We start from the raw sequence: 115,343 nt of genomic DNA on the forward strand, positions 1-115,343 counted from the left end.
TCACATCTCGAAGTCGATACGGAACTGTGGCCGGACCTCAAGGGCTTTATTGCCGATCAGCATGCGAAGGACCGCAAGGTCATCCTGTGGGTATCTCCATGGAGCTACTGCAAGTCGGCAAAAGGCTCAGCGCTTCCGGTCGAGGAAAGCATGATGGTTCATGAAGATGAACTTTATTCGCTCGAGTTGGATACAGATGTCTTCTACAAAGCATGCAAGCGTGATGTCAAAAAGGTGACTCGCTATCATCCGCTGCCGGAACCGACCCTTACCGATCCCAACTGGAAGTATGTTGCTGACCCGCAAAACCCGGCATACATTAAACGCATTAAAGACCGCATCAAGTATCTGCTGTCTGAGGACGGGCTGAATGCGGACGGGTTTGAGTTTGACTACACCCATTTCATTCCGCGTTTCCGGGCAACGAAGCCGGTTGGGTGTGAGCATGAGGTCAAGTGGGGCAACGAGGCGCTTCATAACATGATCGAGCTTTATTATTATGGTGCGAAGGAAGCGAAGGAAGATGCATTGGTTATCTCGCATACCTTTAATCCATATTTCAACGATGTGATCGACATGCTGCGCCTGCAGGATATCTACACGGATATGAAAAGCATTGTTCCGCAGATGGATCATCGTGCAAAGATTGCTCAGAAGGTTGCGCCTGCGTGTGAGATTCATACCGATCAGCATCCGATGCCGAGTTTAGAAGCGTGGGAAGAATATGCTCAGTACCAACCGGGAATCGGGAATCCGTGCCTCTACTATGTTACTGGTATGGAAACGACCAAGGAAAAGATCACGGATGAGCAGTGGAAACTGCTGGGCGACGTCTGGAAGAAATACAACGACTCCCTGTAAGGGTTGAGAGCGGCAAAAAGGTGAAGAATATGAGAAAAGTGATTAAATGGTTTGTGCTGCTTCTTGTTGCCCAGAACCTTTTTGCCGCTCCTGCGGTGCTGGAGGCGGGACGGTTTAAGCTGCGCTTCGCCGCAGACGGGAAGCCGGCATCGTTTGCGTTGCCGGATGGAACGGAACTGCTGAATGTAGGCGATCCCGGGCGGGGTTTTTATCTAAAGAATGCCAGTAAAGCAGTCATCGATCTGCCGGTGGTCTGGGTTCGGGATTCGAATCAACTGATCGTTGAATCCGAGAACCGCACCCAGCAGATCATCTTCGATCTGACGGAAGGCGATCAGTATGTGGGGTTGCAGATCAGGCAACTGAAAGGGATTCCGAAGTCCAGCGCGCTGACGCTGCACTTTGAGATGAATGCAGGCGGGAATGTGAAAGCACTCGCGCTCGACTTCATGACCCCGCACCTAGATCATCTGAAGGGTCGGATTCAGGTGGATTGGCCCTTCCTCTATCACCGCTATAAGGACGATCCGCTCGGCGGGTTTGCGCTCTACTGTCCAACGGATAAAACGGATGAAGACGATACCTTGCTGCATATGTGGGGTGAATTGGACCTTCCGCATCCGGCGGTGAATGGCGAGTGGGATTACGCGGCCGCCAAAAAGTGGATGAAACAATGGCTGGCGGAGTTTTCGGATCAAAGCCGCATGATGTTCGAAGCCGAGTCGCTGGAGGACCTGTATGAGGGCTCCAAATACGCCGAGGCCGCCGGGCTGAAGGGGATCTACCTGATGCCGTGGGTATGGCGCGGATCCTATTGGCCGACCGATATGACGAATGACGGGATTAATCTGGATGTATTCCCTGACGGCCGGAAGGATGTGGCGGAATTTTCTGCCTACCTGAAGGAAAGGGGCATGCGGCTGCTCTTTCATTATGTCAGCGGCGGAATCGGCTATAATGACCCCGTCTATATCGGCACCAAACCGGACCGCCGCTTGGCGAGCTGGGGCGGCGGGAAACTTGTGGGGCAGATTGATGCTGCCCAGACCACTATCCAGTTTCGGCCGGATAACGGAGTGGAGCTGCCGTACCGGATTCCCCGCGCCAATGTGCACAATTTTAATGGGCTGCCCCCGGCGATGCATTTTTTCCACAACTTCCAGATGATGCGTATCGGGGACGAGATCATTAAAGTCGGCTCCTTCGAGAATACGGATCAGGAAGTCTGGACGCTGAAGAACTGCGAGCGCGGGAAATTCACGACCCAGGCTGCTGCTCATGTTGAAGGGACTGATGCTTCCGGGCTGATCGATACCTATGACCAGAATTTCCTGCCGGACAATAATTCGACGCTGCTCGATGAAATTGCCGGTAATTTTGCCGGTCTGCTGAATGAATGCGGTGTGATGAACACCGAGTATGACGGCGGTGAGATCCATTGTTATGAAGGGCCGTCGAAATCGATCGGCTGGGGCTATAACAAATTTGCATGCAAGGTATATACCCAACTGGATCATCCGGTCATGGCAGACAGCAGCGCGGAACGCCCGCCGGAATGTAATTTTGAGTATAAGTTCAATGCCGTGAAAAAGCTGGTGGGGCCGATTAAAGGCCATCAATACTATGTGGCGTTGATGCCGGAGCATCCGTCGCGACCGGCCACGACCATGCTGGACGCGAACTTCCAGCTTAGTCAGGTTGCGGCCACCCGCAGCGCCTGCTTCGGGATTAAGACACAGGATCGTGGCGTAAGAATTTCAGATCTCAAGGCGCACGGCCTCGCTGCCGATATCTGCAAGCTGGTTGCGCAGTGGAAAAAGGCCAGTGACCTTATGACGGATGAACAGCGTCAGGCCATCCTCAGGAAAGGCGTTCGCTGGAACGACAATATCTGGCTGGGAGACCGGCATACCGAAGATGACCTGGTGCAGGTTCTGAAAGAAGAGGACCATGCTTTCCTCATTGTTCCGGTTAAGGTGCTGACGCGGAACAATGAACGCGATGTCAAATGGTGTGTCGGCCAGGAGCACGGCAGCATCGCTCCCAAGCAGTTTATCAGGCCGGGCGATGAACTGAAACTGCATAACCCCAATGACGAACAGGAGATGAAGTTTGTCCTGCGCGTGCTTTGGGAAACGGATTATGAGGATGAAGCCAATGTGGCTTTGGCGCCGGCCGCAACGAACCTGCAGGATCTGAATGATACTCAGGCGTCGGATGAGGGTAACGCATTGCGCCTGAAATACCGGAATGACCGGGCGGAAGCGGTCTGGAACGGAGATAAACTTCCGGAGTGGGAGCAGACGGTCGATCTCAGCGCCAACCGCGCCATGGGCCTGTGGGTTGAGGGGGATGGTTCCGGCGCGTTGCTGCTGGTTCAGCTTCCTAAACGCGATTATGTGATTCCCGTTGATTTCAAAGGACGGCGCTACATCGAGATTCCCCATGGGCAGGCCGCCTGGGCGGAAGGATTGTGGGGGTGGCGTATGGCCACCTGGAAGCATGCGGATTACAATAATATTCATAAACTGAACATCGGCTTCGGCAAGGTTCCGGCATCAACGCATGCAGATATTTCTGTTGAGGGAATCAAAGCCCTGCGCGAAAAGGATGCTGAACTCGTTAACCCGGTTATTACCTGTGGAAAAGGCCGGATCAGAATCATGGGTACGATTGCAACCGGTCAGTATCTCGACTACAAGGGCGGCGATACCGCCACGGTCTACGACCGGAACTGGAATAAAGTGGAAGAGCTGAACGTACAAAAACAAAACTATTCCTGCGGGAACGGTCCCGTAACGGTTTCGGTTTCCGCCGACAATGCCGCGCGCCCATGGATGGAGATTCAGTGCACGACCGAAGGCAGCCTCATCCGGGTTCCAAAAAAATAGTTTTGAACGGATTGATACATCAACATTCGGGAAAGGGACCACTATGGCGGGAACCTGTTTGATGAGGATGGTCGTTGTGGCAGGTTTAATTACCGCAGTGGCTTATTCGGAGGGCAAACCACAGGCGACGAATGTGAGGTCGCCCAATGTGGTTATCGTGATTACCGATGACCAGGGCTATGGCGACCTGGCGTGTCATGGAAATCCGTACATCAGTACTCCCCATCTTGACCGGCTGGCCGGACAAAGTGTCCGGCTGGATAATTACCATGTCGACACCACGTGTGCACCGACCCGGGCGGCTCTGCTGACCGGTCGGCACTCCAATCGCGTCGGGGTTTGGCATACCATTCAGGGCCGCAATATGATTCGCCGTCGTGAAATCACCATGGCGGATATTTTTGCGGACAATGGCTATGCGACCGGCCTGTTTGGAAAGTGGCACCTTGGGGATGTTTATCCCTATCGCCCGGAAGACAACGGTTTTCAGCACTGCGTCTACCATCCGGCCGGTGGGGTCGGGCAGGCGCCGGACTACTGGGGTAACGATTACTTCGACGATACCTACATCAAAAACGGAACGTTTACGCGGTTCGAAGGGTTCTGCACCGATGTCTGGTTTGAAGAAGGCATTGAATTTATCGAGGCCAACGCCAAAGCCGATACACCGTTTCTGGCCTATATTGCACCCAACGCACCGCATGGCCCGTTTTACTGCCCGAAGGAATATGCCGACCGGTATACTGGAAAACCCGGTGTGCCGCAGGCTGAGTTCTACGGTATGATTACACACATCGATGACAACATGGCGCGGCTTTTCCAGACATTGGAAACCTGCGGTGTTGCCGATAATACCATCCTCATTTTTACGACGGATAACGGCACGGCCGCCGGAACATGGAATGATGGAGGATTCAATGCCGGCATGCGCGGAACCAAAGGCTCGCAGTATGACGGTGGACACCGTGTTCCCTTTTTCCTGCGCTGGCCCGACGGCGGCCTCAGCACGGAACAACGCATTTCAGATCTTACTGCCCATCTAGACATCCTGCCGACGCTGATCGATCTGTGCGGATTGACCGCTCCGGAAATTCAGTTTGATGGATTCAGTCTTCACGACCTTCTTTATAACGATGGAAACAACAGGCAGGAGCGTTCCATTGTGGTGGAAACACAACGGGTAGTGGATCCCGTCAAGTGGCGCAGTTGCAGCGTCATGACCGAGGACTGGCGGCTGATTGACGGCAAAGAACTCTATGACATGAGAACCGATCCCGGCCAGCAAACTGATGTCAGCGGGGATCATCCTGAAGTTGTTCAACGTCTGCGCGGAGAATATGAACAATTCTGGACCGATGTTTCGAAGGACCACGATCTGACCAGTTACATGCTGATCGGCTCCGATGAGTCTCCGGTTGTTACGTTGTCATCGCATGACTGGCTGGTTGAAGATGTCGCCTGGAATCAACCGCATGTACTGCAGGGTCGCTGTGCCAAGCCGGCGTATTGGGCCATAGAGATCGACCATGACGGTATCTATGAATTTTCGCTGCGGCGTTGGCCGGTTGAAGCTGATAAGGCCATTAATGATCCCAACGGCGGAAAAGGGTTTTCTTTTGATACGGCCCGTTTGTCCATAGGTGCTTTCAACGAGTCGAAATCGATTCCGGAAGGGGCGAAAGAGATCACCTTTCGGGTGCCGCTTAAGAAGGGTGTTGCGAAACTGGCGCCGCTGTTTTCCGGCGGAGGCGAGCAGGTCGCTCCGTATTATGTGTATGTGACGCACAACCCTGTTTCCGGCTGGAAGACCCCGCAGGGCATGGGAATCCCGGTGTATGATCCGGCTTATGGCCGGAGCCCCCCGCAGTTGAAAGATTAACGAGTAGCGCAGGGTAGATGCGGACCACCAATGTGCCGATTTCGGCCCTACTGCGCCGCCTACCTCAAACTGTGGATGTGCAGCTTAGAGCGGTGCGGTAGTATTTCACCATAATTTTAGCAGTATATTTGTATTTGGAGAGGGTATCAGAAGATGTGTAAGCGCGTGATGGGATTATTAGCGACTGTCGGAGTACTGTTGGGTTCGGCTTGTGCTGAGAGCAGTAAGATGGACTGGTGGCAGCAGGATAAATTCGGGATGTTTATTCACTGGGGACCCTCCAGTGTAGCTGGGGTGGAGATCAGCTGGGCGCGTGAAAGCCACCCCTTTGATCATCTGGGCGAATTGAATAATGTGCCGGATGAGGTCTACGATGCACTTCATAAAGAATTTAACCCTGTTGAATTTGATGCTGACGAAATTGTGCGTACGGCTAAAGAAGCGGGGATGAAATACCTGGTTTTTACCGCCAAGCATCATGACGGCTTTTCCATGTGGCCGACAGAATTGTCTGGTTACAACATTATGAACACGCCTTATAAGCGCGATATTTGCAGGGAATTTGCAGCGGCCTGTCGTAAATATGGCTTGAAGCTAGGTTGGTATTATTCCACTCGGGACTGGTACCATCCGGATTACCTGGTCGATGACAACAGCAAGTATAACGATTTTTACCATGGGCAAATCCGTGAACTGCTGACGAACTACGGCGAGGTTTCTGTGCTTTGGTTTGATCATGTGGCCGGTGCCTGGAATGATTACCGCTTCAAGGAGCTGTTCGACATGATTTATGAGCTTCAGCCCGGAATTATTGTCAATGATCGCGCAGCCAAGTTTGTGCACGGGCATCTGGCCGGAACACCGGACCCGGAACTCGTTGAGTTGACTAAAGGTGATTTTCATACGCCGGAAGGTAAGGTCGGTGTTTTTCATAAAGATTTCCCCTGGGAAACCTGTATGCCGATGTCCAAGGGGCCGGATGGGCATGGTGGCTGGTCCTACCGACCGGAAGCAATTACGGCGAGTTTTGACAAATGTGCCGAGATGCTGGCGGCCTGTGTGACCGGCTGTGGCAACATGCTGCTGAACATCGGGCCGATGGCTGACGGCTCACTTCGTACGTCTGAATTCGAGAACCTCAAAGAATTCAAGCCCTGGATCGAAACGTATGGTGAAAGCATCTATGGAACTGAAGGTGGGCCCTTTATCAGTGGTCAGTGGGGCGGTTCCTGCATGAAAGACGATACGCTTTACCTACATATTTTCCGATGGGAGAATGGCACTCTGGAGCTTCCCGCTCTGCCGCGCACCGTTCTGACATGTGAAGAACTGGGTGGCGAGACCATTACTTTTCTGCAGTCCGATGATTCCCTCTCTCTTCGCATCAAAGACGGAAAAAAACGGAGCCTGCACAGCGTGGTTAAGTTGCAATTGGAACCCGGGTTGGAGCTTGCTCTGATGCCCGTTGAGGGTCGCGCTCCGCGCAAGCAGCATGGATCGCTTGTCGATCCATTAGCCAGCAACAAGAAATCAGGTGAGTGAATCTCCACGCTTTGGTGGTTTGGCTTACCTGATGAATGAACGCTGAGGGATTAAACACGGCCCCGCCCCTTTTATTCATGATGACTGGAGAACTTGGGGTAGATCTACACGAACCGACACTGGTTGCAGCCTAAAGATCCATCGTCGTCTGCATCGCATTCTGTTTAGTAATTCGAATCGTCACAGGGGGGTTCTTTTGTTTTCGATTCGATGGATAGGGGGGCGTGATTTTCCTGATAACTATTCTTCAGGGTCCATTGGCAGGATGCCGGATTGGTACGCTTTGGAGATGGCGGCGGGGGCATTGATGACGTTCAGTTTTTCATAAATGTTTCGGACATGGGTGGCCACGGTGCCGTAGGTGATGTCGAGTTTGTCGCCGATTTCTTTTTTAACAAACCCTTCACCCAGCAGGGTCAGGATTTCGAGTTCCCTCGGAGAAAGTTCCCGTTCCGGCCGCTCCTTGATGGGTTTGGCCTTCAGCGCTTTCATGATGTGGGTGGCAACGCCGGCATCCAGCGGGGCGTCCCCGTCCATTACATCGCGAATCCCTTGTTTGATCTGCTTAATGGTGGATGACTTGAGGATATACCCTGAAGCACCCTGCCTGATGGCGGTAACGACATCAGCTTCTTTATCGGACTGGGTCAGGATGATGACTTTTGCATCGGGAATGGATCTTCTGAAAAAGGGGAGTGCCTCCAGGCCCGACATGGCCGGCAGGTTCAGGTCAAGGAGGACGATGTCCGGTTCAATCCGCAAATCCCGATCCTGCAGGCTGTTCAGGGCCACCTCGGCGGCTCCGTATTTTCCGGTGAGTTCCATGCCGGCGGTTTTGTTAATGGCCATTTCAATGACTTCCCGGTAGTCGGGGTTGTCTTCCACCAGCATGATACGCATTGCTCTTTTCATACTAACCTCTGAACTTCTTAAGTTGAAAACGTCGAATGTGCAGGTTCAGGGTGATGCAAGATCCCCCTGCTGCGGGATGTTCGACAGAAATTTGCGCTCCGAGCAGTTTGGCCCGGCGTTTTAGTGAAGAAGGTATATTAGCGCCATCGGGCTTCGTTATTCCTCGACCGTTGTCTTCAACCGACAATATTACGTGTGGCGGTTTGGCGATCAGACGGGTGTATACGTGGGTGGCATTTGCATGCTTGTGTGCATTCACCAGGCATTCTTTGTAAAAGAGAAACAGGTCATTCTGTTTACGGGGCGGAATATGGGCCAGGTATTCCTGTCCCTCGATGGATATTTCGTGATCCAGGTTAGCCAGAATACGGGTGGCGGCACGCTGCATATCGTTCTCGAGGCCCGTGAACAGCCCCTTGGCTTCCTGCATGTTGATGATATGCCGCACAGCTGAACCGGTGCGCTCCGTGACACTACGGATGCGTTGAAGAAAAAGTGTCAGATCTTCCGGTTCCTCGCGGGCTTCATCGGCCATATCACTCAGCAGGCCGATGGTGTGGAGGTTGGCGCCGAGTTCGTCGTGGAGATCGGCGGCAAACCGCTCTTTCAGTCTTGTCAACTGGTGCATGTGGATCATCCGTTCAACGAGGACGGCAATAATGATCCCGGCCACCAACAATACTGCCAGCCAGCTCATGATACGAAGATGAGTTTTTTGACGCGCATACCGCCTGTTCAGTTCCTGAATGATTAATGGACGTTCGTTTTCCAGTTTATGACGGCGGGCGAGTTCGTTCATCCACTGGCGGGTCGGCAGGATGTCTCCGTAAAGGTTCCGGCCATCGGTCAGTGTTCTGAAAGAACGCGTGGCATTACCCAGCTGGAAGCTGGCGCCCACCGGTTGGCCGAGCGCAACGTTACGGCCTTCGGAGAACAGTTCGACTTCCGCAAAGCCGATGCGGGAGCCTGATTCGGTAAGGCTCGTGTAGATATAGGGTTCAACGGCACTGAGCCGAATATACCTGCAGCTGGACGCCGGGAACCGGCGTGTGATGATGGGGCCGATGTCAAAAATGGAACGCGTATGAAATTCTAACAGGATTCGGGGATCTGAAAAATCTTCCCGAGTAGAGCCCTCCAAGATGAGCCGGGTAGGAATACCGAAGTTGGATGGGGTGGACTGGGGAACCGTGTCGCTCAAATCGACTGCATGAAGATGGATACGGTTGACGGGATAGGTGTCGCCGAGATCAAAGGTCAAGGAAGGATGGTCGCCTATGCCGGTACGACTTACCATCGCGATACTCTGCTCACCCGATGCCGCATCCATGAGGTAGGGGACGAAGCCGTCTACAAGATAGTTTTTGTGCCGTGCACTGCCTTCTTCCGCATCCGGATGGGGTGTATGAACGGTTTGGTGAAGCGCGACATTTTCCTCTCCGGAAAAAACCATGATTTCGGCCAGTTCCAGATCAAAAGCCCCGTCGAATGCGCGCGGCGAGAGACGGGTGGCTTCCAGGCGTATCCAGGATGCGGTTACGGAGCAGGGAATCAGCAGCGGGGCAATCCGCGGAAGGATTTGATCGGCGCTACTGTATTCTGCAATCACGTTGGTGGTCTGGTCGGTTCCGGCGAGGATTCGAAACTTTTCGGGAAAACCATCGGCTTTGAAGCCCCTTTTGGTATCCCTCCAAATGACCGGCACCAATATGACCTGGTCAATCGGAGTTTCCCCCGCCAGATCAATCTGAACCCATTCCGGATTTTCTGCTGTATCATGGCTGTAGGAACGATACCCGATAGAACCGATTCCCGTTCGCATACTGTAGTGTGCCAGCTGTTGCAGCTCTGTATCGATCTTGTAGAGTTTATCCTCAAGTTGAGTAAGCGATAATTCTTTGAAAATATGGCCAGGGGTATTGGCGAACGCCATCGTGATGAACACGGCGGCTGCCAGCAGGGTAAGGTACTTCTTTAATCCTGGTTTTGATTTGCTCATAGTTTTTGGGAATCTGTCCTACAGTGGCCGTTTGATCACGTTTGGTTTCAAGTACATTGGATGAAAATCGGTAAAATGTCATCTACCAAACTGTGGATGGGAATGTGGGGGTATTTAAGTAGCGTATAGGTACCTCGGGGAACAGGAATAGGTATAATGTGCGTTCTCCGGGGTGCCGATAACTTCAAAAGGATGTATGGATGAGCAAGGGAAAGACTTTTTTGACAAAACATGCCAAATCCAGTGCGGCGCTCGTCAGCCTGGGCATTCATGCCGTCTTGGTTATTGTGGCACTTTCCTTTGTCGCGGTTACCGTAATTACCAAGAGCGATAATAAATTTGAAGCTAAACCGGTCAAGCGGCCCAAAATGCAGCTGAAAAAACTGCAGGTGCCGGTGAATATTAAAAAGAAAAAGATGCAGAAGCCCAGGCTTCGGAAACGTATCGTCGTTCAGCCGAAAGTAGCCTCGATGCCGGACATCAAGATGCCGGAGATTACCGGGGTCAAAGGCGGAATGGGCTCCGCAGGTGCCGGTGGGCTGGGCGGGGCGGGAAGTCTTGGGTTCACTATGCCCGAGGTCGAACTGTTTGGCATTAAAGGTAAGGGGGAGAAAGTATTCATCATTCTGGATTCAACGCCATGGATGATGTACGACGAACTGGGCGGTATTCCGGCCTACACCCTCATTAAAGAGGAGCTGGTGCGGATTCTGGGCGAATTAAAGCCGACTGTGCTGTTTAATGTCGCCGTATATGGACAGGGATCCGGCACACACGTTCTCTTTCCGGGGCTGGCTCCTGCAAATGCCGCAAATATCGCAAAGGTTGATGAATGGCTGAAGCCGCTCAATGCCGTGGCGGCCGGCGGTTATGGCACCCACACGCTGGGAGCGGGGAGCGATAGGTTGGAAGAGAACCTTGCGGTCGAGCCGCTGGCGAACCTGAATCATTGGAGCGAACCATTGATGTATGCCATGAAACACCGGGCGGACACCGTATTCCTGCTTTCGAACGGATGGGGTCATATTTTCACCGAAAAAGCCCCGGCCGAGGCCTGGAGTGCATCAAAAATGGCCAAATACAAAGAAATTGAGAAAAAGGCTATGGAAAAGCTGGCCGAAGAAAACAAGGAACGGAAAGCGAATGGTCAGCCGGAGCGCGTGCTGGTTGGCGGATCGGTTATCAATACATATTTTCCGGGAACGGAACATCCTCCACAAGCCGAACTCTATTGGTATACACCCAAAGAAATTGCCCAGTCCTGTGTCAACCTGCGCAAGGTGAACAGCACCGATTTGCCGAAGAAAAGCGGGTTGAGTTCTCGAAACAGGAAGATACGTGATTTATTTGCATTTAACGTGATTCAGTTTGTTCCTGAGTCCGGGGGACAGGAGGAAGCCCGGTTCAAGGAGCTCAGCGGGATGCTCGACGGCGAATACCGTTCCCTGCCGGGTTTGAAAGCGATTGAGAGTTATTTGAAGACTGAATCCGGAAAATCCACAAAATAAGAAATCTGTACGACCTCTACCGAACTGTGGATACACACGCTCGTATTTTCCGTTACCTTAATGAGCGTCGTGAAATGGGCGGATTCAATTTTGTTTAGGATGAGATAGAAGAGCAATTTTTACAGGAGTTTTAGGATGAAAATAAGATGGAAGGTCTATTTGGCCATTATGATTTCAGTGTCCGCTGCGCACGCGGCAACCTGGGATGGCAGCGAATTAGACGGCTTATGGACGAATGAACTGAACTGGGCCGGAGACGCGTTGCCGACTGACGGCGAAACAATTGATATTTCCACTGGGGATACGGTTTCCGGGGAGGGGCTTTCGGGCCAGGTTCTTCCGAATGGAAGCACGGTTAACCTGAGCGGGAATTCCACCCTGACCCAGCCGGGCGGAGCTATCCGGATGAATGGATCCACCCTGAATGTGGCTTCCGGCTCGGGCCTGACCGGCAATGGGTTCTGGGATCTGTCTGGAGCGACCCTCAATTTTGAGGATGGGGCCATCGCGACCATGGCCGACTGGGAACAAAAGGGAAACAATACGTTCAAGTTTGAACTGAGCGCATCGGGATTTACAAAACTTGAGCCGGGTAATCTTCGACTGGGCGGCGGCGCCACCATGGCCAATGCTACGTATATTGCCGATTTGCAGAACTATTCGGGCGGAACGGGAACCGTCACGCTGGTTGATTTCGCCAACGATTTTGCGGGAGTGACAGCAGAATCCTTTTCGGATTCAACCCGGTACGTTACGAATTCGGGGGTGTTTACCAATTCGACCATCACGTTCGATGTGCTAAACGACGCGATCGTGTTGAATATTCTGGATGTGCTGCCGCCGGTGATTCCCCCGGTAACCTGGGATAATGAAAGTGGCGACGGTTCCTGGACGACAGCATCCAACTGGGATCCGGACGGTTTGCCGACCCTGGCTGACGATGTACTGGTCGGAACGGGTGGTGTGGTGACCAACGGACGGAAAGAATTTGCCTTCCTGGAGATCAAAAACGGGGCCTCGGTTACCTTCAGCGAAAACCTGGAACCGGGAAATGTGATTTCCAATGCAGGAACAGTCGATGTTGATGGCGTATGGCGCCTGCAGGGCAGCGAGGTTAACCTGGCCGGAACCGGCACTCTGGGAGCTAATTTGACCTTTCTCGATACCAGTGACGGAACCCTCAATTTTGAGGATGGGGCCTCCTTTAATAATACCGGCATGGCGGTTGAGCTGAAGGCTTCCCCGACCTTTGGCTTTAAATTGTCGGAGACCGGCTTTGCTACCGTGCAAGCTGGAGAACTTCTGAATGCTGGATCCGGCTCCACGACTACCACATGGGAAAACGTGACGTTTGAAATCGATGCAACGGACTATGATCTTTCTAACGGAAAAACGCTGGTGCTGATGGACTTCACCAACGTGGCATGGAAAGGCTCCGACGAAATCTTTGATCCGACTGTAACGGTTGAAGGCGGCGTCGGAACAATGGCGTTTGATGAGGTTGAACATCAGGTGGTTCTCAGCCTGTTTGATGTCGTGGTTTGGGATGACGGCGGTTCCGGAAGCAGTTTCAGCACCGCCGAAAACTGGGTCGGCGATGTTGCCCCGGTCAGCGGATCCCAATCGGTTGCCTTCAAGAGTTCCATCAGTTCGGTTACGGCCTATTTCCTGTCGGAGTTCACCATCGGTTCGAATCAGGTGATGCTCTCAGAAGGGAACTTTGTTCCCATGCGGATTGGTGACGGGGCCGACCTGACTATTCAGTCGGGCGGTGTGCTGGACTTTACTTCCGGCGGTAACGGCATTCTGGCCCAGTCCGGGGCCGGCGATGTTGCAAATGTATCGCTGGAGGGCCAGGCCGCGGCATCCGTTCACTTCTATTATCCCCAGACGAACTGGACGCATACGTTTACTCCGAATGCATCCGGTATAGGAACCTTTGAAGTGAAACAGCAACTTGTTCTCGAGGGAAATCTGGTGGTAGACGTAAGTAATTATGATCCGGCCAACGGAACCGACCTGGTGCTCTTCGATTATGGCACACTGACCGGAAGCGGCTCGTTTGCCGATGTTACGGTGATCGGTGAGGACGATTATACACTGGTATATGATTACGATATCGACGGCAACGGTGATCTGGGCATTGCCCTGATTGTACCGCCGGCTCTCACAGCTCAAGGCACCCCATACACATGGCTGGAAGACTATGATCTGGTCGTCAGCAATGAATATGAGCAGGCCGATCTTGAAGATACCGATCTCGATGGCTTGCTCAACTGGCAGGAATACCGGGCCGGAACCAATCCGACCAACAGCGCATCCGTTCTTGAGGTGAACAGTGTGACGGAAGTGGGGATAGATCAATATGACGTGGCCTGGCAGTCAGTGGCCGGCAAGACCTACAACGTGGTATCGGTCAATAACCTTCAATACGGTTCGCCGGTCACCAATGCCTCGAATGTCGTCGGAGTAGAGACGGAAACGGTCACTACGGTGACGGTCAGTTCGGATGCGACATTCTTTACGGTCGAATTGGCAGAATAGCAGAAGTTTTGCCGGAGGCCTGCTCCCGGAGAGCAATGCCACCGCATAAAAATAAAGGAGAACGAAATGAAAAAAGCAGGAATAGTGGCAGGAATGCTTGTGCTGGCCGGGGTGGCGAATGCGGAAATTGTATACAGCGGTGATGATGGCGCTGCCTGGAGCGTTGGTGCCAACTGGGTAGGAAATATAGCACCAGGTAATGGCAGTGCGGTCCAAATTGACAGCACTAAAGAAGTGAATTGGGATTTCGGCGGCGGATGGCACTCGCCAGGAAATCCAGCGTCGGTCAATCTCGATGGCACGCTAACCACAGTTGGCGCCTTGCGTAATTGGAGCACCGACTGGGATATTAGCTCAACAGGCACGATCGATCTCGGCGGTAACTGGTTGGTGCTCTGGGGTGGTGGTTCGTCATTTACTTTTGATTCTGGCGCAACGCTCAACCAAACCTCCGGACGTATAGAGTTTGGTGATAGCGCAGCCACTACCCTCGGGTTTAACCTTGAGGCAACTGGCTTTCAAACCATGTCCGCGGGCTTGCTTCAGTTCAACAACCATGTCGGCCAGGGAATCGATGTAAACATGGCCAATTATACCGGAGGTGCTGGCACGATAGTGCTGATGGACTTCACCGGCAATAACGGCATGACTGATACGATCTTCAAGAATGACCTCAATGCCACAGTCAGCGATGCCGGTGCATACGCTGGCTCCACTCTGCAATGGAACGAAACGACTTCGGCTATTGAACTGAATGTCATTCCGGAACCAGCGACGCTTGGGCTGGTTTGCGGATTCAGCACCCTGGTGTTCTTTGTTCGCCGAATCTTTATTATGTAGCCTTTAAAGTGATGCCGCCCGTCGATCAGGCGGGCGGTTTTTTTGTGCCTGAAATGAGTGAAAAAAGGCGTTTTTTGCGTGATCCAGGTACTCAATGATTGAATTTTAGCGCCATTTGTGAAACGATATTGGGTTGATTTATGAGTGGAAATTACACAGTCTTATTACTACTTTTCCTCAGTTTCGGGGTGAGCCGTGCGGCTACTGTTCAATGGGATGGCGGTGGAGCAGATAACCTTTGGTCGACCCCTGAAAACTGGAGCAGCGATGCCGTGCCCCTGGCCGGGGATGAAATCGTCATTGCCAATGGGGATACCGTTCAGCTGGCTGCTATTGAGTACCTGCCGAATGGGTCTGATTTAACCCTCAGCGGAGGATCGGTGCTTCATAAGGATTCCGGGGCGATCCGGCTGAGCGGCTGTACGTTGAATTTAGCCTCAGATGGGGCACTCTCCGGCGATTTCTGGGATCTGGATAATGCGGCCATATATTTTGAAGACGGAGCCTCAGTAAATATCGATGACTGGGAAAACAAAGGGTCCAACTATTTCAGCTTTGAACTGAGTTCGACCGGTTTTGCAAAGCTGAATGCCGATAAATTCTGGATTGGTGGCGGCACCTCTATTGCTGATGCAACCTACCGGGTTGATCTGGCCGACTATAGCGGCCCATTGCACGATATTATACTGGTCGATTATACCGAAAATAAAAGCAGTGTAACATCGAGCAATTTCCAGGATGCAACGATCATAATTGAGAATGCGGGAGCCCGTCCGTATCATCTTGAGTTTGACGAAATCAATCATGACATTGTGTTGGCCGTAACCGGCACCGTCGCTGCTACGCATGGACTGGCTGTTGTGTTTGATGAGAGTGCGGTGCCGGTTTCTCTGATCAATCCTGAGGGCGATGAATTGCTCAGCAATACCTCTTCAAAAGGTTTTTATTTACAGGAATTGGATTATTCCGAACGCCGGTTTGACACCCTAATCGACCTAGGTGGGGGGGGCTATCGTTTCGGGATTTCTGGCTCAACCGAACAGTTTGACCTTTTTATCGGCGGCACCAATGATTACATGACCATGCGCTTTTTGGATCTGAGCGGATTTGCCCTAGCGGGGGAGCGGTTCTATTTCAGCCTGAACGGGCAGAGTCAGAACCTGCAGGAGCTCGAGCTCGACTGCATGGTCAAGGCCAATGCCAACCGTAGCGTTTTCCGAGTGGAGCGCCAGAACCTCTGGGAAACCTCGAACAGCAACAAACTCGGTGCATTTGCACTGTATGAATTCAAGGATACCGTTCAGGAGGATGAAACTCTGTTGGATCTTTGGGTGAACGAAGGTCTGCCGCACCCTGCAGTAACGGGCGTGTGGGACCGGGCAACTGCGGAGGCCTGGTTGGACGACTGGGTCGAGATGGCGTACGACACCAGTTACCTGAATATCGTGCCCGACACCGTTGAAGAGCACGATGATTTTATTCCTTATGCCGCATCGATGGATGCCAAGGCCATCTACATGTGGAATTCGATCTGGCGGGGGGAATACTGGCTGCATTACCGGCAGAACGACGAAGTCAATCCGGATATGTATCCCGCCGGGCAGACCAACCTGCAGGCCTTCAGCGATGGGCTGGCCGAAAACGGCATGAGCCTGATGCTGCACTATCTGTGCGGCACGATAGGCGAGGAAGATGTGGAATTCACTGCCGGAGCGGTACATCCCGACTTGCAGAGCTGGGGAACGGTGACGCTGACTCAATCCATCTCGGCTGCATCCACCTCCTTTACGGTCGTGCCCGATCCGGGGGTGGCCCTGCCGGTTAAAAGCTCTTCTGCCTATCCGGTGGAAGCGCCTCCGGTGATTCCTTCTTTCTTTGAATTTAAAACCTTCCGACTTGGCGACGAATGGATCAGCGCTTCATCTGTAACCGACCACGGCAACGGGACCTGGCAGTTGGACGGAGTCGAGCGTGGGAAATGGAATACCGTTGCGGACAGTTATTCCCCCGGCGAAGGTTTGCGCGGCTATCTTCGACCCTATAACCAGGATTTTGTACCGGATCCGAATGCTGCCCTGTTCGATACCATCGCTACCCGCTGGGCCGAGCTGAATAATGCCCTCGGCACCACCAAATCGGAATTTGACGGCTTTGAAAATCACCGAGCTACCGGTTCGTGGGGGGCGGAAAAGTTTGCCGCTACGGTGTACGAAAATCTGGATCATCCTTCTACAGCCAATACCAGCGAAGGCCGGCCGCCAAACGCGTGGATCGAGTACCGCTTTAACCGGGTCAAGGACGCTTTGGGCGGCACCTTCCAGACCCGGCAGCATGCGGCACTTTTCCTTGGCGATAAATCGCGGATCACGCCCGGTCTTGAAGAGATTGAGCACGAGATGAACAAGTTCATGAATCTGAACAATCGCGGATTTTCACTGGGTTCCTATGATGTCAAGGGCATGTCGCTCAATACCCTGCAGACGCATGGTCAGATGGATGCCGTGCTTGATCTTGTTCGCGACTGGAAAGATGCATCGTTTGCCCTCACACCTGCTGAGAGGGCGTCGATGGAAAATTTCAGGGGATACGATGGGGCGCGCTCGTCAATCAACGGAAATCATCCCTGGGCGGAATCCCACTGGCGTCTGGACGGCTCCGATTTCAGGAAATGGCATGCGCTGGGTACCGACCAATATACACATGAATGGCATTTCGGGCAGGAACACGGCACTATTACGCCTAGGTTTTATGTGCAGAATGGGCAGAGCCAATCCCTGGAAGTTCCGGTGGAATTTGATTCAGGTGCAGACCAAACCCGAATTGTGGGTAGGGTACTGCCGCGTTTTGATCCGGCGTCAGTCGGCAATATTGATTTAATGCCCTATATCGGCACCAATGCACTGACGGTTGCGGCAACAAACTCGACCGGTTCCGGGATCTGGAAAGATACGGATTTTAATGTTTATTCGATCTGGCCCAGAGTGGATTTTCTCAATCATCGGGGGATTGGATGCTGGGTGACGGGCGACGGCAGCGGTGCTGTACTGGTCATCCGTGTGAAGCGCAATGACAATGCCCGCGATTATGCTGTGCCGATTGATTTCACCGGCACACGCTGGATTGAAATTCCGACCGCTGAACAGGCCTGGCGCCTGAGGAACTGGGGCTGGGCGGTGGCGACACGGAAGTTCATGGACTACGCGGGCGTGAGTTCGGTTGAGGTCGGGATCGGTCATCTTCCGGCAAATACCACCTGCAGTGTTTTGATCGAAGACCTTCAGGGTTTGGAGGAAAATTCGGAGACCTTGGTTAATCCATCGTTTTCGCTGGGCGAACAGACGCTCAATATTACCGGAAGTATTCCGGTCGAACATCATTTCATCCTGGAGCCCAACGGAGATTTCACGGTCTACGACGAAGACTGGAATACGGTTTCTTTCCAGGCATTGGAAAGCCCGTTTGTTCCGACCAATCTCACTACGTTCAGCATGAGCTCGGCAACGGCCTCTTCCAATGTCTGGATCGAAGTCGGCGTGCAGACCTCCAGTGAATCGCTGCACAATCCGGCCTACACGACCAACGGAACGCCCTGGCGCTGGCTGGGTGAATACGGTTTAGATACCGACCTGATCGACGAAGATGTTGATGGTCACTGGACCTGGCAGGAATACATTGCCGGAACCAATCCAACCAACCTGTCGTCGGTTTTGAAACTGAGCGGTGTCGCTTCGAGCGGAAACAGCCATGTGCTCAGTTGGCAGGCGGTTATGGGAAAATCCTATTCCATTCATTTCGCAACGAACCTGGTTGCTCCCATCTGGGTTGAACAGGATTCAGGCATTCCAGGCATTGAACCCGATTGCACCCATACCGCAATAGTGCATGGTGCTACAGGGTTCTTCCGGGTTGAAGTCGAATAAAGGTGTGAAAAGCGCATCCACCAAACGGTGGATAGTCAAATTTGGGCCGCTGTCATATCTTGGTTACGGTATCAATAGGAAACTCTAATTTTAAAGCAGGAGACGGGAAATGGTAAAAAAAAATTCAATGATCGGAATGTGGATGGCTCTCGCCGTTGCAGCCCAGGCCGCATCGGTCAGTTGGGACGGAGAAGCAGCCGACAATAACTGGACGAGTGTAACCAACTGGTCGGACAATCTTGCCCCGAATTATGGTGATGATGTGACCATCGATAGCGCATCGGTGAATTATGATGCCACAGCAGGCGCTGGCAGTTTTCTCGGGGACTCGCTGACTCTTTCCGGCACGGCAACACTCACGGCAAATACGGTGATCCGCTTTAACGGGGCTGATGTCAATGTGGGCTCGAATGCGTCGCTGGCCGGTTCCTCTTATTATGATTTCAACAGTTCAACGGTAACGTTTGACGCGGGAGCGACCGCGACGATCGGTAACTGGGAGCAGAAAGGCTCTCCTACATTTCAGTTTAATCTCAATGCCGATGGATTTCCCGCGCTGACACCCGTCAACCTGCTTCGCAGTACCGGCATGGAGAATGTCACCTACATCGTTGATCTAGCCGCCTACACTGCTCCGGCTTCCAATATGACTCTGGTTGCTTTTAATAACGCCGTCGGTCTGACCGATGCCGCGTTCCAGACGGCAACACTGATGGTTACAAACGCCGGCAGCTACGATGCCAGTCTGGTTTGGGTGGATGAAATCGATTCGATCGTTCTCGATATGGGCGTTATCGAATACGACGTTGCATGGGTCGGCGGCGGTGCCGATAACAACTGGCTGACGACGAACAACTGGGATAATGGCTCCGGAACCGCTAATGGCGACGTGGTAGGGATCGGCAGTGAATATACAGTGAATTGGAATTTCGGTGGCGGTTGGCACTCACCGGGTAATCCTGCCGCGGTCTATCTTGACGGCACGCTGACTTCAAGTGATGCCCTGCGTTCCTGGAGTACCGTATGGAATATCGGTTCAACCGCCAACCTCGATCTTGGAACCAGCTGGTTGGTATTTTGGGGAGGAGGTTCCTCCTTTATTTTTGATGCCGGTGCAACGCTCAATACTTCCGGTAACCTGCAGTTTGCGAACCATTCAGAAATCACTCTTGGGTTTAATCTAGATGCCGATGGTTTCCAGGCGTTGAGCGCAGGAGGATGGTTGATTGATGGTTTTGCCGGCCAGACGATTAGCGTGGATATGGCCGATTTTACCGGACCGCCCCAGAATATTACCCTCATTGATTTTGTCGCTGGCGGTGCCATGACGGCTGACACATTCACCAACTTCAACCTGGTTGTCGCCAACAACAGCGGTTACCCCGCCAATCTGATCTGGGATGAGGCTACCGCTTCGATCGTTCTCGATATGGGCGTGATTGATTATGATGCCATCTGGGATGACGGCGCCTCCGACAGTGATTGGATGAGTGCCACCAACTGGAATACGGATACGGTGCCCGGCAGTGGCGATACGGTCCTGATTGGAGCCGGAGAGGTCGTCACCAACGTCCCGAACGTTTTTGCCAAACTGTATATCGGAACAGGTGCAGACGTAACCTTCGGCACTCAGTTTCCGGTTACGGCGAATGAAATTATATCGGACGGTCAACTTGATTTTCCCGGCGGCGTTGTGCACCTGAACGGTGCCACCTTAACGCTCGGCACTAACGGAAGCTTGAAATCAAGTATGGGCTGGCTGGACCTGCTCAACGGTTCGATTTATTTCGAGAACGGTGCGTCCTTTGGAAACACCGGAATCAGTATCGAGCACAAAGGAAACAACACGATCGGTTTCAAACTCTCTGAAACCGGGTTCACCACTGTGCAGGCCGGTGCGCTGTATGCCGGGAACAACGGTCAGTTTGTGGCTGGTTGGTCGAATGCCACCTATAACATCGATATTTCCGAATATAACCACACGAACGGTCTCTCCATCGTATTGGCGGACTACACGTCCGTCTTCGGCGGAACCTTTGATCCCACGGTGAACATTGAAGCGGGCGACAGCGGCCTCGATGCGGATCTTTCCCTGAACACGACGGATTCCAGCCTGGTGCTGACCATCGACCCGCCCGGAAATGACGCGCCGACGGCGTACGACCAGACCGTTACACTGGGGGGTACCTCCTCGGTCGCCATTGTGCTGATCGCAACCGATCCGGAAGATGATGCGCTTACGTACAATGTGGTTGACCTGCCGACGAACGGCGTCCTGTCCGGAACCGCGCCGAATCTGACCTATACCCCGAATGTCGGTTCCAGTGGATATGATACCTTTACATTCACTGCGCAGGACTGGCAGAAGGTATCCAACACCGGAACGGTGTCGATCCTGCCCATCCCGCAGACGGCTGCTGAGCTTTGGGACACCTATCATAATTCCATCCTGAATGATCCGCTCAATGTCGAGTGGCTCAAGTCCTGGACGGAAGACGATATCACCATCCATTTCATCCGCTACGAGCTGGGTGCATGGAGCGGAACCCAGACCAACGCAACGCCGAAAATCGCCGCTTACTATGCGTATCCTACCGGTGGAACCAATCTGCCCGGGGCGGTTATGATTCATGGCGGCGGACAGCGGGCAATGGCCTCATACACTAAATACTGGGCGGAGCAGGGCTATGCTTCCATAAGTATCAACTGGGGCGGGCTTCCGCAGGAAGAGGGTTATCCGAATACCGACTGGGATGGACTCGCCTCCGGCTTTACCCGCGAGGGCGTAACCGATGCGATCTTCCATAACTGGACCGATCCCGCTGTCTACAGCGATGGCAGTACGCTTTTTGATGTGCCGCACCCGCTCAACAGCAGCTGGATGCATAACTCCTATGCCACCCGCCGTGCGCTGACCTTCCTGCAGAGTCAGTCGATCGTGGACGGTACGAAGCTGGGCCTGACGGGCCACAGCATGGGCGGACACACCACGGTGCTGTCGTCGACCGATCCGCGCCTTACCTGCGTAACGCCCTCGGTCGGCGGTTCCGGATTCCTCTATGAGGACTGGTGGGGCGTGCCGAACAGCGGCCGGTCCACCAACGGCGTGCAAAGCCTGGACCTTCACATGAATACCGTTGAAGCGAGCCTCTATTGGCCGGACATCACCTGCCCGATGCTCTTCCTCGAGGCGGCCAACGACTTTAATGCGCCGTTCGACCTAGTGACCCGTGCGATGGCGCTGCAACCGACCGATGTGCCGCAGCAGCTGGCCTTTGCGCCGCACTATAACCACCGCTTCGATACGGCTTCATTCGCGGCCCGTGTCCTGTGGCATAAAACCTGGCTGACCAGCGGGTTTGATTTTCCGGAGCGTTCCTCGGCGGAACTGGATCTGACCACCGTGGACGGTGTGCCGGTATTCCGGGTGTGGCCGGATGAAAGCACCTCGAATACGGTGGTTTCAGTAGACATCTATTATGGTACGGAACGCGATATTCTGAACCGCTTCTATCGTGATGCGCCGGTGACTCAGGTCGGTGACCATTGGGAAGCACAATGTCCGGTATACAGCCTCAACGAACCGCTGGTGGCCTTGGCGGTCATTACCTATGACTGCGGATTCGATCTGGCGATGCCTCCGGGATATCATAATCCGAACCGTAACTTCAGCATAGCCTCCGAGGTCTATACCGTTTATCCGGACGAACTCGTAAGCAACGGTGTGGTGCCGACAGCTGAAAGAAACCGTCTCATCGACGACTTCTCCCGCGGGTTCAAAGACTGGTACACCCTCAGCGAAGACAATCCGCATCACTGGATGTTCTACACCCGTAAAATGAATGATGCAGCCTGGAAGGGCCCGGTTGATGGTGAGCTGTCGTTTGACATTACGACCACCGAGGCGAATAACCTGCTGACGATTAAGCTCATGGATGAGTGGGGTGAGCATATCTGGAGTTCCTTCGCCGCAACCATCAATCTTCCGGTGGCTGGAACGAATACCGTTTCGCTTGCCCTGGATGACTTTGTTCTGTTGGGCGACGGAACCTCTACACTGAGCAGTTGGGAGGATGTGCGCTATATGGGCATTGCTTCCGCCAATAAGTTTGATTCAAGCACCTATCCGACCTGGTGGCAGGGCGATGTTCCCGTGTTGGAAAACCTGCAATGGGTCGGCGGGGAATGGACGTTTACCAATAACGTTACCTCGACCTATCTCGAGTCGTATGACCTCCCGCTCAATGACGGTGCCGTGATAAACGACATCGATAGCGATGGTCTGTCGACCTGGGAAGAGGAATTTGCCGGAACCGACCCGACCAACAGCGCTTCCGTGCTTCGAGTCAATGAAGTCTCCGTGGTCGGTGGCGACCGGGTCGTCAACTGGCAGGCCGTTGCAGGCAAAAACTATACGGTCTGGTTTAAGACCAACATGACCGATGCGGTGTGGATTGAACAGGCCACAGGTGTTCCCGGAGTCGAGCCGTCCTGCACGCATACCGTGGCGGTGGACAGCGCGACCGGATTCGTGCTCATCGAAGTTGAATAAGAGCGCATTCCAGACCTTGGAAATGGATGGGAGCAGGTATTTCCTGCTCCCGCTATTTAGAAGATCTAACAGAGAAGATTGAATATGAAGAAAATCATTCAGTTGGGCGGAGTTGTGGCGTTTGTATGCATTTCCATGGCCGAGGAAACCCCGCAGGCGCTTCGGGCGGAGCGCCCCGGCGAATGGTGGATGCAACGGCATGATGAAAAGGTGGCTGCGGCCGCGCAGGGCGGAGTGGACCTGATTCATATCGGCGACTCGATTACACACTATGGCGAACGGGAAGCGCTCTATGACACCTATTTCGGACATCGCAACACGCTGAATCTCGGCTTCGGTGGCGACGGCACTCAGAATGTGCTGTGGCGCCTGCAGAACGGGGAGGTTGACGGGCTGACTCCGAAGCTGGTGGTGGTCATGATCGGTACCAACAATGCCGGGCGCGATGATCCCGCAGATATTGTTCTGGGCATTCAGGCGATCGTTACTGAGCTGCGCACGCGTGTGCCGGCTTCGGAAATCCTGCTCTTTTCCATTTTTCCCCGTGCAGCCGGTGCGGAGCACGATTGTAATGTGGCGGTCAATGCGCAGCTGGCATCGCTTGCGGACGGCGTGCATGTGTTCCACATGGATATTAATTCACATTTTGTCAACGGAGACGGATCACTCAAAGAAGAACTTTATTACACCGATCTACTGCACTTGAGTTCGCAGGGTTATCAGCTCTGGTGGGAGCAGATGGAGCCCGCCGTCAGCCAGGCGCTGGGTGATGATCCGGTGGAGCCGGCTGAGTAAAAGGATTTTATGATGAAACCTGTTTTGAACAAAGTGTTGATTGCCGGAGCGGCGCTGAGTATTTCAACCGCGTTTGGTGATCAACCCCGTACCGTTACGCCGGAGCGGCAGAATGAGTGGTGGCACGCCCGGCACGAGGAAAAACTGGCCGAAATCAGCAATCGCGGCGACCAGATCGATCTGGTGTTTATCGGTGATTCCATAACCCATTTTATAGATAGCTATGCGCCGGGGCTGGTCCAACAGGTTTTTCCGGGGATCCAGCACCTCAATCTGGGCTACAGTGCGGATAAAACCGAAAATGTGTTGTGGCGATTGCGCAACGGGGAGCTTGCAGGAATTTCTCCGCAGGTGGTCGTCATTATGATCGGCACCAACAACACTGGGCACCGCCAGGATTCGGCGGCGGTAACCGGCGAAGCGATCGGCCTGATTGTTCAGGAAGTTCGGCAGCAACTGCCTGATGCGCAGGTGATTCTCCATTCCATCTTCCCCCGAGGCGAAGGGCCGACCGATGGACTGCGCATGCTGAATGAAGAAATCAACGCCTTGCTGCCGGCCATCGCAGCAGGGGATGAAAAAATCATCCACATGGATATCAACAGCGAGTTTCTGGATCAGGACGGAATCCTTTCAACGTCCATCATGCCGGATCTGTTACACCCCAATGCAGCCGGGTATGACATCTGGATGACCGCCATCGAACCCGTGGCCGATCAATATCTGATTCCGTCGTTTGAACCTACCATTAGCTGGGACGGCGAAGCGGGTGATGGCCTGTGGTCGAGTGTGACCAACTGGACAGGCGACCGATTGCCCGGAGCCACTGATATTGTCGGGATTGGCGACGTCACGGTGAATTATGATGTGACCGATGGGGGTGGAAATCTTCCGAGCGCATGCATCATCCAGTTAAGCAATGCAACGCTGAATGCAACAACGGTGTTGCGCATGACCAGCTCCTCCATTCATGTCGGGTCCAATTCAACTGTGACCGGCTCCGGTTGGTGGGATTTGAACGGCGGTTCATTTGTATTTGAGGACGGTGCTGCGGTGACCATGAACAACTGGGAGCAGAAGGGGCTCAATACCTTCACCTTTAACCTGAGTGCATCCGGATTCACTACGCTGACGCCCGGCGCGCTGCGGATCGGCAATGACGGCGTCCACGGCGCATCCATTTCCAATGCAACCTATGTGGTGGACATGACGAACTATACAGGCGGTGCCGGTACCATCACACTGATGGACTTCGGCACCGACGGCGCCAATATGGATAATGCCACTTTCCAGAGTGCAACCATGATCGTGACCAACGCGGGTGCGTATCAGGCCTCTATTCAATGGAACGATTCAACCGAAGCCATCGAGCTCAGCATTGCGGGAACGCCCCCGCCGGACCCGGATGCAGTTTCATGGGATGGCGAAGCCGGTGACGGCCTGTGGACGAGCGCGACCAACTGGTTGGGTGATGTTGAACCGACCTATGGCGATGATGTGGTGATAAATAATGCTGCGGTAAACTGGGATGTAACCACCAATGCCGGAAGCTTCCTGCCTGACTCCCTGACCCTTACAGGATCGGCAACGCTGACGGCCAATACAGTAACTCGATTTAACGGTACTGAAGTTAATGTGGGGCCCCAGGCAGCATTGGCGGGAACTTCTTTCTATGATTTTAACAGTTCCACCGCACGCTTTGAGGCCGGTGCAACGGCGACAATGACCTGGTGGGAGCAGAAAGGCTCCCCGACGTTTGTTTTCAACCTCAATGCGGCCGGCTTCACTGTGCTGACCCCCGGCAACCTTTTGTCCAGCACCGGCATGAGCAACGTGACCTATGTGGTCGACATGGCGAACTATACCGGCGTGGCTCAGGACATTACACTGGTGGATTTCACGAATGGCGGTTCCCTGACGGCTGCCGGTTTCCAGACAGCGAATCTGGTGGTGCAGAATGCGGGCAGCTACACGGCCAATCTCGTCTGGGACGATGCCAGCGATTCGATTGTTCTGGAGATGGATGGTTCGAACCCCGGAATTGACTATGATGTCTCCTGGGACGGCGGTGGCGGTGCCGATAGCAACTGGCTGACAGCAGCCAACTGGGACAACGACTCCGGGACTGGAAATGGTGATGTGGTGCATATTGGCAGCAGTTACACTGCGAACTGGAACTTCGGCGGGGGATGGCACTCGCCGGGTAATCCCGCGGTGGTTGATCTCGACGGCTCGCTGACCGCCAGTGATGCCGTACGTTCCTGGAGTACGGTCTGGAATATCAGCTCTCAAGCATCACTTGATCTCGGAGCCAATTGGTTAGTGCTCTGGGGGGGCGGATCCGCGTTTATTTTTGATGCCGGTGCAACGCTTAGCACCTCCGGAAACATACAGTTTGGTAATCATGCAGATTGTACGCTCGGGTTTAATCTTGATGCCGATGGGTTCGATGCTTTGAATGCCTATGGGTTGGTGGTTGACGGGTTTGCCGGCCAGACCATTTCTGTCGATATGGCGGATTATACCGGTTCGGATTCGGTCATCACGCTGGTCGATTTTTCCAGCGGCGGGGCCATGACCGCTGCCGACTTCCAGAACTTTAGCCTGATTGTGACCAACACTGGAAGCTATCAGGCATCCCTCCAGTGGAATGAAACAACCGCTGACATTGAGCTCGCTATTGAGGGCGACGATTCCGGCGGTGGAGGAGATGATCCGGGGTATGTGCCGACGAATGGGGTTGCGGTCTTGGTTGTGCAGAGCGCGAGCGGTGGTGCCGGATCGACTCCTGTTGACCTTTCCGCGGATGGTGATCTGGACTGGGGTGCCTGGGATGGAGAGCTCACAGTTCCCGGTGAAACGATGGCCGGTGGTGCCGGATTCGCCAGTCTCAGTGCGATTGGTGCAACCACGTTTGACGGTGGATTCTTTAACAGCCAGAACAGTTACAGTTGGACGAACGGGACACCAACCGCAACGGGAAGCACCACGCTGGCCGGCAATGCAACCATCACCTCCGTTGGGGATGGTGTTCAGCTGGCAATTGATGTTGCTGCTGCGGGGGCCTACCAACTGAAGTTTTACACCACGACCTACGACGTCAATCTCGATGCCACCGTGACCTTGGCCTCCGGCGGGGTTTCTGATATGGCTCCTGGCACCTACGCGACGAACAGTACGATAAAATATGAATACACGGTTGATTTCTCGACCGACGGCTCGGATACACTGACGCTGGATCTGGTTAAAAGCGGCGGGGCCAATTCCATTTTTGCCTACGAAGCGTTTTCTCTTAAATCGGTAGCGTATGTTCCGGATATGGTGGATGATCTCGGCAAGATTCTGTGCATCGGAGATTCCATCACTGAAGCGGATGCCCTGCGTGCAGCAGGCGATGGTAACTGGTCCTGGCGTTACCCGTTCTGGAAAAAGCTCGTTGATGCCGGGATATCACATGAGTTTGTAGGAACGCGTACGGCAAATTATCAGGGAACATCTGTTTACCCTGATTATAACGGCCAATCTTTTACGAATCGTCATGAAGCGATCTGGGGCTTAACCGCCCAGGAGCGTGCCGGCAGTGCGCCTACTTATCTGGGCGCGCTGAAGAGTCAGGGCGATACGCCGGACACGGCGGTCATTTTCTGTGGCGGTAATGACGTTTCCGTGGATGCCAATGTGGCCGCCGAGACGGTGCGTGACCGGATAAAAACCATCGTCGACCATCTTCAGGGCGACGTCGGCACCAGCGGTAATTCCGATATCCGAATTTTGCTCGTGTCCATCCTTCCGCGTTTTTCCGGTACTACACCGCTGGCGCAGAATACACGGCACGAGGAAATTAATGATCTTCTGGGGTCGCTGGCGACCAACGAAACCACGGCGACTTCGTATGTAACTTATCTCGATATTTCGGATCTATTTAATACTCCTCCCGGCCTGCTCTATGACGGTGTTCATCCCAATGGTGCCGGGGAAGAGGTTGAGGCGGATGAGATATTTGATGCGCTGGTTCTGGATACCGGAACGGGTACAGGTACGACCTACGAGATTACCTTCATCAATGTCGATCGGTCGGAAACCGTCGAAATAGCCGGTGTAGGTGAGGTTGCTGTTCCGCCACCGGGTGTTGATACCGCCTACAAAATGTTCACCGGCTGGCCGACTGTTTTACCCGCCACGGCAAATACGACGTATCAGGCCCTGTTTGATATTAAGCCTGCTCCCAATGGAGAATATGTCGACGTTTTCATTGCGACTGGTCAGTCCAATGCCTATTACCCGCTCAATCCGGATAACAGCGGTCAATATGCGTTCGGGCAGGGCATTCAGGCGGCTCTTTCCGCATCCGGATATTTCTCGAACCCGACGGTGGTGATCGCAGCGGAACCCGGTGTTCCGATTGCCTATTGGTGGGCAGAGTTTATCAATCCTCCGGGACCCAATACCCGTTATAATATGCACTTCTTTGATACCACGGGCACCGGCCCTGAAGGGCAGCTGGAAGCGAAAATCAATGAGATTATCGCCAATGGTGATACGCCGCGCTTCATGGGCGTCTTCTGGTGGCAGGGTGAAAGCGACGGAATCGGAGACTACGCTTCCGCCGATACTTCGCAGGCCGATTATGAATTGCGCTGGAACGGGATTCTTAATCAACTGACAGCCGACCTTGGTGCCGCAGGTGTAAACAGCAATGATTTTTCATTTGTCGTGAATACTGTTTCTGAGTCGGGCGACAAGATTAACAACATATTAACCGGGATCGCAAATGCGGACTCGCGTGGAGCCGTCTTTGATACGCAGGTGGCGCCGTATTTCGATCAGGATATTATCGTGGAACCTCAGTATGGAAACCTGCATGACTACGATCACTATGCGGTCGGGCAGGCGAATGCCCAGCTGTTTATTGCCAGCTTCGGGGGAACGGTCGATCCGTCAGCGAATCAGGCACCCTCCGCACAGGACCAGACGGTTGCGATGGGAGATGCTTCATCGATTTCCATTACGCTGTCCGCTACCGATCCGGAAGATGATCCGCTCAGCTATTCGATAATTGATCAACCGACGAACGGAACGCTTTCGGGAACCGCGCCGAATCTGACCTACACCCCGAATGCCGGCTGGAACGGACGCGATACGTTTACGTTCACGGCGCAGGACGTGTTTAACACATCCAGCGTGGCAACCATAACGATCACCGACGGTAAAGTGGTCGATCTCTTTATAGCCACCGGGCAGTCCAACGCGTATTGGCCGCTCGGCACCAACAGCACCGGCACGTACCAGTTCGGGTATGGGGTACAGGATGCCCTGGATGCCTCCGGCCTGTTTTTGAATCCAGCGGTGGTGATCGATGGCGCTCCCGGGCAGGAGATTGCCGCCTGGCATACCGGTACGGCACCCAACGGCCTCTACAATCAGCAGTTCTTTGATACCACCGGCGTGAGCACCGGAAAGCTGGAGGCGGCAATCCTTCAGATTATTACCAACGGCGATGTACCAAGATTCCGCGGCCTTTTCTGGTTCCAGGGCGAAACCGACGGACAGAATGGAAGCGAAGCTCAATATGCAAATCGATGGAACGGGTTGCTCGGCCAACTGGCTTCGGACCTGAACGCCCTGGATATCGCGACAAATGAGTTTCAGTTTGTCATGAACACCGTTGGCAACTCCGGCGCGCTGATCAACAGCACCCTGACGACCATCACGGATGCGGATGCAAGAGGGGCGTTGTTTAATACACAGGTCACTCCGTATCGAACCAACTTTAATGATATCCACGGCTACGGCCACTATGCGGTCGGCGAGGCCAATGTTCAGCTCTATATCAACAGCTTTGGTGGATCGATCCGCCCGGTCGATATTTTTATTGTGGCCGGACAGTCGAACGCCAACGGGCAGGGGCTGGTCAGCGAACTGACCGCTCAGCAGGCGGGTCCCCACGATGCGAGGTTCTATTGTTCATGGCACTATCAGGCCTATAATGCGGAAACCGATCAGTATTTTTCAGGCTGGCAGAATCAGACTGTAGCCGGTCAAACCCGATCATCATTCCACACCAGCAGCACCTTTGGTGGTAGCTCGTGGTTTGGTCCGGAGATCGGTTTCGCGGCCCGGGCCCATGCGATCAATCTTACCGGTAATCAGATGGCGGTACTCAAGTATCCGGTCGATGGGTCCTCTCTCAATACCGCAACGGATCAATTCGGTGAATCGGATTGGGATCTGGCGGCGGCCGGTAATCGGGATGGCGACTGTTGGCGTGGATTCCAGGCGGCGCTCTCGAATGCGGTCGCTGGTCTGGAACAACAGGGTCTGACGCCGAACTTTAAAGGCATGATATGGTGGCAGGGTGAAAACGGTACCAGTGCTGCAGGCCTGAATACCTTCATTGCAGGCGTTCGTAATCACCTGGCCAATACCTACGGTTTACAGAATGCAACAGAGTTTCCGGTGGTGATTACCGGTAATGATCGCTGGGGCACCGGTTTGAAATCGGGCGTCGCGGCTCCGGATGACTATGTCGGTTTTGTGAATTCCGATGCGTTCGGTCAGGCCGGTAATGTTCACGTAGGCAGCGATGAAGGACCCTCGGACTGGGATAGCAACGGCACCAACGACATGTTTGAAATCGGTGCCGCCTATGCCGATGAAATGGCGCAGGTTCTGGCCGGGAATAACGGGGGTGGAACGGATCCTGTTGATGTGGTTGTCTGGGATGGCGAGGCCGGTGACGGCCTCTGGAACTCGGCCGCCAACTGGAGCGGCGATGCGTTACCTGTGTTAGGGGACACGATTGCGATCACGAATGGCGACACCGTGAATATGCCCGGTAACGACTGGAGCCTTCCCGCGGATATCACCGTCAATGTGTCCGGCAGCTCTCAGATCGGGAATACCGTTGCGGCGGCCCGGCTTTACGGAAGTATGACGTTTAACTTTGCTGCCGGAAGCGGCATGTCCGGTGCCTACATTGATTTGTATGACGGTACATTGAATTTTGAAAACGGGGCCACCTTTACGCCTGGTTTCATTCAGCACCGCGGAAGTACGACCTATGGAATCACCTTCGGGGAAACCGGGTTTTCCTCCCTCACTCCGGGTACGTTGACGACAGGAGATCTTGGCGAAAACTGGTCGAACGTTACCTTCAATATCGATTTCTCAAACTACGATATTGCCAATGGGAACACCGTCGATCTGATCGACTACTCGGGGCACTCTGCGATATACAGCGGAACCTTTAATCCGACCGTTAATACCGATGAAGGAAGCTCCGGGCTGACCGGTACACTCTCGTTTGATACAGCGACCTCGAAAGTCATTTATACCTTCGAAGCGCCTGTCACTGCACCGGTCCTTACGCTGAACAGCGGCTTCCCGCCGGTGGTCGAGTGGTCCGCCGTCTCCGGACAAACCTACAACGTGTGGTTTAAAACCAACTTAACCGATTCGGTATGGATCGACCTCGGTCCCGCCACGGACCGTTTTACCATGCCGACCAACGATGCGTCCGGCTTCATCCGCATCGAGGCAGGGCCGTAAGTACTTTGCAGTATTAAGGAAGATCTATGGGTTGTGGCATTATGGGTACAGTGGGGAAAGTGATCGCAGTGGCGGTCTTGTACGGTGCGTTCTCGGCCGGCGCGAAACCAAAGCCGAACATCGTTCATATCATGGTCGACGATCTGGGCTGGCAGGATATTGCCAGCCATAAGCTCGACGGCAACCCGGTCTATGAGACCCCGCATCTCGACCGCATGACGCGTGAAGGCCGCCGTTTTACACAGGCCTATTCCCCGGCACCGAGCTGTGCGCCGTCGCGGGTGGCCTTCCTGCGAGGACAGCATCCGGTCAATACCGAGGTCTATCATGTTTCGGGCGGGCGTATTCCGCGGGCCTGGCATAAAAACAGCGACCGGATCTGCCCATACTATTCCTACGGACTGCCTGTCGAAGAGCCGATGATTCCGGAAGCCCTTACCAGAGCTGGATACATCACTGCACATGTGGGTAAATGGCATGCAGGTGGAAAATCCGCCGGATATCCATTCCCGTTGGATCAGGGATTTGATTTCGGGTTCACGGAGCGCGATGGCCGGCATAAATATTATAACGACGAGGATCTCTGGAATCCTGAAGAGCAGAATCGTAATACCTTTTTCGGAGCCTGGGCCAGCCCGGGCATGGAGAAGCGCCTCAGTGTTTTTGCAACGGATGATCCGAATGATCCCTATCAAGTGAATGAAAAAGGGCGGCCGTTCGATAAGCCGCTCGATCTGGTACTGGGCTTCATGGAAAAGTACAAGGGTCAACCGTTCTTTATGAACTATTGCCCCTACGAAGTACATGGTCCGATTCAGACGCGCGATAAAAAGCGTTTTGATAATTATGTAAACAAGTTGGGCATGGAATACCCTACGGATCCGAAGAAGACCTATTATGATCTCCCGGGGCACAGCGATCCATACTATGCCTCGATGGTGGATACCGTGGACTACTACATCGGCCAGGTGATCAGCTATCTGGAGCAGACCGACGATCCGCGCAACCCCGGCCATAAACTGATCGATAATACCTATGTGATTGTCGACTCCGACAATGGCGGTGTTCATCGGTTTACAGACAATGCCCCGCTGAAGGGCGGCAAGCAGAATACCTGGGAGGGCGGTGTACGCATACCGTTCCTGGTTCGCGGCCCCGGAGTGCAGGCGGGTTCAATCTGCGATACACCGATCAATCTTATCGACCTGTTTCCTACATTCATGACCATGGCCGGACTGCCGCGGGATGAAGCGCTGGAGCTTGACGGATGCGATATTCTTCCACTGATCCATGGTGAATCCGACACAGCTTTTTATGCTGATGGACGGGAACGCGAATCCCTCTTCTGGTTCTTTCCATGGGATGCCCATATGTCATCTGCTCTTCGAAAGGGTCCGTGGAAGCTGGTTCGGCACTACGGCGCCGCTAAGCGCAAGCCGGATGTGCGGCTGTTCCGCCTGTATGCAGGTGAGCGGACCGATGACCTGAGTGAAGCGCGGGATGTCGGCGACCAGTTTCCTGAAGTCCGCAGGGGGCTTTTGGAAGAACTTGATCAGTTGATCGCTGTGGCGGGTGCACCGGTGCCGTTCGACAATCCGACCGCAAAGAATGCCGATCAGGCCGCCGTTGCGGCTATGCCGAACGTCCTGGATCTTGGATCCGAAGAAGATCGTGTCTGGGTGATGTTGGAATCCGGCAACGGCAAAGCCGAGATCGAAAATGCCCGGCTGCTGTATACTCTGAATCCACCTCCAATGGATACCATTGGCGGAAACCGTGAAGAGTGGCTTTCAGCACCGGCGACAATCTCTCAAGGCCGTGTGGAAGCGGTCATGCCTCCGGGTGCCACGCATGCGGTTTTCTCGATGGTGGATGCCAACGGTTTTCTGATCAGTTCCGAGGCGATGCCGGCCGTTTGTGATGTGGGGCATCATGCGAAGGATTCGGAACTTCTTGCGAACGGTTTCGCTTATAAGCCGGGATTATATGCCCTGATCAAGCTGGGGGAACAGGCATTTGCCACAACCGGCGACAAGGAACTCAAAGCAGTCTTAAAGGCCGCCAAGGCCAAGTATGCTGCGGAACAGATTGATAAAAAAATAATGTGTGATGCCATCCGCTCTCTTAGGACGGCTATCCGCAGTCAGCAAGGAACGCCTGAGGCGGCTCACCCTCTGCTGAACCGTTTTCCGACGGAGCCACTTTTTTAGATAGGAATTTTATGAAACTTAGTTTGTATCGCTTTTCAGGTTTGATGATGACCGCCGTTTATATGCTCGCAGCCGGTGTAACAGCTGCTGCCGGTGAACCGTGGAAGACCGCCATTCCGGTGCCGGTTTACGAAGATGAACCCGGCTATGTTGAACTGTACTGGAAAGCCTGGGAACAGGCGCGCGATCATATCAAAGAGCAGCCCGGCCTGCCGCAGTCCCCCTATGTGGATGAAGCGTTCAGTGATGACTCAATTTGGATCTGGGATACCTGCTTCATGGTGCTGTTCTGCAAGTATGCGCCAGACCTGTTCCCCGGGGTGGAGACATTAAACAATTTTTATGTGCCGCTTCACGATAAGTCGGTTCCGGCGGGAACCTATCCACTGAATGTACGGCATCCGGATAATCCGCCGCTTTTTGCCTGGGTGGAATATGACAACTTTGCCTTCACGGGCGACAAAGCGCATGTTCGCGAACTGCTCACGGACACGCAGTATCTTCAAAAGCACTTTAAGTGGTTTGATACGGTTCAGCCCGGTTGGACCTTCAAATCGGCCAAAGCCGAGAGCGCCAAAGTTGAGCTCAAAAGACTGGAGCACGGCTATCTCTGGTCCGGTTGCTCGAGCGGAATGGATAACACCGCGCGGCATCGGGGACTCTGGGTGGATGCCATTTCACAGCAGGCGCTTTCCGCGCTGTACATCAGCCGCATGGCCGACAGCATCGGGCAGCAGGATGTTGCCGCCGAATGGAAGGCGAAATACGACGAGCTTAAAAAGACGATCAATCAATACTATTGGGATGAAGACGACGGCATTTATTATGATGTGGATCCGAAAACGATGAAGCATCTCAAGGTGAAAACGCCGGCCTCGTACTGGCCGATGCTGGCGGAGGTCTGCAGCCCCGAACAGGCCGCACGAATGGTTAAACACATCACCGATCCCAACACCTTCGGCGGAAAACGCCCGTGGGTGACCGTGGCGCGAAATGATCCGGCATTTGCCATGCCGGATGGGGATTACTGGCGAGGAGGCATCTGGCTTCCGACCGCTTATATGGGTACCAAAGCACTGGAAAAATATGGATTTTATGCCGAGGCCGACGCGGCGGCCGAAAATCTGTTGGATCATATGCTGCGCACGTTTAAGGCCTACGAACCGAATACCATCTGGGAATGCTACAGCCCTACAAGAGATCATCCGGTCGTCCGGAGAAATGGTCACATTGTTCGACCCGATTTCTGTGGTTGGTCCGCCCTGGGTCCCATTTCCATGTTCATCGAAAATATCCTCGGCTTCCATAAAGTGGACGCGCTCGATAAGCGGGTCGAGTGGCGCCTCTACCGTCCGGGAAAGCACGGTATCAAAAAACTGAAGTTCGCGGATGTCCAGACGGATATTCTCTATGACGGTGAGGGCAGCGTAACCATTGAAAGCAGCGCACCCTACACACTCGTGATCAACGGAGCCGCGCATTCAATCCCCGAAGGCCACTCGGCTCTCACGGTTGAAGCGCCCCCGCAAAAGGAAGATACCGAATCGCTTCCGTCGCTGACGGCCAGCGAGGTTCCACAGTCGGTTGATGAACTGTGGGCCGGTTACGACCCGGACCGCGAACCTCTGGATATAGAAGTGATTCGCGAGTGGAACGAAGACGGCTGTGTTATCCAATACCTCACCTATACGATCGGAACCTTTAAAGGTGAAAAATCGACCATGGCGGCATTTTATGCGGTTCCGGAAAATACAAAGGGAAAAATCCCGGCCCTGATCCAAATGCACGGCGGCGGCCAGCGTGCCATGATTGCCAGTGCGAAGTACGGCGCGGAGAATGGCTATGCCTGTTTGTCGATCAACTGGGGCGGTCGCGAAATGGAGAACGCACAGCCCGGTGATCCCAACACGGATTGGGGAGCAATCGATGCAACGCAAACGGGACACAACAGCCATTACGGAAGCCTGGCTCCCGATCACCTGACGATCGATCCCTTTGAGTCACCGCGAAACAACAACTGGTTTTTGATTACCCTCGGTGCAAAACGGGGGGTCTCTTTTCTTCAGCAGCAGCCGGAAGTCGATGCCGACCGGATCGGTGCGTTCGGGCACTCCATGGGCGGTTTTCTCACGGTCATGCTGACGGGGGCCGACCCGCGCATCAAAGCGGCGGCTCCGTCCTGCGGTGGAAGCGGCTCTGCGCCGGAGCTGATCCGAAACCGTTTGAATTCGGGTGCGGCCCGGAAGCACTCCGAGCTGTATTACAAAACGATCGACGACGCCCAGTATATCAAACGCATTCAGGCTCCAATCCTGTATGTCGGGCCGCACAACGACTTCTGCGGTAATCTCGACAACATGTATGCGAACTGGAGCGGAATGCCGTCCGAACGTATTGGATACACCGTCACCCCTCACATGAACCATCGCGCAACACCGGAGCATGCCTTCGCGAATATGCTGTGGTTTGATCACCATCTCAAAGGAACCTTCGATTTCCCCGAAACGCCGCAGCTGACGGTGAACCTTAAAGACAGCCAAGGTGTGCCGATGGCCACCCTGAGTCCGGATCAGATCGATAAGGTAGCCAAGGTCGACTTCTATTATTCGGTCGATAATCACACGCTGACCCGTTTCTGGCGCAGTACCCCGGCGAAGAGGTTGGGCGATCAATGGCAGGCACAACTCCCGGTCAGCAGTGCAGATCAGTCCCTGTATGTTGTGGCCAATGTGTATTACCACATCGATCATAACGTGGTTGGTTATCCCTGGCTTCGGGACATGCCCGAAACCTTCGGCGTCAGCTCGGAAATGAAAAGCTTTATGCCTGCTGAACTGCAGACTGCCGGTGTGCGCGGCGACGAAAAACGTGAGCGGATGATTCAGGCGGAGTTCGACTATCAGGACTGGTATACACTGAGCTGGGAAAATTCGCATCACTGGTGTGCCTATACCCGGAAAATCAAAGACCCCCGCTATGCCGGCCCCGATGGCGCGGAGCTGGCTCTGGACATTCAGGTCGACCACGATCTCTCCTTTATCATTCATGCGCGCAACAACAGCTGGGATGCATTTTCCGGCGAATCGAAAGGCGACTACTATGCGCTGGTTTCGGTGAGCGGGTCTCCCGACTGGCAGACCGTTAAAGTGAAACCGAGCGACTTTAAACCCGAGAACAGCCGGACCACCGCGCCGTTAATCCAGTGGCAGCATGTTACCGAACTGGGGCTGTGCGCACGCATCAGGGTCGATCAGGATGGTGGAGCCGTCGTGGTTCCGGAAGGAAAAGAAATCGCATTTCGCGAACCCCGTAAATTCAGAAACCTGCGCTGGGAGGGAGGGAGTTATGCAAACTTTCCGGCGTTCGGTGAAGTCGGCGGCGGAAAAATTTCCGCAACAGCCGGGCTGGGGGATGATGAATTCCAGAAGGCCATTGACGATTCTATTGCACTTGAAAAACAGGATGAAGCGGCCGCTGAAGGCGGTAAAGTTTATCTGCGCAAAGAGATGGCTTCCTCGGTCGACAGTCATTGGCAGGTGCTGAATGACAAGGGGGTTGAAGGCAAGCCGATCCGTGTAGGTGGAAAAAAATACCTGCGCGGTTTGGGCGTCCATGCGGAGTCAAAAATCACCTTCCCGCTGAGCGGCCGGTTTTCCTCGTTTCATGTAGTTCCGGGGCCGGATGATGCGCACCACGGGCAGCTGGAAATGAAAATCTTGGTGGACGGGAAAGAAGTGTTCGCCACTGGAAAAGTACGAAGTCCCACATTTGAATCACAGCCGGTAACGGTTCCGGTGAAGGGCGCTGGCGAGTTGACTCTGATCGTCACCGATGGTGGCGAAGACATCGGCGGCGATCACGCCAGCTGGGCCGATGCTTATCTCACGAAGTAAGCCGGATCAGGTTGAAGGGGAATGATGAAGTTATTTGTTCTTTTGATTGTGACGGCATCTTCGCTTTCTCTCTTTGCGGAGCGCTGGCCCCCGTCAAAGGTGGAGGTTAAGAGAAGGACGACGGAAGTCTTTCGCCATGGCTCCAAAGATGAATGGGGCTATTCCAGACCCCAGGATGATACGTTTTTTGTGGTTCATCCCCGGGGCGCGAAAACGAATGCGCCGCTCTATGTCGTGCTGCATTCTGCCGGCCACGATGTGTGGTCCGCCGTGCAATGTACTGCACAGGCCGGCAATCACGATATCTACCATTCGCCCGACAACTTTTATGCACTTTATCTCGATTGCCGCGCGAATCCAGGCGACTGGTGGTGGGGTGGTACGAATCCGCGCGATTCCGGCGATAAAAAAAAGAATTCCGGCGACGAGCTGCAACCGGTGGAGAACCGGGTGGTTGGTACCGTGAAGTGGGTGATGGAGACCTATGATATCGACCCGAACCGCGTTTATCTTTGCGGAAACTCGATGGGCGGCAGTGGCGCGCTGGGAATCGGGCTGCGCCATGGGGATCTTTTTGCGGCGGTTAAGGCCAACGTTCCGGCGGGGATCGAACATGTGTCCAATCGGTTGTATTTCCCGCCGGCTTCGGTTCCGGCGGGGCTAAAACTTCCTGATCCGCCGGTGGTGGTCGATTACTCCGCACAGAATGATCAATGGTCTATCGGACATGGGCGATTCGTGAAGGCCATGAATGACCGGAAGTATCCGCTGTTCTTCTATTGGGGTCCGTTCGGCCATGCCAATAATCATGCCCGGATTCTCGGGGTCAATGATCTGATCAACTCGTTTGACTGGCTGAATGTGAAGAAGAACGAAGCGTACGCCGTTTTCTCCAACGCATCGTGCAACGACCCGTTGCCATGGCCGGATAACCTAAGCTCCACCGCTGCCGGGCAGGTGAATGCATTCTTCCGCTGGAAAACTATGGCCGATACGGAAAGCCGGTTTGAGATGCAGCTGTATCTGGTTTCTGAGAAGGATTTAACCACGACGTTTACGATCCCGAAGGCCGCAACAGCAGATGTTTCTTTGCGCAGGCTGCAACGACTTGAGATCGAACCCGGGCAGATGGTTCAATGGCAATACGGCAAGACGGGAGGCGAGATCTCGGCGGATGCCGATGGTCTGATTACGATTCCGGATCTGACGATCACTGAATCCCCCTCATTATTAATGATCAGCATGTAGAGGAGCGCGGAGATAGGATGTGTAGATACTTATATTCAGGTGCCGTTTTTTTGTTTGCATTCGCGGCTCTGGCGGCCCCGGTTCACTGGGATGGCGAAGCGAATGACGGGTTGTGGTCAAATCCTCGCAATTGGTCTAATGATATGCTTCCGAAGGTTGGAGATTCCGTAGTTATTGAGCGGGAGCGCGTTGTTTATGATGTGGATACGGATAACGGTAATTTGCCGGAAGGGCTGAGCATTTGGCTGAAGCAGGAGGCCGAACTGTCTGTGGCCAAGGTGATCCGTCTGTATGATGCCTATCTGTCAGTTGAATCCGGCTGCCGTTTGTCCGGCGGCTCATGGTGGGATCTGGACGGGGGCACCCTTGAGTTTGAAGACGGGGCGATAGTTGATGTTAACGAGTGGGAACAGAAAGATTCAAATCATTTTAAATTCAAACTTGGGCCACAAGGATTCAGGCCCTTGACTCCGCACCGAGTGAACCTGGGGCATGGGTCCCTTGCTGCCTCCATGAAAAATATCACATTCACGGTCGATATGGCCGCCTATAAGGGGGGATCGCAAACCATTGTGCTGTTTGATTTTTTCCGTAATGACTGTGGTATTGATGCTAGAAATTTCGAGGCTGTATCCGTGAATATAGTCAATGCGGGCGAGTACCAGGTATCGTTGCAGTGGAACGATAAAACGGACTCCGTCGAGTTGGTGGTCCTGGGTGTAGCCCAGACCGAGACACTGGGACTTTTGGTTCTGTAGCTCCGGCTTCGGGAAGAATGGTTCAGGCGTATGACGACGTCCTGATTTTGATGCCGGGACTGATGATCGCGACCGTTGATGGTCAGGAAGGTATAAAAAGGAAAAATTGATGATTAAATTTTTGATCGCGGTATTGGCCATTTCTGTTCTGGTTGTATCCGGAGATCCCGGAAGGCCGATGGCGGCGAAGTCCGAACGCCCCTCTGAATGGTGGCACCAGCGTCATCTTGAAAAAGTGGCGGAGGCGGAAAAGGGCGATGTGGATGTCATTCTGATTGGTGACTCAATTACCCAGTACGGTGAGCGGGACGGTTGGTATGGCTATTATTTCGGCAACCGGAAGGTACTGAACCTGGGGTTCGGGGGCGACTGCACCCAGCAGGTGCTGTGGCGTCTGCAGAACGGCGAAATCGACGGGCTTAATCCAAAGCTGGTTTCGGTCATGATCGGTACGAACAATGCCCGCCGTAATACGCCTGAAGCTATTGTTCGCGGCATTCAGGACATTCTTAAAGAACTGCGCCAGCGGTTGCCGGAATCGAAAATTGTTCTGTTTTCCATTTTTCCCCGTGCAGTCGGTACAGAGTACGACACGGTACAGGCGGTGAACAAACGCTTGCCGGAACTGGCGGACGGTCGGACGGTACTTCATGTGGATATAAATGATCAGTTTTTAAATCCGGACGGATTGATCAACGAAGAGCTCTATTACAAGGATCTGCTTCATCTCAGCGACAAGGGTTATCAGCTGTGGTGGTCGCAGCTGGAGCCATATGTCAGCCAAGCACTCGGTGAAAAGCCATTAGTTTCGAATCCGCCGCGCGCGATTCGGTCTGAATTGCGGGGCGGCCCGCGGCATCAGGAGAAAGTGGCGGAATGTGCGGAGGGCGGCCATGAGCTGGTTTTTGTCGGTGACTCCATTACGCATTTCTGGGAGCGCGAGGGCGATTGGGGTATTGAAGTCTGGAATAAATACTACAGGCATCGCAAGCCCTTGAATCTGGGCTTCGGCGGCGACCGGACGGAGTGGGTGAACTGGCGCCTTCAGAACGGTGAGGTCGACGGGCTGAGCCCGAAGGTGGTGGTGCTGATGATCGGCACCAACAATTCCGGGGTGAAGAACGACCGCCCCGAGGATACCCTGGCGGGGATTGAGAGCAACCTGCGGACGATCCGCTATCACCTGCCGGAGAGCAAAATTCTCCTATTATCGATTTTTCCGCGCGGAGAAATGCCGGACGATCCGCTGCGTAGGCGCAATGAGCAGGTCAATCTTAGGCTCCCGGCCTTGGCGGAGCGTATCCCGGGTGTGGTTCATTTGAATATTAATGAGGCATTCCTGGATGAGAACGGCGTACTGTCGCGTGAGCTGATGCCGGATCTGCTGCACCCAAATACCAGGGGTTATCAGGTTTGGGCCGAGGCGATGGAGCCAACGCTGAGTGAACTGTTTGGTGATGAGCCGGTTAAATAAAGGATTTCGTGCTGTGAAGAAACATACTGTAAATTATTCGATTATACTGGTCGCATTGCTCGGTCAGATGACCTTTGGAGAGGCTTTGCCTGAGACCGTTGTTCCGGAACCTCGAGACAACTGGTGGATGCAGCGCCATGAGGAAAAGCTTCGGGAAGTTGAACAGAAGAAAAATGAAATCGATCTGGTTTTGATCGGGGACTCGATTACCCATTTCATGGATGACCGCGCTCCGGGAATTATTCAGCAGACGTTTCCCGGTGTGACATACCTCAATCTGGGGTTCAGTGCCGACCGGACCGAGAATGTTCTCTGGCGTCTGCAGAACGGGGAAATTGAGGGATTATCGCCCAGGCTGACCATGATCATGATCGGCACCAACAATACCGGCCACCGCAACGATCCGGCGGAGGCGACGGTTGAGGGTATCCGGCTGATTGTTGAGGAGGTCTGCCGGCGGATGCCGCAGACCAAAGTACTGTTGCTCTCGGTCTTCCCGCGTGGCGCAACGCCGGACGATGGTCACCGAAAGCGGAATGAGGAAATCAACGATCTGCTTCCAACGCTGGCCGATAACCATACGGTGTTTCATCTGAGCATCAATGATGCATTTCTGGATGCGGAGGGCGGATTGTCCAACGAGATCATGCCCGATCTGCTGCATCCGAATGCCGCCGGTTATAAAGTCTGGATGGATGCGGTAAAACCGACGGTTGAGATGCTTCTTGCCGGTCAACCGAAGGTTCCGACTCCGCCCGAAATCTGGGCGGACTATAATCCGGACAAGGGGGACTTTAAGGAGGAGATCGTTTCCGAGAAAACACGGGATGGAATTTATACCCGCGAGTCGTATATCAGCGCATACGTCAATGGTGAGGAGATCCGCGTTTATTGTAAATATGCAGTGAAAGAGGGTGCTCGGAATGCGCCGGGTCTGATGGATGTGCACGGATGGATGGGCGCACCGAATCCGGATATGAGTTTTGTGAATGATGGATGGGCGGTGCTATCGCACGGGTACTGCGGCAAAGTGAAAGGCAGGCCCCATTACACGAAATATCCTAAGAAACTTCTGCAAGGGAACATGGACCGGGCTGAAGGGCCGCCCGTCTGGTCATACACCGAGGGCCGGGAGCCGATTACAGATTATCGCCAGACCTCCGATTATCTCTGGTATGCCATTCAGCGGCGTGCGCTCAGTTATCTGCTGTCGCAGAAAGAGGTGGATGCTTCCCGTATCGGTTCCAAAGGGTACTCCTATGGCGGGACGATTATGTGGAACCTGGGCATGGATCCGCGCGTGAAAGCGACGGTGGCTTACTTCGGAATTGGCTGGAACGAATATTACCGCAGCAAACAGGTGTGGATGTACAACCAGCCATACCAGACTCCGAAAATGGATGAGGGAGAAAAAATTTATCTGCCGACCATGGCGCCGCAGGCGCATGCGCCGTATATCACGGCGGCTACTCTTTGGCTGAACGGCTCGAACGATCATCACGGCGGGCACGAACGCAGTGAGTTAATGTTTAATCGTTTCAGCCCCGACGTGCCGTGGGATTTTGCGGTTCAGGCGCGCGGGCATCACAATACAGAAAAGCTGGGCGACGGCTGCAAACTCTGGCTGGAAAAGCATGTGCTTGGCCGCGATCACTTCTGGCCGGAACGGCCGGAATCAGAAATCAGGCTGGGTGCAGGCGGTGTGCCCGAACTCCACCTAACCCCGTCAAATCCGGACCGGATCAAGGAACTTCAGATTGTTCAGTGCCTGAAGATGGCCAATAACATTGAGCGCTACTGGCGTGATGTGAAGCCGGTGCGTAAAGGCAATACCTGGATTGCCAAGCTGCCGGTGATGAATGTGGATGAATATGTATTCTCGTATGCCAGCATCCGCTACGACAATGAATGTGTTGTTTCATCCGACTTTGAAGCCGTGATCCCGTCACAAATAGGGGATGCCTTGGCCACAGATAAAAAAGCGGATGAACTTCCCGGCGGAGCTGATCGGTGGAGCCATGCTGCTCCCGCTGAAGGAATCGGCGGGATCACAGGGTTTCGCCCCATCGATAATCGGAGAGGCACGAAAAGCGAGCAGTTTTCTGATCCGAAATGGAGAGCCCCGGCCGATGCGGATTTGTCATTTAAGTTCTACTGTACGCAACCGCAAACACTGATTCTTACTGCAAACGGCCGGTTTGCGATGGATGTTGAAATTACCGCATCGGACGAGTGGCAGAGCATGACGATCCATGCCGGACAGTTGATGAACCCGGAGGGGGTTGTGCTGGGAAATTGGTCGGACGTCAAAAATGTCGGGTTTAAACCCAAAGCCGGCTCGGATATCACCAAGGTGGTCTTTGCTGATTTTCAATGGAAGGCCTCTTCGGGAAAAGTGCCGGAAGTGAATGCAGACGGCAGGGCCTACCTGGACCAGGCGGCCGCTGTTTACTGTGAAAGCCACTGGCGCGTCATGGATGACAAGGGGGTTGAAGGGAAACCTCTCAGCATATCCGGTACGACCTATGAACGTGGTTTAGGCGTTCACTCCAATTCAGAAATCAAATATTCATTAAACGGATTATTTTCCACCTTTTATGTGATTCCGGGGCCGGACGATGCCCATCATGGCCTGCTTGAGATGACAATCCTCGTCGATGGAAGAGCGCTTTATTCCTCCGGAAAAGTGCGCTCCACCACCTTCGAAGCAAAGCCGTTGGAGATTCCGGTGCAAGGCGCCGGAGAACTGACCTTGGTGGTCACAGACGGCGGCGATGGTCAGGGCGGTGATCATGCAAGCTGGGCGGATGCATATCTCATGAAATGAGTCAGACTGGTGCGGTCATGGACATGCGAAGTATCCAGGTTTCCTGAAGTCAGCCCGTAAAACCATGTTTGCATGTGTCAGTCAATACAATGCGAAATCCTGCCTGCGAAAACTCGGACAACCACATGCCCTCTACCGAACTGTGGATATACACAGTCGCATTTTTCAGTACATTGATGAGCATCATGAAGTGGGAAGGTTCGAAAGCTGGACCTGACCGGGACAGCAATGCTTAAGCATGAAAACAAGGAGAGTAAAATGAGGAGAACAGGAATACTGGCCGGAGCGCTTTTATTGGCCGTTGTAGCCAATGCGGCAACCGTTACCTTCATCGGGACCAATGGCGCTGCATGGAATGTTGATGGTAATTGGTCGGATGGTGTTGTGCCGGATGCTTCTGACACCGCTCAAATTAACAGCGGTTCAATTGTGAATTTTGATTACGGCAGCGGATGGCCCGCTGCCAATGCAATAGCTGTCAATGTCGACGGCACGGTGACGGCAGCTAATCCCGTGCGCTCCTGGGCGACGGTATGGAACTTTGGCTCAACAGCTACGCTCGACGGCGCTACCTGGTTGACGCTCCAGGGCGGTGGTTCGGCATTTTTGTTTGATTCCGGTGCGACCTTGACGAACATCACCGGATCGATGGAACTTAATGGTAACGCAGACGTAACCCTCGGGTTCAATCTCGATGCCGGAGGTTTTCAGCAGTTGACTGCCTCAACGCTGCAAATTAACGGTTATGTCGGTCAGACCATTCTGGTGGATATGGCCGCGTATACCGGTCCGACTCAAAACATACCACTGATCGAGTTTACCAATCCCGGAGGCTCCCCGACGGTTACGGCTGCTCAATTTCAGACCTTAAACCTGATCGTTACTAATAACGGTGGTTATCCCGCCAGTCTGGTTTGGGATGAAGAGGATGACTCGATTGTTCTTGATATGGGTGTCATTGATTACGATATCACCTGGGACGGCGAAGCCGGTGATAGTCTTTGGGCCAGCGCATCCAACTGGACGGGCAATACGCTGCCTTCAAATGGAGATATAATCGGTATCGATGACGCAACGGTTGAGGCCATCGAGTTTCTCCCAGGCCAGAGCATGATTTATTTGAACGGAACATCGACGCTGACCGGTGGGCTGGTGCGCGCACAGGGCTCAACCTTCTATGTTGGTTCTCAGGCCGTGCTGACGGGCGGATTCTGGGACTTTGACAACGGTTCCGCGGTTTTCGAAGACGGTGCATCCGTTACCATGAGCCAATGGGAATTTAAAAACGACAACCACTTAAACTTTAACTTGAGTGCGTCTGGATTCAGCACGCTGACCCCGGGCAGTCTTGTGGGTTCCGGTACCATTAACAGCAATGATGCTTTCATGGTCGATATGGCCGACTTTACCGGCCCTGCCCAGAACCTGACACTGGTCGACTTTTCGAACGGCGGCGGGTTGACTGATGTTCAGTTCCAGACGGCAAACCTGATCGTTACCAATGAGGGTAGTTATGAAGCTAACCTGATCTGGGATGAATCAACCGCTTCAATCAAGCTCGATATGGGCGTTGTTGAATACGATGTCACCTGGGACGGCGAAGCCGGTGACGACCTCTGGTCGAATGCAACCAACTGGACCGGCGATACACTCCCTACAGCCGGAGAGGTTATCGGGATTGATGGATCGAACGTAACCTGGGATGTATTAGCCGCCAGTGGCAACCTGCCCGCCAGCTGTGAACTTCATCTGACCGGTGCAGCAATCCTGAATTTGACCACGACGCTGCGAGCAAACAATTCAACGGTTTATGTCGGGTCATCCGCATCCCTGACCGGTTCGGGCGCATTTGTTGCGGAGTCCGGAAATTTCATATTTGAAGCCGGTTCTACAGTGAATCTGTCCGGGAACAGTTTTATGGGCAGCGGAGCCGGATTAACTTTCAATCTAAACATCGGCGGCTTCACAACCCTTCAGGCGGGAAATCTGTTTTTGAACGGTTCCGCAGCGAATATCAGCAACTCCACCTTTATTGTCGATATGGAAGACTTCGACGGGGCCCCGCAAAATATTTCGCTGATCGATTTCAGTGCGGGCGCTGAAGGCGGCAGCCTTACGGATGCCCAGTTCCAGACCGCTGCGCTGATGGTCACTAACGACAGCGGCTATGGCGCCAGCCTGGTTTGGGATGAAGCAGAGGATCGGATCATCCTCGATATGAATGCGGTTGCGTATGACGTTGCATGGGACGGCGAAGGCATCGGAGACTTCTGGTCGAACCCGACCAACTGGACGGGCGATACCCTGCCGGGCAGCGGTGACGTTATCGGCATTCATAACGCATCCGTTGACTGGGATTCTAATGCCGGTAGCGATAACCTGCCTTTCGCCTGCGAGATTCATTTGACCGGAACCTCGGAGTTGGAATCAACGGCAACCCTTCGTATGGCCAATTCGACGATTAATGTGGGCGCAAATGCAACGATCACCGGCTCAGGGTTCTGGGACTGCGATGACGGGACATTCGTGTTTGAAGACGGTGCGGCCGCCACGATGAACTTCTTTGAATTCAAGGATGCCAACAGCCTCACCTTCAATCTGGGGGCATCCGGCTTTACGACGCTGACGCCGGGCAATCTGTTTGGAGCCGCGAACATTGGCGGCGATGATACCTTCACGGTTGACATGGCTGACTATACCGGCGGAACCCAAGCCATCACATTGATGGACTTTTCCAACGGTGGAGGTCTGACGGACACCCAGTTCCAGACTGCGAACCTGGTGATAACGAATGAAGGCAGCTATACTGCCGACCTTGAGTGGGATGCGGGGACGGCTTCCATTATACTGGAGGTGTTAGACGGTGATCCGGCTCCGGTTGCTGATGATCAGACGGTCTATATCTCCGGCTCTTCAGTGGCCATTACGCTGACGGCGACCGATCCCGAAGGCGATCCGCTGTCGTGGGCCATCGTAGATGCTCCGGCCTTCGGAAGTCTTTCGGGTACGGCCCCGGATCTGACTTACACACCGACCGGCGCGACGGTGGCGGACAGCTTTACCTTTACGGCATTTGATGGCTCCAGCCTGTCCAACACCGGAACGGTAACGATTCTGCCTACGGTACAATTTATAGAGAGTGGTTCTGCTCCGAATACAGATGTACTGGTCAGCGTGCTGCCCGGTTCGCCCGGAGTAAATCCGGAAGCTCCGTTGCTCTGGAGTACCGGAGATGCCGGCTTGGGTCAATCCTTCCGCTTCGCATCTGACACGACGTTGAATGCCATCACCATTCAGAAATTTGGAGATGCCTCCTTTGACAGCGATGAGCATGTGCTGAAACTGTGGATCGGTGAATATGATACGGATGATTCAATCGATGAGGGCTACCCGGCCACGACGCATTCGGTGGGTGCAACCCTGCATACCCAATATATCGACCTGTCGGGGCAGAACTTTACCAGTAACAACTATTACACCATCACATTGTCCTCGGGCGTCAGCCTGAGTGCCGATGTGGAATATGGGTTCGAGCTAGCCTTTACTGCACAGGATACGGACAACCGTTTTGATCTGGTTAAATACTATGACCCGGCGGGCACCGGTGACGGTATATACGCGGGCGGTATGACGCTGTACCAGGCCAACATTACCGGAACACTCCCGTTTGTATCGTTGATTGATGAAGCGTGGAATGATCTGGCGTTTGTGTTGCAGGGGACCTCTGCCGGCGGAGCGGATCCGATCGGTGATATTTCGCTGGGCGGACTTGTTGCAGGCGATCTGGTCTTCTCATGGGCCACGTCCCTTGGCCAAACGTATAACGTCGAAACCAATGCCGACCTGACCACCTCGAACTGGGGCATACTGGAAACGGTTATCGGCGATGGTGGAACGGTTACGGTGACCAATACCCCCGGACTGTCTGAGTTGTTCTATAAAATAACGTCTCCGTAAGCAGAATTTACTGACCGGATACATGCAGGCGTGCCCGTGTTAAATGCGCGGGCACGTTTTTCTTGTGCGACAACAGCAGGAGGGTAACCCGCTTTTAGGCCTCCCTCAAATGTGGGATGGCGCAGCACGGAATCCCATCTATGATGATCTAAATTCTGAAAAGTTTCCGGCCGCTGTTACTGGAGTTAGATATGAAGAAAAAAACGGGTAAAATAAACAAAGGCGCACCAAGCGGATTTGTAATCCGTTGGTCGTCAGTTCGACTCTGACCGCCGGCTCCATCTTAAAGGCCTCGTAATTAGCAAGTTACGAGGCCTTTCTTTTTGTCTGTGTCGAGCCGCAGTTAGTGCAATAACGGCATGAAATGCAACCAAAAGACGGTAGTACGTTGCATTTGAGGTTGCATTTGGATTTCCTTATTCTGGTTCGCTGATCCTCCGATTTGTGGTAACGGTATGAGATCAAGGGAGAGCGTCTGTGTCTGAAAACTATATTCGGAAATGTGCTGCAAGAGTTCTTACGTACAAGGATCTTGCGGCAAAATATGCCAGTGAGGATCTGGTTCTGAGCCCGGGCAAAAAGACAATCGATCAGGTCTTCAGGGAGATTGAGATATCGTTGACGAAGCCCCGCCTTCCGTGGGATGCCGACGAGGTATTCGAAGAACTGGAACAATTGCTTCAGTATTCTTCGTATGACTGGAACAAAGAGGTCGAAATCTATGTCAGGAGCATTTTCCCCTCTGTCCTGCCAGCGTGTCCCGAAGGTGATGAGGAAGGTGTTCAGGCCGCACTCTCAGTCGGTGTAGACAGGGCTTTTACTCTGGCGAAGCAAATGGTCCAGCTTGACTACATCTTCAAGAAGTCTCCGAAGAAGTGGAGGGAGTGGAATTTGTTGACGCCCACGGCCTATAATACAGCCGCCACAGAGAACGCGGTCCGGTCTCTCATAGAAGGCCATGGTGAATACCTTCTGCCGTTTTGTGATGGAAAGGGAAATCTCTTTGCACCTTCGTACAATGAGTTGCTTGGTTATATGGATTTCGAGTTGTCGGAAAATGCTTCCGATGTACATCTGAAGAAAGAGGCGTTGTCCAAGGCGGTCTCTGTTTTTCAGGAATACGGACTGTATAGCATCCGGCTGGGAGAAAATCCGGGATGGGATCGGGACTTTTTCAGATTTGAGCGCCCTGATCTTATTGATGGCCGTTCTGTTGTTGGAGTAACCGGGACTGTGCGGATTGTTATGCCATCAGGATACGCCGGGGTCGGATTGAAGAATCATTTTCCGCATGAAGCCTACAGGGTCGTATGTGCCCAGGTGAATGCAGTGACCGGCATCGAAAAGGCCGCGACAAAACCCGGGAAGCTTTCAGACGAGCAGTTGCTAGAAGTTGTTAGTATTGCTTTCCGTTCTTTGGAGGGAGCTGGCAGCAAGCTTCGGAAATCACAGGTAATAAAAGAACTGGACGCTGTGTCCAACGCAAAGTGGCGGAAGACGGTGTCTTCATCGTCTATCCCCGAGGTCAGGACGAGACAGTATTGCGTACGGTTAAGGCGGATCGATGTTCGGTATGAGCAGGCTTTCAGAGCCTGGTTATCCCAGCTTAAGCATGGCTGATACATCTGTGATGGTGTCTATTCCGTTGTGCGCTAAAATATGCATAACAGTGCCGGTATAGTGTGAATCTGCATGTAATTGAAATGCCGGTCACAGCCCCTATTGTCCTTCATCAGTTGAACACGGTGTTCAACGTAACCCAGAAAGGACAAAGGAATGAAAATAGAACCCAAGTATCTAAAAACGGCATCGCTCGCAAAGATGTTGAATTTATCCCCCAGGTACATTCGGAAACTCGTAGCGGATGGGAGGCTTCCCTATACTCCTGATATTTCTCATTAACGGGATAAAAGAGGTCTGGTGGGGTTAAAACTGCCGAATTTATCGGAATAAATAATAGATGGGGACGGTTGGTCAAACAACTGTCCTGAACAGGTCGCCTGATGCCATCGGGCGGCCTTTTTTATGAAATAACCACGAAGGAGAATTACAATGCTTACTTTGAATATATCACACTCTAAAAAGGTGCCCGCTGATGTCGACTTCAGCAGTAAAAGTTATTCCGTAGCCCTCTCTGTTGAGCTTCCGAACAATATGTCGGCGCAAGAACTAAAGGCTGAAATGCACCGGCGTTATGCCGAACTTGAAATAGCTGTTGATGAACAGATCACGGGCAAAGTAACCCGCAGAACGCAAGAGAGAAGACCTCAATCCAAAAAGGATTCCGCCAGCGAAAAACAATTAGTCTATTTAATGGATCTAGCGAAGGCTCGTAACGTGTCTCCGCAGCAACTTGACGCCCTAATTCAACAACGGGTCGGAGTAGAGTCAGCGTTGATGTTAGACCGCAAAAGTTGCAGTTTGATGATAGACCAAATGCAGCAATATAAGGCTGCATAGAACACTTGTGATAACAGCCTCAATGCCTACAGGACGAGAGGCTCTTGTCACATAATCCATGCACATATTGAATATGCTAAAGTTGGTTCTCGAGGAACAAGAATTCTGGATTTGAAAAAATCCAAGTCCACGAATCTCTGTTTTTTTCGGGCACGAGTGGGCTTTTTTTGTAACGAGGGACCGCGAATGCAATTGATTTGGAGCCGTTTATTGTCTCAATGGTCTCTGAATTGTCCTGAAAGTCCATCGGTTGACCGTCATTTTAACCAATGGGAATGGGGCTAAACTCGAGTTTCTTAGGGAATTGGTGTTTAGCCCCCTTTCAGGTCATCCTCCGGAATCCGAAAATCAGAACCCGAACTCAGAATCTGAAAATGGGTTTATGCTAAAAGTTAGCATGCTGGCCATGTAATTTGCCTTACACATCATCACGATTCACTCCTGTGATCAGGCTATCTCCACACCGATTTCATTAAACACATAAAGGAGATTCATATGATCATGCAATTAACGACGGAATTAGCCGTAAAAGAGGATCGAGAACCGGGGCCGAAGATCACTAAGCCTGCTGATGCGGCGGAATATCTGAAAGATCTTCGCCTCAGCCTGCTCCAGCAGGAAACATTTATTTGCGTAACATTGGATTGTAAAAGCCAGATCATCGATCGCCATATTATTTCGATCGGGGTTCTGGACAGCACGCTGGTGTCACCGAGAGAATTATACCGGGTGGCAATCAACGATTCGGCCAAGAGTATTCTGGTGGCCCATAATCATCCAAGTGGCGACTTAGCCCCTTCAGCCCAGGACCTTCAGGTGACGAAGAAGCTGATCGAGGCGGGGAGGATTATGGAAATCGCACTGCTAGATCACCTTATAATTGCAGCGGGAGATGACCACCTAAGCCTGAAGGAATCTGGTCTGGTCAAGTTCTAGTTCAGCTTTGGAACACTGTTCCAAAACAAGTCAGACTTTTGGAACGCGTTCCAAAGTTTGTCACACTGCAAGGGTCGTCCATCCGGGCGGCCCTTTACCCTTTTCCGCCAAGCGCCAGACGCTGGAGGCAGACGCCAGGCGTCAGGAAACACGAAGACGGCACGCCCTGTGTGGGGCGGTCGGAGACTAACAACGAACCAGCAACAAGCCACCTCCCCGTTGTGGGAGGTGGCTTGTTGCGTATGGAGATAAGTAAGTATGAATGGAAGAGATAAAATTAATCAGCTCATCACACAACGGATGATAGATCGCATAACCGAGATCGGTGAGCTGCCATGGCACAAGCCGTGGACCTCGGTGTCGATGATGCCGCGAAATCTGGTCAGCAAAAAGAACTACCGTGGCGTGAACGTCTTCCTTCTCCATATGATGGGGTTCACTTCGCAATGGTGGCTAACGCTCAAGCAGGTAAACGCCCTTGGCGGAAAAATCAGAACGGGGGAGAAGGGCTCGCCTGTGGTTTTTTTTAAGATCGTGGAGCCGAGGGGTGATGCCGTTGGCAGTGACGGCAAGTCTAAGTCTTTCGCGATGCTGCGCTATTATCGAGTATGGAACACTGACCAGTGCGAAGGGCTTGATGGCAAGGTGCCAGTGGTGGAAGTGCCGAAGCGGGTGCATACACCCATTGAGAACGCCGAAGCCGTTATCCGCAACATGCCGTGCCCGCCGCGTGTTGCACATGGCCGGAGGCAGGCATCGTACTGCCCGCCGACCGACACGGTCAGTATGCCGTCACCGGAAACATTCGTCAGTGGAGAGAGTTATTTTTCAGCCCTCCTTCACGAATGTGTTCATGCCACCGGGGCAGCGAAGAGATTGGCCCGTAAAGCCATCATGGAGCCTAACCGGTTCGGAAGTGACCCGTATGCCAAAGAAGAGCTTGTTGCTGAACTTGGCGCAGCTTTCCTCTGCGGGCACTGCGGTATCTTGCCGAAGACCGAGGAGAACTCTGCTGCCTATCTGAAAGGTTGGTTAGCGAGGTTGAAGGCTGAGCCTTCGATGCTGATCACCGCCGGTAGTCAGGCTCAAAAAGCCTATGACTATGTATTGGGTAACCTAGAAATCAAAGCACCCGCTGCTGAACCGGTTGCTGAGGGCGTAGTGGCTGAGAAGCTTGCCGCGTGAAGGCCTGATCACCACACCGCGAACCTCCGCACCCTGAACACAGGCCATTGCCGTATTCGGGGTGCCCTTATTCATTTCCGCCAAGCGCCTGACTGTGCGCCTACCCCCAATCTTAAACCACGGATCGGTGAACTTAAGGTGGAACCTGCGGTTCCCTGTTCCGTGTTCTGGCGGCCAACGAGCCGCCCTTCCATGATGCCGTCGCGGAGCGGAGCCCGTCCCCGAAGGGGCGGCCCGGAGGGCCGAGGGCGGAGCGCAGCGACGGCATCACTTGCGATCATGTTCTGACTGCTCCTTCCATGAATACCTCGGCGGGGGTGCGTTTGTCCAGAGCGCTGTGCTTCCTCTCGTGGTTGTAATATTTAAAATAGCTGTCAAGGCCCCGATGCAACGCATGCCCGTCGGCATAGCATGCGGGATAGATTTTCTCATACTTCACCGACCACCACAGTCGTTCGATGAATACGTTGTCCAACGCCCGGCCTCGCCCGTCCATGCTGATGGTGATGTTCTCGTTTAACAGGACACCGGTGAAGGCGTTCGAGGTGAACTGGCTTCCTTGGTCGGTGTTGAATATCTCCGGATTCCCCTGCGTCAGCGCACGCTCCAGCGCATCAACGCAGAACGTGCTCTCCATGGTGCTTGAGAGCTCCCAGGCGAGCACATAGCGGCTGTACCAGTCGATTACGGCGGTCAGGTACATGTATCCATGCCGCATCGGGATGTAGGTGATGTCCGTACTCCAAACCTGGTTCACCCGTTCGATGTCCACATTGCGCAGCAAATAAGGGTAGATCTTGTGCCTCGGGGCGGGCTTGCTCGTGTGCGGACCGGGCGTGATGGCCTGAATCCCCATCAGCTGCATGAGGCGGGCGACCCGCTTGTGATTGACATCATAGTCTTGATCACGCAACCAGTCCGTCATGCGTGGATAGCCGAACTCCGGATGCCGGAGATACTGCTCGTCGATCAAACGCATCAGAAGCAGGTTCTCCGGCGTTTCCGGGGCGGGGTCGTAGTAGAAGCCCGATCTGGGGACGCCTGCGAGCCTACACTGCCGCCGAACCGAATAATCGGTGCCGGGCTCCACCCAGCTGCGGCGCGTTGAAAGCGGCAGGCTCATAGCTTTTTTTCGAGCCACTTCACGTCCATCTTCAGACGCCCGATCTCTTCGTAAAGTGGAGCCGTAAGCTCTTCTTCCGTTTGAGCCTGCTTCTTTTTCCCCGATGCAAAAAGATCCGGCGCATTCGAAAGCAACTGCTTCTTCCAATCCGAAATCTGGTTCGGATGGACCTGATATTCCGATGCCAGCTCCGCCAATGTCTTCACGCCCTTGATGGCCTCAATCGCCACCTTGGCCTTGAACTTGTCCGTGAATGTTCTTCGTTTTCTTCCCATTTCCATGCGTCCTTTTGTACCATGTTGAGGACGCAGGTTCCACTTAAGCCGGTGGTCCGAAAATCGGGGTTAAGCGCACTGGCACGAAGAAGCTGGGGCCGTCCTGCATACAGCAGGGCGGCCCCTTTTAATTTAACAACTAAACAAACAAGGAGAATAACAATGAGTGAAGCAACCATAGAACAAAGCCCATCCAGTGGCATGCGAGCCTTCTGCATGGGTAAAATCGTGTCGACACCGGGTGCGTTGGCGGCTCTTGAATCTGCAGGACATAACGCCAGTGAATTCCTTGTCCGCCATGCTTTGGGCGACTGGGGAGACTTGGTCGAAGAGGACAAGGTCAGCAATGACGAAGCCGTGGCAGATGATCTCCGCATTCTGTCGGCATACCGTCTGCAGGATGGAGTTCGTATCTGGGTAATAACGGAAGCGGACCGGTCTGCAACGACCATCTTGCTTCCGAGCGAATACTGAGGAGAGAGTCATGTATGAAGAAGATGAATTCGGAGAATATGATGACTATCCCCCGCAGCAACATCGACCATCTCGTCGCCGATTGTGCTTTCCCCTCCAATGGAAACTCGCTGTGGCGGCTGCGGTGGTGTTCGTGCTGGTCTCACTGCGTTTTTGCAGTGGAGGTCGCCAGGAGCCAGATACGGAGCTTCCGCGCAAGCAAACGGTTCGCGTGGTATCTATGAGTGAGATCGATCTTCGTGTCAGGGCCGCAGCAGTTTCCGCAAGGGATAAAGCTGCGCGCCATGCAGAGGAATCGGTCCGGCATTGGGTTGACGGCCTGCGCCGTCGCAATGTCGAATTCTGTGACTGGTATTTCAGTTACCTTACAGCCAACTCGCTTGAGTTGCGTGCGCTGGGATACCATCTGGCAGATACGGTACTTGTTGAAGCCATTGCCGGACAGCAACCGACAGCGGAAGAGCGTCTGGAGGATGTGGTAAGTGAGGCGTATGCCGCACGGGTTCTTCATCCCTCAAGCGCTCAGCTTAAAGTTGAGAGTATTTGCCGTGTGAGCGTGGAGTTTTACCTCCAGTCCCTGAGTCAGCAGTTATCAGGGCTGGAGGCTGAGTTCGAGATTGCGCAGGCCGATTGGCCGCAGTACCTCGAAGGGCTGTCGAGATTAACACTGTCGATTGAGAATGGAAGACAGGTGCCTGTCGTCACTAAAGCGGTGATGGCTGGCAGCGGTATTGCCGTGGCCAAGGCCGTAAAGGTCGGAAGCGGGCAACTCCGGAGTCTGGTGGTTAAGGCCGGTGGTGACAGGTTGCTGGCCGGAGGCGCACGTGTTGGCGGTAAGTTTGTGAAAGGTGCGGGTTGGTGGCTGGCCATCGGTTTGACTGCGGCTGATCTCATTGACCATAGGCACACCGTCAGCGTTAACCGTCCGGTCCTTGAACGCAGCCTGAACGAATATCTCGATGAGTTGGTCCAGTTAACTCTGTATGACTCGCAAACAGGCATCGTGCCTGTTATCGACGGTGTTCAGCGCGATGTTCTCAGCCGGATCGAAACTGAAGACAAAAGCGAGAGGTAATAAAGTGAAAGCAATAGAACTGAAAAATGGAGATCGGGGTGATCCCGATTTCCACCGCATGCGCTCTTTGCTTGCGTGTGTCGGAAAAGACAAGATGCGGCCGGAACTCCATTATATCCTCGTTGAAAAGACGAAGGCCGGGGTTTATGCGGTTGGATGCGACGGTCTCCGCCTGCGTCGGGACCTGTTCCGGATCAAGGTGGAGCCAGGTCTGTATGAGATTAAGGTAAACAACAGCCGGGAGATCCGGCTTATGCCCAGTCCGATGAAGGTCCGCTATCCAGCATACCGGAAAATAATCCCGGGTCTGGAACCTGAGTCGACATACAGCGCCGTAGGCAAAAGCCCGCGGTTTGTCATGTGGATCGGTGCGGCGCTGGGTTGTTATGTTGACCCAAAGCTAGTACCTATTGCGCATGATGAATACGGCGAGATCCATATCCAGAAATTGGATGGTGAGATTATGCCCCTGGTATTCCGGAATGACCACACTCTGGTTGTGGTTATGCCAATGAAGCTGGATGGCCATATCGGGGAGCAACTGGATCGTATGCAACTAGACCGGTTGCGCCGACTGCGGAAGTGGCTAAATCCAGCACCAAAAAAGAACCCACCCCATGGTGGACAACGTTGGTAAGGCGCAAGGCGGCCTAGGCCGCCGGGAAGAAGGCGGTGGAATACCCATCCCTTCTTTTTTGCTGACGAAAAATGGGTTATGGGGTTGTGGGCACCCTAAGTTCAAATCCAACCGGGCTACCGGACTCGTTGCGATTATGCGGTTTCGTGGCGTTCGGCGAGTTGCTCCTTGACCCGTTCTGCGTCCTTTTCGGTGAAGGGGTAGCGGAAGACGAAGAAGCCGCCGACCAGGGTGAAGATGGAGGGCAGCAGGGTGAATAGAAGCCGCATGTTGAACACCGCTTCCGGGGTCTGCACATCGGCGCTATCGACAATTCCTGCAACGTTGATGAGCCATCCGCTGGCGGCCATGGCGATGGTGACGCCGACTTTGAGCAGCCAGGCGGAGGTGGCGCTGTACATACCTTCACGACGCGTACCCGTTTCGAGATCATCCCGGTCGCAAATGTCGGCGTACATGGAAGGAAGGATGGTCCAGACCAGGATGAGGCCGGGGTAGATAAGGATGGAGAGCCAGACTTGCAGGAAGGGGTTTTGCGGAACAAAGAAAAACCATTTTATGAGCTGCCCGATGACGATCAGGACGATTCCGCCGATCAGGGTTTGTTTTTTCCCAAAGCGACTGGCAAACCAGGAGATGATCGGTACGGCCACCAGGCTTGCGACCGCACCGACCGTCCCGCCCCAGCCCATGATCTCGGACGCAGCCTGCTTGGCCTCTTGAATCGGCAGGTCGCCGTACACAAAGAACACATTGATATAGTAGCCCATGCCGCCAACCATCACGACGCCGCCGCAGAATAGCGCTGTAAAGACGCACAGTCCGATAAAGTGCTTGTTTTTAAAGGTATATTTGGCTGATTTCAGGAAGGAGATCTTCGGAGCCGCTTTCGCGGTGGTGTGCGATTCTTTACAGAAAAACGCGGACATAATGGCGGTGAGGGTCATGATGACGCCCACGATGATACCAACCGTGCGGACGCCGATGACCTCGTCGGCAACGCCGGCGACCTCATGGCCTTTGCCTAAGTAAATAGCCAGCGGCATGATCCATGGAATAATAAAGGCCGCGCCTGTGGCGAACATGCTACGCGTGGCTTGTACGCTGTTGCGCTCCTGCACGTCCGGTGTCAGGTCGAGTCCGAGCGCCATCCATGGAATGTTCCACATGGTGAAAAAGGTGAAGAAAAGCAGGCTCATCGCAATGAACCACGCCAGCAGTCCGGCTTCGCTCCACGATGTGTTGGGCATCCAGAGCAGGGCAAAGGTGAGGCCGACCCCGATGCCGCCGAGCAGGATGTAGGGGCGCCGCCGTCCCCAGCGCGAGCGGGTGTTGTCGCTGATGTGTCCCATCAGTGGGTCGGCGATAGCGTCCCAGACGCGGGGCAGGGCCAATGCAATCCCGATCCAGGTGGCTTTCACGCCGAGTCCGAGCGAAAAAATCGGCATAGCAAGCAACATTAGGGCGTTGACCATGTCGTTGGTGAGACCGCCGAGCCCCCAAGCGATCTTTTTCGGCAGGGATACATAGTGGGAAGGACGGTTTGCTTTATCGGATGATTTCATGTGGCTCCATTGCTTATGACAAATTATCATAATAAGTTATACCTGTTCAGGATCGAAGGCAAACGCGAAAGGAATTTATTCTGGGGCCGGGTGAAACTGTAAGGAATTATTTACCACCCGCAGCGTTCCTGCTGGAGCAGTTTCGGTTTTGTTTGTCGCAAGTCTCAAAGGTAGGGATGGCTCGCCGAGCCGTCCGCACGCTGGATCGGTCCTCCCTGCGGGCGGCAGTTTCGTCGAAACAGCCCTACCTCACGAATCCGACAGATTAAAGAAAGTATGTTCAGGAGAGGGCCGTGCCGGCCTGAGCTTCTCCTTCGTCAAGACTACGGCGGACAAGTTCATCGGCTAGCCGAGGTTTAACCGTAAAAAAGAGAGGTCGTCCTTCCATGGAAGGTTCCGCTAAACAAAAGGCACGAAGAACACGACGTTTGAGTTCTTTGTGCCTTAAGCGTAGAGGGGTTAAGGTCTGCACACAAGAGCGGCGGCAGGGGTGGAACCCTGATCTTGTCAGGAATCCAGTCATCCAGTTATCCGGCCATCCATATCCGCAGGGCTACGCCGGCGGAGCCAGTGTCTCACCTTCCACAAAGAACGGGGCGGCGAGCATGGTGCTGAGTTTCCATCGGCGGTCAATCATCTGTTGACGCAGGAACTGGATGCAGAGGCCGATCTCATGTTCGGGCGAAAAGCCGATACCGGAAAGCATTTTTCCATTGGGCATGCTGTAGTCGGATGTCGGGTTGGCACTGACCACGCTGATATCTTTAGGAACATCCCGCTTGAGGAGCTGAAGGGCGCTGATCAACTGCTCGGAGCGGGCGAGCGACATACTCAGGAAACAGGTCGTTCCATTGGTTTTTTCGAGGGCCTTGGTCAGTCCGGCGGTGTCACGCAGGCTGGTTTGCGAAAGGGCGTCGAGCAGGTTTTCATGCGGCTCCAGGCCAGCTTCCCGGATGGCGGCCCGGTAGCCCCGGATATAGCAATCCTTTACATGCGGGGTCAGGATCGGGCAGGGCACCAGACTGATGTGCTGGTGTCCTTCTCCTATGACTTTGTTCGTCAGGTGATAAAAGGCTGCTTCATAGTCACTGGCAATGCAGGGGGCGCAGCGATGATCCGGTTCACACCAGAAGACCAGCGGGATCCGATCCGGGGCCAGGGTAGATTGGAGAGGCCGGTGGAACGGAAAGAGGGAGATGATGCCCTTTACTTTTTCATCGAACAGGTAGCCGGCCTTGTTCAGGTCCTCGTGGTTGTCCTTGGCGCTGACATAGACCACCTTGGTCTGGTAGTTGACGTCCGCCGCCTCTTTCATGAAGGCGTGGACCAGTTTTTGTTCGAAGGCGAGGAAGTCGAGTTCCCGTTCATTTTCGGAGTCGGCCAGCAGGAGGATACCGATGGTGCCGATGGGGCTGCGGCCTTCGGGAGCCATGGAGGCCAGATAGACCCCCGAGCGGTTTTCCTGCCTCAAATACCCTTCTGCACCGAGGCGCTCAACAGCCTGCTGGACCGGCATGCGACTGACCTGGCATTCGCCGGCAATGGTCATCATACTGGGCATCTTTTCATCGACTTTCCAGCGACCTGCGTGGATTTCCTCGCGCAGGATATCATAAATCTGGTCCGCGAGCGGCAGGTGCCCTGACTCGCGTGTAACGGGATGGCCATAGAGTCTTGTAATGTTCATGCTTGATAATCTGTCATATTAATAAGTAAAAATCAATGACAAAAATCCCGTTGTCGTCAAGGGCCGCAATCTTACGGATTGTAAATGGATTGATGGGGCTTTGGATAGCTGGATGGTTGCGAATTAAGACAGGATCAGATTTTGGTTCATGATACCTGTTTTTTTTATGCGATTCAGCTGTGTCCAATAATCCAACCATCCGGTTATCCATCAATCCAACCCGTAATGCTGGGTTATGCAACCGGTCGGCCGGCACGGTAGGCGGTGGGGGGCTGGCCGATGGCTTTGCGGAAGGCGCGCGAAAAGTTGTGCACGTTGGTAAAGCCGAGCCGGTCGGCGATTTCGGAGATGGAGAGGTCGGAATAGATCAGCTCGTCGCCGGCGCGGCGCATTTTGGCGGCGAGGTGGGCGTCGCGCGGGCTTTGTCGGTAGTGTTCCCTGAAGAGCCGCCGGAAGTGGGTCGGGCTGAGACCGTGCTGGCGGGCGAGGGTTTCGATGTTGAGTTGCTCGTTGCTGTGCATCTGGATGTGACGCATGGCGTTTTCGATGGCCTTCACGTGGCGCGCGTCGAGCGGGGAATCGTTGTGGCGGCTGCCGAGCAGGTGGCCGATCAGCTGCAGCACGCCGCCGGCAACGGGAAGGGTGGAGATCTGCGCCCGGTTATATTCCAGGATAATGCGGTGCAGCAGTTCCGCGACCTGGGCTGAATTATAGCCTTCCAGTTTTCCGCACCAGTTTCCGATGATGGGATCGTCGATGGGCGGGTGCATGAGATCCGGCCAGGCGGTAAGATCGGTGGTTCCGCCCGGGATATGGGCACTCCAGTGACTGCGGGCGGAGTCGTAGATCAGGTCGAAGTGGATATATTGAAGCCGTGTGCCCGGGGCATCGCCGCGCAGTTCATGCAAGGCGTCCGGCGGAATCCAGAACAGGTCGCCTTCGCTCGCGGTATACCGAGTTCCATCAATCGTGAAAACGCCGGAGCCTTCGATAAGATGAACCAGCAGGTAATCAAACAGTCTGCGGGGTTTGATCTGCCAGGTTGGTCGAAAGCCCTCCTGCGCCTCCCGAACATAGGGACGCAGCGATAGCAGGCGTTCCTGTGACGCGGGCGCGGGCGCGGTATGTGGCAGTTCGCCGGGGATGTTTTGTGCTGTCATGAATTAGTCCATTGGTCGAAAATGATACATTAATGATCGGTCAGGCTAAAGACAATCTCAAAGGGCGGGAGTATAAAACCATCATTATTAATGGAGATGATTTGAAATGATTTTGGAATTTACCCCCCGCGAGGAACTCTCGGAGTTTGAGTGGAACCATGAAGGGCGCAACTGGAAACGGTTGGACGTCGATAAGGAAGTGATCAAGCAGCTGTCGGAGCGCAGCACGTGGAATGGCCTGTGGCGCGTCGGCCTGTTTATGTCGTTTCTGGCGGTGACCGCTGCGGCGACTTTATGGGCTGCAAGCTATAGCCTGTGGCTGGTGATTCTTTCGCTTTACGGCTACTATTTCTTTTATGGCTTCTGGGTGGCGATCGGTCATGAGCTGCAGCACAGCACCGTCTTTGCCAAAAACTTTGATTGGTTTAGTGAGCCGTTCTTTCGTTTGGTTCAGGCGCTGATGTGGAACAGCCCGACCTATGCCCGTAAATCGCACCAGCTGCACCATCGCTATACCATGGTGCGCGGCATCGATCCCGAAACGGACTGGCCGGAGGTCTTCGATACGAAGTTTGTCCGCTCGGTCCTGGTATATGCCGTCAAATCGCTGCTCGTTTTTGGTGCCGTTCGAACCCTGATCCGTGATATCGCCACGCAGATCAACCGGGTGCGCGGACAGAAAGACCGCATGATGACCGATCATTGTACCGACAAAGAGAATGCCGCCATCCGCCGCGAATCGCTCGGCATCCTGTTGTTTCATCTGGTCATCGTTGCCGTGGCGATCGTATTCGGGCGCTGGGAGCTGATCGCGTTTATCACCCTTGCCTGGCAGATCGGTGCACCCATCGAAGGGTTGTGGCATAACACGGAGCACATCACGCGACTCTACGATGTAAACGATCAGCGCCTCTGTACCCGCTCGGTCAAGGTGGGACCCTTGGTGCACCTGCTCTACTGGGGCCTCGACGACCACATCGACCACCACATCTATCCCTTGGTGCCGTCGCGCAATCTGCCGAAGCTGCACCAACTGCTGAAGCATGATTTGCCGGAACCGCTCAGTATGATCGACTGCTGGAAGGAAATGTTCGCCATCGCCAAGGAGAAGGATGCTCGGCCGAAGAACGAATTTGTGGCGTATGAAGGGAACAGGTTAAAAGTTAAAGAGTTAAAGGGGTGAAGGGTTGAAAGGCCTTTTTTCGTAGATCGTGTAATAGTAATCAGGCGGCTGTGCTGCCATAATCAGGGGAAATAAAGTGAAAAAATTCGAACCGGACTACCGGCATATGGTCGATGCGGCGTATAACAAGGAAGCGGAGCGCCTGCCGCTCTATGAACACGGATTTGATCCGAGCGTCGTGGAAAAGATCATCAACGAGCCGGTCATGCCGTTGCTGGAGTCAAGCTATGAAGACCATGTCGAGGCGCAGCGCCGGATCGCCCGCTGCGGCATCCAGCTGGGGTACGATGTAATTCCGTTCGAGCGCCCGGTCGTCCGGGTGGTTCAGAATGGTGCCGCGTTGATGGGGCACGCGCCGGCACTGATAGAAACCATGGAGGATATCGAGGCCTATCCCTGGGAAAAGAAAGCGGCGGAGTTTCTTGCGCACTTTGAATTTCACTACGACGCCCTGCGTGAAGCGTTGCCTGAAGGTATGAAAGCGGTCGGCGGCATTGGAAACGGGCTATTTGAAACCGTGCAGGATTTCACGACGTTCCAGGAGCTCGCCTTCCTGCAGGTGGATGAGCCTGAAGCGTTCGAAGCGCTGTGGCAGCGGGTCGGCGATCTCCAGTTTGAATTGTGGAAATGGCTGCTGGAAAACCATGCCGACAGCTTTGCGGTCTGCCGTTTCGGCGATGACCTCGGCTTCCGCTCCTCCACGCTGATCCAGCCGGACGATATCCGCAAGCACGTTCTGCCGCAGTACAAGCGCATTGTTGATCTCGTTCATTCGTACGATAAACCGTTCCTGCTGCACTCCTGCGGGAAAATCTATGACGTGATGGACGATATCATTGACGGGGTCGGCATCGAAGCCAAACATTCCAACGAAGATGCCATTGACGTCTTTGATGTCTGGGTCGATCGCTATGGTGACCGTATCGGCAACTTCGGCGGAATCGAAATGAACATCATGACGCTCAACACGCCGGGAGAGGTTAAGCAGTATGTCCTCGACCTGCTCGACCGCATCGGTAATGGAAACGGCGGCATCGCCATCGGAACCGGCAATCAGATTTCCGACTACACCGAGCCGGCCAACTGGATCGCCATGTGCGAAGCCGTCCGCGAGTGGAGGGGGGAGTAATAGGTGAGAGATTAAGCATTGCCTTTCAATCGATTCGCTATGCAACGTTTCCTTCGTTCCTCAGGTAAACGTTCTCTACACATAAAATGATACCCCATGGTGTAGAGACCGCTTACCCGAACAACGTGAGGGAAGCGGTGCCGGAGGAATGGCTCGTTTTCAAACAGGTATGCTGGTTCCTTCCTAAAGCATCAGTTGTTCGAAATATGCGTATAATAGAAAGCGTTAGAGGGGGGAGTAGGGATTTTACGGCACAGGATTTCAGTCATTGGGACTGTTAAACGGGCGGGTGGTTTTGTCTGCGGTATTCGGAGGGGGGCGTGCTGAATGCACTTCGGAAGGTGCGGTTAAAGTTGGAGATATCGGAAAAGCCGCAGTCGTGGCAGATGGTGAGTATCTTGTCGCTGGTGGTGCGCAGCTTTTGAAGGGCGGCGGCGAGGCGGCGCTGTTTCAGGTAGTTCCCGGTGGAGAGTCCGGTGTAGGCTTTGAACTGCCGGCAGAGATTGGCTTGCCGAAGGTTGGACAGTTCGCAGAGGGTATCCAGCCGAATGGGCTCCGCGAAGTGAGTTTCCAGATAAAGCCGCACCGTTTCCATGCGCGGATTGATTTCGTTTTCTGGCGGGTTGAGACCGGCCGGTGCAATACGGCACAGTTCGATGAGCACCAGCCTGAAGAGGGTCTCGATGGCCGCTTCGCTTCCCTGGGACGATGCCTGCTGTTCGCGATGGAGAAGGTGCAGGATTTGCGTGAAGCGTCCGGGGTCGGGTACGTGCAGGCGCCGGATGCGGTTTAGGCGGTGACCGAGCATGGGGTGTATCGGGATCAGGTCCTGCAGGCGTGCAGCCAGCGGATCGGGCAGGTCAGGTACGGGCTGTTTTTTCAGGTCCCAATAGACGTTCATCAGTTCGACCGGTCCGTTCGGCGTTTTGAGGGTGTGGAACTGGTTATAGTTGAGGATGGTGAGCCCGCCGGCGGTTTCATCAACAGTCCGATCGGCGGTGACGTGTCGGAAGGTTCCGTTGATGACGAAGAGCATTTCGACAAAATTATGGGTGTGGAACTCATGCGTTTTCTGTTCAAAGGCCGGGAAATATTCCACGGCCAGTCCCGTTTTTTTTAATTGATCCGCCGCATTGGCCTTAACCGGGGATTTGGTCAGCTGTAAATTTTTACGATTCATCAGGTAAAAATATACCAAGAAAAATAATTTAACAGGTTTATATTGTTATCCTGATTAAATCGGAAGGAATTGATTATGAATGCAAGAGAACGGGTGTTGGCTGTATTGAATCGCGAGACACCGGACCGGGTGCCGGTGGATATCTGGCTGGTGCCGGAGCTGGTGGAAAAATTTAAACAAAAGCTTGGCGTGGACGATGAACTCGATGTCTACCGCAAGCTGGATGTGGATAAAATCGCGTGGCTCGGCATTCCCTGCAAGGGCGTGGTGTTGAAAGATCCCAACGAACATCAGCAGGTCAATCACTGGGGCGTCGGGTTTGAAATGGTCGAGGCCAACGAAAATGCTGAATACGGCGAGGTTTCCTTTCATCCCTTGCTCGAACTCGATTCGGTCGAACAGCTCGATGCCTATCCCTGGCCGAATCCCGATGATTTTGATTATGAAACCGCCGCGGCCGAAGCGAAGATGCTCGCCAAAGAATTTGTTACCCTCGGCCCATGGATCTCATTGTTTGAGGTCTACTGCTCTATGCGGTCGCTTGAAGAGGCGCTGATGGATACCATTGCCGAACCGGAATTCCTGCATGCGGCACTGGACCATATTGCCGAAGCACAGGGCGAAATGGTACGCCGCTTTTTCGAGGCGGCCGACGGCGCAATCGATATGCTGTTTATCAGCGACGATGTGGGATCGCAGAACAGTCTCATTATGTCGCCGGAGGCATTTGATGAATTTATATTCCCGCGCCTCAAGGTCTGGTGCGATCTGGCGCATTCCTATGGAGCGAAGGTGTTTTTTCATACCGACGGTGCTGCCGAGCCGCTGATTCCGCGCCTGATTGAGGCGGGCATTGATGTGCTCAACCCGATTCAGCACGTTTGTCCGGGCATGGACTGCAAAGAATTGAAGGCCAAATATGGCGATCAGGTGATTTTTCACGGCGGCGTGGAAAACCAGAAAATTCTTCCGTTCGGAACCGCTGAAGAAGTGGCTGTCGAAACGAAACAATGTCTGGATGAGCTCGGCCCCGATGGCTACCTGCCATGCTCCTGTCACTTCGCGCAGGCCGACACCCCGGTCGAAAACGTCACGGCGCTGATTGAGGCCGTGCAGCAATACAAAGCCTGATCTTAACCGTCGGGGCTGTTGGGGATGGGCGCTTTGATCGCGTGGATCACGTCCGAAGAACACGGCGCGACGCGAGTCTGAGCCCGCGCAAGACAACCACCGTGCTGCGTGGAACGCTTCTCCGGGCTAATGGCACTGACTTAAGCACAATTTGCGTTGCGGGAAGCAGGCGGGACGCCTGCGATACGTTTCGTATCGCCCCCATCTTGGCGGCTGCATGGAGCCCGCTGGAAGCTTGCGGTAAAAAATGTACTGCATGCGTCCTGCCTGCCCCGTCGAACGGCCAGTTCTTTGGGAAAACCCCTTAAGTCAGTGCCATTAATCCTCAGGGCCGGCTTCTTTATGTGTGAAAAAGATCGGTTTCTCCGGGGGTGAGGGTGATGGAGCTTCCGGTCTTGCCGGAGAAGAGGCCTTTCCTGGGTCCATCCAGATTTGCGGTGGCGGGTTCGTTGCCGGTGTTCTGCAGGACGATGAAGGCGGGGGCTTCGTTCCGGTAGAGGATATCGAACTGGATGCCGGGGTCGGCTTTTACGAGGGGCGGGGAGGAAACGCCGGCTTTTTCCATGGTTTGGAAAAGCAGGCTGTTCGCGGCTTCGGGGCATTGGTCAAGTGTGCAACCCAGGTTGGTGCCGCAGTAAAAGACCGTTCCGCTGCCGATGGCGCGGGTGGCGATGACGGTTTTTCCGTCGTGTTTGGCAATGGGCGTCCAGTCGCCGTTGGTCAGCTCGGCAAAGGTGTCGGCGCCGAGCAGGGTTTCTCCGCTGTTCAATGTGATCGGGAAATAGAGACCGCCGCCTTCTTCGCCGAGTGCCTTGGCCACATCGGGGTTGATGCCTCCGGCCATTGGTTCGCCGACGGAATCGCTCAGGTGGATGGAGGCGCAACTGTCGACTTCGTGCAGGTTCCATGTTGAGGCGAGTCCGCAACCGGGCACGGTACGTTCGTGTCGTCCGGCGGTTTCGTTCCAGGCCCCTAGATGGGATTCGCACAGCAGCGTTCCGCCGTTGCGTACCCATTGATCGAGTGCGATGGCTTCTGCTTCAGTTAAGCAGTAGCAGGACGGCATAACGAGCAGCTTGATACCGTCGAGCGCACTTTGTTCGAGCAGGGCATCGTTGATGTTGATGGTAGGAATGTTGTGTTTGCGGAACCAGATGCGGTAGCCCTCGATGTGATCGGCGAGGCGGCTGAGGTCGCCGCGCGCGCAGAATTCAAACAGTTCGTTGCGCGTGCTTTTCCAGATGGCCACCTGCGCGGGTTCGGGCGTGCATTCGATCAGTTGCTGCATAAAGGGCGCGAGCGCTTCGCCGAATTGCTGCACAGCGCGGGTGACGGGGCGATCGGAGCCGTCGGGGCGTACGAGTCCCCAGGCGGGGGCCTCGGTGCCGAGTACTTCCGGGCGATATTGCCAGAAAAGGAATCCCTTTACCCCCGCGCCGATCTGCGGTAGCAGGTCGCTGAGTACATCGTCGAGTTCCAGCGGTTTCTGGTGCAGGGAAATCTGTCCGGCATTGAGGTGGCTTTCGACGTTGTAACAGGTTTTTCCGCGCCCGGCCGAGATCAGCTGGTTCGGCCAGATGGCCCCGCCGTTGGAGGTGGAGGCAAAGAGGTCGCACGGCTCGGCCATAGCAAAGTCATCGACGCCGGTTACCGAATTAAAGATGCGCATGGTGTTGGGCACCACATGCAGGTAGGCGGGGTGATTTGGATCGTTGGCTTTCACGCAGTCGAGGCGCGCTTTTGCTTCGCGTTCCATGACGCGCAGCTGGTAGCGGCGGAAGTCGATAAAATCCTTGATCGTCTGCCCGTTGCGCGGCGCTTCAATCTCGTCCCAGTCTTCATAACACCGGCCCCATACGGCGTTGAGTGCTTCGATGGTGCCGTATTGATTTTTCAGTTCTTCCGTAAATCCGGCCAGGCAGTGCGGACAGAAGCAGGTGAGTTTATCGACGGTTGGGTGGCGGTTTACAAAATTCTGCTCCGGCTCATTCCAGACATCCCACATGCCCATGGCCGGATGATCGGCGTAACGCTTGACCGTGGTTTCCAGAAAGTGATTTCGCGCCTGTTTGGCCTCCGGATGGTTAAGGCAGGGGCCGGGGAAGCCGCCGATCTGGCGGAAGCAAAAGGCGCGCGGCAACACCGGCAGTCCGTCGGCCGTGACCGGATGCGAGTCCGGCCATTCCTTCAGCACCCACGACGGGGCGACATCAAAGATGGTGTTGAGGGTAACAGACAGCCCGTTTTTGTCGGAGAGATCCATCAGCCGGTCGATGTCGTCGAACACGAAGCGATCAGGCGCGCGATGGCTCCAGCGCCACTGCACCCAGAATTTAACATGGTTAAAGCCCAGCTCGTGCATGCGCTGCAGGTCGGATTCCCAGCATTCCGGTTCGGGCGTTGGAGCGCGGTAATACTGCGCACCGAATATAAATGGATGATTTGTTTTCATTTTCCTCGTAAAGTCTCCCGTGCAACTGTGCGAACGCTGTATCGGACAGGATCTACATGATTTATCAGTTCCCGCCACCTGTATTCCTGATCATGTCAATCTGCGTTAATCCCGTCTAATATGCTCCAGTTAGGTTTATTCCCCAAAATTTTTCTGTCTCATTTTGGCGCGGTATGTTTCGAAGGCCTGTTCGTCGAAGTCCGGGTTGACGGCGGGGATGAAGGCGTTTTGCTGTTTGAGTTCTGCCATGAGTTTCTTTTCCAGTTGCGCGGTTTTTTCGGGCATGGCGGCGGCCAGGTTTTTGGTTTCGCCGATGTCGTCTTTCAGGTTGAAGAGGCGATAGCCGCCTTCGAAGAGCTTAATCAGTTTCCAGTCACCCACGCGGATGACGCCGCAGGAGGGCATTTCGTCGGGCATGCCGAGTGCCATGTAGTGCGGCATAAACCAGGTGAGCTGCTTTCGGCTGGATGGCTTTCCCTGTAGGATCGGTTTAAGGTCGATACCGTCGAGCGGATGGTCCGCTTGTGGGGCGAGTCCGGCGGCGGCGAGAAGGGTGGGGTAGAAGTCGGTCGAGACCACCGGTTCTTTGCTGACGGATCCGGATTTGGCGATGCCGGGCCAGCGGATGATCTGCGGAATGCGGATGCCGCCTTCCCACGTGGTGCTTTTGGAGCCGCGCAGCGGAGCGTTGTCGGTCACGAAGCCTTCGATGGTGCCGGGTGTTTCGGGCTTGGTGAAATGGATGCCGCCGTTGTCGGAGGTGAATATGATGATGGTGCTCTTTTCGAGTCCCAGTTCGTTGAGCTGATCCATCAACTGCCCGATGCTGTCGTCCATGCTTTTGATCATGGCGGCATAGTGCGGATTTTTGTGCGCCATGCCGGGGCGGATCTTTTTCTTAAAGTGTTCCACATCGTCCGGTTTGCCCTGCCAGGGGCCGTGCACGGCAAAGTGCGAGAGATAGCAGAAGAAGGGTTTTTCAGCTTTGGCTGATTGTTTGATGAAGGCGCAGGCCTCATCGGTCAGGCGGTCGGTCACATATTCGCCTTTGGGGCCGTCGGGCAGGGTCGATATTCTGTAGGGCGAAAAATAGCTGGGCGGCCAGCCGTAGTGGGTTCCGCCGATGTTGATATCGAATCCCTGCTTGTCGGGATATTTGTCGTCGTCCGGGCCGAGGTGCCATTTGCCGAAGTAGCCGGTGGCATAGCTGGCTTCCTTCAGGCGTTCGGCGATGGTGATGGTGGCGAGCGGCAGTTGGCCGAGCTGAACCGGTATTTCGGTTTTCAGGGCCTTCGCGCTGCGCAGCTTGGGTTCGACGTTCCACGATTCATAATCGGCAAAGCTGCTTTCATATTTCTCCGTCCGTTTGTGTGGGGTGACGCCGTGGAGGTGCTGGCGGGCGGGGGCGAAGCCGGACAGGATGGCGGCGCGGGTGGCGGAGCAGAGCGGGGCGGAGGCATAGGCATCGGTAAAGCGGACGCCCTGTTTGGCCAGTTTATCCAGATTGGGGGTTTCATAGAGGTCGCTCCCGAAGCAGGCGAGGTCGGTCCAGCCCAGGTCGTCGGCCAGCACAAAAACAATGTTGGGGGGGGGCGGTGCGGCGGTCGCTATGGTTGCGGCGATCAGCACGGTACTTAGTGTGAGGCGGAACGGACTCATAGAATTCCTTTTCTGTCGTTGGTTTGTTGTTGCCATATGAAAAACAGTAATATGGAGGATGTCAATGGTGTTTCTATCGATTATGACGGTGTATTGACGTTGAATTGTGTCGTGCGAATGGGTGGCCAATAAATTGGGAGTGGGGCATGGATTTCAGTTTTTGGTAATATCATACGAGTTTCAGCGGTTTTTAATGTCAAAAGAGCTGTTGACAATGGCTTCCTAGTATTATAGATAGTAATTACAAAGCGGCGTAGGTAGTACGTTGCTTCTTTTGTAATGCTATGGAAAAGGAGAGCGGATGTTGAAGCCAGTGAAGTCGATGATGGTGGTTTTGTTTGCGGTGGTTGCAACCCATGTGCAGGCATCTCAGTATGCTTGGTCGAGTATTCATGGCGACGACACGGACGAATGGGACCGGGTTGCGAACTGGTGGTGGGGCGACGGCGGCCAGCCGTCGGAAGCCCCCGGAGCCGATGACAATGTTTTGATCGGTGCGATTTTTTCCAATACGCAGCTGGATTGGCCTGTGATGAACACCACGGTGGCGGTCAGCAACCTGTTTCTTGGAGGGGGCAAGGGAACCCCGGGGAAAGATGGGGAGTTGACAATTGAGAGCGGGGCGAACCTGACGGTGGGTGGTGCTTTCCGTTTGGGATCGGATGGCGGGGACAGCCTTGGCTATACCGGAACGCTCTATATGACCGGCGGCTCGATGGTTTCCGATGTTTTTGCGGTGGGTATGAACGGCAGTGAAGGGCTCGCATACTTGAGTGGGGACGCGAGCATTACGGTTAATACGTTCTTCACGTTCAGGGAGGAAGGCACAGGTACCATCTATATGGCGGACAGCTCGGTTTTGACGGTTGCCGGCAACAAGACGGGTTTGGCGAACGACCGTATTATGGCGAGTGTTGGCGGAGAGTCCATTTCGGCCAGTTATGATGGTTCTTCGACGACGTTTACCGTGATTCCCGAACCCGCAACGCTGGGTCTGGTTGCGGCGGTTGGCGGTACGGTGCTGTTTATTCGGCGGCGCTTCATGATGTGACGTCGGGAGAAGAGGCAATAGATAATAGCAATTAATGATCGGAAAGGGCTTCCGGTTTAACCGAAGGAGAGGTCGAATGAAGAAAATATTGAAGTGGATGATGGTTGGATTCCTGGTTGTGCTGAGCGCGCAGGCGGGGACAGTTTGGGATGAAAGTTTCAGCGCGCTTCCGGCGTGGGATGATGATTTTGCCCCGGTGTCGATGTGGGAGGACGACTTCAGCGGATCGCTCAGTTCGAACTGGACGGTCTTTACCCAAGGGCCAGCCGCATCCGTGACGCATTCGAATTCAACCATGGTCTTGGATTCCGGCGATGAGAACGGCGGCCGACAGGCGGCGGTCAACACAACGACGGACGAAACCGGCACGGTTTCCAACTTTAACGGAGAAGCGCTCTACAATTTTTATGACCATCAGGTGAGCGCCCGTTTTGATATTGCATCCATTACCGGCAGCAACGCCACTAAACGCAACGTATTCTATTTTTCGATCGGTGATGATGCGGGTGGAAACTATATGCCGATGGATGGCGTGATCGACGACGGAATCGGGTATGTGATTGAACAGGTGACTGAGACACCGTATTGGCGGATTCAGTATGTGACTTCCGAAGGGGGAGTTCCGGGAGCAGGAGGCGTTGTTGCCAATATCAGCGGTGTCCCCAGCGCCATCACCTATACGTTGGATGGTAACAACGTCACCATTCAGATGGAGGGTGCAACGATTACGGCGGTCGGCAGTCAGGGTAACGGCACCGTGGGCGGCTCCAACCTGACGGCGACGGTGGCGGATTTTTCCGCCAATATTTCCGGCTACACATTGGCCTATGGAGCGTATAATCGGGGCACGGTGGCCGAAAAAACCGTGGTAACGCTGGATGATGTGTCCGTGGATGTCGGCGGCGGTTTGAACGAAAACTGGACGGTGAAGGAAAACGGATCCGGCGCTTCGGTGTCGCAGCCGGGAACCACGATGGTACTGGATACGGCCGGCACAGGCGGCGGTCGCCAGGCGGTGGTCAGCACGACCACGGACGAGACCGGCACGATGTCCACCTACAACGGTGAAAAACTCTACAACTTTTATAAACATCCGGTTCAGGCACGATTCGATATTGATTCCTTTACAGGGGGGACAACCCCGGGTCGCAGTGTCTTTTTCTGCTCGATCGGGTATGATTCCGACGGCAACTATATGCCGCAGAGCACCCTGCTGGATGACGGCATCTCGTTCGTGATTGAGCGCACGGCAGGCGCTCCCTATTGGCGCCTGATGAGAACAAAAATGGTTTCCGGAGCAGAAACCAGCGATGCGCTGGGTACCCTGAACGGATACCCCACAGCGATCACCTATGCGATGGATGGAACCAACGTTACCATTACCATCGAAGGCACCACCTTTGCGTATGTTCCCCCGGCGGATGCCACTTCGATCAGCTCGACGCAGATTCAGACCACGGTCGATGACATTTCAGCCAACCTGACCGAGTATGTCCTGGCGTACGGTGTCCACAACCGCGGCACGGTCTCGACAGGAACCGTGGTGGCGGTGGATGCATTTTCGGTGGAAATCGGTGGAGGCCTGAACGAAAACTGGGCGGCATATACCGCAGGTGCCGGTGCTGGGTCGACCCAGACGGGCGGGCAGCTCATTATGGATACCGGCGTTGCTGCGGGAAGTGCCCGTGCAGGGCTGTTTACTGCAAGCGACGAAACCGGTGCGGTAACCACCTTCAATGGTGCGCAACTGTATGATTTCTATGATCATCTGGTGAAAGCACGCTTTGAAATCGACTCGATCGACGGGGTGTCACCTGAAGGGAATAAACGGAACGTCTTTTATTGCACGATCGGCGAAGACGCCGGCGACAACTATCTGGCACAGAACACCGTGCTTGATGATGGAATCTGTATTGCGCTTGAACAACTGAATGTCACCACCAGCAACGAATACTGGCGCTTCACGATTGTTGCCAGCCAGGGTTCATCCACGATTGAAGGGGGCTGGGCGGCGGATATCAGCGGTGTGCCGACCGCGATCGACCTCACCTTCAACGGCGGTCAGATCATTGTTGATATGGAAGGGGCTGTGGTTACGGTTCCCGGCGATGACATTGGCGAATCCGTCACCAACGGAACCACCATTGTTGCTAACTTCACGAATGACCTTTCTTCAGCGATCGGAACCTACAACCTGGCCTATGCGGCGCATAACCGTGCAACCGTGACGGAAAAGACGGTGGTTACGCTCAATGCGATGACTGTAACCGTCGAGGCAAAAACCTATTCCACCTGGGCGGAAAGCTGGGGTGTGGATATCGGATCGGAAACCAACGACTATGATGGCGACTATGTCGATAACCTCGGCGAGTACGGCCTCGGCGGCGACCCGACCGATCCGGCGGACAAAGGCCAGACCAGTGTGGCGCTTGATGGAACCACCCTGGTTTATGCGCATGCGCAGCACAGCAGTGACGGAAACCTGACCTACTGGCTGGAAACCACCGACGACCTGCTGAATCCGAGCTGGACCAATATCGGCTATTCCGTGGTCGGAACCAACGTCACGGGCGAAACGTATGATTTCGTAACCAACACGGTGCCGACCGATGCGGACCAGACCTTCATCCGCCTGCGGATCCAGAATAATTAGGAGAGGTCTTAGACAGGATCTACGCAGATTTACATGATTGAAAATCCGGAAATGGAAATTAACAAAATCATGTCGATCGTGTAGATCCAGTCAAAAAGCTACATGTCGAATGCGCGCCTCGAAGGAGGCGCGTGTTTCGTATCGGTTTAGTAAGGATGGAATAGAATATGTTGAGCTCAAAAATCGGTCTAGCGAGTATAACGGCAGCGGTTTTGTTGTCGGGCACCTGTATTGCGGGCGTGCTCTGGGATGAGGATTTCAGCGGGGCGTCGCTGAACGCCAACTTTACGGAATTCACCCAGGGTGCCGGCGCGGAGGTGGTGCAGGCCGGCGGGCAACTGGTCATGGACACCGGCGTGGCGGCCAGCAGTGCGCACGCGGCGCTCAACACCGTTTCGGATCAGTCGGGTACCCTGACGCACACCAATGGGGCCGCGCTCTATAATTTTTACAACCACCCGGTGCAGGCGCGCTTCGATATTGCCTCCATCAACGGCTCCAGCGGTACGAAACAAAATGTGTTTTATTTTTCGATCGGCGATGATGCTGCTGGAAAATATATGCCTCAGGTGAACGTGCTCGACGAGGGACTCGGCTTCCGATTGGAAAAGACCAGTTCGGATTCAACGTGGCAGATTGTTTATCAGGCGCTCGACGGAGCTGCCAGCGCAGGCAACGGTACGGTTGCCATCCTGAGCGGTGCGCCGACGGCAGTCACGTATACGCTGAGTGGAACGCAGGCCGCTATCCAGCTGGAGGGTGCAACCTTTACGGCTCTCGGGATCGGCAACGGAACACTCGGCGGTTCCAACCTCACCGTTTCTGTGGCGGATTTGTCGACCAACATTTCCGGCTACACGCTTGCCTTTGGCGCCTACAACCTCGGTGCGGTCATCGAAAAAACCGTCGTGACGCTGGATGCGTTCCGTGTGGAATTGATTACGGATCTTGATCCGCTGTCGTTCGGCGCTGTTCCGGATGATGCAAACGACGACACCTTCGGCATCCAGATGGCATTGAATCTTGCCGGTGGGTTGACCGGAACCAATACGGTGCATCTTTCCGCCGGCGATTATTTTGTCGATACGCTCTACATTGGCGGAAACACCGTGTTGTCCGGCGACGGCAGCACCGGCGCCGCGGTTTCGCGCCTGCGGCTGAATGAATACATGCGCGGCAGCAGTTCCATCATTAAAAACCTGAACCGCGACAGCGTCGTCGACCGGAATATTGCATTTGAAAACCTCTGTTTTGACGGGCGCAGATCGGTGCAGACCAATGGGTATATCCATTCGGTCAACATGCAGAATGTGGTCGGGTTGACGATCGAGAGCTGTCATTTTGAAAACTCTTCGGCCATCGGCTGTGTGGTGCAGGGGACGCAGGTGGAGGATTGCCGAACGGACATCCTGAACTGTACCTCAACGGGGAACCTTCTGGGCTTCTATGTGCAGTCGCGCAGCGACTTGATTGATTCAGTCAACGGCGTTGTTTTCAGCAACTGTGTGTCAGATGCCGATCAGTGGGGCTTCGATGTTTATCTGGCCAGCAATACGACCTTTTATTCCTGTACAGCAAACTATGCATCCAACGGGCACGGGTCGGGATTCTCCTCCGACTCCTGCACCGATCTGCGCTATGTCGACTGTTCCGCGGAAGGGAATGAAATACGCGGTTTTGCCGTGTTTATTAATGCGAATAACCTGCGCCAGCCGTACGATATCACCTTTTCAAACTGCATATCCCGCTGGAATGGGCGGAACGGGTTTGAAATTGCCAACGCCAGCGATGTGACGCTGACCGATGTGCAGGCTTACGGAAACGGGGAGTACGGCATCAGCGCCCTGAGCAGCTTCCTCTACGACCGGCTCAGTACCGGCCATCTGGTGGAAAACTCCACGATTGTTTCTAACGGACAGGACGGGGTGTTCTTTAGGGGCATTCAGGACTCTGAAATCCGCTCCAATACCATCACCGACAATGGGCTGGATCCGGCCGAGGATTCGTCCGGCATTCTGATTGCCAATGGCACGTACTTGGTTCCCGACATGCCGTCCACCAATATCCTGATCCAGGCCAACACCATTGGCGGCGCGGAGCAGGACTATGGGATCCAATCGGTCGGCTTGACCGATGGACTCACGCTTCAGAATAATGACCTGGACGGGAATGCAATTGCTCCCTACAGCCTGGTCGGCACAAACAACACCATTATCAGCTCGCCCAATATCGTGGTTATCATGGCCGACGATATGGGCTGGCGCGACCTCGGATGCTACGGCAGCACCTTCTACGAAACGCCGCACATCGATCAGCTCTGCTCTGAGGGGATTGCTTTCACTGATGCCTATGCCGCTGCGCCGCTCTGTTCGGCCAGTCGTGCCGCGATGCTCACCGGTTGGGCGCCGGCACGCCAGCACATCACCGGCGTCACGCCGGCCACCCGCTCGGTACCCGAATTCAATTATACGAACTGGACCGATTCGGCGGTGATGCAAAATTCCAGACCCTATCCGGTAACCATTCCGAAGCAACAGGAGCAACTTCCGCTCTCCAGCATCACCATTGCCGAGCGCCTCAAGGAGGCGGGCTATGCAACCGGCTTCTTCGGCAAATGGCACCTGGGTCCGGACGACGATAAAATGGCGTCCCATCAGGGCTTCGATGTCGCCAAGGCCGACCATCATCTGGGATTCCCGAAAAGCTATTTTTCGCCCTACCAGAATCCGCACCTGACGGACGGCCCGACCGGCGAGCAGCTCACCGACCGCCTTGCCGCCGAGGCCTGCACCTTCATCAGCAATAACGTCGCCGCTTCCACTCCGTTCTTCTGCTATGTGCCCACCTTTGCGGTGCACGGACCCTACGAGGCCAAGCAGGCCTACATCGACTATTTCAACGGCACGCGTGACGAGACCCATGCGCAGAACTTTGCGATCTATGCCGGCATGGTCAAAAGCCTCGACGATGCGGTCGGCACCATCGTCGCCGAGTTGAAGGCGCTGGGCGTCTATGAAAACACCGTCATCATCTTTACCTCCGACAACGGCGGCATCCGGATGGATGCGCCCGACAAGACGGACGGCAATAAAATCGTCACCTCCATGCGTCCGCTGCGCGGTGCAAAGACCTCCACCTACGAGGGCGGGCTGCGCGTCCCGACCATCGTCCGCTGGCCGGGCGTCGCCCCGCGCGAGTCCGATGAAGTCATCGTGACCCACGATATTTATCCCACCCTGCTGGACGTTGCCGGTCTGGAGCAACTGCCGGGCAACCCGCTCGACGGCATCAATCTGAAACCGTTCATTTGTGACCAAACCCCCACCGGACGCGATTTTGTCACCTGGTTCTTCCCGCACTACACCCTGATCGGCCAGCCCGAGTGGAACCGCAGCGGTGCGGTCATTCGGAAAGGCAAGTGGAAGCTTCGCCACTTCTTTGATGGAACGAATCATCCGACTCAGCCCTGGGCCAACGAACTCTACGACCTCGACGCCGACATCGGCGAAACCACCAACCTTGCGGATCAGCACCCGGAATTGGTCGCCGAGCTCGAAGCCTTGCTGCTTGCCGAGCTGTCCGCGCAGAATGCGCATATTCCGGTTCCGAACACCGTCAACTATGATGAAGCGCGCTGGTTCACCTATTGGGATGAACAGAGGGCGACGAAGGAATATCTGTGGAGTACCCAGCAGGGCACGCCCCTGATGTGGCTCGAAGACTATGAGCTGGTGGATGATTTTGAGTGGCATGCCGCCGACTGGAAGGATATTAACGGAATGCCTGCCTGGCAGGTTTATACCAACGGAGTCATGCCGGTACCGTTCCGTCTGGATGGCCTGGCGGCTGGTGGGCCGATGGATTACCGTCACCCGGTGCGCGAAGATTATCGCTATGCCGTCATGGCCACGGAATCGTTGACAGAGCCCTTCTGGCAGGAGGTATCGGCCGACGTTTCTTCGAGTAACGGGTTTAAAAATATCACGCTGCCGATCGGAGGCGATCCCAACCGGTTTTATTCGATCTGGGAAACCCTCGGCGGGCAGACGAATGTGATTTGGAGCGAAAGCTTCGGCGAGGCATCCCTCAATACAAATTGGTCGGAATACACGCAGGGCGCGGGAGCCGTCGTGACCCAGACCGGCGGTCAGCTTGTGCTGGACACCGGTGTTTCGAACAGCGCCGCGCAGGCCGCGCTCAATGCAATCACCGACCAGACCGGAAGCATGACGACCTTCAGCGGAGCGAAGCTCTACAACTTCTATAATCATCCGGTAATCGCCTGTTTCGATATCGCCTCCATCAGTGGAACCAACGGCGCCGGAAGGAACGTGTTCTATTTCTCGATCGGTGATGATGCCGCCGGCAAATATCAACCGCAGTCCAATGCGCTGGATGACGGAATCGGGTTCCGGCTGGAGCAGCAGGGAGATCCTGCGGCCTGGCGCATCGTTTATCAGGCGCTTCAGGGAGCCAGTGCAAGCGGGGCAACGGTTGCCAATCTCAACGGTCTGCCGGGCGCGATCACCTTTACGCTGGATGGAACACAAGCCACCATTGAGCTGGAGGGCACAACCAGTACGGGCGGCGACTCTGTGTTGACCCAGACGCTGGCGGACTATTCCACCAACATTTCCGGTTATACCCTGGCCTTCGGTGCATGGAACATGGGGACGGTGGATGAAAAAACCGTTGTAACGCTCGACGCGGTTTCGGTCGAGGTCACAGAGTAGGGGCGGGATTTTTTTTTGACGGGATGAACAGGATTTACATGATGTTTAGCTCTGCGTGGAGCAGGCGGGACGCCTGCGGTACGGTGGACTGTATCGCAGGCGTCCCGCCTGCTTCCAAGGTTTGGAAGAAAATCTTCCAATGGTTGGAAAAAGTAGAACGGTCCTCCGGGCCGTTTCCAGGGGTTGGAAGAAAAAGTTCCAACCATTGGAAAACAGCTGTGGCGATCTCCTGTCTGGCAGGCAGTGCCTTCGGTGCATCCTCCACAAACGTACTGATCATTTTTGCCGACGATCTGGGGTATGGCGATGTGGGGTGTTATGGCGCGACGAATGTGGCGACGCCGAACGTTGACAGCTTGGCTCAAAACGGCATGCGCTTTACCCAGGCCTACACGCCGTCGTCGACCTGCTCGCAGTCTCGCGTCAGCATGCTGAGCGGCCGCTACTGGTGGCGCAGTCCGCTGCACCCGCCGACCGGCGTGATCCATCCCGCAGGCCCCAACGCGTTGTTGGAGCGCGGGGTGGTTGCCCTGCCGACCCTGTTCCAGCAAAAGGGCTACAATACGGCGGCCTTTGGAAAGTGGCATCTCGGGGTCGGTTACGGCGATTCACATAGCGAGCGCTATGACTGGAGCCGGCCGACCATTGAAGGCGGGCCGTTGGATGTCGGCTTCGATCATTTTTTCGGGCTGGCCGCCAACGTCGTAAACGAACCGGATTTCTATATCGAGAACGATAAGTTTTACATGCGCGGATCAAACGATGTGGTCACGGTGAATAGCGGCAGCAGTGTGGATCCCTGGAGCGAGGATGTGCGCTTCGAACACGATGAAGTGGGCGGCGACACCCTGGCCAAAGCCGTCGAGTATATTGAGTCGTCCGACACCAATCAGCCGCTGTTCGTCTACTTTGCATCAACGGTTCCGCATAAGCCCATTACGCCCGCTGCGGAGTTTGTCGGCAGCAGCGATTGCGGGCTTTACGGAGACTTTATTCATGAGCTCGACGGCCAGGTCGGCGCACTACTCGATGCGCTGCGCACCACCGGTCGACTGGATAACACGCTGATTGTTTTCACCAGCGATAACGGCGCGGTCGTTTCAACGAGTGAAGCCCACGCAACGCAATGGGGGCTGGAGCCGATGTGGGAAGCCTATTCCGCAGGACATCGAAGCAACGGCGAGCTGCGCGCGGGAAAACATGCGGTCTACGACGGCGGCAGTCGCATTCCATTCATCGTCTGTTGGTCGAATCACATTCCGGCTGACGTAACAGACGACCGTCTGTTTTGTCTGACCGATGTGTTGGCCTCCTTCACTGATCTGCTGGATGTGCCCGTGCCGGAAAGTGCAATCGACAGCATCAGCTTTCTGCCGGTCTGGACAGGAGAGAGCACGGCATCGCCCCGTTCAGAAGTTCCGACGCGCAGCCCGAATGCCATCTATTCGATCCGCCAGGGTAAATGGAAATATATCGAACACGACCCGGGCAACCCGACCGGCCGTGTAACCGAAAACACCGACCAGCTCTATGACCTCGATGCCGACCCCGGCGAGACGCAGAATCTCTTTGCACTACATCCGGAAGTGGCCGCGCCGCTCAAAGAGGCGTTGATCCCGCTGAAAGCCGCCTTAAACGAAGGCGTGCCGTTCCAGCTTGCTCCCTCCATTTCCGGCGGACAGATCACCCTGCGCCACCCGGTTCGCCAAACCTACCGCTATGATATTCTGACCACCGAGTCGCTCAACGATCCCGACTGGCAGGAAGTATCGGAAGGCATCGCGGCATCCAACGGAGTCATGGTGGTCACGGTCTCAATGGACGATGCAACCAACCGCTTCTATCTGGTGAAGGAGTCGAACGACGGAATCGGCTTCAACATTTGGAGTGATTCCTTTGAAGGGACGATCAATACCAACTGGACGGAATATGTCCAGGGAGCTGGTGCTTCAGTAACCCAGGCCGGCGGGCAGCTTGTGATGGATACCGGCATCCCGGCCGGGTCGGCCCAGGCTGCACTCAGCACGACGAACAGTGCTGACGGAACGATGACGACGTTCAATGGAGAAAAGCTCTACAACTTCTATGACCATCCCGTATCAGCCCGTTTTGATATTGCATCCATCAGCGGCACCAACGGTTCAGGCAGGAACATTTTCTTTTTCACGGTCGGCGATGATGCTGACGGAAAATACAATCCGCAAGCCAATGCGCTCGATGATGGCATCGGTTTCCGGTTGGAGCATCAGGGCGATCCTTCCGCCTGGCGGATCATCTGTCAGGCACTGGACGGGGCAGCCGCAAACGGGGGAACCGTCGCCGATCTCAATGGCCTTCCGACCGCCATCACCTACACGCTGGATGGAACCCAGGCCACCATCGAGCTGGAGGGCACCACCAGCACGGGCGGCGATTCAGTGCTGACAGAAACGCTGGCGGATTATTCCGCCAATATTTCCGGCTACACGCTGGCCTTCGGCGCGCTGAATTATGGAACCGTCACCGAAAAAACCGTTGTCACCCTTGACGCAGTTTCCATTGAGGTGATGGAGTAGGGGGAGAACACGGCGCGGAGCACGTGCTGCGTAGAACGGTCCTCCGGGCCGTTTCCAATGATCGGAACAGTGAAAAGGTAGAATATGAAGAACATGTCTAAATGGTTGGTTGTTTTGAGTTGCGCAGCTTTAGTCTCGGAATCCTCTGCGGATGGAACGTCACGCTCCCCGAATGTGGTTCTGGTTCTGGCGGATGACCTGGGATACGGCGACCTGAGCTGTTACGGCGCGACCAAAATCAAGACGCCGAATATTGACCGCATTGCGAAAGAGGGCATGCGCTTTACCGATGCCTATGCGCCGGGTGCGATCTGCTCGCCGAGCCGCTACGCCATCATGACCGGGCGTTATGACTGGCGCACGGGCGAAAAGTGCGGGGTGATCAACTGGGATGCGCCGTATCATATCGAGCCGGGCCGTCCGACGTTGGGAACGATGTTCCAGAAGAGCGGCTACCGCACGGGCTATTTCGGCAAGTGGCATCTCGGCTTCGGTATGCGTCACACGGTGGATTGGGATAAGCCGCTGATGCCCGGGCCGCTCGAAGCTGGATTTGATTCCTTTTACGGCTTGCCGGCTAACCATGAAAATGTTCCGGAAATTTATGTGGAGGGCCATGAGGTCGTGGACCGCATTCCCGGCGAAAAGGTGCGGCTGGAAGGAACACATCCAAATTGGGAAACGCGCGGGGTTTCGCCACTGCGGGATAAGTTCGAGTGCGGGCCGCGGGTGGCCGATAAAGCAGTGGAGTTCATCGAATCCGCCCCGGTCGGAAAACCGTTCTTCCTCTACTATTCATCCGTTGAACCGCACATTCCGATTACGCCCTCCAAGCCGTTTCAGGGATCCAGCGAATGCGGGCCGTACGGCGATTTTGTCCAGCAGCTCGACCATCATGTCGGCCGGATTCTTGCCGCCCTTGAGGAAAAGGGCGTGATGGACAACACCATCATCCTCTTCACCTCCGACAACGGCGGGCTGTATGTCGGTGAGGGCGGGACCTTGCCGCATGCCGAAGCCGCGCGGAAGGGGCATTCCATTAACGGCGAGCTGCGCGGCCGCAAGCACGTCATCTATGAAGGTGGCGTGCGCGTTCCGATGATCGCCAGCTGGACAGGGAATATCCCCGCCGGAACGGAATCGGCGCAGGTGGTGAGCGGGGTGGATATGATCGCCACGCTCGGCGAAATCATCGGCTACCGTTTTGACCATCGCGAATATGTTGAGGACAGCTTCAGCATCGCTCCCGTGCTGCTCGGCACACAACCGGCCGACACGCCGGTCCGCCCGCCGGTGGTTTCCACCTCCTGCATCGGCACCTTTATGATTCGCGACGGCGACACGAAAGTGATCGAAGAACGCGAACTCATTCCCCAGCTCATGCAGCACGTACGAAAGCAGTACGAGTGGTGGGGAGCGGAAAACAGCAAGCAGGTCTACAACCTCTCAAAGGATATCTCCGAAGAGCAGAATATCTTCGTGGAGCGCAAGGATGTGTACGACCGCTTGACCACCTACCTCAACCGCCTGCGCCGCGACGGCAGCAGCAAAGGCTTTGATCCTGCTGATTATCCGAAGTAGAACGGTGCTCCGCGCCGTTCTTTCCAATGCCTGGAAACCTATTGCATCCTCCTTCGGCAAGGCTGCGGCGGGACACAGTAGGTACGCATATATTTTTCCAATGTTTGGAAATGCTGACGGGTGCTGGCTCAGCCAGGTTCCAACCATTGGAAGAAAAAGTTCCGAACCTTGGAAAATGGAATTGATCTGCACCTTTATAGATGACAGATTGTATTTTTAACATCGAGGTGCGATTTATGAAGTGTGTGTGCAGGTGGCTGGTTTCCGGGTTGATTTTTTCGTGCAGCGTGGCTTTTGCGGTGGAGCAACGCCCTAACGTGTTAGTTGTTTTTGCCGATGACCTCGGTTATGGCGATGTGGGCTGCTATGGCGCGACAAAGCTGAAGACGCCGCATATTGACCGGATTGCCAAAAGCGGCATGCGCTTTACGAATGCTTACACGCCGACGTCCACCTGCTCGCAGTCGCGCGTCAGCTTGCTGACCGGGCGCTATTGGTGGCGCAGTCCGTTGCATCCGATCAGGGGCGTGATTGCACCGGCGGGGCCGAATGCGCTTCTGGAAAAGGGAGTTGAAAGCCTGCCGAAGTTTTTTCAGCAAAATGGCTACCGCACGGCGGCGTTTGGCAAGTGGCATGTGGGTGTTGGGTACGGCGATTCTCCCGCCGAGCGCTACGACTGGAACCGCCCGACGATTGAGGGCGGGCCGCTGGCGTCCGGTTTTGACTATTTCTTCGGCCTGGCTGCCAATGTGGAAAATGAGCCGGCCTTTTACATCGAAAACGACACGTTTGTCGGGCGCGGACCGAACGATGCCATTACGATCAAAGGCAAAAAGGTGACACCCTGGACGCCGGAGGTGCTCTATGAGGATGACGAGGTGGGGCAGGATACCGCACGCAAGGCCGTCGAATACATTGAGTCGGCTCCGACCGACAAGCCGCTGTTTGTTTACTTTGCATCGACCGTTCCGCATAAGCCGATTACGCCCGCGAAGGAGTTTATCGGCAGCAGCGACTGCGGCATCTACGGCGACTTTGTTCAGGAGCTGGATTGGCAGGTCGGTGAGCTCATCGATGCACTGCGTAAAACCGGGCGACTGGATAATACGATGATCATCTTCACCAGCGACAACGGGGCTGTGGTGGCGACTGATGAGGAGTTTGCAAAAAAATGGCACCTGGAGCCGATGTGGGAAACCTATGCCGCCGGGCACCTGAGCAACGGCGAGTTGCGAGACGGCAAACATGCGGTTTATGAAGGCGGAAGCCGCGTTCCATTTATTGTCAGTTGGCCGAAGCATATTCCGGCCGGAAAGCAGAACGAAGGGTTGTTCTGCCTGACCGATGTGTTTGCCACTTTTGCCGATCTGTTTGAAGCACCAGTGCCGGAAAGCGCGATCGACAGCGTGAGTTTTTGGCCGGTCTGGTCGGGAAAAAGCACGGCATCGCCTCGCGAGGTGGTTCCGGGCCGCACTTCCAATTCCATCTTTTCGATCCGTCGGGGCAAATGGAAATATATCGAACACGACCCGAAAAATAAAACGCCCCGCCAGCGGGAGAATAAGGATCAACTCTACGATCTGGAAAACGACCCCGGCGAACAAAACAACGTTTTTGGTCAATACCCCGAGGTCGCCGCACGGCTGAAGAAAGAGTTGGGCAAAGTCAAGTCGGCCCCGGGAAAAGCAAAACCGGAGGGCAACCTGCTGCCGGAAGGAAATTTTGATTCGATGAAAGGAAGTCAACTGAGTCCTGAATGGCAGCTTAAAACCTTCAAGAAAGGCGGCGACATCGGCTCGGCCAGTGTGGAGGCGGTGCTGGATAACGGCAATCTGTGCCTGAAATTTACCTGCGAGGGTGGCAAGTGGTCGCTGATGAGCCGAGGAGTGGACGCATCCGAGGGAACAACCTACACCCTGACCCTGCGTGCCAAAGCGCTGAACCACCCGACGCAGGCCACGCTTTATCTGGTAAGCCCCTGGGAGTTCGTTGAGCAAAAGACGGCCACTGTTCCGACTGAGTGGCAGACCTACACAATGAGCGTTACACCGGACAAGCTGGGCAAAGGCAACAACCTCCTCCTGCGGGTTGATCAGGAAGGTGCCGGCTCCATCCTGATCGATGACATCAAGCTCACCACGAAGGTCAAATGATGGAAAACAGATCACGAATTTCGCGAATCGCACGAATTTTAAGACTCTTCATTCGCGAGATTAGTGTGATTCGTGATCAAAAAATGATCCAGCGTAGTTGCTTTGAAAATAATAGAGAAGTTGGCTTATGAAAAATATGTTTAAATGGATGGTTGCAGGGTTGGTTGTTGTGGACAGTACTACCTTTGCTGCGGGCTGTTCCTCTGTGGATGCAACGTCACGTTGCCCGAATATTCTGCTGATTATTTCGGATGATCAGGGCTACGGCGATTTTGGTTTTACGGGCAATAAGCTGGCGGACACGCCGGTGCTGGACCGGCTGTCGAAAGAAGGCGCATTTTATCCGCACTTTATGGTCGGACCCGCCTGCACCCCGACGCGCTCGGCGCTGCTGACCGGTCGCAACCATCTGGATGTCGGCGTCTGGGGCGTCGGCCCGCGCGGCGATGTGCGCCGCGACGAAGTGCTGATGCCTTCGTTTTTTAATCCATCCGGCTACAACACCTGGCTGTTTGGTAAATGGGATGGCGCGAAGATGATGGAGCTGGGTCCTGTGGAGCGCGGCTTTGACTGGTTCTGCGGGATCGGCGGCGGCTATCTGCAAAAAAGACCGCTGCTCTGCACGCCGGAAGGCGGCGAGTGGACGGAGGGCTGGTCAGCGGAACTGATCACCGATGCGGCGATTGAAAAGATCAAAGAGTCCGGCGATACGCCGTGGTTGATGCACATGGCCTACATTATTCCGCACCTGCCTTGGGAGTGTCCCGATTCGTATGCCGATCCCTACCGCAAAAAAGGTTTTTCGGAATCCTTTGCGCAATGCTACGGCTCCATCAAACAAATGGACGACCAAATCGGCCGCCTGCTCGACGCGGTGCGCGAGGCGGGGCAGGAGGAAAACACCATTGTGATTTTCTTCAGCGACAACGGCCCGACCGAAAACACGCCGGCCTATGTGAATGAAAACTTTAAACGTGCACAGCATTCCGATGATTGGAAACTGCGCAATGCCTGCGAGCTGACCGGCTCGAAGGCCGAGGTCTGGGACGGCGGCATCCGCAGTCCGTTGCTCGTCCGCTGGCCGGGAAAAGTCAAACCGGGCGTCCGTCAGGATGTACCGATGGTGGAAGACATTCTGCCGACCGTGCTCGACCTCGCGCAGATTCCCGAAGCCAAACAGCCGAAGCATCTGCCGTTCGATGGCAACAGCATGCGCGCCTCGCTCGAAAATCCGCGCTACACAGATGAGCGTGACATCTTCCGCATCGCCCTCGATGGGCGGGGGCATCCGGGTGATGTCACGCCGTCCAACATTATTGAAGATGCCCGCGAAGCGGACTACAGCAAGCTGCATGCCGTGCTGCGGCGCGGAAGCTATAAATTCCATCACCTGCCCGGCGGGAGCTTTCGCCTGTTTGACATGGAGAAAGACCCCGGCGAAAAAAACGACCTCAGCAGGAAAATGCCCGAGCGCACCGAAGAGTTGGCGCAGCGCTGCCGCGCACGCTGGGACGACATTGCCTCGCGCAATCGCACGTTTCCGATGCGCCAGCTGTACATCAATAACATCGACCGCTGGGCCAAATCGTGGACGCTGCGTGCCAACCAGGCGCTCCATTTCGAAGGCAATATGCAGTCGATTTTCTACGGCGGCGCCCGGGGCTTTAACTCGCCCGGCGACCGCGCCGACTACATGATCGATGTGCAGAAGCCGCTTACCGTTTCCTTCATCGCTGAAGGAAAAAACCTCGTCCAATGCGCACCGATCAACCTGCTGATCGACGGCAAGCCGGTAGAGGTCAAAAGCCGCGACGCGAAACAGATCGTCTTCGGCTCCGCGACGCTGCCGGCGGGCAGCATCCCGGTTTCACTGGCAGTTCCCGATGGTGTCGAAGCCGGAACAGCGGATGGTGAAGTGATTACAGTGACCTTGACGTTGGAGCGGTGATTTCTATTCGAATGCTTCCCCGGCGCGGTCCAGAATTTCCTGACGGAGCGGGGGTGAAATGCGGTAGCCTGAAGCTTTCATTTGGTCCAGTACAGGTTTGACTTCAGGAATCAGTTTTTGACGTTTTGCCTGGATGAGCAGGGCTCCGGTTCCGAAAAACTTTATTCCTTCTTTGCGGGCTGCGATCCGGCCGCGCGCTTCATCAATAAGCAGCGGAAGGTTTTGGTGTCCTGCCAGAGTAATGGCTTCGGCTTCTCCTTGATCGAGTGTGCGAAGCAACCGTTTTGCGGGCGGTTCAGACGCGACTGCTCTAAGCCACCCTGCATCCAGGGCGGAGGCAAGCGCAACGGCTCCGGGGCGCGAGCTGCTGATGCATAGCTCATTGAGTACCGCTTCGGGGATCAGGGTTTGTTCAAACAATTGCTGAAGCAGTTTTAATTGCCCGCTGACTGCCAATGCAATCAGCGGTCCGGTGTCGGCGATAATGAGCTGACGGTCGTTGGGTTTCACTCAAACACGCTCAGTTCGTCTTCGAGTTCCGTTGCGTTATAATCGACCGCATCGATATTCGAGACGCTCAACACCTCTAGAAAATCTTCCACAGAAAGCCCCGCAATTTTTGCAGCCTGAACCAGGGTAACCTGTTTTTGTTCGAAGAGGGTTGCGGCAAGGTGATGATGCGCTCCCTGCTCCAGCAGACGGGCATCGAACGGCAGGGTTATGGCTGCCGGGCGTCCATGTTTTGTGATGATGGAAAGATGTCCGGCTTCTGCCTCTTTGATCAGTTTCCCGGCTTTATTTCGCAGGTCGCGGGATGAAAAAACATCGATTGCTGTTTGCATGGCTACTCCTTATTTGTCAGTACAAAACGTAGCACAAAAATTACCGGGGTCAAGCTGGGATTTTCATAGGGATGCGAGTTGCGAGACAACTATCGTTGGCAAGGTTTGTTGAAATCGGAAGTGAATGTCGTTGTCGGGGAGGGCGACTTGCGTTAGCTTTGTCAAATTACAGATTGTATTAACTAAAGCTGGGTGAAATGCTCTGTGTATAATGAGGTCTGGTTTATGAAAAACGTCTTTAAATGGATGGCTTATATTTTGATGATTGGCTCGTTTTCGTATGGAGCGGCGCGGTCCCCCAACATTCTGTTGATTGTTTCGGATGATCAGGGGTATGGCGATTTTGGTTTTACTGGGAACGATGTGGTGCAAACGCCGGTGCTGGACAGGCTGTCGAAGCAGTCGGCATTTTATCCGTACTTCATGGTGGGGCCGGCGTGCACGCCGACGAGGTCGTCGCTGTTTACCGGCCGCCACTATCTCGATACGGGTGTGTGGGGCGTCGGTTCGCGCGGCAAGGTGCGGCGCGATGAAACGCTGATGCCGAAGTTTTTTACCCCGTCCGGCTACCAGGCCTGGGCGTTCGGTAAAATGGACGGCGGTCTGGAGATGATGGAGATGACGCCGATTGATCGCGGATTCGATTCATTTCTCCAAGGGGCGGGATATGCCCAGAAAAATGAGCAGGGCTGGGGTGCGGAGCTGATCACCGATGCGGCGGTTGAAAAAATTATGCAGGCCGGTGACGCGCCGTGGCTCGCGTATGTCGGTTACGTGATTCCTCATCTGCGATGGTACTGCCCCGAGTCCTACGCCGAGCCGTTTCGAAAGAAGGGCTATTCGGAAGATATTGCCCAATGCTATGGCTCGATCAAACAGATGGATGACCAGATCGGTCGATTGCTTGATGCGCTCGATGAGAGCGGGCGGGCGGAAAATACCATCGTGCTTTTCATGAGCGATAATGGCTCGCTCGATGCGATGGGGCAGAAAGAGATGGGGGGTTGGGAAAACTCGAAGCCCAAACGTCCGCATTCCCCGGACTGGAGCATTCGCAATCCCGGCAACCTGATCGGCCGCAAGGGCGAGGTATGGGACAACGGCATCCGCAGTCCGCTGCTGGTGCGTTGGCCCGAAAAGGTTAAATCCGGAATCCGCAAACATGCGATCAGTGTGGAGGATGTGCTGCCCACGCTGCTGGAGCTCTGCCAAATCCCGGTAGACAAACATCCCGATCATTTCCCGTTTTCCGGGCGCAGCTTCCGCGGCTCATTGGAAGACCGCAAGTTTACGGATGATCGCGATATATTCCGTCTGGCGACCGGCGGTCCCGGCGTCCCGGCCGGGGAGGGCGCAAACACGCCCGATATGAAAACGCTGGGCTACGACACGCTGCACACGATTCTGCGCAGCGGCAAATACAAGTTTCATCATCTGCCGGGCGGCGAATTCCGTTTGTACGACATGGAAAAAGATCCGTCTGAACAAAATGACCTCAGCAAAGAAATGCCGGAGCGCACCGACGCCATGGCAAAACGCTGCCGGGCGCGGTGGGACAACATTGCTGAGCGCAACCGCACCTTCCAGATGCGGCAACTGAAAATCAATAATGCCGATCGTCCGCGGAAGCATTGGAAAATACAGGTGCTGCAGCCACTGCGGCTAACGGGCAAAATGGACATGCATGATTATCTCGGCGGCGTGAAGGGGTTTCAATATCCGGGCGATCGCGCCGACTACTCGGTTGAAGTGCAAAAGCCTCTCGCCGTTTCTTTCATTGCCGAAGGCACAGGCTTCGACCGGTGCGCACCAGTCAGTTTACTGGTCGATGGAAAATCGGTTGCCGCCAAAAGTCGCTCCAGCGAAAAAAACGTTTTTGGCCCCGTCGCTTTGCCGTCGGGAACGGTTCCGTTTTCGCTGGCTGTCGCGGATGACGCCGACGCCGGCGCTGCTATTGGCGAGGTGCTCAAGCTGACCCTGAAACTGGAGAAGTAAATGAGTGATGTTTTGCACTGGTCGTTTAACGACAATGTGATGCTTAGGAATACCATTTTTCCGAAGGGGTTTTCGGCGGCGGAGAGTACGTTGCCGGCGGCGGCGTTTGATCCGTCGTCCGACTGGGAAAATTCGTATGATCTGGTCTATTCCGGTCCGCAGGATTTTACAGAGCCCAACAAATATATCTACGGATCGCTTCGGCTGGGCGCAAAGTTTTCCGGCGACGGGGTGCGGCTGTCGGTCAGCAGTGTGCGCCAGATGGGGCAGAATTTTCCGAAAGAACGTGAGTTTTTGACGACCGCGTTTGACTGCAACCGCGATGAGCTGTTATCGCTGAAAGATCCGTCGCACTGGAAGATTGAAGCGGAAACCCGCAATGTGCAGACCGCGCCGGTCGCGCCGTTTCGAAACTATTTCCAGAAGGGTTCGCTGAACAAGGGGCGGATTCATAAGAAGGGCGCATCCGGGGACTCGTACCTCTGCCGGGAAGCCGGGGCGGGGCCGATCGCCTGCAACTGGGGGCTGCTGGCCGCAGTGCAAACCATGCCGCGCGATCGGCGAATCTCCTTTTCATATTTTGAGGATCTCGAACGTTTCTCTGCCGGGCACTCGATTGCATTCCTTGACGATTTTGAGGCGGAATTCGGCGGGCGCAAGGTGATGCTGCACGGCTATACGCATAAAGGGCCGGGTATTATACCATCCTATTACTGGGTGGATGATTCCGGGCGACTTTTAATCGCGCGCTTCGGTTTGTCGATGCTGGTGTATAACGCGAACCCGACCATTGATTCCATACCTTCCAAAGGTTGGAAAGGAGGTGCCGAATGAAGCGGCGCAGTTTTTTACAAAGCAGTGCGGTGGCCACAGCGGCGGCATCGGTGACCTATCCTTCGAATGCCAAAGGAACGGCGGCCAACGATGTGCCGAACATGATTTTTATTCATGTCGACCAGATGAGCCTGCTCGACTCTATCCGCGCCTACGGGTGTGAATACACATCCACGCCGGGTATTGATCGGTTGGTGAAAAACGGCACTTCGTTCATGCAGTCTTATTCCACCGATCCGGTCTGCTGCCCGGCGCGGGCGTCGTGGTGGACGGGCGCTTATTCGTCGGAGCATGGCGTGGTCTGCAACTCGACGCCGTGCCATCCGGAAATGCCGGACGTTTCGCGGCTGCTTCAACAGGCCGGATACGATACCTACTTTTCCGGGAAGTGGCACGTGCCCGGAAAAGAGGTGCGCAACCTGTTCCATGTGCTGCATGAAGGCAGCTGGTGGGGGGAAATGACCGATACAGAGGTTACCCGCAGCGCGGTATCATTTCTGGAAAACCACGATGGGCAGCATCCGTTTTTCCTGTCGGTCGGTTATCTCAATCCGCACGATATCTGCATCACGCCGAAATATGATGATGCGCGTTCGACCAAGGTAGACGGCAAAAAGGTTCCGCCTTATGTGAGTGCCGGTGTGCTGGAGGAGAGTGATATTCCGCCGTTGCCGGAAGCACATGAGTACGACCCGCGTGAACCGGGTATTCTGGTGGCCTGCAAGCGCGGATCGGCGGAGAAAAAGAATGCGGCGTTCCGCGACTGGGGCGATGAGCTGTGGCGGATGCACCGCTATAATTACCACCGCTTTACTGAGATGGTGGATCGCCAGATCGATGTACTGCTCGACGCATTGGAGCAGTCGGACTTTAAGGACAATACGCTGATTATTTTTTCCGCTGACCATGGTGAGGGCATTGGGCGGCATCGCACGGTGGCCAAATCAACCTTCTACGACGAGGTTTGTCGCGTTCCGTTTATTGTTTCAACGCTTGGGAAACTGAAGGTTCGCAAAGGCATTCGGGATGAACAGCATCTGGTGTCCGGGGTCGATCTGGGGCGCACCCTTTGTGATTATGCCCAGGCGGACGGTGCCGTGCTGCCACACGGGCTGAGTGTCCGCCCGCTGGTGGAAGGTCAAAAGAGCGCGTGGCGCGAGTTTGTCTATGCCGAGAACAGTGCCTACATGCATATGGTGAGTGACGGGACGATCAAATATATCCGCGAATATATTGAAAATGAGGAGGTCACCGGACTTCCGCCCTGCGCCAAAACGCATGCCACCGGTGTGGAGCAGCTGTTCGATCTGGCACGCGATCCGAACGAGGGGCGCAACCTGGCTTATGATCCGGAATATGCGCCGCAGCTCGAACGGATGCGCACGGCGCTGGATCAAATGGAAGATGAACGCATTGCAATCAAACCGGTCGCGGTGCAGGGGAAGAAATTTATGACGGCCCGATCTGAGACGATCAGGAAGAACAATATACCACAGGACTATTAACGAGAGAATTTTAGACAGGATTAACGCAGATTTACATGATCTTGGACGCTTACAGCAAAGAGCTGACAGCTGGTAGTAAATACGGGCGTTTTTGAAATCATGTAGATCATGTAGATCCGGTCAAAAAAAGAAGTTTAAAAGGTGCAGTATGAATGGATTGAAGAAGATGAGTTTTGCAGCGGTTGCGCTGCTGTGTTTAGCGGGGGCGGTTTCGGCCGCAAAGGAGAAGCCGAACTTTTTATTTGTGATGGTGGATGATATGGCGCCGGATGCCATTTTTCATAATCGCTTTGATTTTCTGGAAACGCCGAACTTTCAGCGTCTGGCCGACGAAGGTGCGGTGTTTGACAATATGATGGTCACCACGTCGCTTTGCTCGCCGAGCCGGGCATCGATTCTGACCGGCACCTATTCGCACATCCACGGTGTGCGCTATAACGAGATCCAGGATCCGGAACCGCATCTGACGCAGTTTCCGCAGGCACTGCAGAAGGTGGGCTACAAAACTGCGCTGATCGGCAAGTGGCACATGGCGCATCACGCGAAGCCACGCCCCGGCTTTGACTATTGGCTCAGCTTTAAAGGGCAGGGCGTCTATTATAATCCCGAGCTGAATATTAACGGCGATGTGGTAAAGGAAGAGGGGTATATTACCGACATCCTCACCGACCGGGCGGTCGATTTTATTTCTGAAAACAAGAGCGATCCGTTCTGTGTGCTGCTGTGGCACAAGGCGTGTCATGCTCCCTTTGAGCCGGCCGAGCGGCATAAGAATGCCTTCCCGGAAGGACGTTTTGAGGAGCCGGAGAGCTGGTCGCTGGACTTTTCCGACCGTCCCCTTTGGCGCCGACGCGCGCAGACGTACGGCGAGCATTATAAAAAATGGGTGGCCAGCGAAGGGTTGCCGGTTCCCGACAAGCTCGGGCCGAAAAAATGGTCCGTAAAAAACGAAGGCAAGCTCAATATGCTGCGCTGCCTGCTGGCCGTCGATGAAGGTATCGGCCGGGTGATGGATTTGCTGGAGGAACAGGGGCGTCTTGATAACACCGTGATCATTTTCATGGCCGACAACGGCTGGTTTTTTGGTGAACATCGAAAGGGCGACAAGCGCCTCGCCTATGAAGAGTCTATTCGCGTGCCCTTCGCGATGCGCTATCCTCCGAAGCTGAAAGCGGGCCGCCGGATCGACGGGCTGGTTGCCAATATTGATATCGGGCCGACCCTGCTGGAGCTGGCGGGGGCGAAAACGCCGAAAACCATGCAGGGCGAGTCTTTTGTTCCGGTGATGGACGGCAAGGCTGTCGGGCGCACCGATCCGTTCTTCTATGAATACTTCCAGGAAAAATATGCGCCCGCGATTCCCACCATGCTGGCGATCCGGACGCCGGACTGGAAGTATGTCCACTATCCCTACGAGGACGAATCCATCGGTAATTTCGGCGAACTCTACCATCTGGCGAAAGATCCGAAAGAACTTCAGAACCGAATTCATTCACCCGAAGCTGCGGTGCAACTGAAGAAAATGCAGCGGCTGCTGGAGCGTGCTAAAGAACAGTACGAATACACCCCGCCTCCGTATAAATATGAACCCCCGGTTGGGGAATAATAGTTGTTGGTTGTTAGTTGATGGGGTTGCGGCGCAGCCGCTCTGGAGCAACAGTGCTTAACAGCAACCTAAATTTCAGCATTTTTCACGGCGGAGTTAGCAGCGATGAGCAACTTTCTCATGACCGCCGTAAGCGCGACCATTTTTGGGCGGTGGTTTTCATTTACCAGACGCTGGTAGAACTCGCGAAGAACTGGGTTGTATGTCCTGGCATTCATGGCAGCCATGTACAGGCAGGAACGCAACCTTCGGCGCCCGCCACAGACATGCCGCCTGCCGGACTTGCCCCCGCTGTCCCGGTTGAAGGGGGCGAGTCCCGCCAGCGACGCGATTTCCCTGCGCGAAAGCGTGCCGATCTCAGGGAGGTGGGCGAGCAGGGTCACCGCATTGACGATGCCCAGGCCTTTGATGGACTGGATACACTTGGCCTTCTGCGTCATGGTTGCGTCTTCGGCAAGGGTATCTTTGATTTTCGCTTCGATTTTCTCGAGCTGCTTTTCAAGCCACTTGAGATGCTGCTTGATCAGTCTGACCATCTCCGGCTCGTCGGCAGTTCCCAAGCGGTTCTTCTCGGCCGTATGCATGTCGCTCAGGTGCACCCTTCGATCAACGAGGGCGGTGAGCCTGCGCTGCGTCGCCGAAGGCTTCTCGGAGGGCTTGGGGTCGGTGTGCGACGCGAAGTCGCGGATCATCCGCGCGTCGATCGGATCGGTCTTGGCGATCTGCCCCATGCCCAGCGCGAAGTGCCGGACGCGCGACGGGTTCACGATGCTCGCGGTGCCGCTGGCGGCCATCACCATCCAGGCGGCCATGCGTTCGTAGCCGCCCGTGGACTCGAAGACATAGTGGGCGCTGCCCGCCCAGTTCATCAGCGCCGTGGCACCCTCGCAGGTGTTGTCGAAGCGACGCGCTGTTTTTCCGTTGAAGGCATCCAGATGCTTCTTGGAAACATCGACGCCACAGTATACTTTTTCCTTGTTCATATTTGCTCCTACTTGCTAATGCGAGCTCGCTCGTACGGCTCATGCAACAGTTCGAGTTCAATATGGCAACCATCCGGCGGATCCGGGCTCCAGAACGTTCGCCAAAGGCGAACCAGTGCGGCACGATCTCACCGGACGGGAACCTCTCCCGGCTGGCCGGCCGGGGGAGGCACTCCTCTACGAGGATTGCACAACCCCTTTCACGGGAAAAAGGATTTCTCCGACGTTATAGAAATTCATTCTCAAAATCCTTTTTCCCTACCTGTTTTGAGTTGGTTGGAGAAACATACAAGTGCGGTGACGGCGTCACCGCTTTGGTCGCAACGAATGAATGGAAAGCAACGAATTGTAATGAATATTGTAAAATGGATCGCAGGAGTTTTTGTAATGGCAGCTTCACTGACAGGAGCAGGGGAGACGGTTCAACCGCTGGAACGGGTTGCGGTGAAGCCGGGGATCAGCGGGGCGCAGTTTGTGCTGAAACGTTCCGGCAAGCCGTTTTATGTAAAGGGATTCAATTATATCCGTCTGGAGCCGGGGCATTCCACCTTTGACGCGGCGACCGATTCTACAGAAGCCCACTATGAGCCGGAGCGTGCGGAGGAAATGTTCCAGACTTTGGAAAAGCATGGCTACAACACGGTTCGCGTTTTCCTGATCGGTCGCAGCAAAGCCAACCCCGGTGTCGGCGGAAACTATGACACCACGCAGGGGAACTATGAGCCGTACATGGATAATGTGCTCGATTTCCTGCGTCGGGCGACCCGTCACAATATTCGCGTGTTTCCCACCTTTGGTGACGGCGGCCTGCCGATGAATGCCTATTACTACGATCGATTTAAGGGCCGTAAGCTCAACAAGAATACTCTGTTTCTCACGAAGGAGGGGATCGAGGCACGCATCGAGTTCATCGCGTCCTTCCTGTCGTATGTGAAAAAGAACGATCCGAACCTCCTGCCGACCCTGTTGGGGCTGCAGTGCCAGAACGAAGCGTATATGAAGGCCGATGCCTGGCCGTTTTCTGAAACGAAGGGGCCGTTTAAGGCGGCCAATGGCAAACGATACGATCTTTCAGATACGAAGGAGCGCCATGCGCTGATGGATGAAGGATATCAATATTACCACAAGCGGATCATGAAGGCGGTGAAAGCCATCGACCCCGACATGCTGGTGGCCGAAGGCGTTTTTGTTCCGCGGGCGGTCGGTAAAGATTATGAAGAAGATGCCGGTCTTTGGCCCGGCCGCTTCAAGGATGAGCGTTATCCGCCCACACTGACGGCGCTGGGTGATGGTCCGCTCGATTTTCTCGATGTGCATTTTTATCGGGCCAATACCAAGGAGTCGGTGGACCGGGCCTTTGAAAACAACCTGGCTTCCACCGGATTGTTTGCCAAAGAGATGAAGGGGATCCGGATAAAGAAACCGGTCATCATCGGCGAGTTCGGTGCATTTGATCATGTCGAAAAAACCTTCGAGGAAGCGGTCGATAACATGGTGACCGTTCGCGACCTGGCGCAGAAAGAAAGGGTCAACGGCATGCTTTTCTGGACCTACGATTGTCTTGAGCAGAAGAGGCTCTGGCATGCGACCGACAACTGGGATCTGTTTTTCGAAAAGATGGGGACGTTTGAGTAGCGTCCGCACTGAATCAACAAAACTGGATGAACCACGAAATACACCAAAATAGAACAGGACGGAGATTGTTTCTTGCCGGCACAATCACCTGCCTATATGGGCTTGTTGAACAGTAAAAAATGGAGGGTCGGCGGCCCGACGACTTACGCACGCAAGGCCTCTCGTTACGGGCTTTTCACCGGTGTAGGCACGGGGCCCGTGCCCCTCCACACTCGAATAGAAGCTTTTTCAGCAGTCAGGGCCTGTCTGTCTGCGGCTGATATCAGGATGGAGTATTTACCACAGAGTACACTGAGACACAGAGTAGGGGCCCTTGTGCACTCTGTGGTGAAAAAATATAACTATGTATGAAAGGTGCCGTATTATGATGAGAAGAATTTGGTTTGTTGTTTTTTGTGCACTGGCGGTTTCGGTCTCTGCCGCCATTAAAACCGGTCCGCTCTTTACTGACAATATGGTGCTGCAGCGTGGGAAACCGGTTGTCATCTGGGGCACCGCCGAGCCCGGGGAAAAAGTAATGGTTGAATTTGCCCCTTCGGCAGGCTCAGGACAGGCGGGGCAGAAAAAGTCGGCCGTCACGGATTCTTCCAGGCATTGGGAAATCACCCTAGCCCCCATGCCAGCCTCTTCCAGCCCTTGGAACATGTTGATCCAGTCATCCAATAATCCAACCATCCAATACTCCAATCTCCTCGTCGGTGAGGTCTGGTTCGCGGGCGGACAGTCGAATATGCGCTGGGCGCTGTGGAATACAGACGGTGCGGCGGATCTGTTTCAGTCGGGTGGAGCGGACATAGAAGGCCTGCGCCTCTTTGCTATGCCGGAAGTTATGAATGAGCTGGATGCCGATCTTCCGATCAAAGGATGGCAGAAATCCACGAAGGAAAACGCGACCGACTTTTCTGCAGTAACGTGGTACTTCGGGCGCGCGCTCAAGGAAAAGTTTAAGGATGTGCCGGTCGGGCTGATCATGTCGGCCCGCGGCGGTACGCCGGCCGAGGCGTGGATGGATCCAGCGTTCTCCACCGACTGCAAGCCGTTTTCCGAGTATGCCGACTGGTGCGATCAGGAATACCGTGCGAAATTTGACAGCTTTGATTCATACAAGGCGGCCTACATTCAGTACAAAGCGGATTGGAAGGCGTTTGTGCATAAAAAGAGCACGAAGAAGCCGGTCGAACCGATGGGCCCTTATCACGCGCACCGGGCAGGTGGGCTGTATGGGACCATGATCGCACCGCTCCTACCGTACTCCGTGCGCGGGGTGCTTTGGTATCAGGGCGAAAGCAATATGTGGCGGGCCTACGACTACCGCGATGTGCTCGAAACGCTGGTTGCTAACTGGCGGCGCGATTTTAAGGATCCGGTGCTGCCGTTTCTGGTCGTGCAGTTGCCGGGCTTCGGCTGCGGCGGTGCGGAGCATCTCGTCTGGGCGGTCGTGCGTGATTCTCAAGCCGCTGTTGCCAAAGCCGATCCGAACGTCGGCGTAATCCCGATTCCTGTGCTGGGCGATCAAAAGGATATCCATCCGCGCAACAAACGCCCGGTCGGTGAGCGGCTGGCGCTCTACGCCCGCGGGGCGGTCTATGGAGAAAAGATACCGTTTGCCGGGCCCTCCCTTGAGTCGGTCCACTTCAGTGGCGGTAAAGCGGTTGTTTCACTGAAAAACGCCGAAGGGCTGGAACAGAAGGGCGACGTGATTCACGGGTTCACCCTTGCCGGTACGGATGAGCAGTTTGTGCCTGCTGTGGCGGAGCTGAAAAAGGGAAAACTGGTGATCCACAGCCCGGAGGTAAACGAGCCGGTTGCCGTGCGCTACCTCTGGTCCAACTGGATCGACCCGGCAGATGTTAACCTCTTCAACAAGGCCGGCCTGCCGCTCGCTCCGTTCCGGACGGATGGTTTTAAGGTGGTCACTCAGAAATAAACGGACAGATTGGTGTTTTTTGACATGATTTGTTTGGTAGGGATGGTTCGATGAACGGTCCGCCCGGAGAAGGGTGGTGCATCGGCCGGGCGGGGGAACGGCGGCGGGTTCATCGAACCAGCCCTGCCTCGACTTCTGCTTTCCTGTGGGGCATGGCAAGCTCTCCTCAGCTCTCCCTGCCTGATGTCCGGCGGAAAAGAAAATAAATTGGAAAATGAAATTGAACTGTAATATATAATATGACAGATTGTATTTCATATAGGGCGGGTTATCGCTCGAACAGGCATTTATAACCAGGGATCCAATGAATATTAAGCTCATAAATTTAGTAGTGATAAGTGGCGTACTGGCTGCTTGTGCGCCGATGGAACCGACTGAATCGGTTAAGCCGAAGGTGACGGAGGCCGCGGAGCCGGTGCGTGATGCCGGGCTGGGGGTCTGGTATGGGCCGGCGTCGCTCAATACGGTGACGCGCGGGATCCGTGATGATTTCCTGGAGCAGTTTACGGATACCGCCAACTGGCCGACGGTGTATGGTGAAACAGCGGTGTTTAAACAGTTTATTGAATCGCTCGGTGGTGAGAAGTACAGCGATGAGGAGCTGAAACAGCTGGCGACCTTTACCCGCGAAGCCGGGCTGAAGTGTGCCTTTGAGATCGGCGCGTTGCGCTGGGATCCTAAATTATACGGTGAAGGCAGCGGCGTAGCGTATGCTGCGCAGGAAATTAAGGTGCTGCAACGCTGGGTGAAAGCCGGCGGAACGGTTGATTATCTAAGCACGGACCATGCCGTAATGTGGAATGTGGGGCTCTGCCTGCAGGGCGCGAAGCCGATGGCTTCATATGTTAAAGATCCTGACTGGCGCGTGGTCATGGATGAGGTGGTTGATTCGCTCGCCATGATCCATGAGGAATTTCCCGCGGCTAAAATCGGCATGATTGAATCGCTTGGTTATTTTTCAGTGGGCGATACCTATACGACGACCGACCCCGGTTGCATCTATCCGATCGACATGGAGGAATTTCTCGCCACTGCGCAACAGAAACTGGGCGAGCGCGGGGTGGAGCTGGATCACCTGCACATTGATTTCAGTTATCAGGATTGCCGTTACGATGGGCGCAATGAAAAGCGGCTGGACTTCGGGCGCATCATGGCCGCAGAGGCGATTGTGAAATCGCTGGGCCTCGACAGCGGGATCATCATTAATGCCTTCGACGACTTTTCCTATGTCGGCTCCAACACGGTGCAGGAAAAGGAAAAGGCACAGAATGCGGCCGAGCGCAGTGCCTCCGCCGTGGATAACACCCTGGAATATTTTGATGGATATGTCGCCGCAGGCGGCAACCCCGATACCTGGATCTTCCAGCGCTGGCAACCCTATCCTGATGTGACCGGTCCCGAGACCGTCCGTGATACGGATATGGGCGTGGCGCGTTTGCTGGTGAACAAATTGAAAGCACGGTCAAAGGTCGGAACGTCCAAGGTCGAAGGTCCGTAGTATTGGACGACTTTAGACGTTTAAACTTTCGACTTTCGACTCGAAAACGAAGTTTGAGAAAAAAGGAATAGAATCATGGCTGACAGTGGAACATTAACGGAAATAATTCCTGCCGAATTTGGCGGGGCATCGGAAAAAATCCCCTTCGAATACAAGGCGGATGGAAAAGAGCTGTGCATTGCGACACCGGAGCCGGATCGTACGCTGCATAACATGCTCTACAATCCGAACTACCTGACCATGCTCGATCAGGGCAACTGCGGCATGGCCAAGCATATGTCGCCGGCGGGGCGTAACTGCAAGATTGTGCAGAACGACCGCTTCGTCTATGTGCGTGATGCGGAGAGCGGGGAATATTTTTCGATTGGTTTTGCGCCGGTCTATAAAGACTACGACCGCTACGAATGCCGCAACGGGCAGAACTACCAGGTGGTCGAAAATGTGACCGACGGTATTGAAGCCGTTTGGCGAATCTATGTGCCGGCCGGTGAAGATCCGGTGGAAGTGTGGGATGTGCGGCTGCGCAACACGGGTGACAGCGCCCGCAAAATGCAGCTGTTTACTTATGTGCCGATGAATTGCGACGGCGAAGATCTTTATTGTGGCGAGCTGCACCGTATAGCTGAATATCTGCCTGAGCAACGAGCGCTCTTTGTCTGCATGGATGCCCCTCGCTATCTGGAAGGGGTCGACCTTCCGTGGCATAATGGTTTCCTGGCGATCAACCGAAAACCCGATGGGTGGGATGCGAGCCTCGGTGCCGTGATTGGCCCACGTCGTACCACGCAGAACCCGTTGGCGGTGGAGCAGGGTGCATGTTCCAATTCCAAATGTGCGATGTTCAGCCCGGTTGGCACCATGCAGGTCGATATGAATCTGGCTGCGGGGGCGCAGGATGAAGTCCGCTTTATGATCGGTGCCTGCGATGCGGTGCCGATGATTGACGCGTTGACCTCAAAATATCTCTCGTCCGGTTCATTGGAATCCGACGTTCATTTTGACGCGCTGTTGACGACGGAAAATAAGCGAGCGGCCAATCTTCAGGTGAAAACCCCGGATGATGTGCTGAACAACATGGTCAATGTCTGGAGTCCGAAGCAGATTGACTACGGTGTGGTCTGGACCCGCTGGGGCTTTAAAGGCTATCGAGATATTATCCAGCAGTGCCAGGGCGCGGTGATCCAGCAACCGGAAGCGGCGCTGGAACAGTTGTTGAAAGCCTGCGCGCATCAGTATGAATCTGGTTTCGGCCTGCGCGGCTGGCATCCGATTGATGATCTGCGCTATGCCGACAGCTCGCAGTGGATGATTGGTGCCTTCTCTGAATACCTCGCTGAAACCGGCGATTTTGAAACGCTGGAAAAGGTGGTGCCGTTTTTTGATCAGGGCGAGGCCTCGGTTTATGAACATTTGCGCCGCTCGCTCAAGCGTCTGCGTGCAGACCGTGGAGCGCATGACCTGAATCTAGTGTTCTATGGGGACTGGAACGATTCGCTGACCGGTGTCTGCCGCGAAGGGCGCGGCGAGAGCGTATGGCTTTCGATGGCTTTTTGTCGCAGTTGCCTGATTCTAGCGGATATTGCGGAATACATCGGTAAAGCTGATGATGCCACCGAATATCGCCTGTGGCAGAAAGAGATGGCCGCGGCCATTAACGAACATGCCTGGGACGGCAACTGGTATATCTGCGCGCTCGATGATGATGCGAATGCGATCGGTTCGCAGCAGAACGATGAAGGAAAGATTTTCCTTAACATGCAGAGCTGGGCGCAGCTTGGAAAAGTGGTGCCGGAAGATCGCTGGGAGCAGAGCTGGAACAGTGTCGGGCAAATGCTCGATTCCGGTTGGGGGCTGATGCTCAACTGGCCGGCCTACACCAAGTATGTGCAGAACGTCGGGCGTCTGAGTTCCATCCGTCCGGGTGCGGCGGAAAATGCCAGCGTTTATACGCACGGTAACGCCTTTATGCTGCTGGCGCTGCTGGAACGCGGCATGGCCGATGAAGCCTACGAGCTGTGGCAGGCGGTTCAGCCGGGCAATCCGGAGCGCCCGGTGCTCAACCAACCGAATGTCTTCTTCAATGGCTACTACGGCCCCGACAGCGAAAACCGTGTGGGCATGGGCGAACACTCCTGGACGACGGGTTCCGTGCCGTGGATGTATCAGTGTGTCACCGAGCACATGCTCGGCGTGCGCCGCACACTCGGCGGTTTGGTGATTAAGCCCTGCATGCCGTCGGCGTGGGAAGAGGCTTCTGTGAATCGGACCTACCGTGGAACCACGTATGACATCCGCATCAGCAATCCCGGTAAAAAAGCCGGTGCCGCTGTCGCATCCATCAGTGTTGATGGAGCGGCGCACGATGCGGTTCAGGCCCTTCCGGTTGATGGCGCAACCCATTCCGTAGTGGTGGTGCTGGAAGGCTGATTGTCGGCAAATGTTGGGAATAAGGGAGTGAGCTGCAGCAATGGTGTTGCAGTTCATTCTTTTTAGTAATTAGCAGATTTTCTAGATTGAGGGCTAAATAGGTTTTCAGCTTTAGATGAGGGGTTTATGAAAAGGTCAAAATGGATCTGGTGTGCGCACAATGCGCTTCGTGAATACAATCAAACCGTGCTCTTTAAAAAGGAGTTCGAGGTAACCAGAACCGATGGAGCGCTGCTGCAGATTACGGCCGACAGCTGGTATCGGGTTTCGGTGAACGGCAAGTGGATTCACGACGGACCGGCGCGTGCCTATCCAGACCATTATCAGTATGACGAGCACGATATTTCCGCCGCGCTCAAAAAAGGAAAAAACAAGATCGAAGTGATCGCCCGCTATTTCGGGATCGGTACCTTCCATCAGATTCCTCAGGTAGCCGGACTGCGCGCTGCCCTGCTGGTCGATGGCCAGATGATCGGAACCGACTCCAGCTGGCAGGCTGCACCGTCGCATGCCTGGCAGCAGTGGACGCCGAAGATCTCGATCCAGATGGAGCCGTTCGAGGAATATGATGCCCGTCTCGAAAAAGTGCTCGACTGGCAGCCCGCCGTCGAAGTGAAGCGTCCCGGAAAGCTGGTGCAGCGCAACACCGGCCTGCTGACCCAAAAGCCGCGCCGCCCAGTCGGCGAGCCGACCGCTACCCGCGTCAAAAAGAGCGCGCCGCACTGGTGCGTTCCCGTAGCACAACTGGCGCACGGCGAAATGATCGAAGCGAATTTTTATACCAGCCGTCCTGTGGTGCTTGGTTCCGTTCTTACGGTCCGGAAAAAACAGCAGTTTGATTTCAGTTCCATGGAGTGGAAGGTGTCGGTAAGCGGTCGCTTGCTTAAAACCGGCAAGGTTACGCTGAAGCCCGGCAAGCATGAGATCCGCTTTTTCTGCAACAGCTTTTACGGCCACAATAAGGAACTTGCCTTTCCGTGGTTGAACCTCAAGGGCTGGGGCGAGTGGTCGGTTGAGCTGGCCTCCGCCTGCCTGTTCCTCGATAACGACCGCCGCTGGTTTGCCAGCTTTGAACATGCAGAAGCCAAAAAGGCTGAACGGCGCTGGCAGAAGGCCATCGAGCAATATCCTAAAGGCTTCAGTACGCTGGACCGGTCCATAGAGCAGGTCTTTATGGAGGATCCAGCTGCGCAGTTTACCGCACGTACAGAGGTAGGGATGGCTCGCCGAGCCGTCCGCTCTGCAGCAGGCGGCGCTCTCGGCGATAGCGCCGTACCTGTTACGGTCACGCCTTCGCCTAAAGGTGATGCGGAACTCTGCTTCGACTTTGGCGAGCAGACCTGTGGCTATTTTGAATTTACAATCAAGGCAGACGAAGGTGTGATTGTTGACCTTAACGCGGTGGAATACATTACACCGGATGGAACGATTCAGCACACGCTTCCGTTCAACCGCAACGGCATGCGTTACATCACGAAAAAGGGCGTCAACCGCTTTACGTCGCTCAAACGCCGCTCAGGGCAGTATCTGTTTGTGACAATCCGTAACGCGAAGGCACCGGTCGAAATTAAGTCGGTGCGCATCATTGAGTCGACCGCTCCGGTTTCTCCGGTTGAAATGTTCAAATCGAGCGATCCGTCGTTAAATAAAATCTGGAGCATGTCCGAGCGCACGCTGCAGCTCTGCATGGAGGACACGTTTACCGACTGCCCGCTTTATGAACAGACGCTCTGGATCGGCGATGCCCGAAATGAAGCACTCTATGCCTTTGCGGCGTATGGCAACTACGATGTTTCTGCACGCAGCCTTGAACTCGGTGCGCAGTCGCTTGATCAGTTTCCGATGGTTGGTTGCCAGGTTCCGTCATCGTGGGACTGTCAGCTTCCGGCCTGGAGCTTTCTGTGGGGTATGCAGGTTTGGGAACACTATTTCCATACCGGCGATAAGCGCTTTCTGAAAAAACTGTGGTCCGCTGTTCTCAAAAATCTGGACGGGGCGGAGCAGTACAAAGATAAATACGGTCTCTTCAGCGGGCCGCTGTGGAACCTGCTCGAATGGGCGCCGATTGATCACGATAACGAAACGGTGCTGCACAACAGCATGCTATTGGTCGGTGCATTGCAGGCTGCGGAAAACTGCGCGGACGTGCTGGGTGAAAATGCAACTCAGAAAAAACTTAAAACCCGCCGCAACAGACTCATCCGCGCGATCAATGCCCAGTGGAATGAGGAGAAAGGGAGCTATCCGGATGCCCTGCTCGACACTACCGGAAAAGCGAGCGTCAAGACCTGCCAGCACACCTCTATGCTTTCAATTATGTGTGATGTGGCTACGCCCCGCATTCAGAAGTCCGCACTCAACAACCTGCTCAACTCGCCGAAAGGCATGACCACCATCGGTTCGCCATTCGCCATGCAGTTTATGTATGAAGCACTGGAAAAGGCGGGGGAATATGACGCATTGTTGGACTCCATCCGCACCAAATTCCAGCCGATGATCGACGTCGGTGCCAGCACGGTCTGGGAAATGTTTGCAGGAAGCGATTTTGATACCCTCGGCTTCCCGACCCGCAGCCACTGCCACGCTTGGGCGTCGAGCCCGATCTGGTTCCTGACGCGTATCGTATTGGGTATCCGTCAGACTGACGCGGGCGGAAAGGCCTTCGAGATCAGCCCGTGGATATCCGGCCTCAAACACGCCAGCGGAGCCATGGCCACCCCCAAAGGACCGGTGCATGTCGACTGGAGGATCAAAGGAAAAAAACTACAGATTACCATTGCCGCACCGACAGGCGCAAAGGTCGAGTTTATTCGGAATGCCAGTATGAAGGGGTTGTGCGTTATCCCAGCGGAATAATGCTTCGGAATGTGTTTAGAATGAAGCTGGGTCCAGGAAGAGTTTGACGTCACCAACTCCAATTTCAGCGGACGTATTACCATCGATAACTACACGGTTGTCGATGGGTAGCTCCTGATTCGGTAATCGACTGTCGTGTAGATTGATATGAAGGAATTTCTGCGCATATCATGTGCATGAATTCGGTCGTTCTGCTATACTTCCTCATTATGAGACCGAAACTTAAAATCACCTCCAGCACCTACACCCGTGAAGACCTTCTTGATCATATAGACGATGCTCATTTCCAGAAAAACTGGAAGGCGAAGCGTCGGTACCAGGTCATCCTTCATGCCTTGTCAGGAAAGTACACTACCGATGAAATCGCTGAGGAGGTCGGTTGCAGCCGGGCCAGTGTGACGAACTGGGTGAAGCGCTGGCGGGAGGGTGGTACTTGGGCATTGGAGAAAAACAACTACAGGCCTACCCGCCAACCTGCACTTACCGAGGAAATGGTAGTCGATTTAGTCGAGCATCTGACAGCGGGCCTGATAAGCGGGGGTAAAGGACATGAAAGCATACAGGTCTGGCTGAAGGAAAGGTATGATCTGGATCTGGCGATTACGGCGGTGGACTACTGGTATTCAAAAATCTGGGATCGGTTCTGTAAGGGGGAGTTGCAAGACTGCGATGCTTCTCCAAAAAATCCCCACGAGGTCGATCTCGGGCTTCGGCAGAGGTTGGAGGATCGGGAAAAGAAGAGAGCAGAGCGGGATAGAAGGCGTAGGCAGCTAGGTCTAGTAGCTTGTGCTTAAGTTTTCTTCCTTTGTGGTCACAAATGACATCCCTGTGTTTTGATGACGGACCAAGAGTGTTCGGTCTGACAATAGGTTTAGGGGATCCGGCTGGTATATTCAGTGTAGACCAATTGAAACTGATAGTGTTTGCAATGAAAATTCTAAAAGGACATATAGTCAGCATTAAATTAATTAGTGTGGAAATTATGTCTTTAAATGAAGGCAGGCACCAGGCAGATATTTGAGGTGCATGGCGGGCAGTTGCGCATGCATGCAGCGCTTGCGGGGGGCATAAGCCGGACGCAGCTCTATTCCCTGCGGGACCGCGGGGATATTGAGCTGGTATCACGTGGTGTCTACCGGTTGTCTGATCTCCCGGCGCTGGGCAACCCCGATTTGGTAACTGTGTCCCTGCGCTAACCGAAAGCGGTGGTTTACCTGATCTCCGCTCTCTCTTTTCATGAAATAACCACACAGATCCCGTTCGAAGTCTCTGTGGCGGTACCGCGCAACACGACCCTGCCCAGGCTCGATTATCCGCCGTTTGATGCCCACTGGTTTGCCGGAGCTGCTTATGATTCCGGAATCGAAACGCATGTTGTCGATGGCGTCCGGGTTCAAGTCTACTCCCCGGAAAAGACGCTGGCCGATTGTTTCAGGTTTCAGAGCAAGCTGGGAACCGAGGCGGTGAGCCGAATAACAGTATTAATCGGCTCATTATATTCTTCCTTTGTGAGCCGATAAAGTGCCATAAACGGCTCATGAAATATATCTGGCAGCAGGATAATTGGCCTGAATTCCAATACGATTTGACAGGAATTCAGGAGAAAATGATCCGTTTTACCGAAAAAACGGGCCGGGTTGACGGTTTGTTGTCCGCCCTTCCTGAATCACTCCGGATGGATGCCGTCATTGAGTTGATGGTTGCCGAGGCTGTAAAAAGTTCTGAGATCGAGGGCGAAATGCTTAGTCGTCCTGACGTGATGTCCTCGATTAAGAATAATCTCGGTATACCTTCGAGGCCCAGGCATGTGAGTGACTCCCGAGCAAGGGGAATTGCGGAGTTGATGGTTTATGTCAGGGACGATTTCGCCCATGCTTTAAGCCGGAAAATGTTGTTCACATGGCACTCGATGCTCATGGAGGATAACGCTTATGTGAAGTCGGGGGCATGGCGCTCGCATTCAGAGCCCATGTTGATTGTATCGGGTACAGTCGGCAGCGAGCAGGTTCACTACGAAGCCCCGCCATCGCCGCAGATTCCCGGGGAAATGAAACGCTTTGTCGAATGGTTTAATGCTACGGCACCGGGGGCGCAGTATGAAATTTGTTATGCGCCCGTTCGTTCTGCTTTGGCTCATCTCTACTTCGAGTCCATTCATCCGTTTGAGGACGGTAATGGGCGAATCGGCCGGGCCCTTTCCGAAAAGGTTCTGTCCCAGGGATTGGGCAGGCCGGTGGTTATGAGTCTGTCGCGTTCCATTGATGAGGACCGGCAGGGCTATTACGACGCCTTAAAACTGGCTCAACAGGCCGGTAGAGTAACGGAGTGGCTCGAGTGGTTTGTGAACATGCTGATGAATGCTCAAACGCAGGCGGAGACCGAAATTGAATTCACCCTGAAGAAAACCAGGTTGTTTGACCGCGTTGAAGGTGAGCTCAACGCTCGGCAGTTGAAGGCTGTTCGCCGTATGCTCGCTGAGGGGCCTGCTGGGTTCGAGGGCGGTATGACGGCAAAAAAATACATGGCGATTACGAAAGCAACCAAGCCCACAGCTACCCGCGATCTGCAGGATCTTGTTGCCAAAACAGTGTTAATTCCTGAGGGAAGCGGGCGCAGTACGCATTACCAGGTAAATATCTGAAGACTATACCGCTTTCGTCATAGGAATGATCTTGGCCTCTTTTGCGGGTGCGATCTTGAAATAGGCCTTGGCCTGATTCTTCCGGTTTTTAGCTAGGCCGCGGTAGTGCTTAAACAGCATCTTTGTATCGGTGTGCCCCAGTTCCTGAATGGTGTCATCCATGGTGTTCAAGGCTAAGTAGTAGGTGGCGAAGGAGTGCCTAGCTCCATCCTGGATGTATTTAACATCGAGATCCTTGAATATGGCCCGACGCCAGCTTCGGAGCACAGTATCGGAATAGGGGAAGACCGGTGCGTCGTCATCACCGCGATACGGGATCAGCCACTTTTTGAGATTGGCCGGGATGTGAACGATGCGAGCCGTTGAGGTTTTCGAGGTATCTGCATTTACGTGGATCTCATCCAGCTGCAGGTCGATGTCCTTCCACTTTAGCCGGGTGATCTCGTTGGGGCGTATGCCGACAAAGAATGCCAGGGCCATATAGGGGATTAGACTGCTTCGCTCTGCAGGCACAAATTTGCCGTCAACCTTCACCTTCCTGACTGGGCGTTTTTTCCCGTTTTTCAAAGTTGCGGCCTCCTCGGTGAAATCAACGCAGGCCTCCATGATGGTGCTGACATCTTTGGCGGTATAAATCTCCGGAGTGTGAGAGGGTTTCTTGATTTTCCGTGTGCGTTGTACCGGGTTCGCTTTGATTTTGTCCTGAACAATGCACCAGTTAAAGAAACCGCTGAGATAGCGACGGTGATTATCGCGACTGGTAGCCTTGAATTTCTGTTTATCCAACCAGTCATCGACATCGGAGGGCTCAATGGTGTCGATGGCGAGGTTCTTCATATCGGCCTGAAACTTAGAAAGTCGAATCTTATATTCCTTATATGAGCGCTCTCGGATCTCGTCGTCTTCATAGCGTTGTTTCTGGTAGGCGTAGTATTGATCAAGCAGCTGGCCGGTGCCATTGGTGTGGTCGACTTCCTGGTTATGTTTGATGTAGAAGGCGGCGGCTTCCTTTAGATTAATACCGAACGGCTCAAGCATTTCGAGAGCGGCTACTGCGTCTTTCCGCTGGCGGTCGGAGAAAGCCAGAACCTTTACGCCCTGGTTCTTTGCTGTATTGCTCTTCTCAAATGCGCAGTTACGGGCTTTTTGTAATGACGTAAAAGACTGGCGTACATGTTTGCCGGTGGATCTCCCTAGGTCGACCTGGTATCGTTTACCCGCTTTGGTGGTAATCAGGCGTATTCTGTAACCCGCGTGAATCTCGTACCCATCATCTTTGATCGTTGGTTTATTTTTGCTCATGACATCCCTTTCAATGCAACCAGCATAACAAAGATCCTACCCCAAACAAGTTATGGTTGCATTGAAGTTGCATCGAGATTTTTAAAATATATGTAAATAGCATATTTAGAACGGTGTACCAAAATGTGGTTTTCGGATTTGTAATCCGTTGGTCGTCAGTTCGACTCTGACCGCCGGCTCCACTCTCAAGCCCCTGTTTTCAGGGGCTTTTTTTGTGTTTTAACCCTTCTATTATTGATCTAAATGAAAGTGGGCGTTTTTGGGGTGTTGCTTTTTCCTGCTCTTGCCTGCTTCAAATTTCCACTCCTCAAACTAGGGGGTTTTGTAACCATTCTGTAACCAAATTCAGGGGGTTCTGTAACCAAGATTAGACCTCTGTATTCAAGAAGACGTTCTGCATCTAGGCGATGAGCATTGCATGGGAAGTTTAAGCGCAGGGAAAACTATCTCCCGAAGTGCATAACCCAAAGTAGGAAACTGATATGCGGCTACACTTGTTTCTGGTTAACGATGGGATGAGGGATTCAGGGGGAATAACCCCTTAGGCTTATCTTTTCACAAAAACCACGAAATTATTCCAATGTGACTCAAGTTGCTTGGTGTGTAAACGCCGGTTGAAAAGTGCACCGGGCGGCGGGGCGGTCTAAAAGTGTAACACTCCAACTAAAACTTCCGGATTTCCGGACGGATCGGGCAACGTGGTTGCCTAACCGTTTCGGAACCGGGAGGTAAAGGAGTGTACATAGACATGCAATGGTGGACCGATATCAGACGAAAGGTGCTTGTTGAAGGCGTCAGCAAGCGACAGGTTAAGGCCGAGTACAGGATTCACACCAAGACGCTGGAGAAGATTCTGGCGCACCCCAAGCCTCCGGGATACCGGATGGCCCAGCCGAGGCCGAAGCCCATGATCGGGCCGTTTCTCGGTCGGATCGACGAGATTCTCCGGCAGGACCGGGAGTTGCCAAAAAAGCAACGGCATACGGCCAAGCGGATTTTTGATCGCCTGAAAGAGGAAGGATACACCGGCGGGTATACGCAGGTGAAAGATGCCGTGCGCAACGCCCGGGTGCGTCTGAAGGATGTCTACATTCCGCTGGCCCATCGGCCCGGAGAGGCGCAGATGGATTTCGGCTATGCCCTCGCTAAAATAAACGGCCAGCTTCGGAAGGTCGCATTTTTTGTGATGAGCCTGCCGTATTCGGATGCGGTTTATGTGCAGGCCTACGAAAAGATCTGCACGGAGGTTTTCTGGGATGGGCATGTGAGGGCCTTCACCTTTTTCGATGGCGTACCCTGCCGTATCAGCTACGACAACGAGCGGGTGATGGTGGCCAAGGTGATGAAGCGCCACCAACGCAAGCTCACCGACGGGTTCCTCCAGCTCCAGAGCCACTATCTGTTCAAGGAACACTTCTGCAACGTGGCCCGAGGTAACGAAAAGGGCGTGGTCGAATCGATGGTGCGCTATACTCGTTCCAACTTCATGGTTCCGGTGCCGGAGGTTCGTAGCTTTGATGAGCTCAACCGCATGCTTGAAGAGCGTTGCCGGGAGGAGCTTGGGCGTAAACTGCGGGGCAAGGACGGAACGAAGGGGCAGTTGCTGGCCGATGAGCGTGGCCGTTTTATTGATCTGCCGGTCGTGCCGTTCGAGTCCTGCCGGGTGCGAACCTGCACCGCCAGCTCCTTGTCGCTCGTGCGTTTCGACGGCAACGATTATTCGGTGCCCGTGCGCTACGCCCACTACGAAACGGTGGTCAAGGGCTATATCGACCGGATTGTGGTCTGCCGGGGCGATGAATGCATCGCCGAACATCCCCGGTTGTGGGGCAAGGCCGGCGTCCATTTCAACCCCGTGCACTATCTCGCACTGCTCGAACGCAAGCCCGGCGGGCTCGACCACGCCCGGCCATTGGAAGACTGGAAACTGCCATCCTGCTTTCGGGATCTGCGCAGCAGGCTGGAGGCCGATCTCGATGGCGAAGGAACCCGGGAGTACATCAAGGTGCTGCGTCTGCTCGAAAAGCATTCACCCAAGGAACTGGCCCGGGCCGTTGAGCAGGGGCTGCGTTGCGGGGCCTCCTCCCGAGACGCCATTGCCCAGTTCCTCATTCCCCGGCCGGAATGGCGATGCACCCGGTTCAGCCTCGACGGCCATGAGCATCTACGAGAGGTCCAGGTGGACTGCGTCGATGTGGCCGACTACAACCGTCTGCTCGGACAGGAGGTGGGCGCATGAGCACGAAGACCCCGTCGCATGTACTGCTCGAGCACTACCTTAAAACGCTGAAGCTGCCGAGTGTCCTGCGGGAGCACCGCAAGATGGCCTCGGTCTGCCAGGCCGAACGGGCCGATTACTCGACCTATTTGCTGCGGCTCATCGAACAGGAGATTCACGACCGGGAACAACGGGCCGCCGAACGCCGCCTCAAGTCCGCCCGTTTCCCCGTTGTGAAAACCCTCGACAGCTTCCGGTTCGAGGAGCAGCCCTCGATCAACCAGCCGCTGGTGAGGGAACTAGCCCATGGCGAGTTTATCAAGGAGCGGGAGAACGTGCTGCTGATCGGCAACAGCGGAACCGGAAAAACCCACCTCGCCACCGCCCTGGCCTTCGCCGCCTGCCAGATGGGCTTCAAGGTGCGGTTCTTCGGCGTCACCGCCCTGGTCACGCAGTTGCTCGAACGCCGGGAGGAAAGGCAGCTTGACCGGTTCTTCAAGCAACTCGAGCGCTCCGACCTGCTCGTGCTCGATGAACTCGGCTACGTTCCGTTCTCCAAGCTGGGGGCAGAACTGCTTTTCGAAGTCGTCAGCCGGGCCTACGAACGCACCAGCGTCGTGGTCACCACGAACCTGCCCTTCGAATCATGGACGGAGGTGCTGGGCTCGCAGCGGCTCACTGGCGCTTTACTCGATCGATTGACCCACCGGGTCCATATCCTCGAAGCCAATGGTGAAAGTTTCAGGCTGCAGGACTCATTGCGCCGCCGGGGACAGCGGCAGAAAACAAAGAAACCGTAGGAGCAATTGACACCCGCAAGGAAGCGGGGTAATTAACGAAAAAGTGTTACACTTTTGGGCCGCCGCCCGGTGCACTTTTCAACCGGCGTTTACACTAAAGCACCCTGTTGACAATGCATATAAATAAGGATCGATAAAGATAGTGATCACTTAAAAATTGATTGCCTGCATTCCATGTTCTACCTTATCTCTGGAAGATCCCTAGCGTCTCGCGGAGGCCAAGGGGGTCGCGTAACAAGCGCAGGCCTAAGCGCTACCTATACCGGAAGGTCTGCGCACAGCCTAGAAAAAGGAAAGAATGAAAAACGCAGCAAGAAAACTTATGTCGGCCATGGTGATCGGAACCATTATCGCACTTGTTGGGTGCGGAGGGGACGATGGGGGGAATGGTGATAATTATGAGAGTGCCGGTGTTGGTCTTGGGTCAGGAAACAACGATCTGACGATTATCAATGAATCTTCCGAGTTACTTGAATATGAGGTGAACTTTGGAAACCTTACCTTTACAGGAGCTCCCGGTTCCTATTACACGAGAGAATTCCACTGCACGCCATCATCCTACCCTGCGGCCGTATCGATTCGGATAGGAACCATGGAGGTATCGTTGGACTACCATATCGAAGGTCAACCGATCACGGTGAAATATGCGGGGTCAAACAAGCCTTTGGAATATAGCTATTAGATTGCCTGGGAAGAACCAGGGCATCACCTAAATGGGTAGCCGCCCGTTAAGAAACGGGTTCAACGGGAAGCTAGGCCGAGCCGGCAACTCTACTGCTTGAAGGCGGGACGTTTATTGCGAAGCCTAGGCTGAATACCCTACTGCTTGCTGCGATTTGTGGAGGATCGACGGCCTCGGCGACTTCCGAACGCAACGCTCGGAGGCCCGAGCCGCTCCAAATAGGGCCGCTATTCGGCTCAGGAAGGTTCTCCCGATATGGAATTTATCTGAAGTTCCGCCCTTGCAGGAAAATGGATTGCCACAAAAAGTCACAAGGAACACAAAGACAATTCCGTTCAGCGGGTTTTAGCGCTTCTTGTGCCTCTTTGTGGCCAATAAATACAAGTTGGGTTAATCCGGTATGACACGTTCCGGAAACCGGCGGTTTTATATTGAGTGTTTCACGTTTCGACCGCCCCGCCGCCCGCCGCACTTTTCAACCGGCGTTTGCACCCCGCTTTACTAGTAAAAAATACTAAACTCTCCCGTTTCAGGAAAATATCTTTTCAAGGGTTGGGCTTGCTCGAAATCCTTGGAGTCTCTAGTCTTTTTACGTTCATCGCGTAATAAGGCGAAGGGGCGGGGGAATGACGAATCAGAATCCGGAGCAGGTTGCCAGGGAAAACATTGACCGCATGTTGGTCGATGCCGGCTGGCTTGTGCAGGATTACAAGGCGCTGAACCTTGGGGCCGGGCCGGGCATTGCCGTGCGCGAGGTCACCCTCAAGTCGGGCCGGTGCGACTATCTGTTGCTGGTGGATCGTCAGCCCGTCGGCGTGATCGAGGCCAAGAAGGAGGGCACCACGCTTTCGACGGTGGCGGAACAGTCGGGCCGCTATGGTGAAAACCTTCCCGATTTCTTCCAGATCGAAGGCCAGCTCCCGTTCTATTATGAGTCCACCGGCATAGAGACCTACTTCCGCGATGAGCGCGACCCCGAACCCCGATCGCGCCGGGTGTTCTCATTCCACCAACCGGAAACCTTTTCAAAGTGGCTGGCCAAGGACACGACGTTGCGCGAGCGGCTGGCCAACATGCCGTCCGACCATCCCTTGAATACGGATGGAATGCGCGCCTGCCAAATCGAGGCCATCACCAATCTCGAGTGTTCGTTTGCGGAGAATCATTCCCGGGCTCTGATCCAAATGGCGACGGGGGCGGGCAAAACCTACACCGCCTGTGCTTTTGTTCATCGGCTTATCCGCCATGGGGGAGCAAAGCGCGTGCTATTCCTGGTTGACCGCGCAAACCTTGGCCGGCAGGCCAAGGGCGAGTTCGACCAATATGTCATGCCCGACACGGGCCGCAAGTTTACCGAAGAATACAACGTTCAGCATCTGACCTCCAACAAGCTCGATTCCGTTTCCCGCGTAACCATCTGCACCATCCAGCGGCTCTATTCCATGCTACGCGGAGAAGAGCTGGAGGAAGACATCGACGAAAAATCCGGTTTCGAGTTGGCACAGGCCGACAATCGCCCGAAAGAGGTCGCCTACAATCCGACCATTCCCATAGAGGCTTTTGATTTTATCGTCACCGACGAATGCCACCGTTCCATCTACGGCCTGTGGCGGCAGGTGCTGGAATATTTCGATGCTTTCCTGGTCGGCCTCACCGCCACACCCTCCAAGCAGACCATTGGTTTTTTCGACCAGAATCTGGTGATGGAATACAACCACGACCGTGCGGTGGCCGACGGCGTGAACGTCGGCTACGAAGTCTACCGCATCAAAACCAAGGTCACCGAGCAGGGTTCCAAGGTCGATAAGGGATTTTACGTCGATAAGCGCCACAAGGAAACCCGCGCGGTGCGGTGGGAAAAACTGGACGAGGATTTGGCCTATGCCTCCAACCAGTTGGATCGTTCCGTGGTCAATCCCTCGCAGATCCGCACCGTGCTCACGGCGTTCAAGGTTGCGCTGGCCACCGAAATATTTCCTGGCCGGAAGATGGTTCCTAAAACCCTGATTTTCGCCAAGGACGATTCGCACGCCGAGGACATTGTGCATGCCGTACGCGATGTATTCGGGAAGGGGAACGATTTTTCCAAGAAGATCACCTACCAATCCAAACATCCCGAAACGGGCAAGCCGGCCAAGGGCGAGGAGCTGATTGCCCAGTTCCGTACATCGCCCCAGTTGCGGATTGCGGTGACGGTGGACATGGTCGCTACCGGCACCGACATCAAGCCGCTCGAATGCCTGCTGTTCATGCGCGATGTCCGTAGCCGGGTCTACTTCGAGCAGATGAAAGGTCGCGGCACCCGTGTGCTGACCTCCACCGATTTGCAATCCGTCAGCGGCGCCGATGCGCATGCCAAAACCCACTTCATCATTGTTGACGCGGTGGGGGTGTGCGAGAGCGATAAAACCGACTCCCGCCCGCTGGAGCGCAAGCGCACCGTTGCGTTCGACAAGCTGATGCTTGGCGTCGCCATGGGCAAGCGCGATGAGGATACCCTGACCTCCCTGGCCGGGCGGCTCGCCAAGCTGGATCGGGAGGTGACCAAGGAACAGGCGGAGGAAATCACCGAACTCGCCGGAGGCAGAACCCTTTCGGATATGGCCGGGGGATTGTTGGATGCCGTCAATCCCGACAAGATTGCCGAAAAGGCGGCGGGGCCGGGCGCCGAACCGCAGGAAGTGGCGGAAGAGGATTTCGAGGCCGCGCGCAAGGAACTGATCGACGAAGCCTGCTCACCATTCGACAGCCCCGAACTGCGCGAAAACCTGGTGAAGGCCAAGCAGGAGTTGGAGCAGACCATCGACACGGTAACCATTGACGAGGTCATTGAAGAAGGAACCGGTTTCGATGCCACCGCCAAGGAAAAGGCCGCCGGCCTGGTCACCTCGTTCCGGGAATACATCGAAGAACATCGCGCCGAGATAGAGGCGCTGCAGATTCTCTATAGCCGTCCCTACAAAAAACGGCTGACCGAAAGAATGCTCAAGGAACTCGAAGCCAAGCTGAAGGAACCGTTCGGCCCGGTTCCCGTTGATTCGGTGTGGAATGCCTTTGAGCGGATCGAGGGGCGCAGCGTCAAAGGTCGAAAGTCGGTTGCGCATCGTTTCGCGGATTTGGTGCCGCTCATAAGCCATGCCTTGGAACAGCAGCCCGTACTCAAACCTTTTGCCGAGTCCGTCGAGGAACGGTTTAACGACTGGCTGATGGATAAGGCCAAGGCCGGGGCCACGTTCACGCCAGACCAGCTCGCTTGGCTCAACATGATCCGCGACCACATTGCAACCAGTCTCAGCATCGAAACCGACGATTTCGACTATGCCCCCTTTACCCAGGAAGGTGGCCTTGGCAAGGCCGCACTGTTGTTCGGTTCCGATTTGCACTCGATTCTTGAAGAGCTGAATGGGACTCTAGTGGCATAAATGGGAGTATAAGCGCTCTTCGGAATC

At 54.6% G+C, this 115,343-nt stretch carries 66 protein-coding genes and 1 tRNA gene (1 of these 67 only partly in view); 53 read left to right on the forward strand and 14 right to left on the reverse strand.

The genetic code is table 11. From position 1 onward, the window contains the following. The 4 genes from E9954_RS30895 to E9954_RS30910 all read left to right on the forward strand — a co-directional run. Positions 1–861: the end of a TIM-barrel domain-containing protein gene (locus E9954_RS30895; RefSeq protein ID WP_136083172.1), read on the forward strand. 1,098 nt of this gene lie to the left of the window's left edge; 861 of the gene's 1,959 nt are visible here — the last part of the coding sequence; its start codon lies off the left edge, out of view; it ends in the stop codon at positions 859–861. A gap of 29 nt (positions 862–890) precedes the next feature. Next, a complete protein-coding gene (locus E9954_RS30900; protein ID WP_136083173.1) occupies positions 891–3,752 on the forward strand; it encodes a hypothetical protein in 2,862 nt (953 codons plus the stop codon). A 67-nt stretch (positions 3,753–3,819) separates the two neighbouring features. Then, entirely contained in the window at positions 3,820–5,631 is a 1,812-nt protein-coding gene (locus E9954_RS30905; protein ID WP_407947784.1) for an arylsulfatase, read from the forward strand. A gap of 228 nt (positions 5,632–5,859) precedes the next feature. Further along, positions 5,860–7,173, forward strand: coding sequence for an alpha-L-fucosidase (locus E9954_RS30910; RefSeq protein WP_168442716.1), 1,314 nt, complete (start codon positions 5,860–5,862; stop codon positions 7,171–7,173). A gap of 240 nt (positions 7,174–7,413) precedes the next feature. Here E9954_RS30910 and E9954_RS30915 read toward each other — a convergent pair whose 3' ends face one another. Together E9954_RS30915 and E9954_RS30920 are read right to left on the reverse strand one after the other, a co-directional pair. Next, positions 7,414–8,085: a response regulator gene (locus tag E9954_RS30915; protein ID WP_136083176.1), complete on the reverse strand. Its 672-nt coding sequence runs from the start codon at positions 8,083–8,085 to the stop codon at positions 7,414–7,416. 1 nt (position 8,086) lies between these two features. Further along, on the reverse strand, positions 8,087–10,084 hold the full coding sequence (locus E9954_RS30920; protein WP_136083177.1) for a histidine kinase: 1,998 nt from the start codon (positions 10,082–10,084) through the stop codon (positions 8,087–8,089). 200 nt (positions 10,085–10,284) lie between these two features. On the opposite strand from E9954_RS30920, the gene E9954_RS30925 reads away from it, so the two are divergent. The 19 genes from E9954_RS30925 (at position 10,285) to E9954_RS31010 (ending at position 52,739) form a co-directional block, all read left to right on the forward strand. Next, positions 10,285–11,592, forward strand: a complete 1,308-nt coding sequence (locus tag E9954_RS30925) for a vWA domain-containing protein (protein WP_136083178.1) — start codon at positions 10,285–10,287, stop codon at positions 11,590–11,592. Positions 11,593–11,727: 135 nt separating this feature from the next. Beyond that, positions 11,728–14,136: a hypothetical protein gene (locus E9954_RS30930; RefSeq protein ID WP_136083179.1), complete on the forward strand. Its 2,409-nt coding sequence runs from the start codon at positions 11,728–11,730 to the stop codon at positions 14,134–14,136. A 66-nt stretch (positions 14,137–14,202) separates the two neighbouring features. Beyond that, positions 14,203–14,976, forward strand: coding sequence for a hypothetical protein (locus E9954_RS30935; protein ID WP_136083180.1), 774 nt, complete (start codon positions 14,203–14,205; stop codon positions 14,974–14,976). 140 nt (positions 14,977–15,116) lie between these two features. After that, the gene (locus tag E9954_RS30940; RefSeq protein ID WP_136083181.1) at positions 15,117–18,896 is read left to right on the forward strand and encodes a CIA30 family protein; all 3,780 of its coding nucleotides are present in this window, start codon (positions 15,117–15,119) and stop codon (positions 18,894–18,896) included. Between the two features lie 109 nt (positions 18,897–19,005). Continuing rightward, entirely contained in the window at positions 19,006–23,448 is a 4,443-nt protein-coding gene (locus E9954_RS30945; RefSeq protein WP_136083182.1) for an Ig-like domain-containing protein, read from the forward strand. A gap of 84 nt (positions 23,449–23,532) precedes the next feature. After that, the gene (locus E9954_RS30950) at positions 23,533–24,243 is read left to right on the forward strand and encodes a GDSL-type esterase/lipase family protein (RefSeq protein WP_136083183.1); all 711 of its coding nucleotides are present in this window, start codon (positions 23,533–23,535) and stop codon (positions 24,241–24,243) included. A 9-nt stretch (positions 24,244–24,252) separates the two neighbouring features. Further along, positions 24,253–31,791: a GDSL-type esterase/lipase family protein gene (locus E9954_RS30955; RefSeq protein WP_136083184.1), complete on the forward strand. Its 7,539-nt coding sequence runs from the start codon at positions 24,253–24,255 to the stop codon at positions 31,789–31,791. 26 nt (positions 31,792–31,817) lie between these two features. Further along, a complete protein-coding gene (locus tag E9954_RS30960; protein WP_136083185.1) occupies positions 31,818–34,001 on the forward strand; it encodes a sulfatase in 2,184 nt (727 codons plus the stop codon). Between the two features lie 11 nt (positions 34,002–34,012). Beyond that, a complete protein-coding gene (locus E9954_RS30965; RefSeq protein WP_136083186.1) occupies positions 34,013–37,894 on the forward strand; it encodes an NPCBM/NEW2 domain-containing protein in 3,882 nt (1,293 codons plus the stop codon). A 21-nt stretch (positions 37,895–37,915) separates the two neighbouring features. After that, a complete protein-coding gene (locus E9954_RS30970; protein ID WP_136083187.1) occupies positions 37,916–39,142 on the forward strand; it encodes an alpha/beta hydrolase-fold protein in 1,227 nt (408 codons plus the stop codon). 17 nt (positions 39,143–39,159) lie between these two features. Next, complete coding sequence (locus E9954_RS30975; protein ID WP_168442717.1) at positions 39,160–39,900, forward strand: hypothetical protein; 741 nt, start codon at positions 39,160–39,162, stop codon at positions 39,898–39,900. Between the two features lie 109 nt (positions 39,901–40,009). After that, positions 40,010–41,374, forward strand: a complete 1,365-nt coding sequence (locus tag E9954_RS30980) for a GDSL-type esterase/lipase family protein (protein WP_136083189.1) — start codon at positions 40,010–40,012, stop codon at positions 41,372–41,374. Positions 41,375–41,387: 13 nt separating this feature from the next. Then, positions 41,388–44,201, forward strand: a complete 2,814-nt coding sequence (locus E9954_RS30985; protein WP_168442718.1) for an NPCBM/NEW2 domain-containing protein — start codon at positions 41,388–41,390, stop codon at positions 44,199–44,201. A 258-nt stretch (positions 44,202–44,459) separates the two neighbouring features. After that, the gene (locus E9954_RS30990) at positions 44,460–48,158 is read left to right on the forward strand and encodes a beta strand repeat-containing protein (protein WP_136083191.1); all 3,699 of its coding nucleotides are present in this window, start codon (positions 44,460–44,462) and stop codon (positions 48,156–48,158) included. Between the two features lie 169 nt (positions 48,159–48,327). Continuing rightward, positions 48,328–48,439: transfer RNA gene (locus E9954_RS32840), tRNA-Ser, on the forward strand. A 196-nt stretch (positions 48,440–48,635) separates the two neighbouring features. Then, entirely contained in the window at positions 48,636–49,778 is a 1,143-nt protein-coding gene (locus E9954_RS30995; protein WP_136083192.1) for a hypothetical protein, read from the forward strand. Between the two features lie 432 nt (positions 49,779–50,210). Continuing rightward, entirely contained in the window at positions 50,211–50,618 is a 408-nt protein-coding gene (locus tag E9954_RS31000) for a hypothetical protein (RefSeq protein ID WP_136083193.1), read from the forward strand. A 495-nt stretch (positions 50,619–51,113) separates the two neighbouring features. Next, positions 51,114–51,554 carry a JAB domain-containing protein gene (locus E9954_RS31005; protein WP_136083194.1) on the forward strand — a complete coding sequence of 147 codons (441 nt, stop codon included), beginning with the start codon at positions 51,114–51,116 and terminating at the stop codon, positions 51,552–51,554. A gap of 258 nt (positions 51,555–51,812) precedes the next feature. Continuing rightward, positions 51,813–52,739, forward strand: coding sequence for an ArdC family protein (locus E9954_RS31010; protein ID WP_136083195.1), 927 nt, complete (start codon positions 51,813–51,815; stop codon positions 52,737–52,739). Between the two features lie 277 nt (positions 52,740–53,016). On the opposite strand, the gene E9954_RS31015 is transcribed toward E9954_RS31010, so the two are convergent. Further along, a protein-coding gene (locus tag E9954_RS31015; RefSeq protein WP_407947718.1) for an IS3 family transposase occupies positions 53,017–54,137 on the reverse strand; the annotation gives its coding sequence in 2 pieces (ribosomal slippage) (positions 53,017–53,871 and positions 53,874–54,137; 1,119 coding nt in all). 162 nt (positions 54,138–54,299) lie between these two features. On the opposite strand from E9954_RS31015, the gene E9954_RS31020 reads away from it, so the two are divergent. Genes E9954_RS31020 through E9954_RS31030 form a run of 3 tightly spaced genes read left to right on the forward strand, consistent with a single transcriptional unit; the run spans position 54,300 to position 56,323 of the window. Then, complete coding sequence (locus E9954_RS31020; protein WP_187357973.1) at positions 54,300–54,611, forward strand: hypothetical protein; 312 nt, start codon at positions 54,300–54,302, stop codon at positions 54,609–54,611. A 10-nt stretch (positions 54,612–54,621) separates the two neighbouring features. After that, positions 54,622–55,686, forward strand: a complete 1,065-nt coding sequence (locus E9954_RS31025) for a hypothetical protein (RefSeq protein ID WP_136083196.1) — start codon at positions 54,622–54,624, stop codon at positions 55,684–55,686. Positions 55,687–55,690: 4 nt separating this feature from the next. Continuing rightward, the gene (locus tag E9954_RS31030) at positions 55,691–56,323 is read left to right on the forward strand and encodes a hypothetical protein (RefSeq protein ID WP_136083197.1); all 633 of its coding nucleotides are present in this window, start codon (positions 55,691–55,693) and stop codon (positions 56,321–56,323) included. Positions 56,324–56,457: 134 nt separating this feature from the next. Here the strand turns inward: E9954_RS31030 and E9954_RS31035 are convergent, their stop codons facing one another. The 4 genes from E9954_RS31035 to E9954_RS31050 form a co-directional block, all read right to left on the reverse strand. Continuing rightward, positions 56,458–57,888 carry an MFS transporter gene (locus E9954_RS31035; RefSeq protein ID WP_168442719.1) on the reverse strand — a complete coding sequence of 477 codons (1,431 nt, stop codon included), beginning with the start codon at positions 57,886–57,888 and terminating at the stop codon, positions 56,458–56,460. A 553-nt stretch (positions 57,889–58,441) separates the two neighbouring features. Beyond that, on the reverse strand, positions 58,442–59,575 hold the full coding sequence (locus tag E9954_RS31040) for a GntR family transcriptional regulator (RefSeq protein WP_136083199.1): 1,134 nt from the start codon (positions 59,573–59,575) through the stop codon (positions 58,442–58,444). Between the two features lie 13 nt (positions 59,576–59,588). Then, positions 59,589–59,774: a hypothetical protein gene (locus E9954_RS31045; RefSeq protein WP_136083200.1), complete on the reverse strand. Its 186-nt coding sequence runs from the start codon at positions 59,772–59,774 to the stop codon at positions 59,589–59,591. 34 nt (positions 59,775–59,808) lie between these two features. Beyond that, complete coding sequence (locus E9954_RS31050) at positions 59,809–60,735, reverse strand: helix-turn-helix domain-containing protein (protein ID WP_136083201.1); 927 nt, start codon at positions 60,733–60,735, stop codon at positions 59,809–59,811. Positions 60,736–60,841: 106 nt separating this feature from the next. Here E9954_RS31050 and E9954_RS31055 point away from each other — a divergent pair, with 106 nt between their 5' ends. Beyond that, entirely contained in the window at positions 60,842–61,918 is a 1,077-nt protein-coding gene (locus tag E9954_RS31055; protein WP_136083202.1) for a fatty acid desaturase, read from the forward strand. Between the two features lie 76 nt (positions 61,919–61,994). Continuing rightward, on the forward strand, positions 61,995–63,047 hold the full coding sequence (locus E9954_RS31060; RefSeq protein ID WP_136083203.1) for a uroporphyrinogen decarboxylase family protein: 1,053 nt from the start codon (positions 61,995–61,997) through the stop codon (positions 63,045–63,047). Between the two features lie 277 nt (positions 63,048–63,324). On the opposite strand, the gene E9954_RS31065 is transcribed toward E9954_RS31060, so the two are convergent. Then, positions 63,325–64,227 carry a helix-turn-helix domain-containing protein gene (locus E9954_RS31065; protein ID WP_136083204.1) on the reverse strand — a complete coding sequence of 301 codons (903 nt, stop codon included), beginning with the start codon at positions 64,225–64,227 and terminating at the stop codon, positions 63,325–63,327. 75 nt (positions 64,228–64,302) lie between these two features. Here E9954_RS31065 and E9954_RS31070 point away from each other — a divergent pair, with 75 nt between their 5' ends. Then, complete coding sequence (locus tag E9954_RS31070; RefSeq protein WP_136083205.1) at positions 64,303–65,358, forward strand: uroporphyrinogen decarboxylase family protein; 1,056 nt, start codon at positions 64,303–64,305, stop codon at positions 65,356–65,358. Between the two features lie 340 nt (positions 65,359–65,698). Here the strand turns inward: E9954_RS31070 and E9954_RS31075 are convergent, their stop codons facing one another. Beyond that, positions 65,699–67,810, reverse strand: a complete 2,112-nt coding sequence (locus E9954_RS31075; protein ID WP_136083206.1) for a beta-galactosidase — start codon at positions 67,808–67,810, stop codon at positions 65,699–65,701. Positions 67,811–67,945: 135 nt separating this feature from the next. Then, positions 67,946–69,469 (reverse strand): sulfatase, encoded by a 1,524-nt coding sequence (locus E9954_RS31080; protein WP_168442720.1) that lies wholly within the window; start codon positions 69,467–69,469, stop codon positions 67,946–67,948. A gap of 301 nt (positions 69,470–69,770) precedes the next feature. On the opposite strand from E9954_RS31080, the gene E9954_RS31085 reads away from it, so the two are divergent. From E9954_RS31085 to E9954_RS31115, 7 genes are all read left to right on the forward strand, one after another. Next, positions 69,771–70,520, forward strand: coding sequence for a PEP-CTERM sorting domain-containing protein (locus E9954_RS31085; RefSeq protein WP_136083208.1), 750 nt, complete (start codon positions 69,771–69,773; stop codon positions 70,518–70,520). Positions 70,521–70,596: 76 nt separating this feature from the next. Next, positions 70,597–73,173, forward strand: coding sequence for an autotransporter outer membrane beta-barrel domain-containing protein (locus tag E9954_RS31090; protein ID WP_136083209.1), 2,577 nt, complete (start codon positions 70,597–70,599; stop codon positions 73,171–73,173). Between the two features lie 167 nt (positions 73,174–73,340). After that, the gene (locus E9954_RS31095; protein ID WP_136083210.1) at positions 73,341–77,906 is read left to right on the forward strand and encodes a sulfatase-like hydrolase/transferase; all 4,566 of its coding nucleotides are present in this window, start codon (positions 73,341–73,343) and stop codon (positions 77,904–77,906) included. Between the two features lie 218 nt (positions 77,907–78,124). Next, the gene (locus tag E9954_RS31100) at positions 78,125–80,461 is read left to right on the forward strand and encodes a sulfatase family protein (protein ID WP_168442721.1); all 2,337 of its coding nucleotides are present in this window, start codon (positions 78,125–78,127) and stop codon (positions 80,459–80,461) included. An 84-nt stretch (positions 80,462–80,545) separates the two neighbouring features. Further along, positions 80,546–82,042, forward strand: coding sequence for a sulfatase family protein (locus tag E9954_RS31105; RefSeq protein ID WP_136083212.1), 1,497 nt, complete (start codon positions 80,546–80,548; stop codon positions 82,040–82,042). Between the two features lie 236 nt (positions 82,043–82,278). Beyond that, positions 82,279–84,195: a sulfatase-like hydrolase/transferase gene (locus E9954_RS31110; protein ID WP_168442722.1), complete on the forward strand. Its 1,917-nt coding sequence runs from the start codon at positions 82,279–82,281 to the stop codon at positions 84,193–84,195. A 127-nt stretch (positions 84,196–84,322) separates the two neighbouring features. Further along, complete coding sequence (locus E9954_RS31115) at positions 84,323–86,143, forward strand: sulfatase-like hydrolase/transferase (RefSeq protein ID WP_136083214.1); 1,821 nt, start codon at positions 84,323–84,325, stop codon at positions 86,141–86,143. A 3-nt stretch (positions 86,144–86,146) separates the two neighbouring features. On the opposite strand, the gene E9954_RS31120 is transcribed toward E9954_RS31115, so the two are convergent. Together E9954_RS31120 and E9954_RS31125 are read right to left on the reverse strand one after the other, a co-directional pair. Further along, positions 86,147–86,653: a DUF3368 domain-containing protein gene (locus tag E9954_RS31120; RefSeq protein ID WP_136083215.1), complete on the reverse strand. Its 507-nt coding sequence runs from the start codon at positions 86,651–86,653 to the stop codon at positions 86,147–86,149. Then, entirely contained in the window at positions 86,650–86,985 is a 336-nt protein-coding gene (locus E9954_RS31125) for a type II toxin-antitoxin system prevent-host-death family antitoxin (protein ID WP_136083216.1), read from the reverse strand. Before E9954_RS31125 ends, E9954_RS31120 begins: the two co-directional genes overlap by 4 nt. A 225-nt stretch (positions 86,986–87,210) precedes the next feature. Between E9954_RS31125 and E9954_RS31130 the strand changes: the two genes are divergently transcribed. The 4 genes from E9954_RS31130 to E9954_RS31145 all read left to right on the forward strand — a co-directional run bounded on the left by E9954_RS31130 (position 87,211) and on the right by E9954_RS31145 (position 92,925). Beyond that, complete coding sequence (locus tag E9954_RS31130) at positions 87,211–88,980, forward strand: sulfatase-like hydrolase/transferase (RefSeq protein WP_136083217.1); 1,770 nt, start codon at positions 87,211–87,213, stop codon at positions 88,978–88,980. Next, entirely contained in the window at positions 88,981–89,814 is an 834-nt protein-coding gene (locus tag E9954_RS31135) for a hypothetical protein (protein WP_136083218.1), read from the forward strand. Further along, a complete protein-coding gene (locus E9954_RS31140) occupies positions 89,811–91,319 on the forward strand; it encodes a sulfatase family protein (protein ID WP_136083219.1) in 1,509 nt (502 codons plus the stop codon). The genes E9954_RS31135 and E9954_RS31140 overlap by 4 nt, the downstream gene beginning before the upstream one ends. Before the next feature lie 148 nt (positions 91,320–91,467). Further along, a complete protein-coding gene (locus E9954_RS31145) occupies positions 91,468–92,925 on the forward strand; it encodes a sulfatase family protein (protein ID WP_136083220.1) in 1,458 nt (485 codons plus the stop codon). A gap of 68 nt (positions 92,926–92,993) precedes the next feature. On the opposite strand, the gene E9954_RS31150 is transcribed toward E9954_RS31145, so the two are convergent. Then, positions 92,994–93,908, reverse strand: a complete 915-nt coding sequence (locus tag E9954_RS31150) for an IS110 family RNA-guided transposase (protein ID WP_136078431.1) — start codon at positions 93,906–93,908, stop codon at positions 92,994–92,996. Between the two features lie 387 nt (positions 93,909–94,295). Between E9954_RS31150 and E9954_RS31155 the strand changes: the two genes are divergently transcribed. From E9954_RS31155 to E9954_RS31190, 9 genes are all read left to right on the forward strand, one after another. Continuing rightward, positions 94,296–95,543 (forward strand): glycoside hydrolase 5 family protein, encoded by a 1,248-nt coding sequence (locus E9954_RS31155; protein WP_136083221.1) that lies wholly within the window; start codon positions 94,296–94,298, stop codon positions 95,541–95,543. 364 nt (positions 95,544–95,907) lie between these two features. Continuing rightward, on the forward strand, positions 95,908–97,470 hold the full coding sequence (locus E9954_RS31160; protein ID WP_168442723.1) for a sialate O-acetylesterase: 1,563 nt from the start codon (positions 95,908–95,910) through the stop codon (positions 97,468–97,470). 364 nt (positions 97,471–97,834) lie between these two features. Next, a complete protein-coding gene (locus E9954_RS31165) occupies positions 97,835–98,968 on the forward strand; it encodes a hypothetical protein (protein ID WP_136083223.1) in 1,134 nt (377 codons plus the stop codon). 75 nt (positions 98,969–99,043) lie between these two features. Then, positions 99,044–101,395: a GH36-type glycosyl hydrolase domain-containing protein gene (locus tag E9954_RS31170; protein WP_136083224.1), complete on the forward strand. Its 2,352-nt coding sequence runs from the start codon at positions 99,044–99,046 to the stop codon at positions 101,393–101,395. A 126-nt stretch (positions 101,396–101,521) separates the two neighbouring features. Next, entirely contained in the window at positions 101,522–104,251 is a 2,730-nt protein-coding gene (locus E9954_RS31175; protein WP_136083225.1) for a family 78 glycoside hydrolase catalytic domain, read from the forward strand. Positions 104,252–104,421: 170 nt separating this feature from the next. Continuing rightward, positions 104,422–105,045 (forward strand): helix-turn-helix domain-containing protein, encoded by a 624-nt coding sequence (locus E9954_RS31180; protein WP_136083226.1) that lies wholly within the window; start codon positions 104,422–104,424, stop codon positions 105,043–105,045. 198 nt (positions 105,046–105,243) lie between these two features. Further along, a complete protein-coding gene (locus E9954_RS33215; RefSeq protein WP_222847383.1) occupies positions 105,244–105,447 on the forward strand; it encodes a type IV toxin-antitoxin system AbiEi family antitoxin domain-containing protein in 204 nt (67 codons plus the stop codon). Between the two features lie 9 nt (positions 105,448–105,456). Beyond that, positions 105,457–105,771 carry a type IV toxin-antitoxin system AbiEi family antitoxin domain-containing protein gene (locus E9954_RS33220; RefSeq protein ID WP_222847384.1) on the forward strand — a complete coding sequence of 105 codons (315 nt, stop codon included), beginning with the start codon at positions 105,457–105,459 and terminating at the stop codon, positions 105,769–105,771. Positions 105,772–105,788: 17 nt separating this feature from the next. Next, positions 105,789–106,892 (forward strand): Fic family protein, encoded by a 1,104-nt coding sequence (locus tag E9954_RS31190; RefSeq protein ID WP_136083227.1) that lies wholly within the window; start codon positions 105,789–105,791, stop codon positions 106,890–106,892. A gap of 3 nt (positions 106,893–106,895) precedes the next feature. Here E9954_RS31190 and E9954_RS31195 read toward each other — a convergent pair whose 3' ends face one another. Then, a complete protein-coding gene (locus tag E9954_RS31195; RefSeq protein WP_136083228.1) occupies positions 106,896–108,194 on the reverse strand; it encodes a tyrosine-type recombinase/integrase in 1,299 nt (432 codons plus the stop codon). 748 nt (positions 108,195–108,942) lie between these two features. On the opposite strand from E9954_RS31195, the gene istA reads away from it, so the two are divergent. From istA to E9954_RS31220, 4 genes are all read left to right on the forward strand, one after another. Then, on the forward strand, positions 108,943–110,433 hold the full coding sequence (gene istA / locus E9954_RS31205) for an IS21 family transposase (RefSeq protein WP_136078734.1): 1,491 nt from the start codon (positions 108,943–108,945) through the stop codon (positions 110,431–110,433). Beyond that, positions 110,430–111,212, forward strand: coding sequence for an IS21-like element helper ATPase IstB (istB, locus tag E9954_RS31210; RefSeq protein WP_136081560.1), 783 nt, complete (start codon positions 110,430–110,432; stop codon positions 111,210–111,212). The genes istA and istB overlap by 4 nt, the downstream gene beginning before the upstream one ends. Before the next feature lie 298 nt (positions 111,213–111,510). Next, positions 111,511–111,894, forward strand: a complete 384-nt coding sequence (locus tag E9954_RS31215) for a hypothetical protein (protein ID WP_136083229.1) — start codon at positions 111,511–111,513, stop codon at positions 111,892–111,894. 626 nt (positions 111,895–112,520) lie between these two features. Further along, positions 112,521–115,316 (forward strand): type I restriction endonuclease subunit R, encoded by a 2,796-nt coding sequence (locus tag E9954_RS31220; RefSeq protein ID WP_136083230.1) that lies wholly within the window; start codon positions 112,521–112,523, stop codon positions 115,314–115,316. Positions 115,317–115,343 lie beyond the last annotated feature (27 nt).

The sequence above is a fragment of the Pontiella desulfatans genome, from assembly GCF_900890425.1.
Classification (GTDB): domain Bacteria; phylum Verrucomicrobiota; class Kiritimatiellia; order Kiritimatiellales; family Pontiellaceae; genus Pontiella; species Pontiella desulfatans.

Excerpts from the sequence above, each read along its gene's own strand:
- E9954_RS30925 (WP_136083178.1), top strand. The coding sequence starts at position 10,285 with ATGAGCAAGGGAAAGACTTTTTTGACAAAACATGCCAAATCCAGTGCG.
- E9954_RS31050 (WP_136083201.1), bottom strand. The coding sequence starts at position 60,735 with ATGACAGCACAAAACATCCCCGGCGAACTGCCACATACCGCGCCCGCG.
- E9954_RS31220 (WP_136083230.1), top strand. The coding sequence starts at position 112,521 with ATGACGAATCAGAATCCGGAGCAGGTTGCCAGGGAAAACATTGACCGC.
- E9954_RS30990 (WP_136083191.1), top strand. The coding sequence starts at position 44,460 with ATGAGGAGAACAGGAATACTGGCCGGAGCGCTTTTATTGGCCGTTGTA.
- E9954_RS31135 (WP_136083218.1), top strand. The coding sequence starts at position 88,981 with ATGAGTGATGTTTTGCACTGGTCGTTTAACGACAATGTGATGCTTAGG.
- E9954_RS31110 (WP_168442722.1), top strand. The coding sequence starts at position 82,279 with ATGAAGTGTGTGTGCAGGTGGCTGGTTTCCGGGTTGATTTTTTCGTGC.
- E9954_RS31020 (WP_187357973.1), top strand. The coding sequence starts at position 54,300 with ATGAGTGAAGCAACCATAGAACAAAGCCCATCCAGTGGCATGCGAGCC.
- E9954_RS31105 (WP_136083212.1), top strand. The coding sequence starts at position 80,546 with ATGAAGAACATGTCTAAATGGTTGGTTGTTTTGAGTTGCGCAGCTTTA.
- E9954_RS31090 (WP_136083209.1), top strand. The coding sequence starts at position 70,597 with ATGAAGAAAATATTGAAGTGGATGATGGTTGGATTCCTGGTTGTGCTG.
- E9954_RS30975 (WP_168442717.1), top strand. The coding sequence starts at position 39,160 with ATGTGTAGATACTTATATTCAGGTGCCGTTTTTTTGTTTGCATTCGCG.
- E9954_RS30935 (WP_136083180.1), top strand. The coding sequence starts at position 14,203 with ATGAAAAAAGCAGGAATAGTGGCAGGAATGCTTGTGCTGGCCGGGGTG.
- E9954_RS30920 (WP_136083177.1), bottom strand. The coding sequence starts at position 10,084 with ATGAGCAAATCAAAACCAGGATTAAAGAAGTACCTTACCCTGCTGGCA.
- E9954_RS30900 (WP_136083173.1), top strand. The coding sequence starts at position 891 with ATGAGAAAAGTGATTAAATGGTTTGTGCTGCTTCTTGTTGCCCAGAAC.
- E9954_RS31130 (WP_136083217.1), top strand. The coding sequence starts at position 87,211 with ATGAAAAACGTCTTTAAATGGATGGCTTATATTTTGATGATTGGCTCG.
- istA (WP_136078734.1), top strand. The coding sequence starts at position 108,943 with ATGCAATGGTGGACCGATATCAGACGAAAGGTGCTTGTTGAAGGCGTC.
- E9954_RS31175 (WP_136083225.1), top strand. The coding sequence starts at position 101,522 with ATGAAAAGGTCAAAATGGATCTGGTGTGCGCACAATGCGCTTCGTGAA.
- E9954_RS30965 (WP_136083186.1), top strand. The coding sequence starts at position 34,013 with ATGAAACTTAGTTTGTATCGCTTTTCAGGTTTGATGATGACCGCCGTT.
- E9954_RS31160 (WP_168442723.1), top strand. The coding sequence starts at position 95,908 with ATGATGAGAAGAATTTGGTTTGTTGTTTTTTGTGCACTGGCGGTTTCG.
- E9954_RS31195 (WP_136083228.1), bottom strand. The coding sequence starts at position 108,194 with ATGAGCAAAAATAAACCAACGATCAAAGATGATGGGTACGAGATTCAC.
- E9954_RS31005 (WP_136083194.1), top strand. The coding sequence starts at position 51,114 with ATGATCATGCAATTAACGACGGAATTAGCCGTAAAAGAGGATCGAGAA.
- E9954_RS31095 (WP_136083210.1), top strand. The coding sequence starts at position 73,341 with ATGTTGAGCTCAAAAATCGGTCTAGCGAGTATAACGGCAGCGGTTTTG.
- E9954_RS31025 (WP_136083196.1), top strand. The coding sequence starts at position 54,622 with ATGTATGAAGAAGATGAATTCGGAGAATATGATGACTATCCCCCGCAG.
- E9954_RS31165 (WP_136083223.1), top strand. The coding sequence starts at position 97,835 with ATGGAACCGACTGAATCGGTTAAGCCGAAGGTGACGGAGGCCGCGGAG.
- E9954_RS31000 (WP_136083193.1), top strand. The coding sequence starts at position 50,211 with ATGCTTACTTTGAATATATCACACTCTAAAAAGGTGCCCGCTGATGTC.
- E9954_RS30910 (WP_168442716.1), top strand. The coding sequence starts at position 5,860 with ATGGACTGGTGGCAGCAGGATAAATTCGGGATGTTTATTCACTGGGGA.
- E9954_RS31125 (WP_136083216.1), bottom strand. The coding sequence starts at position 86,985 with ATGCAAACAGCAATCGATGTTTTTTCATCCCGCGACCTGCGAAATAAA.
- E9954_RS30970 (WP_136083187.1), top strand. The coding sequence starts at position 37,916 with ATGATGAAGTTATTTGTTCTTTTGATTGTGACGGCATCTTCGCTTTCT.
- E9954_RS31035 (WP_168442719.1), bottom strand. The coding sequence starts at position 57,888 with ATGAAATCATCCGATAAAGCAAACCGTCCTTCCCACTATGTATCCCTG.
- E9954_RS30950 (WP_136083183.1), top strand. The coding sequence starts at position 23,533 with ATGAAGAAAATCATTCAGTTGGGCGGAGTTGTGGCGTTTGTATGCATT.
- E9954_RS30955 (WP_136083184.1), top strand. The coding sequence starts at position 24,253 with ATGATGAAACCTGTTTTGAACAAAGTGTTGATTGCCGGAGCGGCGCTG.
- E9954_RS31150 (WP_136078431.1), bottom strand. The coding sequence starts at position 93,908 with ATGAACAAGGAAAAAGTATACTGTGGCGTCGATGTTTCCAAGAAGCAT.
- E9954_RS30980 (WP_136083189.1), top strand. The coding sequence starts at position 40,010 with ATGATTAAATTTTTGATCGCGGTATTGGCCATTTCTGTTCTGGTTGTA.
- E9954_RS31085 (WP_136083208.1), top strand. The coding sequence starts at position 69,771 with ATGTTGAAGCCAGTGAAGTCGATGATGGTGGTTTTGTTTGCGGTGGTT.
- E9954_RS30905 (WP_407947784.1), top strand. The coding sequence starts at position 3,820 with ATGGTCGTTGTGGCAGGTTTAATTACCGCAGTGGCTTATTCGGAGGGC.
- E9954_RS31190 (WP_136083227.1), top strand. The coding sequence starts at position 105,789 with ATGAAATATATCTGGCAGCAGGATAATTGGCCTGAATTCCAATACGAT.
- E9954_RS30960 (WP_136083185.1), top strand. The coding sequence starts at position 31,818 with ATGGGTTGTGGCATTATGGGTACAGTGGGGAAAGTGATCGCAGTGGCG.
- E9954_RS31215 (WP_136083229.1), top strand. The coding sequence starts at position 111,511 with ATGAAAAACGCAGCAAGAAAACTTATGTCGGCCATGGTGATCGGAACC.
- E9954_RS31040 (WP_136083199.1), bottom strand. The coding sequence starts at position 59,575 with ATGAACATTACAAGACTCTATGGCCATCCCGTTACACGCGAGTCAGGG.
- istB (WP_136081560.1), top strand. The coding sequence starts at position 110,430 with ATGAGCACGAAGACCCCGTCGCATGTACTGCTCGAGCACTACCTTAAA.
- E9954_RS31055 (WP_136083202.1), top strand. The coding sequence starts at position 60,842 with ATGATTTTGGAATTTACCCCCCGCGAGGAACTCTCGGAGTTTGAGTGG.
- E9954_RS31170 (WP_136083224.1), top strand. The coding sequence starts at position 99,044 with ATGGCTGACAGTGGAACATTAACGGAAATAATTCCTGCCGAATTTGGC.
- E9954_RS31010 (WP_136083195.1), top strand. The coding sequence starts at position 51,813 with ATGAATGGAAGAGATAAAATTAATCAGCTCATCACACAACGGATGATA.
- E9954_RS31065 (WP_136083204.1), bottom strand. The coding sequence starts at position 64,227 with ATGAATCGTAAAAATTTACAGCTGACCAAATCCCCGGTTAAGGCCAAT.
- E9954_RS31115 (WP_136083214.1), top strand. The coding sequence starts at position 84,323 with ATGAAAAATATGTTTAAATGGATGGTTGCAGGGTTGGTTGTTGTGGAC.
- E9954_RS31070 (WP_136083205.1), top strand. The coding sequence starts at position 64,303 with ATGAATGCAAGAGAACGGGTGTTGGCTGTATTGAATCGCGAGACACCG.
- E9954_RS33215 (WP_222847383.1), top strand. The coding sequence starts at position 105,244 with ATGAAGGCAGGCACCAGGCAGATATTTGAGGTGCATGGCGGGCAGTTG.
- E9954_RS31145 (WP_136083220.1), top strand. The coding sequence starts at position 91,468 with ATGAATGGATTGAAGAAGATGAGTTTTGCAGCGGTTGCGCTGCTGTGT.
- E9954_RS30930 (WP_136083179.1), top strand. The coding sequence starts at position 11,728 with ATGAAAATAAGATGGAAGGTCTATTTGGCCATTATGATTTCAGTGTCC.
- E9954_RS31155 (WP_136083221.1), top strand. The coding sequence starts at position 94,296 with ATGGCAGCTTCACTGACAGGAGCAGGGGAGACGGTTCAACCGCTGGAA.
- E9954_RS31045 (WP_136083200.1), bottom strand. The coding sequence starts at position 59,774 with ATGGTTGGATTATTGGACACAGCTGAATCGCATAAAAAAAACAGGTAT.
- E9954_RS30945 (WP_136083182.1), top strand. The coding sequence starts at position 19,006 with ATGGTAAAAAAAAATTCAATGATCGGAATGTGGATGGCTCTCGCCGTT.
- E9954_RS30915 (WP_136083176.1), bottom strand. The coding sequence starts at position 8,085 with ATGAAAAGAGCAATGCGTATCATGCTGGTGGAAGACAACCCCGACTAC.
- E9954_RS31180 (WP_136083226.1), top strand. The coding sequence starts at position 104,422 with ATGTGCATGAATTCGGTCGTTCTGCTATACTTCCTCATTATGAGACCG.
- E9954_RS30940 (WP_136083181.1), top strand. The coding sequence starts at position 15,117 with ATGAGTGGAAATTACACAGTCTTATTACTACTTTTCCTCAGTTTCGGG.
- E9954_RS31140 (WP_136083219.1), top strand. The coding sequence starts at position 89,811 with ATGAAGCGGCGCAGTTTTTTACAAAGCAGTGCGGTGGCCACAGCGGCG.
- E9954_RS31075 (WP_136083206.1), bottom strand. The coding sequence starts at position 67,810 with ATGAAAACAAATCATCCATTTATATTCGGTGCGCAGTATTACCGCGCT.
- E9954_RS31080 (WP_168442720.1), bottom strand. The coding sequence starts at position 69,469 with ATGAGTCCGTTCCGCCTCACACTAAGTACCGTGCTGATCGCCGCAACC.